Here is a 115,343-nt window from a genome sequence, read left to right as displayed (position 1 = left end):
TTTGTCGTTCTAATTCGTCAATACTTCCATCTCCTCTTACAGGAATGTTCAACATTAGATTCCCGTTCTTGCTTACCACATCAATTAATGTATGAATAACAGTTTTAGCCGTTTTATAACGTTTATCATTATAAACATCTCGATTATAATGCCATTCGCCAATGCAAGTATCCGTTTGCCATGGTAAGGGTTCTATGCTGTTACTTTGTCCTTTTTCAATATCCCAAACCATAGCTTTGCGCTGTTGTTTGTCCAAAATTTTACCCGTTACAACCGTTTGAACTGTTTTATTCTTTTCAAGGCTTTTATTGTATAAATGTGCCGCAATACGTAAACCTGCATCACTGATTGGCCAAAGAGGGAGCGCTGTATCATCAAAATAAACCAAATCAGGATTGTATTTGTCTATTAAATCAATAGTTCTGTCGTGAAATTTTTCACAATAATCAGCTGTTGGTATTGAAGCCCCATCACCCCAGTCCCATTGACTATGTACTGATGAATTGCCTGACTCTTTCTCACTCAGGGGATGATTTTGCGCATACAATTCTTGCGGATCTAAACCTTCCCACCAAGTCCCTGCCCCATCTGCTTTTGTTAAAACACCATCATAAGGAACTCCTGCTAAGGTGCCTTTTTTATCAGCGCCCTTAGAAGTATCAAACCAATTCCAGGCATGGGCGGCGTGAACACTAACGGCAAAAGGAAGTCCTGCTTTGCGGGTTGCTTTTTCCCAACCAGCTATAATATCTTTTTTAGGCCCCATTTTGGTGGAATTCCAATTGGGCTGATATTTACTATTGTAAAGATCTAAATTGTCATGATGATTGGCCATTGCCATAAAATATTTGGCTCCGGAATCTTTGTATAAATTTACCAGTTCGTCGGGATCCCACTTATCAGCTTTCCAAACATTAATTACATCTTTAAAACCAAACTTAGAGGGATGTCCATATTTTTTCAAGTGTATCTTATACTGCCAGGAATCTTCCTGATACATCCCACGAGCATACCAATCTCCAGCTTCTGGTTCGCATTGAGGGCCCCAATGTGCCCACATTCCAAATTTAGCATCACGAAACCAATCTGGAACCTGGTATTTGCTTAAAGAATCCCAAGTAGGCTCAAAAACACCTTTGAAAGCGGGAGCGCTAAGGATATAGGAATGTCCCAATAAAGGAGATAAGTAAAGTCCTGTCAGGGCTGACATCCCTAATTTTAAAGCATCTCTTCTTTTCATAATTTGAATACTAATTTATACATTTCCGATTTTTATCAGTTTATTTAAGTCCCTATTTATATTAAATAGAGCCTCCAAGCTTTTTTATTACAGCTATTTTATATCAGGATTTGATTATAAGTTTTTAATGGTCTATTTTTAATAGCTAAATACAAATGTAAAATATACACATTTTAAATTAATTATTCAAAAACGATCTTTTATTATTCAAAAACGATCTTTTTATCCTAATTTTAAAGTACTATGTCAAAAAGCATTTTTAAATACTCCTTTACCTTATTAAACATTGATTATGTAAAACTTAACAAAAAGTGGAATTTTAATAATGTAATTAGCCCTTACTACCGACTTTACTACATTGATGAAGGAATGGGATCGATCTCTCATAGTTCCGATAAGTTAATTTTAGAACCTGGTTACTTGTATCTTATTCCAAGTTTTACCATTTGCAATTTGAATTGTGAGGACTATTTGAGTCAATATTTCATTCAGTTTTTTGAGGAATCTCCCGATGGAATTTCTTTGTTTAATCACAATAGGAATGTAATGAAATTGCCCGCGACCCAAACTGATATTGTCCTTATCAAACAAATGCTGCGAGAAAATCCCAGAAGAGGAATTAACAGATCTGACAATCCAAAGGTGTATGAAAAAGAAGTTCATTACAAAGAATACCAATCCCTTAACAATCAACTCAAACCGCACCTCATCTTTGAAAATCAAGGGATACTTCTTTTATTGATTTCCAGATTTCTGAATACTGAAAAATTCAATCAAAACACGCCTCAAAACACGCCTTCAAAAATTTTGGATACCATGAGTTATATCCAACTTCATTTAGGTGAGAATTTAACTGTGGTAGATTTAGCCAAAAGAGTAAATCAAAACAAGGATTATTTTTCGAAACAATTTCTGCTTCATAACGGACAGAGGCCTTTAAATTATATTCACGAAAAAAAAATAGAAAGGGCGCAATATCTCATTGCCACAACAAATAAGAGCCTTCTTGAAATAGCCTTAGATACCGGTTTCTCGAACTTACCTCACTTTTCAAAAATATTCAGGCGAATAGTGAGTATTACCCCTGGAAAATACCGCCAAGAGAACAATAAAATTTCCATGTAATCCTATTCGGATTTACAAAACAATTCTTGAACATTTCGAAACCGCTAAAAAAAAGCTGTTTCTTTTTTTAATTCTTTACCGTAAATTGAAAAATTCCCGACTCCAAGCCAAATATTAATTTATCGTCTTTTTGTCCCAAATAAGTCACTCCTTTGGCCTTTTTAATTTTATTGCCTGATTCTGTTACCTTTTCAATGTTTTTTCCTTTTAAAAATAAGGTTGCCGAAGTATTGGCAGGAACTTCAAAGGTATATACTGTTTGATGAGCGTCTGTTTTCCATTCACTATAAATTTTACCATACATCGAATTGTAATATCCTTTTGCATAAGTCATTGCTCCATCAGGATCTGCAACTGGCTGAAGAATAAACTTTTTAAACCCCGGTTCATCTCGTTCAATTCCCAAAGAGTAATTAATCATCCAGGCACCCACGGCTCCAAAAGAATAATGATTGAAGGAATTCATATTATTATTACCGCCAAATCCATTCTCAAGGGTATAAGAGTTAAGTCTCTCCCATATAGTTGTTGCACCATTCTCAACAGAATACAGCCAGGAAGGATAACTCTTTTGTTGTAAAAGGCGATATGCCTGCTGGTCTTTTCCGTATAATGACAAAGCATTACTTATAGAAGCAGTGCCAATAAAACCAGTCATCAATGAATATTCAGGTCGTAAAACCCCAAGATCATCTTCATTTTTTCTTTCCACTGTTGCTACCAGGTTATCCAGAGCCATCTGCTGATACTGTTTTTCAAATACACCAAAAGCCAAAGGAATAGCATAAGAAGCCTGTGAGTCACTGTAGGCTCCTTTTTTCATTTTCTTATTCTCAGGAATTGCCGGCCAGTCACTGTAACTATCAGCTCCGTTATGGATTGTTTTGGCATTCTGTGGATCGATATGAATTTCATTAAACAGTTTTTTATGATTTTGGTATTGAGAACTATAAAAGTTTTCGTCCTCTTTCTCATTAAGTATTTTGGCCACTTTAGACATAATTTCCAAATCATAAATATAATAGGCATCCCAAATGAGACTATAATCCGTTTTACTATTCTCGGGGCTAAGCCAGTCTCCTAGCGGGCCTTCAATTATTGCTCCTGTATTGGGATCTTTTCTGGTACTGAGAAAACTCATGTATTTTTTCATGGCCGGATAATGCTCTGAAAGCATTGCTATATCACCATACTGCTGATAAGATTCCCAAGGGACAGTAATTCCGGCACTTCCCCACAGAATACCTCCAAAGGCACCCACCACAGGAGCTGTGTCGGTAAAACGGCCTTCGTGCTGAAGATCGCGCATGGCAAGCATATGACGTTTAAAAAATGGAGCCGCATTGGTGAGATAGGTTGCCGTACGTGAAAAAACGTTGATATCCCCACTCCATCCCATACGCTCATTCCTGGCTGGTGTATCAGTTGGAATATATAAAAAATTGCCTCTTGTAGACCAGACAATATTTTGCCACAATTTATTTACTGAAGGATTTGAGCTTTGATAATCAGAAGTTATAGTGTCTACCGAGCTAATCACCAAGCCTTTAATTTTATTTAAAGGAACTGCTTTTTTGATTCCTGTTATTTCTAAAAATCGAAATCCGTGAAAAGTAAAACGAGGATCTAGTACATCCTGGTTTCCTTTACAAATATAAATATCACGAACCATAGCAGCGCGCAAATTCTCCAGCATGATCATTCCCTTATTATCCTTATATTGTTTTAGATCCGGATATTTTAGCTCTGCATATCGTACTGATATTGTATCTCCTTGTGAGGTATTTTCAAATTCAATTCTTGGAACCCCTACCATATTTTGTCCCATATCGTAGACAAAAACACCTGGTCTTACTTCTTCTACACTCAGAGGAGTTAAAGACTTTACAACTGATGCGCTAACACCAGGCATACCCATAATTTTCATTTGGCTAAAATCCAGATTATTATCTCCATTCTCATTATAAGTAGTCCCTTTTAATAAAACCGTTTCTGCCTGAGTCCATTTTGAATCATCAAAACCTTTTTTCGACCAGTTCAAAACAGCCGCTTCTTTATTGGCATCATAAACTTCACCCTGAAAAAAACTGCCGTATCTCACCGGGCCGTCATTGTAATATCTCCATTGCTTCGGATCACTTGTAATGACTTGCGTGCTATTGTCTTGATAAGTAATAATTAGTTTCGCCAGTAGCGACTGCCTATCACCAAAATAATTCCAATTCTCGCCCCTATAGGTAATATTACCGCTCCACCAGCCTTCACTTAATACTGCTCCTATTGCATTTACCTCTGAGGTTATTTTATCTGTTACATCGTAAGTTTGATAAAGTTGTGTTTTATTATATTGGGTCAGACCCGGACTGAAATATTCATTGCCCATTTTCTCACCATTAAGGTATAGTTCATAAATGCCGCGAGCCGAAACATATAATCTTGCTTTTTTTACCTTTTTGTCTTTTATTTTAAATTCTGTACGAAGCATTCCGCTGGCATTTTTAGAAGGATCCGCTACTAATAACACATCCCCGCCTAAAGCATTTACAGCATATTTATTATCCTTAACTTTTAACTGTCCATTTTTTGAATCTATAAAACAATGAAATATACCTTTGTAATTCTCAGATAAATTCTCAGCAAAAACACTATTTGAGGGTGATCTAAAATTCATGACCTCTACATTAGAAAAAAAAGCTTTTTGACCTTTCTCTAAAGCAAAACCAATATCTCCTACAACAGGAAAAGCTATATAGTCAGCTCCCCATCCCATCGGGTTTATATTTACTTCCTGCCCCACCTTATGCGCCTGATCGGTACCATCGAGATAAAAATTAAGTACTCCAAATACTGATGTTAAAACAATTTCATGGCTGGCATATTTATTTTTCTCATTAATGATTCCTGATGGCACTTCAATAGAAATTATTGGCTTCCAATTAGAATCTTCTCTGGTATAGCCAATACGATATACATTTAATGTAGCTCCTGAGTTTATTTTTGGATTTACATTTGAAATATCCAGCTCTACTTTGATATAGCTTTGATCCTTTTTATTTGCTATGTTTTGCAAATTGAAATTTTCATACATCAAACGCTTGTCATTGGCTCCAAATACAAAACCAGCCTTAAGAGATTTAGATTTTTGATCCAACTCAACATTGTATTTCAATTTAAAAACTGACAAATATTGAGAGTAGAATACTAAATCATCTGCCGAACCCCCAATCCATTGCGCATCGCGCCAGGCACCGCTTTTTTGATCAGAATCCATTAACCCTGTTTCAAACCAGGATTCATTGCTCAGTACTTTATTATTTTGGTTCCATACCTTTAACTTCCATTTATAACGCGCTGCCGGCTGAAGTTTTTTGCCCTTATAAAAGATACTTAAAGAAGTACTGTTATCTACCTTGCCTGAATCCCAAAAGACAACATCACTTTGGTCACTGACAATAATTTGATAGGCCTTTTGATAAAGGCCCCGAGTGTTTGCACTGCTTTTCATCTCCCAACTGAATGATGGTTTTTCTGAATCGATACCCAGGGGAGTTTGCTGATAATCTGTTTTTAAATTTCCAATACTTACTTGTCCGTAATTTGTAAAGATTCCAAAAAACAGAAAAACCAAAATGAATCTTATTTTGTTGATAGAATTTATTTGCATGTCATTAAAAAAATAAGTGTAGAATATACAAATATAATTTAATCATAAAAAAATCTGCTATTATTTTTCATTAATTCAAACACTCCCAATACCCGCACATTCGCTAGAGTGTCATTACATAAACAATAATACCTGACATTTTGAGTTTTCAATGCTATGATAATTTCATAGCAATAGCATTAAACATTACAACTAATTTTTGGTTATCAAATAGGAATATGAAAAAGTTTGAAATAAAAAAAACACAGCAAGAAAAATGGATCGTTTCACATAATGAAGTTCCAAAATTCACCTGTCTTTTTGAAGATAAAAAGTTTAATTACAGCAGAATAATCAAAGGACTTTCAGATCCAACAGGCGATCCGGCTGAAATTCAGGTATTACAAAAAATGGAAAAATGGCTAAAGCAATACCATAAAGACAAAATAAATGGATAGTAATTGTCATTTTAAATAAGCCGTTTTTTTATTCTAAAGCTGAACAAAAGAGCATTACAATACTTTTTTTTGATTCTTAATATTTAAAGAAAACAGCAAAATTACAGTCTGTTTTTATTGGTCATTTTTGCTTCTTGCTATAAAATTTCCTGTTATAAACTTACTGTATATACTATCTTTCATACTGCGGGACATAGGGAGAACATGTGATCCTACTTCAAGACGGCTACCTTCTACAGCTTGGATATGTTCAACATTTACAATGTAACATCTATGTATCTGAATAAACTTTTCTGACGGAAGACTCTCTGAGATCATTTTAAGTGTGCAGTAAACCATTTCTTTAGAAACAACTGTATGAACCTGTACATAATTCTCCATACTTTCTATAAAAAGAATGTCTTTGAGCATCATTTTTTTTGTTTTCTTATTTACTTTTATAAAAATATAATCAGCCCTATTGTTTTTTTCTTCTTTTTCTATTGCAGCGTGCAGTTTATTGACCGATTTTAGAAAACGCTGATAAGAAACTGGTTTTAGCAGATAATCAAATACATTGAGTTCATATCCTTTTAAGGCATATTGCTCATAAGCAGATACTATAATGATCTTGGGGAGATTTTCCATAGAGGCCAGAAATTCCATTCCTGTAAGTCCCGGCATTTCAACATCCAGAAAGATAACATCAACAGTATCTTTTTTAAGCAGATTATTGAGTTCAATTGCATTTTCACATTCTCCTGTAAGACAAAGAAAATCTGTTTTCTCTATATATCCTTTAATCCCCTTACGTGCTAGGGGTTCGTCATCTGTAATAATACATTTTATCTCCATACTATTTTATTTGTAAAATGAGTGTGACCTCAAAGAAGTCATTCTCTTTTTTTGTCAATAATTGATGCTTTGCCGGATAAAGCAGTTCTAGTCTGCGTTTGAGATTACTAAGTCCTATACCGCTGTCTTTAATCACTGAAGATACTGGCATATCTGAAACTGAATTTTTCAATATAAAGTGAATTTTGTTTTCTACTATTTTCACGACAAGATCTATCTCATATGATCCTGATACGTATTTGAATGCATTTTCCAATAATGGCTGAAATAGCAATGGCTCTATAGGTTGTTGCTGTAAAATAGCATCTATAGTAAGATTTACAGCTAACTTATCTGTTTTTCTCAATTGCTGAAAGGCAATATAGGAACGTAAATACGCTATTTCTTTGTGAAATGGCACTTCCTGGTTGACATCATAAAGCTGATAACGCAAGAGTCCTGATAAATGCTCAATGCTCTTCTTTGCTTCTTCATTCCAGTCATCTACCTGAAAATAAATAGTATTTAGAGCATTAAAAAGAAAATGCGGATGATATTGGGATTTTAGCAAATCAAGTTCTGCTTGTTTTTTTTCTGCTTTTAATTTTTCTAATGCCAGCATTTTTTTTTGTACATTTTTATCTCTTACACGGTTATGTATAAATGTATAAAAAATGAGCAATAACGGTATATAGACCACATTAATGAGCATATAATCGATCCAACCTGCCCCCATAAATAAAAAACCAGCGCTCTGTCCTGTAATGAGTATGAGGTTTAGGGAAATGAGAAGCTGTGCAAGAACCAATATATAGTCCCTTCCCATTTTACTAAATTCTACTGTCCTGCAAAGTTGGCCATGCCATACAACATTGCTTACATAACATAGCAGTATAGAAAGTAGTAAGGCAACCAAATGAAGCTTAATATCCCCTTCCCAAAAAATACCATGGTGTGTAAGATCTGTAATTGCCCTAAGTACATTATACATTAGAATTCCCCAAAGTGCGGGGTAGATCCATTCAATTGTTATTTTTTTATTGCTAATCATTTTCACGGGTTCTAATTTACAAATTGATACGTTTACTTTCTTCTGTATTTTCTGTTTTTCTTATCGCCTTTGAAGGATTCTGTGAATTAAACTTCCACGAAAGTGTTATTCCTGCCATACGGGTGTCACGGCGTTCCTGGTAAGCTCCGGCGATCACACTATTACGTAAAGTAATATTCTGAAGGTTAGTCAAAAAAACATCATTGATGTATAAATACAGGCCTAGCTTGTTTTCAAAAAAACTTTTTCTTGCCCCTACAGATACAGAACCAAGTGAACCAATCCTGGCCTGGCCTTCTGCCATTGTACCACTATAATACCCTGTAGCTTCAAGAGCCCAATCATGTGGCAGAATAAATTGATTATTAATCTGAATTGTTGGCGACAATAGGTTGTTACTGTAGAAACTGCCCGCTTCAAGCCAATAAAACTCCTTATAACTCATAGAGCCATTAAGGTGCAATGTCCACCAGTTTATTGGTTTGATACTATTAAGACTTACTCTAAGACCCAAAGCATAACTGTCTTTAAGATTAAGAGGCATTACAATAGTAGCGTCACTATCTGGCTCAGTGAGATAACTTTTGGTAATAGGATTTTTTCGAATAGTATAAAACATACTAAACATATACTTCGATTTTACAAGCCATGAGGCTTCCAGATTATGAACCAGTTCAGCATTAAGCGAAGTGTTTCCTCTTTCTTGTAAATAACGATCATTCACTTCTGTAAAAGGATTAAGGTCCCTGTAATTAGGACGTACAATGCGCCTGCCATACTGAAGAGAAACCCTATGTCCTTGCTGAAAACTATAACTGGCTGAAAAAGTTGGAAACAGTTGGCCATAAGACCCAATCAGTACAGAATCACGACTTGCTAAAGCGTAACGTGCTTCTGTATCTGTTAATTCTAAACGTATTCCCATTTCAGTAGAAAAATGCGGTGACCATTTTTGGCCTGACTGCAGGTAAACTCCCAATACGTGTTCTTTATAAAGAAAACTGCTGCTCAATTTTTTATCCTCAAGCCAAACGCCAGACTGCAGCGAATTATATAAAGCAATATTATCAATTCTAACAGAAGAAGATTTAATACCAGACTCAAAGGTAAATTTATCAGACATTTTGTAACCAATACTTGACTGAAGGTTAGCAATCTGTATATTTCCGCCCATTTTTCCCTTTAATACATCTTCTGAGGAAGGATGAGGAAACTTATCCATCATACTTTTTTGATCCAGCTTTTCTTTTTGTTCAAAAGCAAGAATATTAAATTCGTTTTCCCATTTTAGCTTTGTGCTGAATTTATAAAAAAGACCTATCCCTGCTCCTGATTTTCTATGATGAGAATAGTGATCATTTTCGGTACGAAGCGAAAAATCTTTCGAAGACGAACCTTGAAAAAATTCAGATAAAGCGGTTTCATTTTTATTTTTTCTAAACCAATTACTATACACATCGGCACTTATACCTAGTTTTTCCGATAATTCGTAATCCAGCCCTGTCTTAAAGTAATGCGAATTAGAACTAAAAGTACGGTCTGCCCGCATGTCAAGTCTCGCATCATCCGAACTCTTTTTTAAATACTCACGAGATGAATTAATCCATATAAAATCTTGCCCGCTGTAAAACGAATAATTGGTATATAATGTGTATTTATCTTTTTGAATCTGAAAAGATAAGTTTTGATTCTCTCTAAAACGTCTTCCGGCTTCTACATTTGATAAAACGTTAAGATGCATTCCTTCTGCTGATTTTCGCTTTCTCTTAATATTTATAAATCCTCCTGTACCTGCTGCATCATACTCAGAAGAAGCATGAGACACCATTTCAATTTTATCAACAGCGCTGCTTGGCATAGAACGAAGCAGGTTCACTAAGTTTTCTCCCGTAAGATGTGTTAACTTACCATCTATCATCACATTTGCGCCAGGCTGTCCGTTTAGTAAAACAGTTCCATCATTCATGATTAATATCCCGGGAATTTTTCCAATCGTATTTAAAACCGATCCATCTGACCCTAGTGATAAAGCAGCAAGATCAACTGTAGTTTTTCCAGGCTCTATTTTAAATGCCGCGCGTTTGGCTGTAACCGAAACTGCCTCCATTTCGATACTTTCCATCTCCATGATAACATCATCCAACTGTACGTTTTCTGAATCAACTCTTATACTAACTTCTTTTTTATGATAACCAACCGATGAAAAAAATATCCGATAGCTGCCTGCAGATATGTTTTTAATTGTATAATTCCCAACCGAATCACTTACAGTACTTGCTACATAAGCTGAATCCTGTTTCAACACTGCAAGGTTCACTCCACTTAAGGATTTAAAACTATCGATTACTTTTCCCGAAATTTTTATTTGAGCCTGCAGCCCTGCCGATAAGATGAATATCAATAGATATAAACCTGCTTTTTTTACCTTCATTTTGTTTGATTATTACATTAATGAAGGCAAAACTATCCGTGTATTAGATAGTAAGAAAACTTTCTTGACCTATGGGCAAAAGTCCTTGACCAATTGTATATCGTTTCAAAATTGCTTCTAAAAAGATCCCATTTTTATACTAATAATGGTCGATTCCTGAACCGGAAATACTATGTAACTTACTTTGGGCAAAACAAAATTGGTATGTACTCGCTGATTTATAATCTTACAAGTATCTTTTTACGATGTTTATTTTTCGCAGGCAAATGCCGGTAATCCAACTGGCTGCTAAAGAAAATAAAAATACTACACAGAATTTCCACAATGCATGTATTTCATATTTCATTAAAAAAAACTGTCCCCACAGCACAAAAAAGTAATGAAGAAGATATATCAGGTAGGCATTTTGGGCTAGTGAATTCCATAATCTGTCACTATGCTTTACAATAGTTTTAAACAAACCGATAAAAGCCATACAAGAGGCCGTACATGTACCAACATATAAGGTATAGTAAATCATCCATGCTACAAATTCAGGCATAAGGCCATTATCTACAAACTGGCCCAAAATGTCGGTCCTGTTATGGTAAGTTACTGCACTATAAAAAACCAAGGATACAATAAGCCAATATTTCCATTGAATAACAAAACGCGAATTGGATGAAAAAATATGATTATCAAAATCGCTGTTACCTACAATAGCACCCAATACGAAATACCCAAAATAGACCAGTAATCTACTCAGTTGAAAATCAAGCGGCCCAAAAGAAACCCATTTTCCTGCTCCAATGCAATACGCTATTGGTACATATAAAATAAAAGTAATACAAAATAAAACCGCAAAAACAGCTACAGGACGATTGGTGAAAAATGAAACTTTATCAGAGCATCTATTGAATTTTTCTTTTATAAAAGGATATATAATTCCCAGAATTAAATTAAAGAAAAACAGTACTCCTATAAACCAAGGCGGACCGGGAGGCCAATTTTCTATGGTAAAAAAGTCTATTACATAATCTGAAATATTGGCACTTTGATGTGCCAGGTAATAAGCTGGGAAATAAGAAAAAAGCATTAAGAGTGTACCTAAAAAAACAAACGGAATAAAGAGCCTTTTAATTCTGTCTAGTACAAAATACATGGCTCCTTTTTTCTCTATACTTTTCACAAGAAAAAGCCCACCGATAAAAAACATGAGAAACATAAAGAAAATATCATTATAATTTTCGAATATATCCATCCCAATCCATCTTTTATGATCTACAATCGGGGCGGTAGAATTAATATAAGCACTACTGTCAAACCATGCAAAAGTGGTATAGGCTAACGAGGTATGATGAGCAACCACCAGTACGGTAATGAATGATTTTAGATAATCCAGCCAGAGTGTTCTGGAATTTTGCCGTTTTAATGTCATAATAGTAAATAAGTAATGTTTCATAATCATAGACGCATATTGTAATTAAAACGTTGCATCCTAACTGAAAAAAAAAAAAAAAAAAAAAATGACTGCTCCAACCTCACCCACTAATCTCTTTACTGATCTCAGGCTGCTAACAAGTCAATTAATTGATTGTTTTACCACTTAAAACTCTAAGAACAAACCAACAATGATGAGTTTTCTACTTTACTACCAGTAAAAAATTGCAAATAATATCTCATTAAAGAATGCATAAAAAAACAGGGAGATCTTTATTCGTTTGAAATTTAAATATTAATTTATACTTTCGTTTTTTATCAATTTGATCTTATCAACACTCAAAAAATATGTGTATTAAATACTCCCGTATTAAAGCTTTTATAAACATACAAAATGACGATTATTGAAACTGAAAGAACATACATAAATCAGATCAAGCAAATTGATTTAGAAGCGCTATACTCCATTTGCGGCAATGCCGAATTAATGAAATATCTAGGTGATGGCAAACCTTTGTCAAAAGAACAAACACAGAAATGGATCGAAGTTTCAATTTTAAATTACAAACTAAAAGGTTTTGGCATGTATGGAGTATTCTCTAAGGATAATGATACACTTATTGGATACTGCGGTTTGATTTTATCGTCAGATATCAATGATTATGAATTAATTTATACTTTGGACAAGCAATACTGGGGAAAAGGTTTAGCAACAGAAATTGCATATGCTGTAGTCAAATATGGTTTTGAAAAATTAAAACTTAAAACGATTTTTGCATCAATAGATCCTGCTAATAAAGTTTCCGAAAAAATACTTTTGAAAATTGGTTTTTTAGAAAAATTCAGAAGAGAAGATCAGTTCGGTCTTGAAACAATATATTTTAATCTTAACCAAATATAAGCCTGCCCTCATTAACTGCTGAAGGTTTAAAGTGTTCTTTAACAGAAACCGTTATTCTCTTTGCAAAACGTACGCCATCTGATAAAACCAACACCCTGAAAAAAAATAATTATTTACTTTTTTTTTCTTTTAAAGTTATTTTACTGCCGGAACTATTATTTGATATTTTCCGCTAAGATGCATTAGACTAAAAAGGTACATCAGCCCATCGTAGTAAGGGTCAAAATAACCATCCTCATAGGGCTCGAGCTTTGCATTCCAGACCGCATGAACAAAATCCAGACTCTCTTTATCGGGATTAACGAGTGATGCTGTAGCTGCTGTTGCTACTAACCCAATTGAATGTCTTAGTTTCTTGACAGGACCAGCCTGAAGAATAAAATCAGGAGTAGAACCATCCAGATTAAATTGATCCTCATAAGTATCTAATCCCTTAGACCTAAGGAAATTTTGAAATCTCTTAGCATACTCTTCTTGCCATTTTTTATCCTTTGCGTACCAGCTATAATCCATTGCAATATTCATAGGAACACGCCAGGAATCGTAACGAAATCCTCCCGGCATCCAGGGTGTTGGATGCGGTTCGCCATTAAACTCAGTATAATCTGAAGTCAGTCCTGTTATGGGATGACAGGCTTTATGCAGAAAATCACGAGAAACATCTGCACATTCTTTATAAAACTTCTCATGTCCATCTTTGGCATACAATGCCCATATTTCATAAAATGCAGCAACATGATACGACGGATCTGTCCAGTGATATCCACCTCCCTCAGGCACAAAAGATATCTGCTTATGTTCGGTATTTATAATATTATGTATATTGGCAGTACCATCTTTTTTCCACATAGCATCTAGTATTCTTCTGGCCTCTTTGTAATAGTTGATTCCGGTATCATTGCCCCACTTATTAGACGCAAAAAGCAGACTGGTTATATAATACAATTCTCCGTCTGAAGCAGAACCGGGAGAATTTTGTTTCTTGGTTTGCGGATTCACGCTCCATGCAAAATACCCTTCTCGTGGTCCGTCTTGATGTTGCATATATTTTACAGACCATCGCCAGAGACGATCAAAAACTTCTTTTTTATCGAGTTGAACCGCGACCATCATTCCATAGGACATTCCTTCGGTGCGGGCATCTTTATTCTTTAGATCAGAAACATATCCTAACGAATCGCCTTCTTCAAAATATACTCGATTGGGTCCTTCAAAAATATCATAATAGGCCTGGGATAACTTTTTGTCTATTTCTATTTGGCTGTAACCCGCAGCTGCAAAAAGATTGCGGTATAAAGGTCTTTTAGATTCTGATTTTTCTACTTTCTTTTTATTTTGACCAATAACCAAAACTGGAATAATCAGCATAAAAAAAATTAGTAAAAGTCGGATTTTAACCAGCGATTCGCTTATGAAATTATTTAGAACCATGTTTAATTTTTTTAATTGGTTTAGTTGAAAGCTTTATTAAATTGTTTTACCTCTTTACAAATGCCTAAACATTGTCTTTGGCATCGTAAATAAGTTATTCAGACAAATTAATTCGAATTTGATCAGGTTTACGGAATGAGTTTATTTGATACAAATATATAAAAAACAACTACTAAACAATCGGTTGTTTTTTATATAATATAAAAATTTATTAAAAAAAATCACAATAAAAAGCATTATACTACTTTTAAAAGCCAAAAAATAAAATTAAAATGAATTAGAAAGATAGACTACAAATTTATCTCTATGGCATAACAGGTAGATTCCGCTTAAAAATAGGTAATCTAAAAAAATGCAATTGGTTGCTATACTATACAAGCTCCAGGTTTAAAAAAGGCGCTACTGAAGAATTATTAAATTATTTGACGAACACTTTACTTTCCAAGTCCTTTAAATCATCAAGGTTTTAATTTCTTCCTAATATATCCACACCGGAAAATAACTCATTTATTTTAAAAATATAACTTGTCATGTATTTCAAAAAACAGTAAACAACTATAAATCAACATACAAATACGAAACATAACGCATGTTTTTAAGTTTTTTTTACGGTAATAAACTAAAATAGCAATTTATATAATAGATTTACTAAGACTAATAATGCTTCAAATGAACTATTAAAGGCTTCAAAAATGATAATGCTTTTTAATGATTTCAAACTATTTTTACTTTTCTGATTTTATCAGTATGAAATACAAAATGTAAGGTTTTGTATTTTTGATAATCAATCAGTTAAATATCTTTAAGGTAATACACAGTAGGTAAAAAAGGAACAAAACAATCAGTATACATTATGAGTAATACATCGCAAAAGCTTTCTGTACTAGAAAAAATAGGCTACGGTTTAGGTGATTTTGCAGCAAATTTGATTTTTCAGACCCTGCTGACTTTTTTGGCTTTCTTTTACACAGATGTATATAAAATTCCTGCCGGAACTGCTAGTATAATTATTTTTGTGGGTGGCTTTATTGGTGCTTTTTTTAATATCATTATGGGAATTATTGCTGATCGTACTGAGTCACGCTGGGGAAAATTCAGGCCCTGGATATTATGGACTGCTTTACCTTTCGGAATTGCTTCTGTTCTCTCTTTTTTAACTCCAGATTTTCAGGCTAGCGGAAAGATCATTTATACCTTTCTGACTTACTTTATTTTGGTCATGATTTACTCCGCAAACAACTTGCCTTATGTGGCCTTAAGTGGCGTATTGACAGGTGATATGAAAGAGCGAAACAGCCTTTCGTCCTATCGTTTTGTAGCCGTTATGATAGCCCAATTTATAATTCAGTCCCTTTTATTGCCAATGGTGCTAATTTTGGGACATGGCAATAAAGCGGATGGTTTTAAAAATACGATGATAGTATTTGCTATTATTGGCGTGATTTGCTTACTCATTACTTTTTTCACCACAAAAGAAAGAATTATACCTGCAAAGAACCAGGAGTCTTCTATCCGGCAGGATTTTATAGATTTATCTAAAAACGGACCATGGCTGGTTATTTTACTGGTAACCATTTTGGTATTTATAACCTTGTCGCTAAAAGGGGGAATGTATGTTTTCTATTTTAAATATTATTTGGATCCTGTTGCTCAAACTGATTTTTTGAATGATATTGGTTTTACTTCCCTGATCAACAGACTCAATAGTTCCTTAACAACAATGGGATTTGTAGATTTTCAGTGGCCAAAAGACGTTCCTACTTCTGCATTTAGCCTCTTTAATGCAGGAGGAATTATTTTCATGATCTTTGGAATTGTGTCCTCAAAATCGCTTGCTGATGCCTTTGGTAAAAGAAACATCTACATCATCTTTATTTTCTTATCTGCCATTAGTTTGCTGGTTTTTAATTTCTACAGCAGAACGGCTATCGCAATTGTTTTTATAACCCAGCTGCTACATGGTTTTATTTACGGAATCACGATTCCTCTTTTGTGGGCCATGATTGCCGATGTAGCTGATTACAGTGAATGGAAAAACAATCGAAGAGCAACTGCCACGGTTTTCTCAGCTATGCTTTTCGGATTAAAAATAGGGATAAGTATTGGCGGAGCGTTAGGCGCTGCTTTTCTATCTAAATATGGTTATGTAGCCGAAGAAGTTAATCAAGTACCAGCAGCAGTAGAAGGAATCAAACTTTCTATAAGTATCTATCCCGGCTTTATATTTATTATAAGTGCAGTTCTTTTATGTTTTTATGTCATAGATAAAAAATTAGAAATTCAGATAGAAAAAGATTTAAATGAAAGAAGGGATAATGAGAAAAAAACAGAGGATTAAATTAGAATAAAATTTAATCTTTCAATTAATTTTTAAATTAAAATACAGCATACAACCAACTCTGTAATCCCTTTCTCTGCCAGTGAAAAAAAAATATACTAATTTTTTTTAAACTCAAAAATCACCAATATTATGTATTCTTTTGAAAAACAAATAATTGGTTTTGGATTTAATATTATATATTTAATTTTAATTTACGAATCATTTTATGTCCCAAACAAAATATTTTAGACTCAGCGTCATCTTATTTTTTATAATAAATAATTTGTTTTCTCAAAATACATTTGAAAACTATCAATTTCGGTTACTGAACAATGAGACTTCAAAGAGTGGTATTTATACCATTACACAAGATCAGTTTGGTATTATGTGGTATGGAACAAATGGTGCGGGTTTATATAAATATGATGGTATAAATTACCAAGCATACGAGCAAAATTCCAAGCTTAGTAATTCTATTAATAGCAACCTGATTTATGCTACTTACGTCGATAAAGACAACCGGTTGTGGGTTGGAACAGATGAAGGATTATGTCTTTACAATCGCAATTTAAATACTTTTGAAAGTATTGATATTCAAAAAAAAATAAAAAAGGAAACTGTTGTTTCTGTCAAAAGTATTATTGAAGACAATAATGGAAATCTTTATTTAGGGACATTTAATAGTGGCTTACTCAAACTCAATATAAAGTCGCGGGAAATCATTAAAATTAAGCCGGATGCTCCCACCACAAATTACCTTATTAACTGTCTGGTAAAAGATAAAAGAGGAATCATTTATTTGGGCACTAACTTTGGTTTAAAAGTAGTTGACCCAATAAAAAATGAGATTAAAAAAGTAACGATTGGCAAAGACAATGCATTGCTCTCAGGAACTATTATCTCTATGTTTTTTGACAGTGGTCAAAACTTATGGATTGGTAACGGATTTAAAGGTCTTCTTAAAGTAGATCTATATTCTAAGACAAAACAGGTTGTTTCTTATCCTATTACAAAAAAAAGAATTATGTCGATCCTGGCAACAGATGCCCAAACGATTCTCTGTGCTACAGAAAATGATGGTTTAATTGTTGTGAACGATCAGGGTGTTGTTCAAAAAAAATATGCAAACAATAAATTCAACATTCGTAGTTTAAGTTCAAATTCTGTCTGGTCATTATTTTTAGATAAAGAAAATAGAATTTGGCTGGGATATTATAACAAGGGTCTGGGAATCTTTGACAAAATAGACAGCAAGGTAAGTATCATAGAAAGTTTGCCAGGAAATCCCCAATCATTACAAAGCAGTTGCGTTACCAGTGTTGCAAAAGATCAGCAAGGCCAGTTATGGATTTCTATGGAAGGCGGTGGTGTCGATATTTACAATCCTAAAGACAAAAGCTTTAAACATATTAACAGATCTAATAGCAGCTTTTATTCTGGGTTAACCAATGATAATATCACCAATGTTTTTATTGATAAAAAGCAGAATATTTGGCTATCGAGCTGGAATGAAGGAGTTTTTGTTTTAAAAAAAGGAAGCAGGAACTTTATTAATTACAGCACAAAAAACACTCCTAATTTAACCTCAGACAATATTATGAGTATTGCTGAAGACTCAAAAGGTGTAATTTGGATAGGAACCTTTTCAAAAGGTCTGCATTACTATACCCCATCAGACGGTCAATTCCACAATTGTAATACTAAAGCCTTCCAAACAAATGGACTAACAAATTTAGACATCAGAAAGGTAATGGTAGATTCCGATGATGCGGTCTGGGTAGGTTCAACAACGGGTTTATATCAGGTTAAAACAAATGATTATATTTCTTTTTCAGTAACATCTTTTCGGGATAAAATGTCTGAAAAGTTCAAAAATCACAAAAGCACACATACCATTAATACTTTATATGAGTCCAAAAACAAAGAAATCTGGATTGGTACTGATGGCGCCGGATTATTCAACTACAATAAAAAAACAGATTCCCTCAAGTGGTATATCAACTTTGAAGGACTTCGTGAAAAATCAATTTCATCGATTGTAGAGTCTAATGATCACGAGATTTGGTTAAGCGGAAAAAAAGGCATCACAAAACTAAATTTAAAAAACAAAACTGCCATAAATTACTCCACCTATGATGGTTTACCGGGAAATGATTTTAATAACAATGCTGTTCTTAAAGATGAAAACGGATTACTCTATTTTGGAAGTTATGAAGGTTTAAACTACCTCAATCCTGCAAATTTAGTTAAAAGTAAAAAACAGCTTCCGATTTACCTCAGTGATCTGAAAATTTTCAATAAATCAGTTGGACCACTTGAAGAGAATTCACCTTTAATAAAAGTAATCTCTGAAACAAAAAAAATAATCCTCAAACATGATCAGTCTGTATTTACAATTGATTTTATTGCCATTAATTATTCTTTTCCGGCCAGAAATGAATTTGCCTATTATCTGGAAGGTTTCGAGGATTCGTGGAATTACGTTGGTAATAAACGCTCGGCAACTTACACAAACTTAACACCGGGCCACTATGTTTTTAAGGTTAAAGCAGCCGAAAAAAACGGAGTGTGGAGCCCACCATTAGAATTAAAAATAGAAGTTTTACCCCCGTGGTGGAAAACATCTTTTGCTTATCTCTTTTATGCCTTATTACTACTAGCTGCAGTTCATTTTGGCAATCAATATTATCAAAATCGTTTCAAACAAAAGCAAATCATACAATTTGAAAAGCAAAAGGCTATTCAAATTGAAAAGTTAAACAATAAAAAATTACAATTTTTCACCAATATCTCACATGAGTTTAGAACTCCGCTAACTTTAATTTTAAATCCATTAGCTGATATCATTAAAAATAATAGCCAGGATGTACCAGACACAGTATTAAATAAACTTCAGACTATTCATAAAAGTTCCGAAAGGCTTTCAAGATTAATCAACGAGTTAATGGATTTTAATCAACTGCAGTTTAATAAAATGACGCTTCAATTACAGCTCATTGATGTAATTGATTTTACAAAAGAAATCGTGAGTTATTTTGATGAAGAAGCAGTAAGTCGTGGAATTAAGCTTGTTTTTGAATCTGATAAAGCAGCATTAAAAGATTGGATAGATCCTAAAATGTTCGAAAAAATCATTTTTAATCTTATTTCTAATGCTTTTAAAGTGACCCCAGATAATGGGGAAATAAAAATCAAAATAGTGGTCAACGACGAATTAAGACATTTTCCGCTGATAAATTCAATTAGTACTAATTCTTACTTTAAGGTTATTGTTGAAGATACCGGAGCGGGATTAGACAAAAAAGACATCAAGCGAATCTTTGACCGTTTCTATCAGGTAAATAATTTAAATAAAGCATATTACGGAAGCACAGGAATAGGCCTGGAAGTTGTTCGTGGATTTGTAGAATTACATAAAGGAATAATAGAAGTAGAAAGCGAACTGGGCGTTGGCACAATTTTTAAACTATTATTTCCTACAGGAAAGGACTTTTTTAATAAAAACGAAATACTACTTGAAGAATTTAAAAAGGACAAAAAAGTAAGTTTTACACCTATTGAGGAAAAAGCACCGGTAACATCACAATATGACCAGGAAAAACAAGATCGGGTTCATACTATTTTGATAGTTGAAGACAATGTCGAATTGCGAAATTATTTAAAAAACGAACTCAGAAAAGAATATAAAGTTATAACGGCAGAAAACGGTCAGATTGGTTTAGAACTTGCCTTGCAAAAACTGCCTGATTTAATATTAACAGATGTAATTATGCCGGTTATGAACGGTTTAGAATTGTGTAAAAATATTAAAGCTGATTTAAAAACAAGCCATATTCCTTTAATGATGCTATCTGCAAAAGCATTAATTAAAGATAAATTAGAAGGGATTGACTCTGGCGCAGATTTGTATTTGAGTAAACCCTTTGATATGGATATTTTAAGATCCAGTTTGGTACAGCTCATTAACAGCAGGCAAATTATGTTTAATAAATTTTATAACGGAATCACTCCAAAAGCAAAAGAAAAAACAACCACTTTAGATAATGAATTCATAAAAAACATCCTGAATTACATTCATGAAAACATTAGCAAACCTGAGCTAAGTGTTGAAGTTTTGGCCTCGAAAGTATTTTTAAGCAGAAGCCAATTGTACCGAAAAATAAAAACACTAACCGGGGTAACCGTAAATGAATTTATACGTAACGTACGTTTAGAAAAAGCAAAAGAATTAATAGAACTCGGCAACGATACCATAACTGAGATTAGTTTTAAGGTGGGTTTTAGTTCTCCATCTTATTTCACAAAATGCTATAAAGAAAAATACGGCTACCTCCCTACTCACAACAACAAACAATAAAATTTTAAAGGAATCAAAGACGGTTTATACCGCTAACTTGTGGACACAAATATTATAAATGAATTTTAAACACAAATTTCACTAATTGAAACTAATTAATTTGATGAAATTCGTGTTTGTTTTGTACTTATGTCCAGACGGCAGGTTTCTACCGCCTTTTTTTTGCTTTATCAATAACTCAATAATCTGCTCTGTTTAAAGAATTTGAGTTTTATAAATTAATGCCGCGTCATTTAATTTAGAAACAATTATTAGTTTGATTTTTTGCACCGGATTAAATTTCATCTCTTAACAAATCATTAAATACATATAAATAGCTGTTATTTTTTAAACATAACAAAAAAATCATATATAAAAAATATTAATATTTTTTTTGACTTTACTGTTTTAAATCAACACAAAAACCAGAAATACGCCAATATTATAAACTTTATGCTACAAAATTTATATTTTTTGCATCATATTTAGTATGTGAATTTTATGTTAACATCATACTTTTGGATCTAACAAAAAACTTTTACTAACCATTAAAACACACTATTAAATATGGAATGAAAACCAAAATTATGCATTTAAAAAGTGCTGTTTTTTTGATTAAAATTTAGACCTCTCTTCTTAGTGGTAAATTCTAAAATTTAAAAATAAAAAATAGCCAATAAGCTTAAATCATGATTGTGATAATAATTAAACTTTACAACCAAACAACTATTTAAACTAATCAAAAAACCAATTAAAATGATGTTAAAATTAAAATTTGCAATAATTGCATTGCTAATAATTAGCAGTCAGAATTTAATGGCACAATCAAAGACGATACAGGGGGTGATTACTGATCCTTCGGGATTTCCTTTACCAGGTGCCAGCGTTAATGTAGAAGGTACAAAAAATAGCGCCTCAACAGATTTTGATGGTAAATACTCTTTAAAAGGAGTTAACCCTACAGATAAAATAACATATTCTTATGTCGGATTGATCTCGCAGACCATAACTCCTGGTAGCAGAACTACAATTGATGTTGTATTGGCACTATCCACCCAAAACTTAAATGAGGTTATTGTAGGTTACGGAACTCAAAAGAGAACAAAAGTAACCGGAGCAATTTCAACAGTGGGCGCAAAAGATATTGCCGCAGTGCCTATTACTAATGCAGAATCAGCCTTACAAGGAAGGGCTGCGGGTGTTACTGTTGTAAATGGCGCACCGGGTTCTAATCCTACAGTTACCATTCGTGGTTTGGCTACCATGGGAAACAGTGCTCCTTTATATGTAATTGATGGTGTTTTGACAGGTAATTTATCCGGATTAAGCCCTAATGATATAGAGTCAATGTCTGTTTTAAAAGATGCTTCGACAACGGCTTTATATGGTTCAAAAGCGTTCAATGGAGTAATTATGGTTACAACTAAAAAAGGAAAAAAGGGCCCTGGCCAACTAAATTTTAGCACTTACATAGGATCTCAGACCATTACCAAAAGATATGATGTCTTAAATACACAGCAATATCTTCAATATGCTAAAGATTTAGGAAGTGATTTAACGGCAAGAGCTGCTGAATTTGGAAATACAAACACCAATTGGCAAGACCAAATTTTTCAAAGTGGTTTGATGCAGGATTACAATTTGAGTTTCTCAAATGGTACAGAGACCTCTACGAGCCGTTATTCAGCCGAATATTTAAAGCAGGAAGGAGCTGTTATCAATACAGGTTTTGAACGCTACTCTTTTAGAGCCAATAATACACAGGATATTGGGAAACTTAAAGTAGGAAGCAATATTGGTGTGTCTTTTAGTACAATCAATCCAGAGCGTAGTTCGGGAGGAAGAACATTATTGGAACACGCTATTAAAATGGCACCTTATTTCCCTATTTACAATGGTGCAAGTTTAGGCGGGTATCAAGGGCCTAGTGCTATTGATGGTAATGATGCAGAGAATCCGGTACGTGTAGCAAATTTAGGATATCAAAAAATTAATAATTTATCCTTAATAGGAAATATCTACGCTGAGTTAGAAATTTACAAAGGGTTAAAATTCAGATCACAAGTTTCCTTAGATTATTATACAAGTAAGGATCATACTTTTGTTCCTAGTTTTCAGGATGGTTCTTATCATAAACAAGCATTTTCTACAACAAATGAAACAAATGGACAAGGTCAGACTATTGTTTTTGATAACAGCTTAACATATAAAACTACAATTGCAGGAAAACATAATCTTGAAGTATTAGGAGTTATTACTAAAATTGATGGAAAATCGCAAACTTTAGCAGCAGGAAGCCGTTACAGTATTTCGGATGAAATTGATCAGTTAAGATATAATGAAGGTAGTTTAGGTTCAGCCAATTATGTAGAAAAAAATATTGGTTATATCGCCCGTATCAATTATGATTATAATGATAAATACATACTTGCCGTTTCAGGACGTAGAGATGCTTCATCTCGTTTTGGAGCCAATAATCGCTGGGGTAACTTCTACTCAGTTGCCTTAGGGTGGAATATTGCTAAAGAAAGTTTTATGGAAAATTCTATTTTCAGCACATTGAAACTTAGAGCCAGTACCGGTACGACAGGAAATGACAGAATAGACAATTATCAGTACGCCGCTACATTACTTACGACTTATAATTATCCAATTAATGGAGGGAATGCACAAGGTGTTTCTATGGGAGTTGCTTCTAATCCTAACTTGAAATGGGAGTCTAAAAAGGACAGAAACATAGGTTTGGATTTTGGTTTGTTTGAAGATAAATTTACCGGATCTTTTGAATATTTTAATAATAAAAGCAGTGATATTCTTTTTGCTGTTCCGTTAGCTGCATCTTTAGGATCTGCCGGTGGAGGAACTCAGATTCAAAATGTTGCCGATGTGAAAGTAAGCGGATTTGAAATATCATTAGGTTATAATGACAGAAAAGGAGATTTTACATGGTCTGCCATAGCTAATTTAGGAACAAGTAAAAACGAAGTAACCGGCTTAGCGCCAGGAGTAACTAGTGTTTTAGGTGGTCCAGCAGCCAGAGCTGGACTTGAAAACTTCTCTAGACTGGAAGTAGGTCAGCCGTTATTCTATTTTTATGGATATCAAACCAATGGAATCTATCAAAATCAGGCAGAAGTAGATGCTGTTTTTGGACCAGGTCAGACTAATATAAAACCAGGTGATATTAGAATTGTAGATCGTGATGGCAATAAAATAATCAACTCAGATGACAAAACAAATATCGGGAATCCATATCCGGATTTTACTTATGGTTTAAACCTTACTGCAGCTTACAAAAATTTCGATTTTAACTGCTTTATATCAGGAGTTCAAGGGAATGATATTTTCAATGCAAATACTTTTGACCTAAAAGGAATGAATCGTTTATTTAATGCAAGTACCGATGTATTAGACAGAGCAATTGTCGTAAATGGCGTTGTCACAAATCCATCTGCTACTTTACCAAGAGCACAAGGTGCAGATATCAACTGGTCTTCTGCAAATCAACGTTATATTGAAGATGGATCCTATACAAGACTAAAAAATATAGCCGTTGGATACACATTTTCTGGCGATGCATTTAAGACTTATTTTTCAAAAATAAGATTCTATGTAAGCGGACAAAACTTAATTACAGTTACAAAATATAGCGGTTTAGACCCTGAGATCGCACGTGCAGACGCCAATGCAAATTCTGCAGGTATTGATTTAGGAAGATATCCACAGCCAAAATCTGTGATTTTTGGACTTGATGTTACATTTTAATATATAAAAGAAAATGAGAAAAATAAAATATATACTTATAGTTATGACAGGAGTTTTAACTATAACTTCATGTGACTCCGGTGAATTAGAATTAACTAATCCCAACACTTTAAGACCAGAAACCTTCTTTATAAATGAATCACAGGTGCAGTCATCTGTAAATGCATCTTATGCAAATCTGCAGACAAGAGGGCTTTATGGCAGAAATTTTTCTTTTGCAATGGATCTTATGGCTCAGGATGCTTTAGGAAACCCGCAGTTAGAAGGAAACAAAAAACCTTTTCAGGATTTTTCTTTTAATGCAGGAAATGATATTATTCAATATTATTGGGAATCCTGTTATAAAGGGATATCCAGAGCTAATTTTGTACTGGATAATGAGGCGAAAATAAATGCTCTTCCAAGTTCGAATTTTTCACAAGAGAAAAAGAACAAATATTTAGGAGAAGCTCATTTTTTAAGAGCCTATTATTATTTTCTGCTCGTGAAACGATTTGGAGATTTACCAATTTACAAAACAGGGACTATTATCGGCAAAGCTAGAAGTCCTAAGGCAGAAGTTTATGCCCTGATAGAAGAAGATCTTGTATTTGCGTCTAAAAATCTTTTACCAAGAGCAACAGAAGTACCAGGAAGAGTTAATAAAGAAGCAGCTTACGCCTATCTGGGAAAAGTATTGTTATACGAAAAAAAATACGATGAAGCGTTGGTTGCATTGAATAATGTTACAGGATTCAGTCTGGAGGATAAAGGCAGTTTTTACAACAACTTTATGGTAGAGACAGAACACGGTAAAGAATCAATTTTCGAGATTGAGTTTGATGAGAAAAATGGAACAGGTGATCAATGGGGGGCTGTTGGTGATAGCGAGGGAACTGGTTTTGAAGAGTCTACACTTAGAGGACAGGAATATGGGAACCTAAGCTGGTACAATGTGTATCCCTCAGACAATTTGTTAGATTCGTATGAGGCAGGAGATTTACGTTTTGGAGATTCTTTTTATGTACCAGGCTCAACCTATTTGAAAGGAACCAAGGTAATGCTGGCAAGTAATTTTACTACCTCTGCAGGTATTAGAAGAGCGGGCTGGAAAAAATATCAAAACTATTACGAAAGAGAGGATGAAGCGACACGCTCAAGTATTAACTTCAAAGTGATGCGCTATTCAGATGTATTGCTTATGAAAGCAGAATGCGAAAACCAAAGAGCAGGAGGTTCTCAAACGGCTGCTATAGCATATATCAAAGAAGTAAGGGACCGCGCAGGTTTAACAACTACTATTGCACCAACAAAAGATGCTGTTTTCACAGCAATTGTTCACGAACGTAAAGTAGAGTTTGCAGGTGAGCAAAGCCGTTTTGATGATATTATAAGATGGGGTATCGCTAGTACAGAATTAGCAGGTACTGGTTTTCAGGCTGGTAAAAGTGAGTTATGGCCAATACCAAACAGGGAAACATCTTCAAATCCAAATATAAAACCAAGCGATAATAATCCTGGTTATTAAGAAATTAAATTTTGGTAGTTTAAGTTAAGTTAGTAATTTTGATCAAACAGCGCATGAGAATGCGCTGTTTTTCATTATATTAAACTTCTGCTAGGCTATATTTAGAACTAATTCAACAGCAGCATTCCTCCATTACAAGGAATTGAAATTTCGATCTCATGGCTGTTTTTAAGCTTCATTGTTTTTACTTTTCCATTTAAATGTTCATCATCAAGGTAACATTTAAATGCTGTGCCAGAAGCAATCATTGGCAGCTTGATTTTTAGTTTTACCGTTTCTTTTTGAGCATTCACTCCAGCTATGTACCACTTTGTTCCTTTTCGGCGGGCAAGTACTACATATTTACCAGGATATCCCTCTAAAAAACGAACTTCATCCCAAGTCGTGGGTACTTCTTTCATAAAATCTATAGCCCAAGCGGGAGCATCAGTTAAATTATTTGGTGCCAATGCAAAATGCTGCACGCCACTTTGAAAAAGTACAGCAGCTGCCAGGGCAAATACGTCAGAAGTTATTCGTTTTGAACCTTTATTGGATACATTTTCACTATTATAAAATTGATTTAAGGCACTTCCTCCAAAGTCCATACTTCCTACTGTATTTCGAATAAAAGGATGTATCGAAGCATTCATAGCTTCGGTATCACAACTTTTTTGTCCAAAATGCAGATTTTCACTTGCCAGAACAGCTTCACTAGAAGCAAAATTTGGATACATACGCTCCCAGCCCCTTGGTAAGGTACAACCATGGAAAATGACCATTATTCCAAAATCATTAGCATCTGTGAGGATCTCTTCGTACAATTTCATGGTGACTTGTTTATCTCCCCCAAAAAAATCTACTTTAATTCCTTTTACACCAATACTTTTCATCCATGCCATTTCCTGACGACGCATTATGACATTGTCCATCATGCCTCGAGGTCCCTGAGGTGCGTCATTCCAATATCCGTTCGAGTTGTACCATAAATACAAACCAACACCTTTTGCTGCTCCATATTGGGCCAGTTCAGCTATTTTATCTTTTCCTATCTGGGTATCCCAAAGTGCATCAATTAAAATGGTCTGATATCCCATCGCCGCACTGAAATCTATATATTGTTTTTGCACCCCAAAAGTGGTATTGTTGTCCATTTTCATAATCCAGCTCCATGAACCTTTAGTATATTGGTATTCTTTAGAGGCTTTATATTTTGGTTGAACCAAATCAAAAGGGATAGTGGTTTCTACAACAGGAGCCAGAGTTTCTCCAACAGTAATGGTACGCCACGGCGTTTCACCAGCTAATGGTATGCCCGGAGCAGTTGTACCGTTTCCGTTGTTTTCTCCTTCCATTGGAAATCCTATCGTGTACAATCCTTTATCACGCCCCATTAACCTGCTGCCACAATAATTGCTGTCTACACCGGTTTCGGATACTAAAACCCATCCTTGATTATTTACTTTAAAAAGACATGGAAAGGTATATCCCTCTCCTATTCCGTTTTTGCCCATGGAATCATCTAGTGTATACGATGTTTCATAACTTGGCGCAGTTCTGGCAAATCCTGTCATGGGTTTACTTTGCGGGCAAAGAAATGTAGTGGTCCCTTCCGGTAAAACAAAACCAGATGCTTCCTGCTGCACCACACAGGAGCGGGCTTCTTTTTGAGGATAAACTTTATATTTAAAAGCTGCATTATTATTACTTACCCTAAAAATTATATCAATAGCCTCTTTCCCTTCTTTGGTAAAAGAAAATACAGCCTCGTTAGCTCTATATTGCACGCTTCTTTGTTTTATATTAGGAAGCTCATATGTTTCTTCAATCTTTTTTTGATCTGCACTGGCCTGCAGAATTAATCCTGTGGTAAAATCCCCAACATTTGTTTTTAAGCCAAGAGGAGAGTTTTTCAGGAATTTTTTTCCATTATATGAAACATTGTAAACCGGCATATTATTTTCGACAGCCAAAACTACTATGAGTTTTCCATCGGGGCTTTTTACCACTGATTGTGCATTTAATTTCAAAAAACTAAAGAGAAATAAACATAGAGCATATTTAAAATTCATAACTAATTATTGGTTATTTGGTTTATTAATTTATTTTTATCTGTAAAAAAGAATTACGTTATAATAATATGGAATTTTCACTTAACAGACTGCGAACTAAATTAGAGAAAAAAGATTCAGTTCTAAAATAAATTCTCAATCAATGCATTTCGATAATTGTGTTGTACAATGAGATTCCAATCTTCTTATTATTTATCTTTTGCCGCGCAATGATTTATTGAACAGTTACTGTAATCATTTTTAAATCTTTAGCATCTGAACTATTTCCATAATACACCTCATACATACCTGATGTTACCTTCATCCCTATAGTATTTGCATCATAAAATTCAAATGAAGAAGCTGGTAAATCTATCGTTATAAGTTGCTTTTCACCTGCTTTTAAATTGATTCTTTTAAATGCTTTGAGTGTTTTCAAAGGGCCATCAGTATCCTTTGCTTTTCTAACGTAAACCTGCACAATCTCTGTTCCGTCACGTTTACTAACGTTTTTTACAGGAAAGCTTAATTGTGTATTTTCATTTGGTTTTATATCCGTTTTACTCAATTTTGCCTCACCAATAGTAAATTTAGAATAGCTTAAGCCAAAACCAAACGCAAACAAAACATCTGTTGTATATCTATAGGTGCGCCCTTTCATTGAATAATTTTCAAAGTCTCCTAATTTATCTGAATTTTTGTAAAAGGAAACAGGTAGTTTTCCGGCAGGATTATAATCTCCAAAAAGAACGTCCGCAACAGCCTGACCTCCGGATTCGCCAGGATACCATGCCTGCAGAATGGCGTCACAGCTTTCCGTTTCAGGTGTCAATGCAATTGCAGAACCTGAGCAGTTTACAAAAATTACTTTTTTTCCTGCCGCTTTAAGTTCTTTTAAAAATTTTCTCTGAACCGCCGGAAGTTCAATATCAGTACGGTCACCGCCTTTAAATCCTGGGGAAGAAACAGGCATTTCTTCTCCTTCAAGCAAGGTAGAAAGCCCGCCTGCAAAAATAACGGTATCGATGCCTTTTAATTTTTGAATTAAAGAACTGAAATCAATGTCATATTCTTTTCCAAAATCAAATTCAAGATTAGCCTGCCAATTGTTTGACTGGGCAAAAAGGATTTCGATTTTATATTTTTTACCCGCTTGAACGACAAATGAAATATTTCCCGGAACAGTACGCCAATTGGTATATTTTGCAATTGATTTTCCATCAACCAGTAACTCAAAAACACCAGTAGCCCCTGTTTTAAAAACAAGCGTATCGTTTGCTTTTGCTGAAAACTCTGTTTCATATTTTGCTGAAAAACCTTCAAGCTTAACCCCTGAAGCAAATTCATGCTGACCGGCAGTAGTCATTTTAATAGGATTTAAAATCTGCTGGGTTATTACACTGTTGCCTTCCCTATTTGGATTATTCCAATAGGTTGCTTTCATTCCTTTTTTTCCTTCAAATGAAATTTGGTCAAAATAACTTTGATTTACTTTATCCTCGACTAAGTCGCATGCTTTATCGTAAAAGATTTTATTTTCCGGAATTTTTGACTCTATTCCATCTTTAATGGTGATTGTTTTAACGGGTGTTCCATTATAATTCCCCCACAACATGGGTTCATTATCAGCATTTGGACCTAATACTGCTATTTTATTTATTAATTTATTTAAAGGAAGAATATTGTTTTTGTTTTGTAAAAGCGTCATTGACTTTTGAGCCATTTCAAGTGCTAAGAGCTGATGCTCTTTGCTATTAAGAACCGATGCGGGAATTTGAGCCCACGGCACTATGGCATCATCATCCATTTCACCCAAATCAAAACGACCAACTAATACGCGAAGTAGACTCTTATCAATATCGGCTTCTTTTATGAGATCTTTAGCAACAGCTGCCGGCAGTTCTTTAAAGGGATATTTCTCCCAGACACATTCGACATCTGTTCCTGCAAGGACAGCTTTTGATGCAGCATGTACCGCATCTGATGAAACTTTGTGAGTCGTATAAAAATCAGTTACAGCGCCGCAATCTGAAACGACCAGGTATTTAAATCCCCACTCATCTCTTAAAATACGCTGCAATAATCTGGTGTTGCTGCAGCATGGTTCGTCGTCCAGGCGTTGATACGCGCACATCACCTGACGCACATCTGCATCCTGCACAAGTGCTTTAAATGCCGGCAGGTAAGTTTCGTACAATTCACGAGGATCTACATTATTCAAATTCAATTCGTGCCTGCTCCATTCTGGTCCTGAGTGAACAGCAAAATGTTTTGCGCAAGCTAAAAGTTTACGGTACTTGGCATCTGCCGAGCCCTGTAGCCCTTTGACAACTGAAATTCCCATCCGGGAAGTAAGATAAGGGTCTTCTCCGTAGGTTTCCTGTCCACGGCCCCAACGGGGATCCCTAAAAATATTGACATTAGGAGTCCAAACCGAAAGGCTTAAAAAACGTTTGTTTTCATTACCGTTTTTAATCCATTGATTATATTTTGCCCGAGCTTCATCTGATACGGCATCAAAAACACGATACAGTAACTGATCATCAAACGAAGCTGCCATACCTATGGGCTCTGGAAAAACAGTAACATTGTCATTATTGGCATAACCATGCAGCGCTTCACTCCACCAGTTAAATTTTTTAATTCCAAGTCTGGGGATCGCATCACTTTGATCACACATTAAGACTGCTTTTTCTTCAAGAGTTAATCGTGAAATTAAATCTTTTGCTCGCTCTGCTGAACTAAGCGAGGGATTCTTATAAGGATATTGCTGCGCGTTTACACTAAAAAAAGATAGTAAACTTATAATAAACAAATAACTAATTTTCATGATTATTCTATTTGAGTTAATATATTAATGCGTATTTTACTTTGGTTAAATCGTAAAGGAATTAATTCAAGTTGCTAGTTAAGAAAGTCTAGTCCCTACAGGACAAAAATTGACCTGAATATTGATTTCTACCAATATGTAATCTCTCCGAGATATTTTTTGTTACTCCGTTAGGAGTTAAATATTGGTAGAAGAATAATGAAATCTACCTCAAAAAATATCCCATAGGGACTAAACTTTTTTAGAGCCAACTTATTTACTGAATTGTTAATCTGGCAACTTGAACTAATTATTTTTTGAAATTTGATTTTCAATATGGAAATAATCGAAATCTACATAACCGCCAATATTTGTAGTTGCATAGTTGAACAACCCAAATCGATATCCCATAAAATGAGGAATTGTATAAGGAAGTTTTATTGCGTTTCCAATGCTGATCCATTTTTCACCATCTAGACTGTAAAAAAATCTTCCGGTATCTGCTTTATCTTTAAAATCACATGCTGCTTTGAAATAGATTTTATCCTGAACTAAAGAAATGCTTTCAACTTCACGCGGATTGCCTTTAACGGCATCAAGTATGACTATTTTTTTTGTACCATTTTCAACCTTTACCGCTATAAATCCATATTCTTTTTGCAATAACGAAAGTCCTGCAAAGTCGCCTTCTTTCATTTTAGATACCTCCACTAAGGTAGATGCGGAACATTCAGATCCAAAAGCTCTTTGTGTAAGGGTATTTTTAGCCTGCACAAAACTGCTGTCTTTCCGGCCTGTTTTCAATCTTAAATATCCTTTTCTTTCCCTAACAGACCACAGGGAGTTATCAGGATTGTGGTTCCATTGCCAGACCAAAGGCAAATCAGGATCATTTTTTTTTCTTGTAAAATCATCTGAGTTTACAATTCCCGGAATTAAACCTTTGCTTTGTGGTAAATCCAGATATTCTGGTACTTTATTATTTTTACCTAAAATGGGCCAGCCCTCCTTCCATTCCACAGGAACCAGATAAGGAATACGGCCTACACCTCCGGAATCTTTAAACAAATACGAAAACCATTTTCCGTCTGGTGTATCAATAAGCCCGCCTTGTGCAACTCCTAAATCCTGCAGACCTACTTTTCCTTCCCAAGGTCCTAAAATACTATCTGCCCTATGTATAATTACCGTTCGCATTGCGTCTTTTGGCCAGACGATATTAAAAAGATAATATTTCCCTTTGATTTTAAAAAGCTGTGAACCTTCAGATTGCAGCATAATATTGTTTCCTGCTGGCGCACTGGCATTTTCAATCAATACCTTTTTTGTTTCTTCTTTTACAGCGGATAAATCTGATTGTAATTCGACGATCTGCAATTTTCCCGCTCCCCAAACCATATACACTTTTCCGTTATCATCAAAAAAAATAGAATGATCGTGATAAGAAGTATTTAAAACGGTTCTTTTCCAAGGTCCTTTTTCTACATCTTTCGTAGAAAAAATATAGGTTTTACCAGTTGTTCCAGAGAAAGTGCTCACGTAATAGGTACCATTATGATAATTCAGACTACTCGCCCAGGAACCTCTTCCGTAATCGTTTTTTTCATTATCCAGATTTAGTTTATCATTATCATCTTCTAATGTTTGATAGGCATAATTAACGATTTTCCAATTCACTAAATCGTTAGATTTCATAATAGGAACGCCCGGATTCATGTGCATGGTTGTGCTGCTCATGTAATAAATATCGTTTACACGAATGATAGACATATCAGGAACATCAGCAAAAATAACTGGATTTTTCGCCTTGTTTTGTGCATAGTTACACAAAGTAAAAAGCGAAAAAAGACTAAAAACAACACTTCTAATTTTCATTTTATTTGGTATCATTTTTTAATCTTTTAAAATCCTGAATTGATGAAATTTTGGACTATTGCTTCCGTCATTAGATTTTATGGTAATGTTTACCTCTTCGATCTTTTCGACATTTAATCGGATGGTTTTATTTGCTGACGAAATAATGGGTACCGGTTTTTCGTTGATGAGAATCGTGATTTTATCCGTTTTAAAATCGGCTGTGCAAATGATATCCAAATATTTTCCAGCCTTGTTTTTATTCAATAACTGATAAGAAATATACGATTTGGTACTTCTCCAGGCTTTTGTCTCGTCGTAGCCAGAATCACTTTTTTCACCTTTATAACGATGATCTACTTCTGACTGCTGTTCGCCGCAATTAATTTTATCGATGGTTTTAGCTTCCAAAGCCAATGCCTCAATTTCCTGCTGTTTCAACAAAGCATGTTTTTCCTGATATTGCTCTTTGGTATAATTTTGAAAATACATTTGATAACGCGCGTCATGAATTTCAAAAAACGGCTGTAATTCTAACGAATCTAAACGGAAGTGCAAGTTTCCTAAATCCTTCAGTTTTGCGATATAAGCTGCTTTATCGCCTATGATTTCATAGGCTTGATCCAACGCATAATATTTACCGGATGCAACATGCCCCATTCGGCTGTCATTGGCAAATAATCCGTCTAAATCTTTGTTTGATGTTTTGGCAGCCAATACAATAGGTCCGTTTACAAAAGCGCTCCAATTGGAACGGTCGGGTAAATTCTCTAAATGTGTCGAAGTTTTGAAGCTAACGCAAATCTGATCTTCGGATTTCCATTTTCTGTTAAGGGTTACATAACTAGAGGGTTTTGCTTCTATTTTCTGAATTTTTCCATTAATTGAAATTTCAAAATTTTCAGCCCATTCCGGACAACGGATATTGATAGAAAATATTTTACTTTTCTTTAGTTTCAAAACAAAATTGGTGCTATTTTGGTATGGAAATTTAGTGCTTTGTTCGATGTAAATATCCTTTTCTTTCCAAGCTAAAACAGACGAAATAAAGAGATTTACAAAAACATCATTATCAGAATGGCTGTAAATTAATTCTCCATATTTAGAATGATTCTCGAGCCCTGAACCAACACAACACCACATACTGGTTTCCGGCTGCGAATACACGCGATAATGATTGGGTCTGATGGGCGTAAAATAAACAAAACCACCTTTTTCAGGATGCTGGCTCGAAAGAATATGATTGTAAAGTGTGCGTTCGTAAAAATCAAGATAACTTACATTGTTTTGGTCTAAAAATAAAGCTTTGCTTAAGCGCTCCATATTATAGGAATTACACGTTTCCGGCCCCTGATTTGATTTTAGCATGCCGCTAAAATCTTCGGTTGGATTAAAATGTTCCGCAAAACTATTTCCACCAAAAGCTACGCTGCGTTTTTGGGTAACATTTTCCCAAAAGAACTGCGCAGCATCTGTCCATTCTTTATTGCCGGAAAGTTTACCGATTTTCTCAAAACCAATCACTTTTGGTATTTGCGTATTGGCATGCAATCCTGTTAACTTATCTTCTTTTTTCTCGAGCGGATTTAAGATTGCTAAGTGGGAAACTTTCTTGGCCGTTTCCAGATATTTTTTGTCTTTGGTAATACTATACAAATCGGCAAAAGATTCGTTTATGCCACCATGTTCTGTCTTCAATATATTTTGAATCTGTTCCTCAGAAAGTGGACGAATTAATTCGATAAACCAGTCTCCCAGTTTTATTACAACCTCTTTTGCTATTTCATTTCCTGTATAATGATACGTATCGATTAAACCGGCAAAAAGTTTATGAATATTGTACAGCGGCACCCAGGTATTGTTTAATCCGAAATTACTTCCGTCGATATCTCCATTATGAATGCGGTCCCAAAAAACTTTTCCCTGCGGAATTCCGCCCACATAACCATTGCCGTTTTTTTGCTGACATTTCTCCAGTTCTGAGATCATATAGTCCAGCCGATTTTTAAGCTCCATATTTCCTGTAGAAGCATACATCATTGCCAATGCCGAAAGATAATGTCCGGCAATGTGGCCATCAAGTCCTATACTTTCCCAATTTCCGTAACGCTCTGCTTTTACGGGTATTCCGGATGCAATAAGATACGGCGCTAAAAGTCGGTCTGGATTGAGTGCTAAAATATATTTCAGATCGACATCCTGAGCATTTTTAAATGGCCCGTCTTTTAATCTTATTTCGCTTAAATCAAATGAATGCATTTGAGCTATAGCAGAAGATCCAATCAATAATCCCAGCAGACAATATGAAATTTTATATTTCAATAAAAGATTTCTCATAATATTTTTTTGTAATTAAAAGTCTTTTTTTTTTTATTAAAAAGACTTTTGCGAGTGTTTCATCAACCTGAAATTTTATCTTTTTATAAATTTTCTGCTTATTTTAGATGTACCATTGATTCCGTTAATAAAATAAACTCCGCCAGGCAGTGATTCTATTCTTATTTTGGTATTGCCATTTTTCAAAGTCCCCGAATTCATTAAAATGCCTTGAGCATTAAAAATTTTATAATCAAAATCAGAAGACATCTTATCGACAAAAATTTCCTCCAATGCAGGATTTGGATATAATTTGAAACCAACCTGATCCTCTAATGCATTTTCAACTGTGCTTAATGTGGTAAACTCCAAGGGAAGCATAGCGGCATTATATCCGCTTTTTTCACTTAAGTAAAAATGAAATGATGCAACTAGCGGTTCACTTCCCATTGTTACAGGATAAAATCCTGCCGTATTATTTACTGTCTTCAATATGTAACTTCCTGCAGGCGCCTTAACACCAATGTAAACCGGATTCATTTGATTAACAGTTAAGTCTTTTGGTGTTGAAACATTTCCGGTTCCACTAAAAATAAATGTACCTGAGCCACTCAATAAAACAGGTGTATTTGCCGGAATTGTACCCTGAATTCTATCGCAGGTGATTTTGGCAGATGAAGGCTGCATCGTATAGGCTATTACACCCTGCGGTATACTGGCTTCAAATGGAAGAACTAAAACATCAAAACCTGTAATAGTTTTGGTAAAAGATGCAGATATAGCTGAAAAAACAAAAGGAACATTAAAATCACCTCCCTGATCGATAAGATTTAGATTGTTACACGTTGTTCCTGATATTACATTATCGGCAGTGTTATTGGCAGTGACATAAAAAATACTATTTTTATTTGCCGATTTGACATGCCAATCCTGAGAGGAACTCATACCAGTGGTGTTTCTAAAATCTAATGATACATAGTTGGTGCTTTGCAATGCATCCATCAGAAGGCTGTCATCATCTGAATATATTCCTGCAAATTCGGCCGCTTTTTCATCAGCAATATTAAAATATACATCACCCAAATTTAAAGTAAGTACTGAACTGTAATTAGAATTTCGCAAGCCAATAATTCCCTTACATCCATCTGGGAGAACGGATTTAGAAATATCAAATGTCAAATCAAATTCAACCCCTGTTGGAAAATTAAATTTTCCATAATTTTTAGACTTTACTTCTCCATTGTCATTGATATAATACAGTGTTGTATTGTCAGTATTGGCTTGATTTGCAGTAGTAAAACTTTTAACATGCAGTATAAATTTATTGTAACGGTTGTCTAATTTCAAATATCCGTTAGAATCATTCATATTTGTACTTATCAGGGGGCTTGCGTTTGAAAACGTTACTGTTTTGCCACTAATCTGGTATGTTGTTCCAAATGTTGGACTTGTAACTGGTTGATTTTCAATTATACCGTAATGAACTTCTTTACTGCTCATTTGTGAAGGTACTCTATCCTTACTCTTTTCAAATGTCAATGTAATAAAACTCGAAGCTTCAATATTTATTACCGGACGAAATGTTTCAGTGAAACTTATGCTTGTATTCTGCATATCGATGCTCTGACTGGTAATTGTTTTAGTGCCTTTTACAGAATAAAATGGCAAATCTACAGTAAGATTATAGGTGTTTTGTGATGGATTAATTATGGTAAGAACAATTTTATCACCGGCCTCATTTATGTACGAAGACCCTTTGAGTTGTGCAGTAGCATCGCTCCATGTTGATTCTACACGAGTTGTCCCTGTAGTGAATTTGGCATATTGAGAAAGAATATAGCCCCTTTTGGTGATTTCTCCAGCCAATGTGCCGTTTGTTCCATCACCCATTAGTCCATAATATCGTTTAGCTGAATAGTGAATCCAGGCATTGACATTTCCCAGCAAGGCATCATTCACACTATTTGCGAAACTAAAAGCATCAATTCCCCAACTAAAATCACGAACCGTACCTGCAGAATTCCAGTTAATGAGATATTCTGTCATCCATATCTCTTTGTTGTAATTCTGAAATTGTTTGTATTTAGACTGAATGCCACCGTATTGATGAACTCCGTAGACTTCAAAGTTTAGCATGGTATCAGCATTCAAAAAAGCATTTGAAAAAGCATCTGAATAACCAACACTCTCTGGCGCAATAACTTTACAATTAATTAGATGACCGTAATTTTTAACAAAAGCAGCTATCTGTACAGGTGTCCATATACAGCCTTGATAGGTAGCCATTTCATCAGGCTCATTTTGAATTGAAATATAATCGAGTTCTACTCCATTATCACGAAGATAGGTTACATAACGATTGAGATACAAAGCATAATCCTCATAATGCTCCTCTTTCAGGTAGCCAATTTGCTGCACTCCATTTGCATCTGTATAAACTGCAACTTCGCTATTGTTTGTTTTCCATTCTGCAGGCATTGTCCATGGACTGGCAAAAATCTTTAATCCTAAATCATTTTTGGCTAATTTTGCAGTCGCAAGGGTTGAGGGCCAGTTATTCTCAGACGGAATATAAAGCCGCATAATGTTATAACCCGCTTCACTGTTTGTACCCCACATTTTTTTGATTTCATCTGTAGACATGTAATTATAACCAAATTGCGGACTGCATACAAACCCTCCAAAACCAGTAATTTTTTGATATGTTTTGTTTTTATCAATTTGTACTTTTGCATTTTGAGCACTTATCTTGACAGATGATGTAAATAAAACCGTAAACAATATTAAACTTAATTGGTATAATTTCCTCATATCCTTTATAGTATTAGTTAATAATAGTAATCGATTAAAAAATTAGAATTTATCGTGGTAAATAATTTCACTTTCCGGAGCTCCTAAATATGTTGTTTTTAATCCTCCTGTATCTATTAGAATTTTCTCCAGTACAATTCCGGGATCCAAAACCCTAAAACGCATTGTGTGTTTTCCTGCTTTCGAAATAGTATGCTTAGTCGACGAATGTATTAAATGCTCAGCCTGCCATTTTCCTAATTCTCCACGGTATTTTCCATTAAAATTTACAAGCTGCGGTTTTCCTCCATCAAATGAAATTTCATAACGGAGGCCTTTATTACTATTAAAATTAAGAGTTGGAGCCAGAAGCAATTCTACATTAAATTCACCTGTTGAGACAAAATCAATTTCGTACTCCACAAAAATATTCTCGTTTTGAGCAGGATACTTATTTTGTGGAAATGTTGTAATCCCACTTTTTGTTTTTCCAAAATCAGGAATCACTTCCCAATGGATTTTCTCGGAGTTATTTACTTTAGAAAAATCTTCGGCCTCAATAGAAACATAACCCTCTTTCTCTGCAAATACTTTTCTTTTAACCTGATCTTTTTCAGAAACATAACTAATTTCCGGTAAAATGTTTTTTGGAGTATCATGCCAAGCCTTATATCCAATTCGCATCTGATCCATAATATGGGTCCATTTTCCTCCGGAAATTTCATTGTTGTATTTGTTTTGAAGAATAGAATCCCTTTCAAAATAAACTTTTACTTTATCTGCATACGCGTTTGCCATACTATTTTTCTCTGCAGCGAGTTTTTTATTTTTGGCCTGTGCATAGTACATTTCATAAAGGTTGCTGCAAGCATCTATTGGGTATAAAACCAATTGAAAATAGGCATCTCTATATTCAGTTGGAATATCGTTATAAATTCGATACGCATCGAGTGCCAGATTTTCATAGTCATTTACCACCGTTTCAAATTCGTTATAATTCTCCAGACTGTAGGTTGTGCTGTCCAGCATTTCGGGCGTTACTCTTCGGTTGAATTTTGGATACGTGTTTAATAATCTTGCAATCTCTTTGGCGTGTTTTGTTCCGAATTGGTCAGCTGCCCATTTCTGGGTAAACTCAAAAAGATTTTGAGAATTGAATTTCTTAGGATTCCATGCCATATCTAAAAAGAAACTGATAGGAAATTCCATTGGTTTGAGATCCCCTACATTTACAATCCAGATTTTATCAACCCCGTGCGAATAAGTGAGATTCATCTGCTCCCAAACTCTCTGTATTGGACTTATGTTAATCCATTTTGAGTTTCTGGGACCTCCAACATAATCAAAATGATAATACATGCCGTAACCGCCTTTATGAAGCGGCTTGGTGAGATCAGGTAGTTTGCGTACATTTCCCCAGTTGTCATCACAAAACAGCAGCGTAACATCATCAGGAACACGCATTCCCTGATCATAATAATCCTGCACCTCTTTATACAAAGCCCAGACCTGCGGGGTTTTTTCAGGCTTTTTTTGGGTTACCTCAGCAATAATTTTGCGTTGTTCTTTTACGATATTCTCCAGCAAAGCAATGTTGGTTCCTTCGCTCATGGCTTCGTCGCCGTCTCCGCGCATTCCTACGGTTACGAGCTTTTCCCAGCTCTTACTGCGAACAATACCGCTTTTCCAGAATTGATCTAAAACTTCTTTATTTTTGGTGTAATCCCATATATTGGGAAGGTTATTTTTTTTAATGTAACGATGCCAGTCTGTCTGTGCCAGAGCCATCGGTTCGTGGTGCGATGTTCCCATGACAATTCCCATTTCGTTGGCAAGAGGTCCGCTGGCAGGATCATCATCATAAAAAGCACTCCCCCACATTGCAGGCCAGATATAATTGGCTTTTAGACGAAGCAGTAATTCAAAAACTTTTTCGTAAAACTTGCTGTTAAATCCGCCAAATGTAGCTTTCGACCAGCCGCTTAATGCAGGGGCTTCATCATTTAGAAAAATACCTCTGTATTTCACAGCAGGTTCGCCATCGGTGTAATTTCCTTTTACAAAATAAAGATTCTCTTTTTTCTTTACAGGTACATCAGCCCAGTAATACCAAGGTGAAACGCCAATTTGCCTGGATAATTCGTAAATGCCGTAAATTGTTCCGCGCTTGTCACTTCCGGCAATCACGATAGCTTCGTCTACTCCGGTAAATGGATTTTTAATGTTTGCAATGCTAAATTTTTCATTTTTGCCTTTGAGCTCTTTTGCGTCGATTTTTTTTGCTTTAACTAAATCATCAATAGCCGAATTGGTTCCAATTGTTCCAATAATAATTAGTGGCGATGATGAGTTTGGTTTCTGATTTAAGATTACTGGTTTTTCTCCCGTAACTTTTTCAAAATCAACTTGTAAATTAGTGATTGCACGCAAAATACCGGCATCAGTTCCATTACTGACAAGAAAGGATAAGGGTGAAGATTTCTCTTTTAGTATAACAACATTGTCTGCTTTTTGAGATGTAATAAACGACTGCGCTTTTAAAAAAGTACAACTAAAAACGATAAGAAATGTGAGGCTATATCTTGAAAATGTATTCATGAACTTTATTATTATGGAATTCAATTACTATTTTAAAATCTTTATTGCTGCTGAAATAATAATGGCGCAAACATAAATAAATCGTGTCTCCACACTGGCCAGGCATGTCCGCCAGGATATTCGCTGTATTTATATTTGATTCCGAGCTGGTCGAACTTTTTTATCATTATTTTGCAATTTTCATAAGCAATATCTTCTTTGCCACCCATAGAAATCCAAAATTCTTTGATGTTGGCATTAATCATCCCTACATTATTTTTCATAAACTCATATTGCGGTTCTGATAAAGTCGTATTATTGGCCCACCAACCTGAACTAAATACGCCTATATAAGAAAACAGATCAGAATTTTTAACGCCCGCATAAAGCGTTTGCAAACCTCCCATTGATAATCCTGCCAAAGCTCTGTTTTTAGCATCTTTCTCAACTTTAAAATTGCTTTCTACAAAAGGTATTGCTCCGGTTTTTAATTCATTTTCAAAAGCTTTTAATGCATTTTCATTGAAACCTGCAACTCCCCCTGTATTTCCCATATTGCCGTCGAGCATTACAATGATCATTGGTTTTGCTTTATTTTCGGCTATTAAATTATCTAGTATTAAATTTGCTTTTCCCTGACTTGCCCAGCCTGTCTGGTCTTCACCTCCGCCGTGCAAAAGATATAAAACCGGATATTTTTCTGTAGCATTTTGGTAACCCGGCGGTGTATAAACATACATTTCGCGCCATGAATTACTTGCTTTTGAAAAGTATTTTTTGATTCTGATATCGCCGTGCGGAATATCTTTTAAAGCATAAAAATCACCTTCCTTATTTGGGATTTCAATACCGCTTGCCATGCGCCCCATCCCATAAAATGTCTGACTTGACGGATCTGCAACCGCAACGCCATCAATAAGCAGGGAATAATAATTAAATCCTTTGTTGATTACCTCTGTAGTTACTGTCCAATATCCATCTGAATCTCTGGTCATATCATATTTTTTGCCCAAATCGATTTGTACTTTTGACGCTTGGGGAGCATTGACTTTGAAAAGCACCTTGTTATCGGGTAATATTTGAGGATATTTTGCAGTACGAATATTGGTTTGCGCCGGATTGCCCAAAATGGTGTAAGCTGCAAAACTCGATTGATCGACAGGCTTAAATAAAAATTGCGAAAACATATACAAACCGTTTTTCCATACTTTAAAATCATGTACTCCGGGCTCGATATAATAGATGTGCGGCACATCGTTTTTGTATAAATAATCGTGTGTTCGCTTACTGTTTTCGATAAGCCAGTCGTTATCTCCACAGGAAATCCAAAGCAGTTTTAATTTCTGTTTTGCTATTTCCGGATCAGGAAGCAATTCTTCTGGCATTTTAGTATTGGGAGCTGCCGAGAATGCACCCACCCAGGCAAACTTATCTAAATTCCCTAACCCGAAATTTAAAGATTGTCCTCCCCCCATCGACAATCCTGCAATGGCGCGGTGTTCTCTGTCTTTCAGGACGGGGTATTTTTTTTCGATAAACGGAATCAGGTCGTTTAATAAATCTTTTTCGAAAGTAGCAAAAGCCTGTACTTTATCGGGCGCCATTATGTTGCCAGTCGCGCTATCCTCTTTCATTGCCCTTCCGTTTGGCATGACTACAATCATGGGTTCAATTTTTCCTTCTGCGTAAAGATTATCCAATATAATTTGCGGATTTGCTCCGTTTAGCCATTCTTTTTCATCGCCTCCTATCCCGTGCAAAAGATATAATACAGGATATTTTTTCTTTTTATTGAATCCCGGAGGCGTATAAATTGTGGCTTTTCTTGCAACACCAACTGTTTTGGATTCATAACTGATAGTTTCAATTTTTCCTGCCGGAATATTGGTATTGAACTGATCAAAACCAAGTGGCGCCTGTACTATGAAAGGTGATTTTCCCTCAAAGAATTTATATCCTAATAACCAAAGCATTTTATCGGCATAACGTCGTCCTAATTCTCTGTAACCTGCTGCATTAAAATGTAAAAAATCAGCCTCTGCTGTACATCCTTTTGATGAAATGATATACGAATTGGGAATCGTTTTTGGCAATGTCGCAATAATTTTATTCATGCTGCCACATTTACCGTTCTGGTCTTCATTTACGGTTTCGCCTGAAAGCAACGGCACTTTTTTCGGATCCAGATTCAGGTCTTTTATCAAATTATCGTAGACGATTTTTACCTTTTTTGGCCAAAGTGTATCGCCGGTATTCGATTCGCCCTGATGCAGTAAAATACCTTTAATGACTCCTTTTTTCTGTGCTATTTTTGCCAATTCAACCAATCTTGCATACGGATTCCCATCATATTCTTGTAGTATGCCTTTCATCCAGTCTGGTGCTGTTGCTACATATTCTGCTGTTTTATCTTTGTCAAAAAGTTCAATTTTACAGCCTCCAACCGCTACATTAATAACGCCTACTTTTATATTTTTTGGGAGATTGGCCAGTAGATTTCGTCCAAAATAATCCACTGGTGTTAGTCCGGTACTGCAACGGCACAATGGCGGTATGGCCGTATACCAATTTCCTTTTTCGCGTTTTAGTTCAGGACAATCCACTGCCTGTAAAACCTGAAACCTAGCATCGACACCCAATTTATCCTGCGGTTCTATTTTGGCATACCCTTCCATATTTGACTGACCAAAACTCAGATAAACATGAAAATTAGGATCTTGAGAATACCCTTTTTGTGCTATTGAAAAAAGAATCGTAAATGCGAAAAACCTAAGTATTGATTTCATTTTTTAGCTGTATTTTATTGTCAAAAAATCATTTTAATCGAATTCTAAAGATGCAAACTGTTATTTAAATAAATTGAGTTCTACTGTTTCTCCCATTTTAGCATAACCTGCTTCATTTGGATGCAAAAAATCACCGTCGTGAAGGTTCGATAAAATCGTTTTTGAACCTTCTTCTGCAACCATTGCTTTATCAAAATCAATTACGGCATCAAAAGCTTTACTAGTTCTGATCCATGCGTTTACAATATCTCTTGCTTCTTGTTTGTGAGGAGCATCATAAAATGATTTGGCAAAGGGCAAAATGGTACAGCCGTAGACTTTAATTCCTTTTGCATGTGCTTTGTTGATCATGACTTTATAAGCTTCAATAAGTTCCTGCGCTTTTATTGGTGCATCTTCGGGATTTTTAATTCCTCCAATATCGTTAATGCCTTCCAGAATGACAAGCCATTTTGTGCCTTTTTGTGAGAGTACATCTCTGTCAAAACGATCCAGGGCTGTTGGCCCTAATCCGCCTTTAACAACACAATTCCCTCCAATTCCTAAATTCAAAACGCCAATTTTTTCTGTTTTTTTATTAGCAGATAATCGTGCAGATAAAATATCTGTCCAGCGATTTTGTTTATTGGTTCCTGATCCGCGTCCGTCTGTAATGGAATTTCCCAAACAAACGATATTCGCAGCATATTTATCCGCCACAACATCCAATCCCATAATCGAATACCAATGATCTGTTTTTACAGCACCATCAAAAGCTGCGTTTTGAATTTGATCTCCCTCAAGAATATAAGAAGTGGTTCGTGAACCGGGGTGTCCTGATGTTTTTTGCGAAGTATTTCCGTAATGAATCGTAATGGCCAAAAGCTGTCCGGGCTGTAATTCAAAATCAAAAGCATCAGAAAACACTTCCTGCTCAGGATTTATTATTATACCCGAATTTCCATTAAAACGAAGTTCTTTTTGAGTTTTGGGATCAATCATTGGCGCATTGACAACATTGGCCACGCTAACCGATTTTAAAACCGTTGGCTGATCGCTGAATATATTAGAAAAACGCAGTCTCATACGTTTTCCTCCAATAGAAACCCTAAAAACTTGTCGAAGCGTATTTTCTGAAAGCCCCGGAGCGGGTGGCATATTGTTGGATTCAACCAGCATTTGCGCGCAAGCCCAGGTTCCTACCCAATTCTCAGTTTTTGATTTGCCTTGAGCCATTACAGATGAATGATTGGACTGACAAACCAAAAAGAAGAGTTGTAAAAACAGTAACCATTTAAAATGTTCCTTTTTCATATTTTGTTTTTTATTGCGGTTGAGCATCATTTGCAGCCGTGGCATATAATCCTACCAATGCTCCTGTAAATCCTCCTGCCAAATTCGTTGAAAGAATATCTCCCGAAACGCTTTCCCCTAATTTTTTAAAATCAGTACCACTTAAGGCATAACTAAATTCGTAATTATCTCCCGTTGCTTTTACCTGTAATCGAATATTTTTTTTGATTTCTATTTTAGCACTTGCAATTATTTTAGATTGTCCTTTTTCTGTTCTTTCTAATAAAATATAAGTATCTTTTCCTTTTTTGGTGATGCCAAAAACATAATTAAAACCCTCGTTTTGCAGACATGTAATTCCTGCCAGATCTTTTTCAGATGCTGGTTTGTACTCTATTGTCGTGGCAAACGAGAAGGTGTTGTGCATTTGTCTGTAAAAAAGTGTCGAAGTAGGTTTCAGTTCTTTTATATTTACCTTGAAAGGATTGATTTGAAGTCCTTTTTTGGTTATCGAAATAAAATTTTCACGCGGACCTCTGAGTCCGATCCATCTGTAATCTAATTTTTTAGAAGTAAAATTTTCGGTAAATGTAAAATTTCCGTTAGGGAAAAATCCATCTTTACCGGTTTTGTTTTCAGTAACGCCTTTTGGTATTTTTATTTTTGGTTCTAAAGGCACTAATCCGTTTTCAAATACCGGAAAAACACCCGACCAGTCTACCGGAAGCATAAAAGTTTCGCGTCCTGTATTTACTCTGTCTTTCTCATTCGGGCGAATGCCTAAAAATACACCGTAATATTTATTATCTGGTCCAAGAACTAAATCGGCATGTCCGGCCCAATCTACTTTATCTTTTCTGTCCTGAGGAAAATATCTTTGTGTAAGAATCGGGTTGTTTGATGCCGGTTTAAAAGGTCCTTTTGGGCTTTCACTAATAAAAATAACTTCACTGTGATTTCCGCCTGTACCGCCTTCAGCGCACATTAAATAATAATGACCGTCTTTTTTATACAAATGAGGCGCCTCAATCCAGATTGGTTTTTTCGAAAGATCTACTCCGCCATCTACAATAATTTTATCTGTTCCCGGAATAACCTGATCTTTTTCCAGATCGTATTCCCAAACTTTAATAACACGATGTCCCTGATACAGTTCTTTTCCTTTATTTGGAGCGTCATTATGAACGATGTAACCTTTACCGTTATCATCAAAAAATATAGACGGATCGATTCCGTCAAAACCTAATTTTATTGGGCTTCCCCAGCCTTTCATCGGGTCTTTCGTTTTTACTATTATATTGCCCAGACCTCCTGAAAATGCTGTTACAATCATATAGAACGTATCATTATGCGGATTATAAGTAATGCCAGGAGCGTATACACCCTGGCTGATACCCGTGTCATGCGGATTGAATTCGGAGACTTTATTTAATACCCCTCCAAGGTCAGTCCAATTCACTAAATCTTTAGAATGGAAAATGGGCACGCCCGGAAACATTGCAAATGAGGAACAGACCATATAATAATCATCTCCCTTTCTGGTTATAGCGGGATCCGGATAACATCCTTGCAGAATTGGCGAATAAAATTCATCTGATTTTAATGGATTCTTTTTATAAATATCATCGTCTCCCTGATAAATAACATTAGAAAAAATAGCTGGCTTTTTACTTTGTTTTTTTACAAGAGTGTCATTTGCACCTATTATTTTAAAAGAGAAAAGAAACAATAATGGTAATAAGAAAAATATTTTTTGCGGCTTCATTTGTAATTGTTCATTAATTATTAAAAGCTCTTAAATAACTAAAAAGCACATTTAAGAGACCTGAAAATTGTCACTGAATTCATAATTTAAAAGCCGAGGGAATTATCCCCCGGCTTCAAACTAAAGCAAATTTACAAACCAACTTATAAGCTATTCTGTAAAATTAACACCTATAACTACGGTAAAATTTGCTTCTTTTACCAAGATATTAATATCCTGGATTTTGATAAGCAGCCTTCTCTGCTGCTGACATTTCCATACCATCTATCTGACCCTGAGGTATTGGACGCAAATAATGATGCGGTTCTATAGTTCTGGTAACGACCTCTGGTGTATGCTGTCCGTAATTTGATCCGCCAATTGTATATTTTCCAGCGATTTCATTCCATTTTTGAGTTCTTACCAAATCGTACCAGCGATATCCTTCTCCGTAATATTCACGCGAACGTTCTGCCAGAATATAATTAATGTCAATAATGGCAGGAGTTGCACTTGTTAGTAAAACGCTATTGTCTGCTGTTTTTGCTACTTTACCATTATTATCCCAACGCCATTTTCCTGCTCTTGCTCTAATAACATTTATAAGATCTCTTGCTGATATAGCACCGGTCGCTCCTTTTACTGCAGCTTCTGCCGCAACAAAATAAAGTTCTGAAAATTTAGCCACTGGATAAGGTCTTGTACTTCCTGCATTTGGCTGTCCTAATCCTCCGGCATTATCAGTACGATATGGTCCTAATTTCCATAAACCCGGATATACTATTCTGTTTATTCCCAATGGAGAAATTACATAATCAGATCTGCCTGGTAAAACTCCGGCACCCACACCATTATCGCCTGCTCCGGTAGGATATGCAATGGGCGTAGCCGGTTCATCATTAAGAAAAGTTACAATCGCATCGCCTGGTTTTACCGGTAATCCGTTGGCATTATATAATGTTGCCACATCAGTTAACCCAGTTCCTAGTAAATTCCAGTTTCCACGGTAAACCGCTGCAAATGTTCCGTCATATCTTGAATCGTTTGTTTTATCTGCAAAAGTTTTGGTAAAGACTTCAATAGGCGGCACCATTCTCACCCACGGACGTCCTAAAAATTGGTCTGCTGCTCTCTGTACGGTCGAAACCGCTGCTCCTGAAGCATTTTTACTTCTTATAGATGTATAATTAAAAGTTCCCATCCAACCTGCAAAATTATCAGGCGAACCACCACTTCCGTAAGTAAGGCTTGCACCGTTATAATATTCGCTTGCCTCTGTATGGTCTGCATAAAGCATTAATTCTTTATTACGATCATTAGATCCTAAATTTACATCATAATAATAAGGCAATAATGCATAAGATCCCGGATTATTAATTCCTTCTAAAGCTACGTTATAGGCTTGTTGAAAATACCATTGTGCATTGTGTCCGTCAGGATCTGTTCTTGGCGTATCAGGATAGGTAGGAATATTGTTTGGATTTTCTAACCACCAGGCATAAGTCAAATAAGCTTTTGATAACATTAAACGAGCCAAAGTTTTGGTTGCCGTACCTGTTAATCTTGGCGCATCAGGAAGTTCGTTTACTGCTGCTACTAAATCCGGAAAAATAGCTTTGGTATATACCTCTGTTACGGTATTTCGTTTTGAAGATCTGGACGGTTTACTATTAAATTTAAGTTCGCCAGCGCCTAAATCTAAAGGAACACCTCCAAAATTCTGTACCAGTAAAAAATAATCAAAAGCCCTGAAAAATTTAGATTCGGCAATTAGACTATTTGCGATACCTACTGCAGCCGCATTTTCGATAATTCCGCTGGCGGTATTGATATCGTTATAGGAATTATTCCATACCACATCGGCTCTGCTTGAGGTGGCATTTATAATTCCAACTCCTGATAAATCATGATCTTTGAAATTTCCGTCGGCTTGCTGACCATATGTATTTTCATCTGTACCAGTCTGAACAGAATTGTAATAATACGCCTGTCCGTATATCCAGCGTAAATGTGCATAATGCGAGGTTAATCCTTGTAAAACTCCCTGTTCTGTTTTAAAATAACCAGGCTCATAAAAATCATGTGGTTTTTCTTCTAAAATATCAGAGCAGCCCGCAAAGGAGAACAAAGCTACTGATCCTATAATTAAATTTTTAAAAATATGTCGTTTCATGGTTCTTCTTGATTAAAATGTTAAATTAAGTCCGAATAAAAAGTTTCTGGTAGAAGGAGTATTGGTTCCAATAACCAAAAACCTGCGTTGGTATGAATTTACTGCCTGATTTTCATCTCCAAAAGAATTTGTTTCAGGATCCATTCCAGACTTTCTGTTATAAGGAGAAAAAAGTACAAAAGGATTTTGAGCCGTAAAATAAAGTCTTAGTTTTTCGATACCTAAATTTCTCATAAATTCCTGATCTAAAGTATATCCAAGTGTTAAGGCTCTGATTTTTACGTAAGAGGCATCAAAATAACCCATTGTTGACATGTATTTTGGGTTGTCACCACTTCTAATTCCTCTTGGATTTGGGAATTCAGCATCTCTGTTTTCCGGTGTCCAGTAATCTACATCCACATTACTTCTTCTTCCATTTAAAAGGTTTAAGTAACTATTACCGCCATAAAGTGTACTGATTAATACACCGCCGCTTTTGAATGCTCCAACAGCAGAAAAATCAAAACCTTTATACGTTAAATTGGTATTGAAACCTCCCTGAAAATCCGGGTCTGTTTCGATTATTTGCCTGTCACTTGCGTTAATGGCGCGTGTTGGTGTACCATCAGGATTAAAATCTCCTGTATATTTAACTTTGATAGATCCTACTACGGTTCCTTGTTGGTTGATACCCGTTGGTCCTGGTTCTAATGTAGACATGTACGGATCGCCTTCCTGCCAGATACCTACTTTTTGGTAATCATAAATAGAATTGATATTATAACCTACAAACCATGAATTTGACTCGTCTCTTTGTGCTCCCGAAGCAAGTTTTACTAACTTGTTTTGATTGGCATATAAATTAAACCCAACGCTCCAGCTCAACCCTTTTGGATTATCAAGGATAACTCCGTTTAAAGCTATTTCATAACCTTTGTTTTCAGTTTCACCAACATTGCCTACATAACTGCTAACTCCTGCTGTTGCCGGAAGATTTACTCTTTGCAGCAAATCTTTTGTATTGGTTTTATAATATTCGATTGTTCCTGACAAGCGATTGTTCAGAAATGCAAAATCCAATCCGTAATTCCATGTGGTTGAATATTCCCATCCTAAATCCGGATTAGGCAATGTTGTAACATATACTCCTGTTGAATTTGTTGTTCCAAAATTATAAGGTCTTGTACTTAAAGCTCCCAAAGTTTGGTAGGGATCTACAGCCTGATTGGATGTTTCTCCGTATCCTGCGCGTAATTTCACTAAATTAACCCATGAAACTTTTTTCATAAAAGATTCATTTGAAAGTGTCCATCCTGCAGAAACAGCGGGATATGTTACCCATTTATTTCCTTTGGCTAATCTTGATGAACCATCTGAACGTATTGTTCCTGAAATAAAATATTTATTATCGTATGAATACATCGCTCTGGCCATATAAGAACTTAATCCCCATTGCGTGTAATCCTGATTGGCAGGGTTTATTACTGCTTCTTCTTCACTCTGTCCTAAGTTGTAAAACTGAAATGCATCTGATGTGATTCCGTTTCTTGACACTTGAGAAGTATTTCCTGTAAACTGCTCATTTGAATATAATCCAACAAAATTTACAGTATGTTTTTCGGCAAAAGTTTTATCGTATGTGATCAAATTTTCGATAAGCCATTGTGTCGATAATGTATTGCTGATCGATGCATTAGAAATAGTAGTAGGATTCACATCAAATACTCCTTGTCCTTCATAATAACCACTATTAGACAAACGTAAATTTAAACCGGTATTCATACGATATTTCAAACCTTCGACTCCCGGTATTTTCACCTCGGCAAAAATATTATTATAAGAACTAAAAGCTCTGGTTTGGTTTACATACGATTCTCCTAAATTATTAATGGATTCTCTGGTGTACACCCAGTTTTCATCTGCTCCCATTCTAACGGTTCTTTTTAGGGATCCATCAGGATTGTAAGGATTAGCTAAGGGAGAAGTACCTAAAACTGTTCCTGTACCTATGTTATCTCCGTTGGTAACAGCATAGTTACTATTGGTATTAAATCCCATACGAAAAGCTCCACCTAACTGCTGATCTAAACCTGCTCTAATACTGTAACGCTCGTATTTCTGGCCAGGCAAAACAGATTCTTCTTTATAATACCCCAAACCTGCATTATAGGCTCCTCGCTCCGTACCTCCGGAAACACTTAGGTCATGACTCACCATTTCACCAGCGCCGTAAAGCGACTTCTGCCAGTCTGTATTGGTATCTCTAGATTCATCAATACCATCTGTATACAAAGTAGAATAATCGCGAAGTGCTGCAAATTTGGCACCATCCATCATATCGTATTTACCAAAAACCTGCTTGATACCACTGAATCCGTTATAAGTAAATGTCGCTTTTTGATTTTTACGTCCTTTATTACTTGTAATTAATATTACTCCGTTTGCACCACGCGAACCATAAATTGCTGTTGCCGATGCATCTTTTAAAACGTCTACAGATTTAATATCTACAGGATTTATATCTCCGATAGAACCAGCAAACGGAACTCCGTCTAAAACGATTAATGGGTCATTACTTCCGGTTAAAGATCTGGTACCGCGTATACGAATTTGCATGGCAGCTCCCGGTTTTGTCGAAGTCTGCGTTAGATCTACACCCGCAAGTCTTCCTTGCAGTGCCTGAGTTACGTTGGCAGCCGGTACTTCATTCAATTCGCTTCCTCCAATAGATGCTACAGATCCTGTTACGGCTTCTTTTCTTTGCGTTCCGTATCCAATAACTACTACTTCTTTTAGAATACCCGCATCTTCTTCTAGTTTTACACTCACCTGAGTTTGTCCGTTTAAGGCTATTTCTTTGTTTTTTAAACCTATAAAACTGAAAACAAGAATACCATTAGAAGGCGCATCGATAGAATAAGTACCGTCAAAACCTGTACTTACGCCAGTTTTTGTTCCTTTCAAATTTACATTAGCACCAGGAATTGGACCATTGGCATCTGATACGGTTCCGGTAACTTTTGTCTGTGCACCAGAATGGAGCGACAGCGCAAACATTAAGATCAAAAAATAAAAGCATTTTTGATGCTTCAATTTACTTGTAACAAAAAAGTTAGTCATAAAAATTGATGTTAGATAGTTAAAATTAAATTTTGGTTGAGTTAATAAGTGTATTAGTAACAAATATAAAAAAAACAATTAATACACAATCGGTTGTTTATAATTTTATTTACGAATTACCAAAAAAAAGCCACACTAAAAAACATTCTGTTCAATTTTAATATTAAAAAAATAAATTATCAATATATAAATGATTTTTTTTGAACTAAAATTTAAAAAGTTAACGACGTTATTGGTCATTTATTAAAAAAATCATAAAAGAATACAAAGCTTATTAATTTTAGAATAAATACTATTATTGAAATATAAATACTGTTAAAAAAGCTAAAAATACAACTGGTTGCTTAAGTAATTACATAACAAATATGCGAGTTTCTAAAAAAGAAATCGAAAATTAAACAAAAGAAGCAATCGGTTGTTCCTAGAATACCAAAAACCTCCTTTCAAAATGATATTGAAAGGAGGTTTTTAGCTATTATAATTTATAGTATTTCTCTCTAAAAAACTATAGAATACTCATTACTAAAAGTTTATAGTTTCATCTTTTTAGCGTCTTCGATAAATTGATTCAAACCAATATCTGTCAAAGGATGTTTCAACAATCCTTTAATTGCAGAAAGTGGTCCTGTCATTACATCCGATCCTATTTTTGCACAGTTTACAATATGCATTGTATGCCTGATCGAGGCTGAGAGTATTTGTGTTTGATAATTGTAGTTATCGTAAATCTCTCTGATTTCGGCAATTAAATGCATTCCGTCAGTAGAGATATCGTCCAGCCTTCCTAAAAAAGGTGATACATAAGTCGCTCCGGCTTTTGCAGCCAGCAAAGCTTGCCCTGCCGAAAACACCAAGGTAACATTGGTTTTGATGCCTTTGGAAGAGAAATATTTACAGGCTTTTACACCATCGGCAATCATTGGCAATTTGACCACGATCTGCCGATGCAAAGCAGCAAGTTCCTCACCTTCCCTGATCATTGCTTCAAAATCTGTCGAAATTACTTCTGCCGAAACATCACCATCGACAATAGAACAAATGTCTAAGTAATGTTTTAAAATATTGTCTTTTCCGGTAATGCCTTCTTTAGCCATTAAGGACGGATTTGTCGTAACGCCATCCAGAACACCTAACGCTTGTGCTTCTTTAATATCTTCTAAATTAGCGGTATCAATAAAAAATTTCATAGTTTGTAGTTAAATTTGGTTTAATAGTAAAATGTAGTGAGTAAAAATGTGTATCTCGATTTTATTCTTCAAAAAACATTAATAAAAATAACCTAATCCTTATTTTATTAAATGACTTTGTTTTAAATTTCTGAATTAAAAAATAGCAACTAACCCTAATCTATTCCAGAATTCATATCTTTAAAATTCAATCATAATCTTAATACACATTCTCATAGTTTTGATCTGAAAGAAAAAATAATATCTTGTCTGAAAAGCAACAAAGAGATTAACTTTCTACAGCTATCACATAAAGATACTGTTTTCTTGCTGATCATTTTTCCTCACTAATGTTATTAAGAAGAACCAACAGCTTTAAAAAAACTGTTAGCTCTTTCTTTTTTTTAAATATATTGATTGATAATATTTTCAAACAATTCTTGTTTTCCACTTTGAAGATTTAATTCTCCATTTTCATTTGCGATCGCGTACAAATCTTTCAGGTTTAATTTTCCATCAGCGAAATCTTTTCCTTTTCCTGAATCAAATGAGCTGTATCTTTCTTTTCTCAGTTTTTCGTATGGAGAAGAAGTGATAATTTTGTCAGCTGTCAATAAAGCTCTTGCAAAAGTATCAGCACCACCAATATGAGCAAGGAAAACATCTTCCAAATCTGTTGAATTTCTTCTGATTTTAGCATCAAAATTTACCCCACCACCTTGTAATCCGCCAGCTTTTAAGAATACCAGCATTGCTTCTGTAGTTTCCTGAATGTTGTTTGGGAACTGGTCTGTATCCCAGCCATTTTGGTAATCACCTCTGTTAGCATCGATACTTCCTAACATTCCAGCTTTTGCAGCTACTTCTAGCTCATGCTGAAATGTGTGTTGTGCCAATGTTGCATGGTTTACTTCGATATTGATTTTGAAATCTTTATCTAAACCATACTCTTTTAAGAATCCAATAGCAGTTGCCGAGTCAAAATCATATTGATGTTTCGATGGTTCCATTGGTTTAGGCTCGATAAAGAAAGTTCCTTTAAAACCTTGTGATCTTGCATAATCTCTTGACATTGTCAGGAATTGCGCCATGTGATCCAGTTCTCTTCCCATATCGGTATTCAATAAAGACATATAACCTTCACGTCCGCCCCAGAAAACATAGTTTTCACCCTCTAAAGCAATCGTTGCATCCAAAGCCAGTTTTACCTGACCTCCGGCTCTTGCTACCACGTTAAAATCCGGGTTTGTTGCCGCGCCGTTCATAAATCTTGGATTCGAAAAACAGTTTGAAGTTCCCCAAAGCAATTTAATTCCAGATTCTGCTTTTTTCTGTTTAAGATATTCTGTAATTGTTGCCAAACGTCTTTCAGATTCGGCAAATGTTGGCCCCTCAGCAACTAAATCATAATCGTGAAAACAGAAATAATCAAAGCCCATTTTGCTGATGAATTCAAACGCAGCATCGGCTTTATCTTTCGCTGCCTGAATAGGGTCTGATGACTGATCCCATGCAAAATTTTGTGTTCCCGGTCCAAAAGGATCACTTCCTTGTCCGCAGAAGGTATGCCAGTATGCAATGGCAAATCTAAAATGTTCGCGCATTGTTTTTCCCGCTACAAGCTGATCCGGATTGTAGTATTTAAATGCTAATGGATTATCTGAATCTTTTCCTTCAAATTTAATTTGACCAATACCTTTGTAGTATTCTTTATTGCCTAAAACTATCATTTTTTTTATTTTTTATGTGTTAATATAAATTCTAATTCTTGTTTCCATTTTTGATAAGCCTTCTTGTAGGGTTCCGCATTTTTTAATGGCAAAAAGGTCATAACGTGATCGTTGGTTGTAATGCTTGAACCAAATTTATTGTAATCACCATCTTTTAAACCTACCGCTCTTGCTGCTCCTACGGCTCCTGTTGTATTATAAATTTCGATCTCGTGTCCAATTAACGTTGCGACGGTATTGGAAAAAATCTCTGAACGAAATAAATTATCATTTCCGGCCCTAATCACATTTATTGTCGCGTTATCTTCTTTTAGACATTCCATCCCGTACACAAAGGAAAAAGCAATTCCCTCTAAGGCAGCTCTGAATAAATGTGCATTATTGTGAATATTCAAATTCAGGTTCAAAAAGTGTGTTCCGATGTTTTTGTTGTTGAACATACGCTCGACACCATTCCCAAAGGGCATCACTACTACTCCTTCTGAACCAACATCAATTTTAGATGCTTTTCGGTTCATCGATTCATAGGTTTCATCGCCCATATTGTTTCGCAGCCAGCGGTACTGAATTCCGGCTCCATTGATGTTTAATAATTTACCAATTCTTGGCGTTTCTAATTCGTAATTTACGTGCACAAAATTGTTGACTCTTGTACTTTTTCCAGAATTCATTTCGCCAACCGCATAAAAAACTCCTGATGTGCCGCCAGTTGCAGCCACTTCGCCCGGATTTAATACATTTAGTGACAAGGCATTATTGGGCTGATCTCCCGCTCTGTACACCACCGGGATACCTATAGGAAGTCCTGATTCTTTCGCGCCTTTTTCGTTTAAAACGCCCTGATTGGTAAAATTCTCTACAATATCCGGCGTTAAGGACTGATCGATTCCGTAATAATCCAACAACCAATTGGCTACTTTGTTTTCTTTATAATCCCAGAGCATTCCTTCAGACAAACCGTTTTTTGTAGTTCTAATCTCTCCGGTCAATTTATAAGCGATATAATCTCCCGGTAGCATGTATTTGTAAACCTGATTGTAAATTTCGGGTTCATTTTCCTTGACCCACTTTAGTTTGGAGGCGGTAAAATTTCCCGGAGAATTCAGCAAATGTTCCATACATTTTTCTTGTCCGATCTCCGAGAAAGCAGTATTGCCAATTTCAACCGCACGACTGTCACACCATATGATAGCATTACGCAGTGGATTGCATTGTTTATCTACAATAACCAATCCGTGCATTTGATAAGAAATACCAATTCCCTGAATTTTAGACGCTTCTATATTGGCTTCCCGAATCGCTCTTTTGGTTGCCACACATATGTGTTGCCACCAGATTTCAGGATCCTGTTCTGCCCAATGGGGATGCAATGCCACAATTTCCATTTCGTTTTGCGGTTCGTGCAAAACGATTATTTTTTTTCCTGTTTCGGCTTCTGTCAAGGCAACCTTGACTGAAGAACTTCCGATATCATATCCTATATAATACATAATTTATAATGATTCTCTAAAAATTAAACTTGTTGGCACATAATACTGAACCACCTGATCGTTTGTGATAAATCCTGCCGCTTTTGTTCCTAATTCCTTGAAATCAGTCGAAACAACTGAGATCCCCTTGTATATAAATTTCTTCATAGGCGTTTCGTTGTAAGACAAAAAACCAACATCTGCTCCGGGTTCTAGATCTTTCTCTTTGCATTGTTCTAAAAAGTGCCCTAAAATGCGATCACTCACACTGATATAAGCAATTCCTTTTTCGATGCTGAACTTTTTTGCATCTGTAATAACCTTGTATTCAAAATTAAAATCGGCACAAAACTTCTTAAAAAACTCCAATGTCTCTTTTGGGTGATTGGTATAATCCGGATAAATAAACTGTATGTTTTTATACTTTTTAAACAAATCAACGGCCTGTTCCAACGCCTTATAAAATGCTTTGCCAAAATCCTGAAAAACATAATTATTTTTCTTTTTTGTATGAATGTTCCAATCGATCAGCAACAACTTTTCATTGGCAATCACATCCAAGGTTGTCGAGACCTCTTTATGGTCAAAATTCATCACCACATATTTATAATACTTTCCAACGCTATTATTGATAATGGTTTTAAAAACATCAATATTATAATGATGAAACTGCACATCTGAAATCACATTATCTCCCAAATTGTTTACAAACGAATGGTACAAAACCTCTTTATATGCCTTAAAAGTATCCAGTACCAAAAGTACTTTTCTGGTTTCCCCCAAGACATAATAGCCTTTATTGGGTACAGAATCAATGCTGTTTTGCTCTTTTAAAATAGAATACGCCTTAAAGACCGTATCTCTGGACAACTGATTTGTTTTGCAAATACTATTCACTGAGGGAAGCAAATCTCCCTTTTGCAAAATATTCTCTGCTATCGCATTATTGATTCCGTTGACCATTTGCTGGTATTTTGGAATATCACTTTCGTGATTTATTGTAAAGACAAATTTTTCTATACTTTCGTTTATCATACTGTTCTGTTCTGGTATGCTAATATAGGCAAATGTGTTCACAAGAAAACTATTATTTTTTATATTTATTAAACAATTATAAAAACATTCCCACATTAATTTTACCCATCAAAAGACTTGGTAATAATAAATTTAAAAATTAAAATTAAGTTCTCTTTGCGATAGCATTTCCTGCTGTTTTAAATTGATTCTGTAAAGTTTAGCAGCCCTGTGCGAAACAGCCTCTTCTTTTTCATTTGAATCGTGCACTAAATCCATTTGCAATATCTTTCTTCGAAAATTAGATTTATTGATCTCGATTCCGAGGATTTCTTCATAAAGGTGAATGACTTGTAATAAAGTAAATTTCTCAGGCAACAAATTAAATCCAATGGCACTTTTGCAAATATTCTTTCGCAATTCTTTCAGACTATAATCCAGAATTGCTTTATGCTTATCGTTTAAACCTTTAATTTCGTTAATACCAATCCATACCACATTTGGATTGAAAATATCATTTTCTATATCCTCGATATCTTTTTTTACCATCGCATAATACCCTATCGAAATATCTTCCTGAGAGGATGATGGAGATGGACAGCCAAAAGCTTTCAATTGTTCCAGAAAAGAATTATCAACGCCAATGTATTTTTTTAAAATATTCTGAGCAGTACCTGATATTGTTTCCCCTTCTTTTATGTAATCATTAGCGAGTTCAAATTTTAAATTTCCCTGATTGTCCTTGTGTTTGACCAATAAAACTTTCAGACTTTCACCTTCAAAATTAAAGATCACACAATCAATTTCTATTCTCTTTGAATGATATTGACTGGTAGCATTTTTTCCTTTCTCATCTCCCCTTTCCATAGAAAATAAAATTTTAGCGCATTACTATTATTTTCACCATAAACCGAAATCTTAATCCACCATTCTCCTTATGCCATAAGGATCTATAGTTACAATTGTACCATCTTCGAGATAATCAATTTTGGTCATTTTCATACTTCTTAAATGCGTTACTCCTTTTGACAAACTCGAATCGTGGTAAAATAAATACCAATCGTTATCGACTTTACAAATAGAATGATGTGAAGTCCAGCCTATAACAGGATTCAAAATTCTTCCCTGATACGTAAAAGGCCCATACGGATTATCTCCTATGGCATAACAGATAAAATGAGTATCTCCGGTAGAATACGAAAAATAATATTTGTTATTGTATTTGTGTACCCACGAAGCTTCGAAAAAACGACGATTATTGTCATTGGCCGCTAAAACCTCTCCGTTTTTATCTACTATTTTGATTTCTTTGGGCTCTTCTGCAAATTCCAACATATCATCTCTTAAAAGGGCTACAATAGGGCCTAAAGCGGCTTCGTTGCCCGTTGGCTCTTCATGATCAGGATCGTATTTATTATTTCTGTATTTTTGAAGCTGTCCGCCCCAAATTCCGCCAAAATAAATATAATGTTTACCATCTTCGTCCTCAAAAACGGCCGGATCAATACTATAACTTGCTTTAATAGCATCAGGTTCTGGCAAAAAAGGTCCAACTGGAGAATCGCTTACAGCTACGCCAATCTGGAAAATTCCGTTAGCACGTTTAGCCGGGAAATACAAATAATATTTTCCGTTTTTACAGGCTGCATCAGGCGCCCACATTTGCTTTTCTGCCCATGCAACCTCACTTACGTGCAATGCAACACCATTATCTACCACTTCTGATTGAATGTTTTCCATTGAAAAAACATGATAATCTTCCATACCAAAATGATCTCCATTATCATTGAATGGGATTCCGGCATCAACATCATGGGAAGGATAAATATAAATCTTACCGTTGAATACATGCGCTGATGGATCAGCCGTGTAGATGTGCGAAACTAAAGGTTTCGAAATGGCTAATTTATTAATTTGTTCAAAATTAATTTCTTCAATACTATCTTCAGGCATAGTCGTTTTTATGTTTATTTTAAATAATTAAGCTCTTCTTTGTTTTAGGTCAGTTTCTATCTGTGTTTCCATTTTCTTATTGATTTTATAAAAAAACAACAAGGCAACTCCAACCAAAAATGGAATAGCAGGAAAAATACTCACCAATAATTTTATTCCGTTTATAGCCGTATCTGTTTGCGATGCGGAGTTTGGCACATAATGAAAATATCCTAAAAATAAAGTCGTTAAGGCTCCCCCTATGCTCAAACCCGCTTTTAAACCCACCATCATGGCCGAAAATATAATAGCCGTTGCACGACGATTGTTGAGCCATTCTGAGTAATCAGCAACATCTGCGATCATTGCCCAAAGAATTGGAATTGTAATCCCGTAAAAAAATCCGTGCAGGATTTGGGAGAAAAACATCAAACTGATAGATTGTGGCGGAAAGAAATAAAATGCAAGGACAAATAGGGTCGAAATAAATAAAAACAATCTGAATACATTTCGCTTTCCGTATTTATCCGCAAGATTTTTAGACAATGTAATGCCGACAATCATAAAGATAATACCACCAGCATTAAACAATCCAAATCCCGCCGACACAGGATCGTTTCCAAAATAATTTAATCCCAGATTGGACAACACCTCTAAAATGGGCTGAATAAAAAGGGCCAACTGTTCTTTATTGACATAGTTTTCAAAATAGTACACATATGAACCTCCTTTCATTGCCAGGGTTATAAAAACCAAGGTCGTAAGTGCTAGCATGATCAGCCAGGGCGTATTTTTCTTTAAATCGTTTAAATCTTCTTTAATACTTGATTTTTGTTCCGGCTTTGGAATAATACGCTCCTTAGTTGTTAAAAATGTGATCAACAACATGATCGTACCTATTATAGCCAGTACTGTCATCACTTTTTCGATACCCACAGCTTTATCTCCGTTTCCGGCACTTTTAATAATACCAAGCATGAAAACCTGAACAAAAAACTGTGCAAACATAACTGCCACAAAACGATACGAGGACATACTATTTCTCTCACGCATATCACCTGTTATTACTCCGCTTAAAGCAGAATAAGGTAAATTGTTACCTGCATAAAAAAGCAGTAACAAAGTGTAGGTTACTATGGCATATATTACTTTTCCGTGATAAGAAAAATCAGGAGTTGTAAAAGCCAATAGCGCAATAAAACCCAGAGGGATTGCAGTAATTAAAATCCAGGGTCTGAACTTGCCCCATTTTGTACTGGTTCTGTCTGCCAAAACACCAATGATAGGATTAAAAATAAAGGCTGCAATTAAACCCACCACCAGCATTATTATTGAAGAATCTCTTGGCGATAATCCGTAGATATCCGTATAGAAATAAGCCAAATAGGTCATCAGGGTCTGGAAAACTAAATTTGCTGCCAGGTCGCCTAAACTGTATCCTATTTTTTCCTTTATAGATAATTTTTGAGAAATGTAATTCATTATTGGTTTGTGGTTATTTTGGTTAATTCAAAAATCAAAAACAGCTTTTGATTTTATAATAATAAGAATTTATTTTATCATTTTTCTGGTTCGTTTTATTTGAATCTAATATTTAAAAACAAGTTATTTTATTTCAAACAATCGGTTGTGTAAAATTAGATAAAAAAACATATTATGCAAATTTAATATGTTTAATTATTACAATAATATCAAAAACAACCGATTGTAAAATAATTCATAAAAAACAAGTCTTTTTGACCTCTAAAATTATTTTTTTGTTTCTTTTAATTCCAGAACACTATTGTACGCTTTTTTAGGTTGCAGCTTTGTATCGAACAATAATGGATAATTTGTACGTCCTTTTATAGGCCAGTCATTCAACCAAGACTGTCCGTCATGAACTCCCCAAAATGTCACACGGCTGATTTTATCTTTATGCTTTAAGAATATCTTGAAGATTGAAGCATAACGATCTGCAAGTTTTACCTGAATAGAATCTGGAAGTTTTTCCGGATAAGGATTCATTTTTGCACTTCCTTCAAAATTCTGATTGACATCTGCTCCTTTTAAATCCCACGGATTGGGAAGCACTGTAATATCAAGTTCAGTAATCGCTACTTTAATACCAAGGGCAGAATAGGCCAGAATACTTTTTTCGATTTCATCTAAAGAAGGACTCGCCAGCCTCCAATGTCCCTGAATACCAACGCCGTCAATTTTTCCACCCGCTGCTTTTATTTTTTTTATCAACTTAATTGCTCCCTCTCTTTTGGCCGGTTCTTCTATATTATAATCATTATAATATAAATCTACTTTGGGATCGGCAGCAGCAGCTAGTTTAAAAGCATCAACAAGATATCTCTCTCCAAGTGTACTCAAAAAAACAGACTTTCTCAAAGTACCATCTTCGTTTAAAGCTTCGTTGACAACATCCCATGAATTGATTCTTCCTTTATATTTAGAAACAATTGTTGTAATATGATCTTTCATGAAAGCTTTCATCTCTGTGCTGTCTTTAATTTTTTCCATCCAGGGAGCCAACTGACTATGCCAGATCAGAGTGTGACCGTGAATAAACATTTTGTTTTTTTCACCATAGGCCACAAATTTATCTGTTAAGGCGAAGTCGTATTTATTGGGAAAAGGATGTACAAACATCGACTTCATACTATTTTCTGCTGTTATAGCATTAAACTCTTTTTTGACCAATGAATCTACTTTGACATCTTTTTCCTCAATTTGATCGGCACTTAAAGCTGTCCCGATATAAAAATCATCTTTATAGCTGTCTTTCAAAGAGATTGTTTTTACTTCTTGTTTTTTCGCATTACAACTGCTTAATATCACAAGAGATACCAGTAGTAAATAATAATTAGTAAATTTCATTTTTATGGTTTTAGGTTAATAGTTCAATTTTATTTTTTTTATTCGGCTGGCAAATGGGTTAATTTATAAGCAATTCCCATTTCTAAACCTCTTAACTCAGCAAGACCTTTTAATCTTCCCGACAGAGAATATCCCGGATAAGTTTCTTTTGTTTGATCAACCGAATGCAGGAAACCATGATCCGGACGCATAGGCAAACTCACTTTTGTCTTGTTCATTAACAAAAGAAGTTTCTCTACAATGACTTCCATTTTAGTATCACCTTTTAAATGCTCTGATTCTCTAAAAATGGTTTCGCTCTCGCGCAAGGTATTTCTAAGATGTAAAAAGTGAATGCGATCTCCATAATCGTCTATAATTTTCTCGAGATTATTCTCAGGATTCGCTCCTAAAGAACCGGAACAATAACACAAGCCATTTAAATTGAATGGAATTGCTTCAAAAATTGCTTTAAGGTCATCCTCTGTAGAAACTATTCTGGGTAAACCTAACACCGAAAATGGCGGATCATCGGGATGAATGGCTAATTTGGCACCATATTCTGAAGCAGTCGGAGCTATTTCTGATAAAAAGTGAATGAGGTTTTCTCTTAGTTTATTATTATCAATATCAGCATAATGATCCAGCAATGAAAGGATTTGCTCTGCTGTAAAATTGATTTTACTTCCCGGCAATCCCAGCAATACATTCTTAAAAAGTAAGGCCTTCTCAGCTTCTGAAAGCTGATCACCAAATTTCAGTGCATTTTCTTTCTCCCTCTCAGTGTAGTTGCTTTGGGCATTTGGTCTTTTTAAAAGAAAAACATCAAAATAAGTAAAAGCATCCTGATTGTATAACAAGGCTTTGCTTCCATCTTCATTGATAAAATTATGATCTGTGCGAACCCAGTCTAAAATAGGCATGAAATTATAGGTGATGATTTTAATACCGCAATCCGAGAGGTTTTTGATACTCGTTTTATAATTTTCAATAAACTGAACGTAATTTCCACTTGCTCTTTTTATTTCTTCATGAACCGGCAAACTCTCCACCACCGTCCATTCTAAACCTGCATCTCTAATTATCTGCTGTCTTTCCTGAATGTCACCTACCTCCCAAACCTCTCCAGCCGGAATTTGGTGCAAAGCAGTTACGATTGCAGTTGCTCCTGCTTGTTTAATATCAATCAGACTTACATTGTCGCTGGGTCCAAACCAACGCATCGTTTGTTGCATTTTGATCATAATAATTGTAATTTAAAATCCAATACTATTGCCCCCATCAACAGGCAAAACAGTTCCTGTTGTAAATTTAGATTCACTTGATGCAAAGTAAAAAACCGCATCAGCAATATCAGATGGTTCGCCTAAAATCCCCATTGGCGTTCTGCCCAATACTTTATTTTTTCGCTCAGGATCACTGTCTAAAGCTTTTGCTGACATTTTTGTTTTTATAAAACCCGGAGCCACACAATTTACACGAATTCCAAACGGAGCCAATTCTACCGCCATTGCTCTTGTCATAGACTCAATTGCACCTTTGCTGGCTGAATACGCAATTACTTTTGGAATTCCGTATTGTGAAGCCATTGAACTTATATTTATGATATTTCCCCCTTGGTTTTCTTTCATGTTTCTCACCACAGCTTTACTCACTGCAAAAACACTCAAAAGATTGGTATGGATTATCGATAGAAAATCTTCATCCGTTACATCCAGAAATTCTTTTTTCAGATTGATTCCGGCATTATTTACCAAAATATCAATCGTATTGTTTTTAGTTATGTTGTCAATCATTGCCGGAATTCCGGCGATATCATTTAAATCGTATAAAACCGCAATAGCATTCTCGCCAATTTCCGCGCAAGCCGCTTGTGTCTTTTCTTTTGATCTTCCAATGATATAGGTTTTGATTCCATTATCACATAATTTCTTTGCAGTTGCAAAACCTAAACCTGAATTTCCTCCCGTTACAATGGCTGTTTTTGTACTCATTTTATTTTATTATTATATAATTAATTTCCCGGTGCAAACGGAAATTTTAATGATTTGAAATATTCTAATGTATGTGTTGATTTCTCTACTCCTGCCGGTAATTCCTGACCCGAATATTGCTGAAAATAAAGCAAACACGCATCACGCCACCATTTTGCTTCCTTATACTGAATCTCCAGTAACATTTGCACTTCCTTAAAACGTTCGCTGTCGACATATTTTTCGGTTTTATTCCAGATATTTTGCATTTCCTGGACCTGATTTACACCTTGCTGATATTTTAAAGCCAGACCATTCCAAAGTGTTTGACCATTTTTCAGTTTATAATCCCACGATACATGATGAAACCATAATAAATCTACTTCAGGACAAGTCTGGAGATTATCAAAAATCTTTTCCTGTTCCGGTGCATATTGAGCCGTGGCATTAGTCCCTGTTTTTGATCGGTCGAAACCTATTCCGTTTTTATCTGCTTTATGATAATAAGTCGGATTCCATTCCGGTCTGGATAAATTAGAAACCCAGGGTCCCGGACCATAATGATGCCTGGTATCCATAATATGATGCAAACCAAGTGGTGTCATATAATTTACAACCGCTTCTCTTGATGTGATCATCATTTCTTTAATTGGTTTGATGAAATTTTCATTGTTCGAAAAAGTACCTCTCAGCCATTCATCAGCAATTATTTCTGAATCTAGATAGGGATCCCAGGCCAATCTCCCAAAGCCGTACCAGTTTGCCTGCGCAAAAGGATGACCCGTCCAGTTTAAATCGTTTCCTATATTTGAAACTCCTGCAATTCCAGTGAGCTTTTGTGGGCTCAAAGAACCATCAATCACTTTGGCAACCGTCGCCCCTTTACCCTTTTGGTAGGTATCTGATGCTAAAACTTCCTGAAATAATTTTGGCAGGTAAACCAGATGTGTACTAAAACCCAAATATTCCTGAGTAATCTGAAATTCCATCATCAAAGGCGTTTTGGGCATGGCGCCAAACAAAGGATGAAAAGGTTCTCTGGGCTGAAAATCTATCGCCCCATTTTTTACCTGAACAATTACATTGTTTTTAAATTTCCCGTCATAGGGCTGAAATTCAGCGTAAGCCTGTTTTGCCCGATCATTGGCATCGTGTTCAGAATATACAAATGCTCTCCACATAATTACGCCGCCAAAAGGCGCTACAGCATCGGCCAGCATATTGGCACCGTCAACATGATCTCTTGCGTAATTTTGAGGTCCGGGTTGTCCCTCAGAATTTGCTTTTACCAAAAATCCTCCAAAATCCGGAATTCTTTTATAGATCTCTTTTGCTTTATCTTTCCACCAATTTGCCACTGCAGCATCTTTTGGATCTGCTGTTTTTAAACCTCCAATTTCAATTGGCGCCGAAAAACGGGCTGTTAAATAGACTTTGATTCCATAAGGACGAAACACATTGGCCAAGGCTTCCACTTTTTCTAAATATTCTGGAGTCAGGATCAAAGCATTCGCATTTACATTGGTCAAAACTGTTCCGTTAATTCCTATTGAAGCATTTGCTCTGGCATAATCAATATAACGCTGATCGATAAAATCAGGCAGTTTTTGCCAATTCCATAAAGAGAAACCAGCATAACCGCGCTCGACAGTTCGATCTAAATTATCCCAATGATTTAATACCCTGAGGTTTATTTTGGGAGAATCAACAATATTTAAATTTTTGATTGATCTCTGAGTTTGCATTAATCTTAAAAAACTATAGACACCATATAAAACCCCAACATCATTTTTTCCGGTAATGACAATTTGTTTTTTATTTTTTATTGAAATAGATTTAATAATAAAACCTTCGTTGTTTATGTTCTGGAAATCTGATTCAAGTACTTTTTGCAAGTCTAAATTTAAAGCAGTTTGAGAACCTACAATTAAATTATTCTCTCCTTTGATTACTGACCCAATTTCAGGTTTATTGCCCAACATATTCGATATTCCCGTTTCTAATTCGGCTAAGGAAATTCTAGCCGTTTGAGAACCTCCCAAAGAAACAATACCCTGAAGATTGTTTTTGTATTCTGAAGCCATTACAGCATTTTGTATCTTATCGTATTGAAGCCATAATTTATAATCCTTTTGTGCTGACGCGCTCCAGGTAACTATAATAAATAATGCTAATAATCTAAAAAAAGTCTTTTTTATACAGCTCATTTAATTTTATCTTTTTTTGTCTTTAATTTTAAACATAAATTACTTATTGCCATTTAAAACAAACCTATCAGCAGAAAAAATGCTAAAAAAATATGTTATTAAAAATATTACAAATATCGCAATCGGTTGTGCTAAAATACAAAAAATAAGCAATAAAAAAATAAAAAAGTGTTTTACTTCCTGCTTGGGTCTATTTAATCAGCTTTAAATATTTAGATCATTAGACTATTTTATATAAAAAAAACCTGCTAACATAAAATTATATTAACAGGTCTTATTTAAATTTAAAAATATTGCTTAAATCTTCCTTGAGGACTCACGAATTAGTACCTGCGTATTCAAAAAAGTAATTTCTTTTGCATCCTCTTCTTTAGCCGATTTTAGATTTTTAATAATTAACTCGGCAGCAGCTTTCCCCATTTTCTCGGCAGGATGGGTTATGGTCGAAATGTTAGGTTCAATTATTTCTGAGATTGGATCGTTATTAAATCCTATAACTGCAAACTCTTCAGGTACTTTAATACCTCTTTTTTTTGCAGTCTGAACAGCACTTACCGCCAGGATATCTCCAGGAGCAAATAGGCCGTCCGGCGCTTCTTTGAGATCAAATAAATAATTACAGGCCTTTACACCTTCTTCATAAGTCATTTGTTTTAGACTTATGATTAAGTTCTCATCAACAGGCAAATCATGCTCTAGCAAAGCATCAATATAACCTCTTTTCCTTTCATTATAAAGAGTACCAAATTCTGACCCGGCAGTTAAGTGGGCTATCCTCTTGCATCCTTGTTCTATTAAATGTTTAGTCGCCTTGTAACCCGCCAGGTGATTATTAATTACAACTCTAAAAGTGTCATAATCTCTGGGAACCCTGTCAACAAATACAAGGGGAATATTATTATTTGAAAACTGCTTGAAATGAGAAGTATCTTTTGTCTCCATTGCCAGAGAGCAAATAACCCCGCTTACGCGGTTACTATATAATGATTTAGCCAAATCTACTTCTACCTCATAAGAGTCATGCGACTGCATAATAATCACTGAATATTCTGATTTACGGGCCGCAATCTCAATACCACTGATTAGAGAGGATAAAAAAGGCTGGGTAACTGTTGGAATTAAAATACCGATAGTTCTAGACTTATTACCACGCAAACCAGCCGCTAAAGTATTAGGAACAAACCCCATTTCCCTGGCAGTCTGCTTTACTTTTTTTATTGTCTTATCACTTAGACTATGGTGATCTTTTAAAGCTCTTGAAATTGTTGATGTAGCAAGATTCAATTTCTTGGCAATATCATAAATCGTTACATGCTTGTGCTCTTCCATAAATTAAAATACTATAAGGAGTAAATGTAATTATTTTAGCGACACAATAGAAGATTCTTTAAAAATTAAGCCTGTTGAATCACTTACAATAAAATCTTTTGATGCACGAGATCTTCTTTAATTATTTTTGAAACTTTATTTTTTACTTTCAAAAAAATAGTATTTCTTTACACAATCGGTTGTTTTTAAATTATAGAAAAAAATCAAATTCAGCACTTTAATAATCAATAAAAGACAAAGCTAATGGGACCAAAAAAATTTACTTACATAATCGCCCTGATCATAACTTCTTATTGTTATGGACAAGAAAAAACAGAAAAATTTTCATTTCAGAATCCTGAATTAACTTTTGAAGAACGGGTAAATGATCTTGTAAAACATTTGACACTAGAGGAAAAGGTATCCCAGATGCTGAATTCTTCTCCTGCAATTTCAAGACTGGGAATACCGGCTTATGACTGGTGGAATGAAACATTACATGGTGTAGCACGAACTCCTTTTAAAACCACGGTTTATCCTCAGGCAATTGCGATGGCTGCAACATTCGATAAAAATTCTCTTTATAAAATGGCTGATTATTCAGCCCTGGAGGGAAGAGCAATCTACAACAAGGCCGTTAAGCTAAATCGAACCAACGAGCGCTACCTTGGATTAACCTACTGGACACCCAACATTAATATTTTTCGTGACCCACGCTGGGGACGCGGACAGGAAACCTACGGTGAGGATCCTTATTTGACAAGTGTTTTAGGTGATTCATTTGTTAAGGGGCTTCAGGGAGATGATCCTAAATACTTAAAAGCTGCCGCTTGTGCAAAACACTATGCCGTACATAGCGGACCTGAATCTTTGCGCCACACTTTTGATATTGATGTGACTCCTTATGAACTCTGGGATACCTATCTTCCTGCCTTTAAAAAATTAGTAACCGATTCTAAAGTAGCTGGGGTTATGTGTGCTTATAATGCTTTTAGAACGCAGCCTTGTTGTGCCAGTGACATCCTTATGACAGATATTCTTCGTAACCAATGGAAGTTTGAGGGCTATGTAACCTCAGACTGCTGGGCAATTGACGACTTTTTTAAGAATCATAAAACGCATCCCGATGCAGAATCAGCTTCAGCAGATGCTGTTTTTCATGGTACCGATATTGACTGCGGCACAGATGCTTATAAAGCGCTGGTGCAGGCTGTAAAAAAGGGAAAAATCAGCGAGAACCAAATTGATATTTCTGTAAAACGTCTTTTTATGATACGTTTCAGACTTGGAATGTTTGATCCTGCTTCAATGGTAAAATATGCCCAAACTCCTGATTCTGTTCTCGAAAGCAAAGAGCATAGCAATCATGCCTTAAAAATGGCCAGTCAATCAATGGTTTTACTTAAAAATGAAAAAAATACACTGCCACTGAGTAAAAATTTAAAAAAGATTGTGGTTTTGGGCCCTAATGCAGATAATTCAATTTCTATTTTAGGAAACTACAACGGAACTCCAAGTAAATTGACAACTGTTTTGCAAGGGATTAAAGAAAAGCTGGGTAAAAATACAGAAGTGGTTTATGAAAAAGCGGTTAATTTTACTAATGACACTTTATTAGTATACAAGGATCTTAAAAATCAATATTCATACGAAGGCAAGCAGGGTTTTAAAGCACAATATTATGACAATGTGGATTTGTCTGGAAAGCCAGCCGCAGTGAGAACAGAATCAGAAATTAATAACTTATGGCAGGAAGGTGAAACTGTTGTTAATAATATTAAAGCAAACCATTTTTCTGCCCGTTATACCACTGATTTTAAGGCTAACGAGGATGGCTCTGTTACTTTTGAACTCAATGCTGATGACGGGTATCGCTTTTTAATTGATGGAAAAGAAGTAATAAACGCATGGGATAAAAACAGATGGGGAGAAAAAACATTTAAATTAATGACCAAAAGGGATGTAGTTTATCATTTAGTTTTAGAATACTGGCAGGGAGAAGGAAAAGCAAACGTAGCGTTAAATACCGGAAATTTTGAAAAAACTGATTTTACAAAATTGGCAGATCGAAATAAAGATGCAGACGCCTTTATTTACGTTGGGGGAATATCTCCGCAGCTTGAAGGAGAAGAAATGCCTGTTAACTTTCCCGGATTCTCAGGAGGCGACCGCACCTCTATCCTGCTCCCGGAAGTACAAACCCGATTGATGCAAGGGCTAAAAACCTCCGGAAAACCAGTTGTTTTTGTTATGATGACCGGAAGCACAATTGCTATTCCGTGGGAAGCAGAAAATATTCCTGCAATCCTTAACGCATGGTATGGAGGTCAGGCAGCAGGAACTGCGGTAGCCAATATTCTTTTTGGAGATTATAATCCCGCGGGAAGATTGCCTGTAACATTTTACAAAAGCGATTCAGACCTATCGGCTTTTGTTGATTACAGCATGGATAATAAAACGTATCGTTATTTCAAAGGAAGTCCTCTTTACGGCTTCGGATATGGTTTGAGCTATACTTCTTTTAAATACGATCAATTGAATATTTCTTCAAAAATAAAAAACAATGAAAGCCTTTCAGTCTCTGTAAGAATTACCAATACTGGCAAAAGTGAAGGCGAAGAAGTTGCCCAATTGTATCTATTAAATCAGAATTCAGCTGTAAAGACATCAATTAAAACTTTAAAAGGATTTGAAAGGTTTAATTTAAAATCAGGCGAAAGTAAAACAATCACCTTTAATCTTTCTCCTGAAGATCTGTCTTATGTTACATCCGAAGGAAACTTAAAACAATACGAAGGAAAAATTAAGCTTGCAATTGGAGGGTCACAGCCAGATGAAAAAAATGAAATAAAAAGTAATATCGTTTCTAAAACAATTCTGATAGAGAAATGATAATGCTAACCTGAATTAAAAACACAAAGTAAATGAGTAAATGAGTAAATTACTAAAAATAAAACAGGGATAAATCTTTTTCAAATAAAATCAGAAAAATTATGAGCATCATTAACAACTACGACAATTTCTTTCTGCCTGTCGAGAATCTTGACATGGCCAAAGAGTTCTATAAAAACAAGCTTGGGCTTGGAATAAAGTTTGACTTTGCAGATAAAGGTATGACTGCTTTTAAAGTTGGCAGTAATGAACCTGCAATTATTGTGAGCACCATTGAAAATGCAAAACCTGCAATTTGGTTCACAGTCGATAATGTTCAGGAAGCTTACCAAGACCTAAAACAAAAAGGAGTTATTTTTTTAAGTGAACCCTTCGAGATTATGACGGGCCTTTGTGTTGAGTTCACAGACCCGTTTGGAAATAAATTGGGATTGACAGACTATTGTAAAATGCCAAAGTTGAATATTCAACCTTAATTTCCAATAAAAGGTAACACAAAATATTAGGACAAACATTTAAATATTGAACAATGAAAAAGATAAGTTTCATGTTATTTATTGGATTAATTCCTGTGATTGTCTTTAGCCAAAAAATTACAAAAGTGTGGGAGTCAGATTCCCTGTTTCTCAAACCAGAGTCGGCACTTTATGATCCTTCGAGGAAAATTATTTATATCTCAAATATAAACGGTGAATACCTGGCCAAAGATGGAAATGGATTTATTTCAAAAATTAAAACAAATGGAGAAATAGAGCTATTGAAATGGGTTGATGGATTGGATAATCCACAAGGTATGGGGTTATATAAAAACAAATTATATGTTGCAGACATCAACAGAGTGGTTCAGATCAATACCAGCACTGCTAAAATAGAAAAAATATATAAAGTTGATTCTGCTAATTTTTTTAATGATATAACATCCGATACCAACGGAGATATTTACATTTCTGATTGTTTTGATAATAAGATTTACAAAATATCAAATGGAAAAATAAAAGTATGGCTGGAATCTGATTTTCTCTCTAAGCCAAACGGGTTATTGTGTACAAAAGATGATGTCTTAGTGCTCAATATGAAAAATCAAACTGCTTTTGCTATAAACAAACTCACTAAAAAATCTCGTGAATTTTTTAATGGTATTGATAATTTAGATGGTATTGTTAGTGATGGTGCAAACGGATATATCGTTTCCGGGGCTTGGCAAGGGCAGCTGTTTCATATCGATTGGCAAGGAAATAAAAAACTCATTATTGATTTAGGTAAAGAACAAATCATTACTGCCGACATTGAGTATATTGTAAACGAAAATTTATTGATAGTTCCAACTTTAAATAAAACAGTAATTGGATATAAACTCATGAAATTTAGCATCGAAAAAAACAAATGAAATTATTACATTGCAAAAAAAAAAATAACATGTTAAAAGAAATTGAAAATTTAATTCCACATAGAAATCCTTTTTTATTTGTCGATAAAATAACATCATTTTCAACTGAAACAATTATTGGTATTAAGACATTTGATCAAAGAGATGTTTGGCTAAAAGGAAGTGTTCCTAAATCAGATTATATTCCTGGAACAATTTTGATAGAATCAATGGCTCAATGTGGAGGTGCAGGAGTTAAACTTTTAGGAATAACAGATGGAATTTTTGGTCTTGTTAGTATTGAAAATGCTGAATTTTTTGCAACTGCAAAGTTTACCGATAATATTAAATTTGTAATACAAAATATTCGTCTAAGCGAAAAAATAATTAAGCAGTCCGGAATTGCTTACGTAGGAGATAAAGAGATCATTAAGGCAACCTGGATGTGTGTTAAATTACAATAGTAAAATTCGTGACAACGTAATTATTACATATATGCGAAGCAATCTAAATTACAGCAAATAAGCTCAATGCTGTAAACTTAAAGGCTACCCAAACTCTCCCTGTTCAATAAGATTTTCAATACAATACTCAGCGATAGCAGTAATAGTCATAAAAGGGTTAACACCAATGGTACCCGGAATTAATGATCCGTCAATTACATAAAGATTGTCGTGCTCTTTAAGCTTACCATACAAATTGGTAGATTCACCTAATACACAACCTCCCAGAGGGTGATAGCAAATATTGGCTCCAAAACCATTTTTAAACAGCAAGTGGCTTCTTGTACCGCCATTGGCACGGTTCATTTTACGCACAAAATAGTTTGCATTCGCTTTCATCTTTAATGTGTGGCTTTCATTCCAGTCCAGTGCAAGGCGGTTTTGTGCTTTATCATAGCTTACCGATCCCTTTTTATCCACCCTATTGATAAGTAGATATAATGCAGTTGCTACATCTACCCCCATTGGTAAAGGCGCAATTTCTGTAAAAAATGAATGTTCACTATCATCCCAATTATCTACCCCACCCACAGGAATGGTTGATTGCAGCGCTCCCGTTCCTCCCGATAGAGGCCTGACCCAGTTTCTGCCTGTCATAATATTACCATTGTTTCCCCAATTTTTCCCTACCGTGCAATCAAGAGCAAAATTATTTGCAGCCTGTGAGCTCAGCAGCAATTTTAAGGTTCCCATAGTACCGGCACCTAGCAATAACTTCTGGCAGCTAAAAATTTTATTGGCAAGAGTTTTTCCCGAGGTATCAATTTGTCTTACATCCAGGCTGTAGCTTTTGTCTTCATTCCTTGTTATTGTATCAACACAATGAAGGTCGAGAATTTCGAGGTTGCCTGTAGCCAATGCTTTTTGAAGATAGGTTTTATCAAGGCTGTTTTTACCATGATTGTTACCGTAAATTACTTCGGTATTTAAGGCAGATCGCGGTACTTCATTTTTATATTCCCTTTCCATGTATTTAAAGTCATATACATTGGGTACACGCACGGTCTTAAAACCGGCTTTATGCGCTTCAGTTTCTCCAACACGGGTAAATTTATAGTAAGGACAATCTTTTATAAATTGCTCATCAATAACATTTACTTTTAACTCTTTGCTGATCAGGGGGAAATAAAAGCTGTAAAATTTTTCGGCATCAAGGTGCGGAAAAACTTCTTTAAAATAATTCTCTTTAGGAATCACTGCCATTCCGCCATTTACTATCGAACCGCCTCCAACACCTCTGCCAACCCAAACATCTATATGTTTAAAATTCAACTTGTCTAAAGCTCCGGTAAAAGGTTTTAATGGAAAAATATTCATAAACGGAGCAATAGTTCTTTTTTTCAGCCAGGCGGCACTTCGAGCTGGTTTTAATAAACCCGAGTATGGAATCCCTGATTCTTTCCAATTGATCCCCATTTCCAGAATTAATACTTTTTTCCCAGCCTCACAAAGGCGTAAGGCCGCAACAGCAGCTCCATATCCCGAACCAATTATGATAACAGGTCTGTTGCTTTCTATCTGCTTTTTGAGCGGTTGCGCTCCCGGATATAAAAATTTCGATTTTGAAAAATATGATCTACCCCAAGTTAATAGACCAACAAGGGTCTTTTTGGTTCTATACATGAGTTTGTTTGCTTAAATAGTATTAGAAAAATTTAATTGAGATGCCTTTACCGAATTACCGTAGATATTGACAGACCTAAAACATCTGACAATGGTCAGGAATTTATTTGGAAACTCGTATCCATCGTTCTGTTCTGCCAATAATTGAGATGCCAATGTAACCTCGCAGGTCAAGTTTGTTTGCATCTTTGATTTTGATGGTGCAGCTATACGTTTTATCTTGCTCCGGATCATGCGCTTCTCCCTGGTACTCTATAGCGCCTTCCTTCTTAAGCCCTGTCAGGATTAGTTCACCATGAAATTTTTTTGCTTTCTCGCTCTGGTCTTTTGTCCATATTAATTTTCCGTAATACAATTGATCTTTTGCCTTGTAAATCTGGATTTTGCTAATACCATCCTTGGTAAGCCAAATACCTGTAAGATCTTGCGAATGGGCATAAAAACTACCTGCTATAACCAATACGGCGGTAAAGCAGAATCTAATAAATAATCTCTTTTTTGTTTTCATAATAAAATAGCTAAAAGGTTAAAGTTGAATTTGTAACCATTGTTAGGAAACAGCAAACTCAAATCAGGCTTTATTAAAAAATAGAAACCAAATAATTTAAGTTTCTAATTTTTTAAATAGTAAAATTTGAACAGTTTGCTTAGAAATATACAATGCGTTACTTTTGTTACAGGTTGCAAATTCAGAGCCAGAATCAAAAATTAAATTTTCAATTTTCCCCGGATTGCCCGTTAATAGGCAAACTGACCGCAAATTGTTCGATAAGTATAACATTCAAAAAAAAACTATCTATGAAAGCAGCTAATGACAGGCGCGTACGCTATACCAAAATGGTTTTGCGTGAATCAATCTTGGACTTGCTTAAAAACAAATCGCTCAATCAAATTTCAATAACCGAATTGTGCAAGGCTGCGGACGTTAACAGAAATACTTTCTATAAGCATTATAATACGCCGTATGAAATAATACGGGAAATCGAGGATGAAATCTTTAATGCCTTGATGGATTCTACTAAAGATATTGACAATGTAGAGGGTATTATTCTGGCTTCCTGCAGGACTCTGGAACGCGATAAAAAAATGAGTGTAATTATTTTTTCTGAAACTGATTCCAGCAGTCTGCTTTCAAAAGTGTTGTCATCCTTTAGAAACACTGACACAACTTTACAGAACAATAGCGATGCAACTATGCAGCACTATTTACTTAACAAAGTATATTTATTTGCAGAACAAGGCACCATCGCACTAATGAAAGATTGGGTTCTTGGCGGCTTTAAAGAATCTGCCGAATCCATTGCGGAAATTATTTCTTATTTAATCCAGAACATTAATGGATCTATAGATAATTTTAAAAGTAAAGGTCTTTAAAATCACAATCTTTACCCAATTTTCATATTAATGATTCTCAGAAGGTTATCTTTAATAAAATAAAAAAATTATGTCAGATAAAAACAAGAAGTCGTTTGGAGTTTGGATGGATTCACACAACGCAACAATCGTAGGAAAAGAAAGTGTTGATAATGGAGATTTTATCGTACTGGGACATGTAAAAAATGCAGGAGCGGATAATAATTCAAATGAAAAAAATTCAAATAATCAGGAAATTAGCTTAACGCAAAAATTTTTCAAGGAGATTGCAAGCAAAATGCCTAACATTGATCAAATTCATATTACAGGAACGGGACAAAGTCAAGAACAATTTATTAATTTTTTGGCTGAATCTCCACAGTATAAAAATGCAGTATCAAGCGAAAGCACCTCTATTAAAATGAGTGATGAAAATCTAACTGCATACATTACAGAATATTTCAACTAGATCTTTTCATATCTAAATTCAAAACATAAAGCCTTAGGTATATAATTACCTAAGGCTTTATGTTTATATCTAAATTGCCTGAAAAAATTTATCGTCAAGGCAAAATAGTATTAAATAATACTTTTGTGATTTTCACATTTACCCTAACCTTAGTCTAAATTTCAAGGAGCTTTCTTATTGCGTTTTTATTCTATTTTATGAAGCTACTCATAGTGATACTTTATAAAAAATAGTTCGGGATATTACTTCCCACTAAAAAGTCCTAATGAAAATTATGACTTTTTTTTATGGATAAATTTTAGATTTTAAATTCCAGATTCAAAAAACATACAGAGCTATTCAATACAAGAGATTTCTTCTTTTCTGTTTTACTCACTTTTCAATTCAGGTATCAAACATTACTTAAATCCTGACATAAAACACCTCAACATAATGGCAAAAATGGGCAAATACATCATTTGTATTATATAATGCTTCAAATATAGTAGTCTAACTATTTCAGTAAAACTAAATTTACAATCTTAAAATTTTACTGATTATACATTATTAGATATAAAAAATTATAATATCAAAAATAAGTCGCAAAAAAAAGATAATATCTCTCTACATGTTTCAAAAACCTCTATTATAAAACCTAAAACCACATGATGAAAAAACAAATTAAAAAATATGCCTTTTTAATGCTAGTTGTTCTGGCAAACGGATATGCTCAAACAAAAAAACATATGGATGCTAAAAAACCCATTGAAGACCGAATTTCGCTTTTGATGAAAGAAATGACATTAGAAGAAAAGGTAGGACAAATGAATCAATACAATGGTTTTTGGGATGTGACCGGACCGGCTCCAAAAGGCGGAAGCGCTGAATTAAAATACGAACATTTACGAAAAGGCCTTGTTGGATCAATGCTTACTGTTCGAGGTGTTAAAGAAGTTCGCGCCGTGCAGAAAATTGCGGTTGAAGAAACCCGTTTGGGAATTCCGCTAATTATAGGTTTTGATGTAATTCATGGATATAAAACGTTAAGCCCAATTCCGCTAGCAGAAGCGGCAAGCTGGGATTTGGAAGCCATTAAAAAATCGGCGGCAATTGCGGCAGATGAAGCTTCGGCCTCTGGTATTAACTGGACTTTTGCACCTAATGTCGATATTACAAATGATGCACGATGGGGACGCGTGATGGAAGGTGCTGGTGAAGATCCTTATTTAGGAAGTAAAATAGGTTACGCAAGAATAAAGGGGTTTCAGGGAGAAACTATGGCAGATTTGGCTAAGGTAAATACAATTGCCGCTTGCGCCAAGCACTTTGCAGCATACGGTTTTGTCGAAGCAGGATTAGAATATAATATGGTAGACATCAGTAATTCTAAATTATACAACTCGGTTTTGCCGCCTTTTGAAGCGACTATTCAGGCGGGAGTTCGTACGTTTATGAATTCATTTAATACATTAAACGGAGTTCCTGCAACTGGAAACATTTTCCTGCAAAGAGATATCCTAAAAGGAAAATGGAAGTTTGATGGTTTTGTGATTTCGGATTACGCTTCGATTCGCGAAATGATTGCACACGGATATGCAAAAGACGAAGCCGATGCAACTGCAAAAGCAGTCATTGCAGGTTCTGATATGGATATGGAATCGTATTTGTATGTCGCAAAATTAGTTGGTTTAGTAAAAGAAGGAAAGGTAAAAGAGGCTTTGGTTGATGATGCTGTTCGCAGAATTCTACGTGTGAAATTTGAACTGGGTTTGTTTGACGATCCATACAGATATTGCGACGAAAAACGTGAAAAAGAAGTTGTGGGAAGTAAAGCCAATAATGACGGCGTTCTGGATATGGCTAAAAAGTCGATTGTATTATTGAAGAACGATAAGAATTTGCTTCCGTTAAAGAAATCCGGGCAAAAAATTGCTTTGATTGGCGCTTTGGCAAACGATAAAAACAGTCCGCTTGGAAGCTGGAGAATTGCTGCCGATGATAATACTGCGGTTTCTGTTTTAGAGGGAATGCAGCAATACAAGGACAATGAATTGACTTTTGAAAAAGGGGCAGATTTGCTTTCGCAGAAAGCTACTTTCCTGACAGAAACAGTTTTCAATACAACAGACAAGAGTGGTTTTGAGGCTGCTAAAAAAGCCGCAAAAAATGCCGATGTTGTCGTGATGGTTTTAGGTGAATACGGTTTTCAAAGCGGAGAAGCCAGAAGCAGAACTGACTTGAATTTACCAGGATTACAACAAGAATTATTAGAAGAAATTTACAAGGTGAATCCAAATATTGTTTTGGTTTTAAATAATGGTCGTCCGTTGAGTATTCCGTGGGCTGCAGAAAATATCCCAACAATTGTAGAAGCCTGGCAATTAGGAACTCAAACCGGAAATGCCGTGGCTCAGGTTTTATACGGCGATTACAACCCAAGTGGAAAATTGCCAATATCTTTCCCTAGAAACGTCGGGCAAGTGCCTATTTATTACAACAAATACAGCACGGGAAGACCAATTGATAGTGATAAAAATGTATTTTGGTCGCATTATATGGATGTGGAAAAAACACCCCAGTTTCCGTTTGGTTTTGGATTGAGTTATACGAAGTTTGATTATAAAAACCTTAAAATCAACAAAACGACTTTTGCAAAAGGAGAAAAAATCCAAGTAAGCGTTGATGTTACCAACTCTGGAAACTATGATGGTAAAGAGGTCGCTCAGTTGTATATAAACGACCCTGTTGCCAGTATTGTAAGACCCGTAAAAGAATTAAAAGGTTTTGAACTTGTTGAATTAAAAAAGGGAGAAACTAAAACCATTCAATTTACATTGACAGAAAAGGAAATTGGTTTTTATGACAATGAAGGCAAATTTTTAACAGAACCTGGCTTGTTCAATATAATGGTTGGATGGAATTCAAATGAAGGTCTTACCAGTAAATTTGAATTAAAATAAAGTCTTTTAAAAAAAAATTAAACACATAATAGAACCGGATAGTATAGTTTTTTTTAAAAACAACTTTACAGCCTGAGTATGATTATCCCCAAAAGGGCAATAATCTTACTCAGGTTTTTTGGCAATAGGAAATATTTAGATAAAAAAAATTAAGTCTCTAATTTACTTTTATTTATATTGCTTTATATATTATGCGAATCCAGAGTTGAAAGTCTACAATTTGTGCCATTAGGCACTCAATATTGGTAGAAAAAATAAATCGCAATAAATTTAGCGTGCCTTAGGTACGCAATAGTTATCATTTTGTTGCGTACCTAAAGGCACGCCAGTATATTTCGAATCTATAATGATTACCAATATTGGTGCCTACGGGCACATTTCAACTCTTAATTAGCTTATAAAAAAGAATCAATTGCGCATTTTATTTTCAATCAGAGTTGATAAATAATAACATCAAAATGTAAATGAAAAATATTAAATATATTCTTGTATGCTTTTTTACAGGTTTAAATTGCCTGTTTGCTCAGGATAAATTTGACAATTACCAATTTAGAAGCATACAGGAAACTACTTCAAAAAGAGCCATTTCTTCAATTATTCAGGATAAAAATGGATTTATTTGGATAGGTACAAACGGCACAGGTTTGTATCGATATGATGGAGTAAATTATTTTGGATATGAATACAATAAAAAGCCCGGCTCACTAAACAGTAACTTTATTTATGCAACCTTTATTGATTCTGATAATAACTTATGGGTGGGTACCGATGACGGTTTATGTTTGTACAACAGGGATTTAGATAATTTTACTAAAATCAATATTGAAGATGTAATTAGAAAAGGTTATGACGAGCCTATTACTGTAAAGACAATTATAGAGGATAATAATGGTAATTTAATTCTGGGGACTTATGGTTTTGGATTATTCAAACTCAATAAAAAAACCTTAAAAACTACTCTGATTCCCTCAAAGGTGTTGGACAAATTTAATTTTCTAATAAAATCTTCGGTAAAAAATAAACGGGGTATTATTTATCTGGGAACGAGTTATGGACTTTTAGAACTTGATTTAAACGGAAAACTCAAGCAGGTTTATAAAGACAAATTTAAAAGAGAACCCTTATTAGATGATATCGAAAATCTTGTTATAGATAAATACGGATATATATGGCTGGGAACCACTGAAAGCGGTCTGATAAAAATTAAACCAGAAACAGATAATTATCAATTTGAAAATTATGCTATTACCAAAAACAAAATCTTATCAATTCTAGAAAGCAGTCACGACTATATCATTTGCGGTACCGAAAATGACGGATTATTGGTCGTAAATTATAAAGGGCAAGTACTCCAAAAATATTTGCATAGTAAGTATAATGACTTTAGTTTAAAATCTAATTCGGTTTGGTCTTTATACGAGGATAAAGAAAAGCGACTTTGGTTGGGCTATTTTAATAAAGGACTTGGGGTATTTGACAAACCCAATAACAAATTCAATTCTCTTGAATCGCAAGTAAACAACGATAATTCACTTCAAACCAGTTATGTCACTTCGATTATAAAAGATAAAAAAGGAAATCTGTTAATCAGTAATGAAGGCGGAGGTCTCGATATTTATAATCTTAACAACAAAAGCTACATTCATGTCAACAAAAACAATCAAAGCTACTATTCCGGTTTGGATGCTGTTGATATTCAGTCCATATTTATAGACAGTAAACAAAATATCTGGATAGGAAGCTGGGATCGCGGTATCTACTTTTTGAAAAATGGCACTACCCGATTCATAAACTACAATACAGCAAATACTTCGGGATTAAAATCGAATCGTGTTTTTAGTTTTTCAGAAGATTCAAAAGGCCGAATCTGGATTGGAACTTTTATAAAAGGATTGCATTATTATGATAATAAGAACAATACATTTATTCATTGTGAATCAAAATCATTTACAGAAAACGCTTTAGACAACGCTTTTATTCGTAAAGTTTTTGTAGACTCTGATAATGTTTTGTGGGTAGGAACAATTTTAGGCTTGTATCAGGTAAGTTTAAAAAACGATTCTGATTTTAAAGTGACCAATATGCGTGATGCCATGTTCAAAGACAAAACGAAGTACAACAGCATTCAGACTATTTTATCGATTTATGAGTCTAACGATAAAACGATATGGATAGGAACAGATGGCGAAGGATTGTTCAATTATAATAAAAAAGACAAGACATTTTCGAACTATAATAACTTTGCGGGTTTTAAAGAAAAATCTGTTCGCGCTATAATTTCTGACAACAACGGATCTTTATGGATAAGCGGTGGTTCAGGTTTAACAAAACTTGATTTCAAAAATAAAAAAAGTACCAATTTTACTAAAGATGATGGTCTTGTTGATAACGATTTTAATAATAATGCGGTTTTTAAAGATGGAAATGGAGAGTTGTATTTTGGCAGTTATGAAGGAGTAAATTATTTTAATCCTAACGAGATCAAAAAAACAGAAAAAGCGCCAAAATTGTATTTCAGCGATTTCAAATTGTTCAATAAATCTGTAAAACCAAATGAAGATTCCTCGCCCTTAAGCAAAGTAATTTCCCAAACTAAAGAAATTATTCTCAACTACACACAATCGGTTTTTACGATTGAATATGTGGGAATTAATTATAATTATTCTAAAAAAAACCAATATGCCTATTATTTACAAGGCTTTGAAAAAGAGTGGAATTATGTGAGTAATAACAGAACGGCAACTTATACCAATCTGGCGCCGGGCGATTATGTTTTTAAAGTAAAATCGGCAAATGCAGATGGTTCCTGGAGCAATACTCCATTAGAATTAAAAATAAAAATCCTTCCTCCGTGGTGGAAAACCTTTTGGGCTTATTTATTATACACTTCTATTTTAGTTTTCCTGATGATATACCTGAATAAAATTTATCAAAATCGTTTTAAAGCCAAACAAGCAATAATTTTAGAAAAAGAAAAAAACATTCAGTCAGAGAAATTAAACAATAAGAAATTACAATTCTTTACTAATATTTCGCATGAATTCAGAACGCCATTAACACTCATTATTAATCCGCTGGAAGATATTTTAAAAAGTAAAAATGTATCTCCGGAAATACGTAATAAATTAAAAATCGTACACAAAAGTTCCGACAGGCTTTCCAGACTAATCAACGAGCTTATGGATTTTAATAAATTAGAGTTTAATAAAATTTTCCTTCAGGCCAAAAAAATAGAAGTCGTAGCTTTTACGCAAGGAATCATCGGTTATTTTGATGAAGAAGCTGCTGCGCGAAATATCACCATTAATTTTGAATCTGAATTTGAAGAGCTTGAAGACTGGCTAGATCCTAAAATGCTGGAAAAAATACTGTTTAATATTATTTCAAATGCATTTAAATTTACTCCGGATAACGGTGCTATTACCGTTTCTATTAATAAATCAGATGCCGATAATGCGCTGCTAATTAAGGGCATTGAAGTTCCTTCTTTTTCGATAACCATTACAGATACGGGTTCAGGAATTCGCAAAAAAGACCTCAACCGAATCTTTGACCGATTCTATCAGGTCAATAATGTAAATAAAGATTACTACGGCAGCACCGGAATTGGTCTGGAGGTCGTAAAAGAATTTATCGAACTACATAAAGGTAAAATTGATGTTGAAAGTGAAGTTGGACAAGGCACAAAATTTACGGTAACTTTTCCTTTGGGTAAATCTTTTTATAAGAAAAATGAAGTAGTCGACGAGGTTTTTAAAATAGAAAAAAATAAAAATAAATTTCTGTCTCAATCCGCTAATGATCCATCTGAGGATGATGAGTTTACCAATGAAAACATCGAAGATAATGTTTTCGAAACTGCAAAACCATATACTGTTTTAATTGTGGAAGATAATCCTGAATTAAGAAATTATCTCAAAAATGAACTAAACAAATTATACAAGGTTATTGTGGCCGAAAATGGTCAGAAAGGCTATGAAATTGCGGTTGAGAAATTGCCGGATTTAATTATTACAGATGTTATTATGCCGGTTATGGATGGGCTGCAATTGTGTAAAAACATAAAAGGCGATTTAAAAACGAGTCATATTCCTTTGTTAATGCTCTCGGCAAAAGCAATGGTAAAAGACCGACTGGAAGGAATTGATTCCGGCGCTGATATGTATTTGAGTAAACCATTTGAGTTAGACATTTTAAAATCAAGTCTGGCACAGCTTATTACAAGCAGACAAATCATGTTCAAGAAATTCTACAGCGGAATCACCAAAGACGGTAAAGAAAAAACAACTTCGCTGGATAATGAATTCATTCAAAAAATCCTGCATTTTATTAATGAAAACATCAGCGAACCTGAATTGACTGTCGAACTTTTATCTTCTAAAATCTATTTGAGCAGAAGTCAGTTGTATCGAAAAATAAAAACTTTAACAGGAGTTTCGGTCAATGAGTTTATTAGAAATGTACGATTAGAAAAAGCCAAACAACTAATCGAGAAAGGAAATAGTAATATTAATGAAATTAGCTATAAAGTAGGTTTTACTTCTCCCTCCTATTTTGCAAAATGTTATAAAATCAAATACGGACATTTGCCTACACAGGAAAAAAGACCAAAAGAATAAAGTAATTGTTCCAATATAATAATGCCATTAAAAAGAGCTTCGATTGTATAGTCGGGCTCTTTTTTTGTCAGGCAATTTTCTCAAAAAAGAATGGATTTAAAACCAAATAAAAATCCATATATCAAAAAAATTATCTCTTTTTTTAAACAAACAATATTTTTTAGCTAAAAATTTTAGCAATATCTCAGTAGCTATTTTTATGGTTTTAGGCTCTTTTCGAGCCGTAATAGGGTGTCTGATGTTTTTTTTGCATCATCTGTTGCACAATATGCTTCATCTATTCTACAATAGCACACCTCTAGATTCTACTTTCGTTAAGAAATATTTAAGAAAAAGTTCCGCCGTCATTTTTCTAAATGATGCCCTTGCAAAAGACCTTTCCATTAAATGTTTTCTAACTAATTATTTAACTTAAACTCTAAACCAAATTTTATGCAGAAAAGAATGTTAAAAAAACTATTGTGTTTAATAGTATGCATGTGGGGAAATTTTTTCTTTGCTCAAACTATTAAAGGTAAAGTAACATCAGGCGGAACCAGCCTACCGGGTGTTAGTATAATAGTACAAGGAACAAAAAACGCAACAGTTACCGATTTTGACGGTAGTTTTGTTTTAAATAATGTAGAACCAAAAGCGCTGTTGCTTTTTAGTTATGTAGGATATAAAAATTTATCATTGCCGGCAGATACTAAATCTGTGATGCAGGTGGTTATGGTAAACGATCTCGAGAAATTAAATGAAGTTGTGGTTATTGGATACGGAACTTCAAAAAGAAAAGATATCAATGGTGCCGTTTCCTCTATTAAGGCTTCTGAGATTCAGGACAAACCCTTTACTTCTATCGATCAGGCACTTGTAGGTAAAGCTGCGGGTGTAAATGTTACTCAAAATTCAGGAACTCCCGGAGGAGGAATTTCTGTTCAAATTCGAGGAATTACTTCTATTAATGGTAATGAACCATTATATGTTATTGACGGAACACCAGTTTTTGCAGATAAAAACAACGAGACATTTTCGTTCAGCGCATTGGGCGGAGGAAACGGACAAACTAAAAACTCCGCTTTATCGGGTATCAACATTTCGGATATCGAAACTATTGATATCTTAAAAGATGCATCGGCAACAGCCATATATGGTGCGAATGGTGCAAACGGTGTTGTTTTGATTACCACTAAAAAAGGAAAAAAAGGAAAATCAAAATTTACTTATGAAACCTATTTGGCTACTCAGCAAATAACTAATACTGTTGATGTTTTAAACTTACCTGAATATGCTAAATATCAGGCGAAAATTTTCAAACTAAATGGTGAACCTGTTCCTTTTCAATATCAAAAACCGGATTTATTAGGCAAGGGAACAAACTGGCAGGATGAACTTTTTAGAACCGCTACATTGTACAACCATCAATTGTCGTTCTCTGGCGAAAAAGACGGAACACGTTACTATACCTCATTGAATTATTTTGATCAGGAAGGAATTGTTTCCAACTCCAATTTCAACAGATTATCAATGCGATTAAATGTAGATTCTAATGTTAAATCATGGCTAAAAATTGGTAACAACCTATCTGTAAGTAAATCATCTCAGCAAGTAGTGAGAAACGACGACAGAGGTGGTTTAGTAATGAATGCTTTAAGACAATCTCCTGAATTACCAGTTAGAACTCCCGATGGTTCTTATGCAGGACCAACAAGCGGTTTGGGATCTTCTGCAAATGAAGCTACAAATCCAATTGCTTTGGCTGAATACAATAATTCCACTACAGAAAGATTTAAAATTAATGGTAATTTATTTGCTGATTTTACGATCATCAAAGGATTGGTTTTCAGATCTGAATTAGGATACGATCTGAATTTTGCAAAAAGCAGCACTTTTGTACCTAAATACACCTTAGGAAACGTATCTGAACTTTTAAACAAGTCATTCAAACAACAAGATCAAAGTTATTATTGGAACATTAAAAACTATCTGACGTATAATAAAACGATAAACGAGAAACACAACTTTACTTTTTTATTAGGTCAGGAAGCGCAGGAAAGCCGATATGAATACCTAAGCGGTTACAGAACGGGTGAGTTTTTGAGTAAAGATTTCACGAACTTAAATATTGGTGATATTGATACTGCCCTTAACGGAAATGGTTCTGGCAGATGGTCTATGGCATCTTATATAACAAGATTAAATTATAGTTTTTCTGATCGATATTCTTTCTCAGCTTCTTTAAGAGCAGATGCTTCATCCAACTTTGGACCCAATAATAAATGGGGTTATTTTCCATCATTTTCAGGAGGCTGGACCGTTAGTAATGAAAGATTCTTTGAGCCTTTAACAAAGAACATAAATTATCTGAAATTTAGAGCCGGTTACGGTCTTGTAGGAAATCAAAATATTCCGGCAAACAGATATCAAACTATTCTGTCGTTGCTTTCATCTCCTTTTGGAGGCGTATCTCCAACTATAGATAACTTAGGAAATCCGGATATAAAATGGGAATCACTAAAATCTTTCAATGCTGGTTTTGAAATAGCTATGGTGAATAACAGAGTAAAATTAGATTTCGATTATTATATCAAAAATTCATCTGATTTCCTTACCAAACAAATCAATGATGAATCGAATCAAAGTGCACTTAATTATTACCTCAATACAGGTGAAATTGTCACAAAAGGAATCGAACTTACCTTAAATACAAGAAATATCGTAACGGAAAATTTCACCTGGGATAGTACCATTATTTTTTCAAAATATAATAATGAACTTACCAGATTTCAAGGCGAAGGAAAATCTTTACTGGGAAAAGTTCAATTTGATTTATACAACGTTACCAGAACAACCGAAGGACAACCGGTTGGACAATTTTATGGATATGTGACTGACGGATTATTTAAAAATGCAGCTGAATTAGCAACAGGACCTATTCAGGAAACAGGAACAGGAATTGGAGATATTCGTTTTAAAGATCTTAACGGCGATGGCAAAATTGATGCTAAAGATCAGACTGCCATAGGAGATGCAATTCCTGATTTTACGTATGCCTTTACAAATAACTTCAAATACAAAAACCTTACTTTATCTGTAGTCTTAACAGGAAGTCAGGGCAACCAGATTTACAATTTTACACGTCATTATACTGATGGTATTTATCCTGGATTTGGAGACCGATTTGGAAATGTTAGTACCGAAGTATCAAATGCTTTTGAAGCCGGAGTAAACGAAAATACAACTGTACCAAGAATTACCCTTAATGACCCAAATGGTAACGGAAGAATCTCCAATAGATTTGTTGAAGATGGTTCTTATTTAAGAATTCAGAATGTTTCTTTAAGCTATGATTTACCAAACAAAATATTCGAAAATTCTTTTATATCTAAAGTAAGATTGTATGTGAATGTTCAGAACCTGTACACTTTTACAAAATATTCAGGTTTCGATCCTGCGCTGGGAAATTTAGACCAAAACATAACCTTAAGCGGTATTGATTTAGGACGTTATCCTGTGCCAAGAACCACTTCTTTGGGATTGAATCTGGAATTCTAAAATTGATAATAAAACACATTTGACTTAATCGTTAACATAAAAAAATAGTTATGAAAAAACTTTTTAAACTTTTTATGATGGGAATGCTCATACCATTGCTGTCTTTATTTTCCTGTTCAGATGATTTTTTGGATGCGCCATCTGAGAATCAATTAACACCAGCTGATTTACCTGAAGGAGTCACGGCTTTTGACGGAATCGCTGAGAGTTTGTATTTTAAACCCTGGTTTACCTTTAATGATAAATTCCTTATTGCAGTTGGGGATATGTACGCGGGCAACGCCTTTACATTTGATGGTGCTTATTCACAATTTAAAGATGCTCAGGTAACCTCGCAAAACCCGATCCTTACAGAAGGATATGTTTCGTTGTTTTCGGTTATCGATCAGTCGAATAATTTAATGAGTTTAGTCGAAGACAGAAAAAGTGAATTGCCTGAAGCATCGTATAAAAATGCTATTGCAATATCACGATTTATGAGAGCCAATGCTTATTTCTATCTGGTAAGAACTTTTGGTGCTGTTCCTATAATTAGCAAAGCAGGTTCTGCCCCACAGCCAAAAAGAAATCTTATTGCAGATGTTTATAAATTCATCAAACAAGATTTAGAATATGCTGTCGAAAATTTACCTGAAAGATCCGTAAAAAAAGGATATGTTACCAAATTCACTGCCATGGGTATTCTTGCAAAAGTGCATTTGACTTTGAATGAATATGCAGAATGTGCCGCTTTAACCCAGAAAATTATTGGAAACCAATATGTTTTAATTCAGGATTACGGAAACTTATTTAGCAGTCCGGAGAATAATAATAGTAACGAGAGCATGTTTGCCCTGCAATGGAAAGCTATTGCTACTGAATGGGGAACGCAAAATACCAATCAGGCGTATATAGTTCCCGGAGGCACAGGAATTACTGGCGGTGGTGACGGATGGGGAGTTTACCTTCCTTCTATCTCATTGCAAGGTAGCTTTGAGCCAAATGATACCAGAAAAAAGAGTACTATTATGACAGATGGCGACTATTATCCTGAATTATTAAAAAGTCAGGGGGGGTTTCTTTATAAAAAAATATACTCTTCGACAGCAGCTAATTTCAGAAAATACATTGTAGGTTCTGCAGCAGAAAGAAATGATGTGTTTTTTATGAGAACGTCACAAAATACGATTATACTGCGATATTCTGATGTTTTACTAATGAATTCTGAGGCTATTTTGGCCGGAGCACCCTCTACAACTTCTGCAGCTGCTTTAAGTACTTTTAATGAAGTAAGATCAAGGGCCGGATTACCTCCAAAAATGATCCTTACAAGAAATGATTTATTTAATGAAAGAAGAGTGGAGTTTGCTCTTGAAGGACAATATTTCTTCGATTTAAAACGTCGTGGCCTTGCCCAGGCAACAGCAGTTATTTCGCAGCAGCAAGTTGGTTTTTATTCAGATGATGACAGAACCGAATTGGTTTCTATAAAAATAACTCCGGGAAGTAATTATTTCGAACTGCCATTACCGCAGTCTGCTATTGATACTAATCCATCATTATTAGAGCCTCCGGTTCCTTTTAACTTTAATTAACTTATACTATGATCAATAAAATAAAATATAGAGTTCTAATTCTTTTCGCACTAGCTTCTTTTACAGCTTGCCAAAATGATGATGCAGTGACTTCAAATGTAGATGCAATGGTTGCAGAACCAGGAGATTTACTCAATCAGGCCTTTCCATCAAACAAAGTCAGAGTCGAAGGTCAGGGTTTAGAGGGATTAAAAAAGATTACACTGGATAATAAAATTAATATCAGTTTCAATGCAAACTACAATTCAGATAAATCATTTATTTTCACTATTCCTTTTGATGATAAACTAGGCAGCAGATTTGGTGTACAGCCCATTACATTTGAAACAGCAACTGGTTCAGTAACTAAAAACATTGAGATTTTACAGCCCGTTCCTACCCTTACAAAAACAGATCCTGCTGTAGCAACTCCGGGATTTCCGCTGGAAATTCAAGGAACGTGGTTTTATAATATTTCATCGGTAACCTTGGCAGGAAAAAAAGTGAGTTATACTCTAAAATCATCTTCTGCAATTATTATTGGTGTGCCTGCAGATGCAGTTTTTGGTTCAGAGTTTGTACTTACTACACCGGGAGGTATTGCAAAAAAAGTAATACAGCTTCTACCTCCTGTTACTCCGGAAGTTATTGTTATTGTGTCTGATTTTGATGGAAATGGTACAAGAACCAATTGGGATGCTTATGGAGATAAAGATAGTTTTAACGCAAATACTGCAGATGGCCCAACAGGTAATTATGCAACACTTGTCTGGGCTGGTTCAACAGCCAATGGCTATAACGGAAGTAGTGCAGGCGGTGGAGCTAATTTCCTAAGCGCCTCGAATAATGATGCAACAAAAACATTTATAGATATTGACGTAAGTGCCAATGTTGTAGGCGCTCAATTTGCCATTCAATTAAATACGATTGATAATAAAAACTATGGCTATAATTTTAAAATAACCGATATTAACTGGACTACCAAGACCATAAAATTGGCTGATTTTAAAGATAATTATGGATTTGGAGATCCTGCCACTACGTTGGACGCTTCTAAAGTTAATGAAATCAAAGTAGGAATAGTTCAATCAGATACACCCAATCCAAGTGTAATAAAATACGATAACATTAAGGTTCGTTACAAATAATTAATGATTGCATTTTAAGCTCTCAGCAAAAAAGAGGTTGTAATCAAAAAAACAGCCTCTTTATAAAACAGAAAATATAAAACAAGAATATTCACCTTAACAATAAGGATATTCTAAAATAAAAAAACAGTATGAAAATTAAATTTTTACTAGTGCTGGCCAGCTTTTTCTTTTTTCTAAATGCCTGCTCTAAAGACGACAACCAAGCTGTTGCTGGTTTAGAAACGCCAGTTGCAAACGCACCAAAAGAGGTAAACGATCATGGTTTTAAAGCCAAATGGAATTATGTTTCAAATTCTAAAAGCTATCTTTTGGATGTTTCGACAAACGAAAATTTTACCACTTTTGTTCCCAATTATAATGCAAAACCTGTTACAGATCTAAACGAAGTTGTAGTGGGCTTAACAGGTGGGACTCAGTATTATTACAGGGTTAGAGCCAAAACAGAAACTGAAATTTCAGGATATTCGAATGTTATCAGCGTTGTAACTACAGGATCTAGCAACATTCCTGAAGATCCTACATTTTTAAAAGTAAAAGCAAACAAACTCGCTAATCCGTTTTTTATAGGTATGGCGATAAAAGCCTCGCAATTAACCAACGGAAGTCCTTATGATGTTATTTTGAAAAATGAATTCAGCAGTATTTCTGCCGAATATGAGATGAAAATGGACCAGATTTCCACAGCAAGCGGTGTTTACAACTGGACTGTAGCCGATAAAATTGTGGCTTACGGAAATACAAATAATATCAATGTTCACGGTCATGCTTTGGTATGGCATAATTCAGTACCAACGTGGCTAAAGAATTATTCCGGAACTGACGCCGAATTTGCAGCAGAGGTTAAAAAATACATTACAGATGTTGTGACTCATTATGCAGGAAAGGTAAAATCCTGGGATGTTGTTAATGAAGCCGTAGATGACAACGGCGGTGCCATGAGAAATACTATTTTTCTTCAGCGAATGGGAGCCAATTATGTAAAAGATTGTTTTCAGTGGGCTAAAAATGCAGCTATTGCAGCAGGGGATACCAAATTATTGTTGTTTTATAATGATTATGCAACCTCAACTAATATTCCAAAACAAGACAAAGTTTTTAGTATTGTCGATGATTTAAAAGCAAATAATCTTATTGATGGTGTTGGTTTTCAAATGCATAACACCTATTTAAGCCCAACAAAAGCACAAATAGAAACCGATCTTAACAGAGCTGTAGCAAAAGGGCTGAAAATTCATGTTTCGGAACTAGACATACAGGTAAATCAGTCGAATGACATTACGGCTTTTACCAACGAAAGAAGACTGGCTCAAAAAGAAAAATACAAAGAGATCGTAAAAATCTACAATGGGCTTCCTGCAGCAAGCAAATATGCCTTAACGGTTTGGGGAATGAAAGATAATGAATCCTGGATTCCGTTTAGTACAGAACTTAACCACCCGGGAGATGACTGGCCTTTATTGTACGACTCCAATTTTGCCATTAAAAGTTCGCATACAGGATTTCTGGAAGGTTTAGATTAAATTTTTTAAAACTATACTACTTTACTTCAACTATTGATAAACCAAAAAAATAAATTATGAAAAAATTAAATTTATTAGCGTTAACAGTGACATGTGTATTAGGTTTAGGATTTGCTTCCTGCGCAGATGATGTAACCCCGGCAGCCAAAGACCAATCTGCAAATGCGAGTACAAAAACCAGTACAAGCAAAGTAGCCAGTGCGCCATGGGTCAAACAATTTGAAGATACATTTGATGTAGGTTCAAGTTTATCGCAATGGACAAAAGAACAGCGAGCAGACTATAATTCGTGGTATTGTGACTATGCCAGCTCAGTGCCAACTACGCAATGGAGAGATGGAAAACAATGTTTGGAAATCAAGACTACGAAATTGAGCACGTACAAATATCAATCCGGATTCATTTCTTCTCATTATCAATATAAACCTGAAAATAATACAGAGTATATGCTTTCTGCCAATATTAAACTAGTAGCGATGGATGGCGGAAATTACAAGTCTTTCACACAAACTTACGGTGCCTGGCCTGCCTTCTGGTCCGTGCAGCAAAATGCCTGGCCAACCAAAGGAGAAATTGACATCATGGAAGGTTATTCTTTTGCGCCTAATTCAAGTCGCTTTGCTTCAAATCTTTTTTATGGAACTTCTAGCGGAACAAACCAACTAGGGAATTCTGCCGAGAGAAACTATCCAGGTAATTTTGATATAAACGCAAATGGCGGATGGCATTTATATGAATCCTTCTGGAAAATGAAAGACAATGTCGTAACAGTAACTATAAAAGTTGATAATGTAACCATTTCAACATATACCAATAGTAGTGCAGGAAATCTTAACTTAAATAATTTCGGGCCGCATTCGATTATATTTAATCTAAATGTGGGATCAAAAGACTCCAATTTTATTGATCCTAATAAAATCAATTTGTTTTCCACTGTAATGATGTGGGTAGATGATGTAACAGTTTACAAAAGACCAATCTAATTTATACTATAAAGGTCCTAATGAAAATTAGGGCTTTTTTTATGGATCAATTTTAATAGTGAAAATTCTAAATTCAAAAAATGCTTCAGCTGAATTTGTATTACATTATTAATACAATGTACAGTATAAAAAAATCGGAACACGATTACTGCTGTTCCGATTGAATTCACTCATTTTTTTTGACACTTCTTAAAAAACTTCAAGCAGTGCTTATTGAGATTTCTATGCTATAGTATATTTTTTTTCTGTTACAGTATTGGTCGTTTCACTTGTTACACTATCTACAAATCTCCATTCAGCTTCAGAACCAGATGATGTAAATTTAAGATATGTATATCCTCGTTTATACAAATTTGCATATTCTAAATCATCTATGAGTACTGTAAATGCCTGTGCTAATTCTACAGCTTTTGCAGGGTCTGAGGTAATTCCCAGATAAGCTTCCAATCCTGGTGATGAAACAGAACTGCATGCTATTTCAGTTCCTATAAAATTCCCCTGCATATCGGTGAGTTTACCCATCCATGCATTATGAGTATCTCCGGCTAAAACCACAACATTCTTCCCGGAAAGCATCGCATACAATTGTTCTCTTTCTGCAAAATAACCATCCCAGGCATCCAGATTATAGGGCAGGGTTGTCGTAATTCTCGCAATTTCCTGAGCGGTTAAAGAAGGGTCATTTTGTTTGTGTCTCATTTTAATAACAACAAGTGCAGAGATTGCACTAATAAGCGCCTGCATGGTCGCCGGCTGTGCACTTCCAAAATGATCCACTTCTGCTAGAACCTGGTTCAAAAGCAGCAACAACTCTGCAGGAATCAGCATTTTTGTCATCAGGATCTGCTGGCCCAATACTTTCCATTTAGCGGTATCTGCACTGATTTGTGATCCCAGCCATGTCATTTGCTCGTTTCCAATTAATTTTCTGCTGGTGCTTAACAAATCTGTTCTAAATTTTGTCTGGTCAAAATTACCACTATTATCAATATAATCAGCATAACTCATCTGCTTATCTCTGGCTATAACTCTGGTATCCATCATATAGAGCGAAAGAATAGTACCAAAATTAAAGCTTCTGTAAATTCTAAGATCTTTTCCTGTTTTAAGCGGAATGTATTCGCTGTAGGCCTGGAAAGCTGCCATTTTTCTCATCTGAAAATCCCCTTCGGCAGGCTGATGGTTTTCGGCACCCGATTTATAGGTATCGTTAGCAAACTCATGGTCATCCCAAACACATATAAAAGGTTTTTTCTGATGAAGAAGCTGAAGATGTTTATCTCCTCTATATTGTCTGTAACGCTCTCTGTAATCGCTAAGGCTTGTAATTTCCCTGGCGGGTTTATGTTCTCTGCCAAGTGGGTTGGTAAAAGGATTTGTTCCGTACTGTCCCGGTGCATATTCGTAAATATAATCTCCAAGATGAACCACTACATCAACATCTGAAGAAGCAATTGCTCCATATACATTGAAAAGTCCAGCCGGAAAATTAGAACAGGAAACAACAGCCATTTTTACATCATTTACACTATCTGTTTTAGACGGCAGCGTGCGTGTTTCTCCGGTAACACTTACTTGTTTAGTTTTGGCATTATAAAATCTGTAATAATACTTTGTATTGGAAGGGATATTCTGAAGATCCACCGCTATTGTAAAATCATTCGCAGAAGATGCTCCGGCCTGCCCTTTTCGTATTACTTCAGAAAATGCGGCATCCTTACTTAGCTCCCAGGTAATTTCAGCATCTGAACCTGCTGAATATCTTGTCCAGATAATCACTCCTTTTTCAGTAGGGTCAAAACTGGCTACACCTGTTTCAAACCCTTCGTTTTTCATTCCATCTGGCGCACCACTGTTATCCGTTTTATCATCGTCACTACAGCTTTCGATAAGTGGAGCGATAAAAATTCCTCCAGCGGCCAATAAAGAATTTCTAAGAAACCTTCTTCTGCTTAAATCATTGTTATTTTCCATAAAAAAATTTTTACATCAAAAAAACAATGTAATATTAAAACAGAGGTTATGGCATTTTTAAAATTACCTTACATTAATATTAACAATCCATTTACTATAATAAGTTATTGATCTTTACTTAAAACAATATCGAAAAGCCTTTAGCATATTTTGTAAATAAATCGATTGCAATCAGGATGATCATAAGTAAAATAAAAACTAATATATAGGTAATTATTTGTGCCTTTTTATTGAATTCAAAAGTGGCAGGATTGATAAAATAATCAGCATACACAGCCTGAGAAATTTTTATATGAGGACAAAATAAAGTTACGCCCTGCAGAAAATGGCCAATTAGATGATATTTGTTTTTTGGGATATAAGTCAGTCCATTCTCTGCTTTAGAAAAATAAATGGGAATTTGTTTACCTTGCTTAAAACCGAAAATATATCCCGGAGAATATTTTGTTCCGATTTTTCTATCGATATCACTTACATAAGCTTCTGTGCTGCTTTCGAGCTGCTTGTATAAAAGACTGTAAACAATGCCATCGTACTGATGATGATGCATACCGTACTGATCTATAGAAATATGGATGATTTTTTTAAGTTTTTGACGCTTGTAATCCTTGTAAAGAGCCCAAAAAACCCAAAGAAGTATGGGAAAATATATTAGGTTGAAAATCATCTCGCCAGTAGATATGGGACTATTATGCTCCAGCTGAATACTCAACGGAAGTGCTATTAATAAACAAAGCATTGCAAGAAACAAAAGTCCGAACATTATGTAGACAAAAATAGTAGCAGTTAAATTACGTTCTGAAATTATTTTAGGAAAATTTTCTTTGTTATAAATCATCAACTAGTTATTGTTATAAAACATCATTAAAATTAAAATCAGGCATCCCTGCTGCAGATAAAAACATAAAACTTTTTTAAGTAAGTTAACCTTGAATTTCTCTGTTAACATAATTCTTTTTTTGACTTCAGGTGTTTATTCTAAACATTTCCGAAATCAAAAATCAAAAAGCTTAATCCTAATGCTGCTGCGTTACCTTACAAATCTACTAAATTTGAAACTTGATAAATCGAATTATTTTATCAAAGTAATAATTAACTTTTTATTGCATTATTGCCTTTTTCGATTTATCTGAGTTAAGAAGAAATCTAAGCAAATCAGGTTAAAATGGTCTTTTTTTGCTAATTTTATGCCTTATTACATATCCTTCCTTATTTATTATATCTCTATTTTTGATTCCTTATAAACGCCATAAAAAAATGATTAAAAAGATTTTAAAAATTACGACAATTTTTATTGTGTCCCTACTTGCAATTTTGTTGATAACCCTAACGGTTGTTCCGTATGTTTTTAAAGATCAAATAACAGATAAAATAGAAAGTATTGCAAACGAAAATCTCGATGCAAAAATATCTTTTGATGAAATTGGACTTTCTGTTTTTAAACACTTTCCTGCCTTAATTGTTTATGCTAAAAATGTTAGTATCGATAACAAAAAAGTTCAGTTTACATCATCAAATGTAGTAAAGGCAAAAACAGCAGCAGTTGGAGTTAATTTTTATAGTTTACTAAAAGGCAAAATTGTTTTGGATGCTATTTATTTAGACGCTGCAAATTTAAATTTTGAAATAGATTCAAGCGGAAATGCGAATTTTAATATTATAAAACAGTCCGAAACTTCAAAAGACACTACTACCACCGAATTTAAAATAAAACGTATTATCGTTAATAAAACAAACATATCCTATAATGATAAAAGTACTCCTCTGGATTTTAAAATTACAGACCTTAATTATAAAGGAGAAGGAGATTTAAGCGCTGATATTTTTGATCTTAACTCTCATATCAAAATAAAATCGTTCGATTTTAGTGCAGATGGCGTTCATTACGTACATAATAAACCTATAAATGCCGAAATCATTACTCATGTGGATGCTAAAGAACTTAAATTTAAGTTTGAGCGCAATAACATTCGCATCAAAAACTTTCCTTTCTCTTTTAATGGCTATTTTGCTTTCATTAAAGGAGGGTATGATTTTGATTTACACATGCAATCCAAAAACTCTACATTAGAAGAAATGTTATCTATAGTTCCTCCTTCTTATGAAAAGTGGAAAGAACAAATGGCTATTACCGGGAATATCAATTTTAAAATTATAGCCCGCGGCAAGTATATGCAAAACCAATCGCAAAAACCAAGTGTTTCTGCAGATTTACAAATTAGTAACGGTACGATCGCTTATAAAAAAATTAAAAATCCTGTAAAAGAGATTAATATCAATGCCAGAGCTTTGGTTAAAGATTTAGATATTAATAAATTAAAATTTGATATAGAAAACCTATCGTTTAATCTGGATGAAAAAAAAACGGTCGTTAATTTTCATTCAGAAGGCTTTAAAAAATTAAAAATTAAAACCGCCATTTCATCCCATTTAGATTTAGCAAAATTTAAAGAAACATTAAACCTAAACCAACTTGATATTCGTGGAGACATTGCTATCGATCTAAAAGCCGACGGTACATTTTTGCGTGATTTGGGTTTTAGTCCCCGTTTGAATAAAATAGATACTATTATTAAAAGCATTCCTAAGTTTCAGTTAAATGCAAGTTTAAAAAATGGCTACCTAAAGGATCTAAAGAGAAAAGATGCTATAAAAAATATTAATCTCAATTTAAGCTTAACGGCCAAAGACAGCATTTTACGTAACGTTACAGGTACAGTAACCAATTTAAATATTGAAGCTCTGGATAATTTTATTCGCGGAAATTTTGCGCTTCATAAATTATATCCCTTTACAGTAGATACGGAATTAGAATCTAAAATTAATCTGGCCCAGGTACATAAATTTTACCCTTTAGACAGCCTGGAAGTTAATGGAGATTTAAATTTAAAAGTCAGTATGCACGGAGTTTTAAACCGTAAAGAAAAAAAATATCCATCCTCTAAAACCATTGTAGTTATTAAAAATGGCTATTTAAAATCACTTAAATTCCCCAATATCCCAATACAAAATATCAACCTGAACGCAACTGTTACAAGCGAAAAAGGTACAGGACAGGATTTGAATGTAAAATTACAACCTGTCGAATTTGTTCTGGCAGGATCTCCTTTTAAAATAGAAGGAGAAGTTACTAACCTTTACGATTTAGTTTATAATATCAAAACCCAGGGAACTTTGGATATTGGTAAATTAACTCAAATATTCCCGATCAAAGATGTCAATGTCTCAGGGATTATTCAGACCAATCTTATCGCTAAAGGTTCTAAAAAAGATTTAGATGCCAAAAATTATGACAACATAAAAAATGGTGGAAAGCTCGAAGCTAAAAACATTATAATCAAGAGTGCTTTATTCCCGGAAACGTTTCAAATTTCTAAGGGTACATTTAAGTTTTTTAAGGATAAAATGCGTTTTGAGGATTTTAATGCCACATACGGCAAATCTGATGTTGTATTAAATGGCTATATCCATAATTTTTTACGATATATGTTTAATCGTAAATACCTGCGTGACACTAATGAAAAGCTTAAAGCCGAGATTGAACTTTCCAGCAATCACATTAATGCAAACGAGTTTTTTGATATGATTGCCAAATATACTGACAGTAAAGCTGAAGCAGAAATGGCACAAAAAACAGATTCTACGGCAATAAAGGCTATCACCGAAAATGTTACAACTAAAAATAAAAATTACGTAATTAGAATTCCTAAAACGGCAGATTTAAAAATTACGGCAAAAGTGAATCACCTTCAATTCGACACTTATAAAATCAATGATTTTGCAGGAATCCTAGATATTAACGACCGTAAAGTTCAGGTAACTCAGGCCACTTTTGAGATGGCTGGTACCAAAATAGCGATGACAGGAGACTATAAAGCCCAACATCGATTATTGGCTAAATACAATGCTAATTTTAAAGCCAGTAATTTTGATATTCAACGCGCCTATGCAGAGATTCCTATTTTTGCAGAATTGGTGAGCATGGCCAAAGATGCCTACGGTTTAGTATCTCTTGATTATCAGCTTGCGGGAAGTATTGATCAAAATATGGATATTGATTTTAAATCTATAGACGGAGAAGGAACTCTGACTCTGGAAGATATTAAATTTAAAAACTTTAAACTTTTAAATCATGTAGCCAAAAAAGCCGATGCTGCTGATCTGGAAAAAGCTTCATTTAATAAAATTGCCATTCACTCTACCATTAAAAATAACGTAATGACGATAACGCCTACAACCATGAAAATGGCCACTTTTAGAGGTAAGCTTGAAGGTCAGGTTACTATGGATGGTAAATTAAATATTGGTTTTCGATTAGGTCTTCCACCAATGGGACTTATCAATGTTCCTATGAAAATTACAGGTACAGCAGATGATTTTAAAATTACTACCGGAAAATTTAAAGAAGACACTACTTTTTCAGAAGAGAGTGAACTAAATAACTTGCAAGCGCCAGAGCCTAGAAGATCTAGACAAAAAGACACCTTAAACCTACCACCTGCAAATTCAAAAATTTTAGATACGATAAAATAAACTCAGTAGTAAATTCTGAATAGTATAAATTGAAAAAATAAAAAGAGGATATATTCTAAAAATGCATTTAGAACTTTATCAGAAAAAACTATTTTTCGAAAAAAAAATCATTCTGATGCCAAAAAGCCCCTTTAATCAAAAAGGGGGCTTTTTATTTGTATTTATTTCCAGCAAATTAACGCCAGCCCAACTCTGGGGCAATATACTTTAGAATAGACGAAAGTATATGTACATTGTAGTCAACGCCCAAAGTGTTGGGTATCGTCAGTAACAAAGTATCCGCTTCCTGAATAGCTTCGTCCTGAGCCAGTTCTGCGATGAGTTTTTCCGGCTCAGCTGCATAACTTTTTCCAAATATTGCGCGTTTATCGGCTTCAATATTTCCAAAACTATCTGCGCCTCTGCCCTGATTTCCAAAATAGTATTTGTCCTGATCGTTGACCAGCGCAAAAATCGAACGGCTTACTGAAACTCTTGGTTCATGCTGATGTCCTGCTTTTTTCCAGGCTTCCTTATACAACCTTATCTGTTCTGCCTGTTGTATATGAAAAGGTTTCCCATTCTCGTCATACTTCAAAGTAGAACTTTGCAGGTGCATACCGTTTTCGGCCGCCCAAACAGCCGTAGCATTAGATGCTGCACCCCACCAGATTCGCTCCCGCAATCCATCTGAATGTGGCTCAAGGCGCAATAATCCCGGTGGATTTGGGAACATTGGGTAAGGATTTGGTTCAGCAAATCCGACTCCACTAAGCTTATCCAAAAATTCCAAAGCTTTTTTACGTCCCATATCAGCATCTGTTTCACCAGCCAGAGGTTCATAACCAAAAGCACGCCAGCCGTCAATGACTTGTTCGGGAGATCCCCTACTGATACCTAATTGTAAACGTCCCCCTGAAATTAAGTCTGCTGCACCAGCATCTTCCACCATATACAAAGGGTTCTCGTATCGCATATCAATCACCCCTGTCCCAATCTCTATTTTACTTGTTTTAGCACCAATTGCCGAAAGTAAAGGGAAAGGCGATGCTAGTTGTTGTGCAAAATGATGCACTCGAAAATAAGCACCATCTATACCTATTTCCTCTGCCGCAACGGCCAAATCAATAGATTGAAGAAGTGTATCACCTGCAGTACGAGCTTGATATGAAGGATGATTGGTCCAATGTCCAAACGATAAAAATCCTATTTTTTTCATAGATCGCATTGTTATTATTCATAATCTCAAATATACGCATCATTATTGACCGAGTCTGCAAGCTTTGCATAGAAAGTATTTGTATTGATATAATATGAATTAAATGTTTTACAGCAACCATTTTTTCTTGTTACAAAAATTGAGTGGCAGATCTATGATATTACACTTTTGATAATTTTGGTTTTACTTTTTTTACTGTGTTATTTTTCAACTAATGTCATTTTTTTAAGACAAAAACACATCTAACTTCAGAAAAAAGATTTTATTATACCCAAAAACGTATTTTATTACTCCTCCCGAAAACCATTATTATTCAATTTTGCACGGTAAATCACAAATCGATTTTTACCACTGTCGCTTGTGATTTTTTCAAACTAACTAATTAATTAACCAACTACCAATCAAAAATGACAAATTTTATTAGGATTAAAAAAAGTCCTAATTGCGTATCTGGATTTAATTTGAAAAAGAAAATGATGCTGTTTTGCGTCTTGCTTTCTTTATCTCAAGTTGATGGATACGCCGTTAGTTCTAAGCGTACAACAAAATCTCAAAATGTACAACAGCAAAAAAACATTAAAGGACAGATCAATGATGAAAACGGTATGCCGTTGCCGGGAGTAACCGTATTAGAAAAAGGAAGTAAAAATGCTACTTTAACCGATTTTGACGGGAAATTTACTTTAAAAGTAGATAACGAGAATGCAGTATTAGTAGTGTCCTTTTTAGGTTATGCAAATACAGAAGTGGCTCTAAAAGGACAAACTTCACTTACTATAAAAATGCAAAAGGCAACCACTTCGTTAGACGAGGTAGTCGTAGTAGGTTATGGTAAAATGAAGAAAAAGGATTTAACGGGAGCTATCGTTCAGGTAACTCCTGATAAGCTGGCTAACCAAAATCCACAAACCGTTCAGGATATATTAAGAGGAACCCCGGGTGTAAGGGTAGGTTATGATCCTTCTGCAAAAGGAGGAGGAAATATACAAGTTCGTGGGCAGAGTTCTGTTTACACTGCAGGTTCTCATAACTCTCCGCTTATTATTTTAGACGGAATGCAGTTTTATGGTGAACTTTCAGAAATCAATCCTGATGATATTGCCCAGCTTGATATTTTAAAAGATGCATCGGCAGCATCTGTATATGGATCGAGAGCAGCAGCAGGAGTTATTCTTATTTCAACCAAAAAAGGTAAAACCGGTAAGCCTATGGTTAGTTTTACTACCAATACAACCATTAGCAATAAGAGTGCTTATCGCGGTGTGTATTCTCCGGAAGGGTACTTAAAGTATCGTGAAGATTGGGAAACTGCTCAAACTTATGGTGCCAATACCACAACCGGGCAATACGAAGCGTGGATATCAGGCGCAGTTGCTGCTGGTAAGCCGGGGTATTTTTCAAGTCCTAATGATTTAGCCAAATGGGGTATTACTGAAGCCCAATGGTTAGCTTACCAACCAAATGCGCAGACAACAGGAAAAAGTTCCAAAGAAGTATGGGGGGCACGTTTGGGACTGAATTTTGATCCTTCACTAATGGCAAATTTTCTGGCAGATAAAACACACGATTGGAGCAATAGTTCTTTTAGAACAGGGATTAATCATGATAATAATTTGAGTATTTCCGGAGCAAGCGAGAGAGTCAATTATTATATGTCTTTTGGTTATTTAACTTCAGAAGGAGCCATTGTAGGAAACGATTATAAGTCAGCTCGTTCTAATATGAAAGTGGACGCTAAAGTTACAGACTGGCTTGATCTTGGAATAAACGTTAATTTTCAGGATCGATCAGATGGAGATATTACTCCCTCTTTAGGTACAAACGCCGGGGATAATAATATGATGAGAACCAGCCCATTTGGAACCTTTAGAGATGCAAATGGCAATTATGAGAGACAGCCCATGGGGAAAAATGTTTCCGGGCAGAATTATAACTATTACTACGAACGCCAGTTTATTGAGAAGGAAACAGGATATACAACATTGAATACCATTTTCAATGCAAAGGTAAGTTTGCCTTTAGGGATCACTTATTCATTTAACATTGCTCCTCGTTATCAATTTTATCACGATCGTTATTTCAGGTCAACACAAAACCCAAACTGGCCTGCAGCTACCACCGGGGCAAATAGAAATAATGCTACAAGATTTGATTACAACCTGAATAATACATTAACCTGGGATTATACAATTGCTCAAAAACATCACATCGTAGCCACTTTTGTTCAGGAAGCTGAAGAGCGCCGTTATTGGTCAGACGGAATGGATGCCAATAATATTCAGCCATCAGATGCTTTAGGATTTCATCTTGTGAATACTGCAACAATGGCAAATAGCGCAATTAGATCAAACGACACGCATGAAACGGCAGATGGATTGATGGCAAGACTTTTCTATTCGTATGATAATCGTTATATGCTTACAGCGACTGTCCGCCGAGATGGATATTCTGCATTTGGAGCTTCAAATCCTTACGCCGTTTTCCCTTCTTTTGGAGTAGCATGGACCTTTAAAAATGAAAACTGGTTTAATTGGGATGCGATGAGCACAGGTAAATTGCGTTTGTCCTGGGGTCGAAATGGAAACAGGTCACTTGCGGATCCTTACGTTTCTTTTGCAAACCTTGTAAATACAGGGACAATGGGGTATTTAGACCCTTCGGGAAAAGCGCTTGAAATCAAGTATTTAGCACTTGATCGTATGGCAAATCCAAGTCTGGAATGGGAAAAAACAACATCAACAAATATTGGTCTTGACTTAGGCTTCTTACAGGATCGTGTAACGGCTACTTTAGACTTCTACAAATCATCTACTCATGATATGATTATGAGTCAATCCCTGCCTGGTTTTACTGGATTTTCATCCATTGCAACCAATCTTGGAGAGGTTCAAAATCAAGGTTTTGAATTAAGTATTAGCACTCTTAATATGAAAAAACCAAACTTTGAATGGCGTACTACATTTGGAATATCTTATAACGAAAATAAAATTGTCTCATTATACGGTAACATGGTAGATATTAAGGATGACAATGGAAATGTTATTGGGAAAAAAGAGGGTAACGATTCAGCTAACGGATGGTTTATAGGCAGACCCATTTCTCAAATCTGGGATTATCGCGTGACTGGTATCTGGCAAAAAGACGAATGGAAAGAAGCCCAAAAATACGGGCAGCGTCCTGGAGATCCAAAAGTAGCAAATAGCTATACTACAGACGATGTAGATGCAGTAGGACCTGATGGTGTTCCTTATAAAAAAGCGGTTTATAATGAAAAAGACAAGCAGTTTTTAGGAAACTCAAATTCTCCTGTACAGTGGTCGTTGCGCAATGATTTTAAGATTTATAAAAATTGGGATTTGGCAATCAGTATGTATTCCAATGTGGGAGGTAAATCACTTAATTCAAATTATATGAATACTTTCAACGATGCCAGTTTATATAAATTCAACTTCAATCCATACGTAAATCCGTATTGGACACTAGACAACCCAACTAATGATTGGGCACGTCTTGATGCTAAAGGACCTGCCGGAACTCCTGTTGCACCAGGGAAATTGTATGATCGCAGTTTTATTCGTCTGGACAATATTTCACTTGCCTATACACTTCCAAGAGATCTTTTAGACCGCGTACATATTAAAAGTATCAAAATTTATGCTTCAGTTCAAAACGTTGCAACATGGTCTGCCTCTAAAGAATGGAAATATTTTGGAGATCCGGAAACAGGAGGATTGGCTACACGACAGTTTAATTTAGGCTTTAATTTCCAACTTTAATAATAATTCAACAATGAAAAGATATATAAAAAATAAAATAACAAGACTGGTACCTTTGATTGTGCTGGCTGCCTTGTCTGCCTCTTGTTCAAAAGATTTTCTTGAAGCAGATCCGCTTTCGTTTTACGAACCTGAAAATACATTTAATACCGAAGCCGGCTTGCAGGCCACTTTAGCACTTTGTGATAAACAACTGCGTAATAATTATATTCACTATGGTTATTCTGGTGTAAGTGTGCCTATTGCTTCAGAATATCTTTTCTCTGATATGGCTCATTACGGAAAAACGGATACAGGTAGTAATATTGCTGATTACGCCAATACTATAGTTCCTACCGGAGATTTTCGAAGAGACCCAGGCGGAGAAGCACTTTATCTTGGATTTCTCTGGACAGAAGCCTATACGGGTATTAAAAATGCGAATACCGTACTAACCTTTATTGGTAATGTGACCACTTTATCCGAAGAAGTTAAAAATAAATATATCGGGCAGGCTTATTTTCACAGAGCCTACCGTTATCTTAATCTGGTGTATCAATTTGGAGACATTCCATTGATTACCAAAATCTTGTCGGTTCCTAAACAGAGTTATTACTCTACTAAAAAGGAAGCCATCATTGAAATGATTACAGCGGATATGGAGAAAGCTGTACAATTTGTACCGGAACAATCAAAAATAGGATATGTAGGTATGGTGAGCAAAGGTGCATGCCGTCAGTTATTAATAAAGTGCTATTTAGCCTCCGGAAGATTTGCTGATGCAGAAGCACAAGCCAATATTTTGATTAATCAATCAGGTTATTCTTTGGTACAAAATACTTTAGGGATTTTTGATCCGGGAGGAAACCCTACTGCATGGCCTATTACCAGAAATGTGATCTGGGATTTGCACAGACCTGAGAACAAGGTAATTTCTGCTAATACTGAAGCGATATTGGTTGCCCCAAATGGAGGAGCACAATCATTTTTAGCATTTTCTTCGATGAGAATTTTTGGACCTAACTGGAATGATGCTAATTTAATTACTCCTGATGGTAAAACAGCAGCACCGCGTTTTCCATTGACTGATAAAACAAATTACAATGCAAAATATGATTATCAAAGAGCAATAGGGCGTGGTATTGGTGTTATCAGTGGTTCTTATTATTCACAGCATCCTATGTGGGTTGTAAATCATATTGAAGATAAACAGGATCTTAGACATAACAGCACGGTTGGAAACTGGGTGAATATGGAAGATCTTAAATATGCTCCCGGGGCCGGCGGTAGTGCTACATGGGCTGGACAAAATTTTAGAATGAGGGATGCTTCCGGAAAACTCTTAGCACAAGATTCTATTCGTGATTGGTATGATTTCCCACATTATAAAATCTTTATGCATGATGTTGTAGCCGAAGCAAATCCGGCAGCCAATGATTTTCAGGGAGCTACTGCAGGAGCTAGTGCACATTTATACATCTATCGTTTAGCCGAAACCTACCTATTACGTGCAGAAGCGCGTTTTTATCAAGGTAATACCTCTGGAGCAGCTCAGGATGTAAATGTCGTAAGAGCAAGAGCAAAAGCTTCGCAAATGTATACTACAGTAACCATTGGTGACATTTGTGCAGAAAGAGGAAGAGAACTTTATCTCGAAGAATGGAGAAATGTAGAGCTAAAACGTATTTCACACTGTCTGGCTCTTAGCGGAAAGCCAGATGAATGGGGCCAAACTTATAGTAAAGATAATTGGGATAAACAATCCGGAACAGATGCAGTGGGAGGAAGTTATTGGTACCAACGTATTGTACATTATACTCTTTATAACAAATATCCAGCTGGTATTTCTATTAAGCCAGGTGTAAAGTTTTATTCTATGGACAAACGTAATAATTATTGGCCAATTCCGTTTAGACTTGCTATAGAGCCTAATATTAAAGGACAGTTAAGTCAGAACTACGGTTATGATGGCTACAATGCAGGTGTTAAAGTCTGGGATAAATGGCAGGATGCAATTGAAGACGAAAGTAAAATTTAAAATTTATCTGCTCTTTTAAATTCAAGTAAAAAAAAAGAGAATATAAAACTCCATAACAAAAGAAGATGATATCTAAAATCCATTAACCTGGATAATGTAAACATTTCTTCTTTAGTTATGGAGTTTTTTTGATTTGCAATATTATTTCAGAATATAAGATATTTTCTAATATAAATAATTTGGGCGTTTCCCGCCGCGGCGAACCGTCCTGTCTGCTAAATCTTTTGCGAGAGAGGTTTTAGTTTGGTTTCGCCAGAAGTGTAATGTGTCGCAAAAGGATACCGCTCCCATGTCTAAAGCAGTTCACGGGTATCTAGAAATTCTATCTTTAAAAGAAATTTGAATTCCGAAATAACTGATCTAAAACAAGAATGTTCCGTGTTTATTTTTCAAAATAAAGATACTGAGTACTACTGCTAACATTGCGCAGTCGTACCTGCGAACTATTAAATTCAAAGAGTTTCCAGTTACTATTCAATTTACCAAGTCCCGCTGAACTAAAATTTATTTTCAATTCCCTAACACCATACTGTAGCGTACTTTCCCATTGACCGGTTTCCGAAACCCCTCCTTTGGTAGCCACTACAGATTGGTCACCTTTAAAAACAAAAGAATAACCGCTATAGAGCGAAGTTTTTTCTGAATCGGCAAAATAATAGGGAATATCCCATGAACCATTGGTCAGCGTAGCAATAAAATCAATTGTCGACATGTTGTTTTCCGGGCAGTAATCAATCGCATATTTAATAGCATCTTCGAACTCCAGATTATTGGTGATTGATTTTGTCTGATTATTGTAATCGGTTATGGAAATTGGATATTGCAAGGCAATATAAGAACTGGCATTCAGGTTTTTTACAAAATTGAAAAAAGCCTGATCATTTGCAATTGATACCGAAGCAGCAATCTGATTGGCGCTGTTATAAGTATTAATCGTGATAGGATAATGGATATTTAGTCCATTGATTTTAGATAACAAATCCGGGTAAGAATTCCAGTAATCAATTAATTCCTTAAAATCAGCTTGGTTAGGAATCACTTTCTGGATGTAGTTGTAATACACCATAGTGACCGGAAAATTTATATTGACAATATCATCATCATACCCGTTGGCGTTGATATTGTCTATTACTTTTTGATAATCGGCTTTGGTAGTAAGGGAAATTTGTGCATTATTGACCGTAACGGTATAAGGGAGTTTTATAGTACAGTAACTTGAGCCGTCTATTACATTATCCTGCACAGTCGGAACCATGGCAACCCTTTGCAAATAAGTAGTAAGCGGCGAACTATTAGTAATGGTTCCGTCTATATGACTGTCCTGATCTTCTGTTTCGCTTTGACAAGACAGCAAGCACAGGAAAACGGCTAATACTAAATATTTTTTGAAAGGGAACATATTTATATTTTTACAAAGGTAATAAAATTTCAAGAATTGCTTTTTAATAAATTCGACATCAAAGCATTCTGTTGCTTCTTCTGTACTAAATTATCAAAAGGTAATCGCATTTGTACTTCTATAAAACAATCAGCTTTGCTTTTACCCTACTTAAATTAAAAACAAATACTTTTGCAACGTAAAACCGAAAATCTAAATGCCAGACAAAGCCCCATCAAATACTTGCGACGAAATCGTCTTTTCGTCTTTCTTTAAAAGCCACGTAAAAGCGCTTCGGAATTTTCTTTTTTACAAATTTGGCAATATCGATCAGGCAGAAGATCTAGCACAGGAAGCATTTGTCAAACTTTGGCAAAACTGCGCTTCGGTACCATTAGAAAAAGCAAAATCCTATATTTATACGATTGCAAATAATAGCAGTCTTAACGAAATTGCACATCAGAAAGTCGTTTTAAAATACGAAAAAAACTTTACCGGTTTAGATAAAACCAATGAAAATCCTGAATATCTTCTGGAGGAAAAACAATTTCAGGTCAAACTTTTAAAAGCCATTGAAAACCTGAACGAAAAACAACGCACAGCTTTTTTAATGCATCGCATTGACGCAAAGAAATACAGCGAAATTGCCCTGGAGCTAAATATTAGCGTCAAGGCAGTAGAAAAACGCATTCATTTGGCTTTGTTAAGCTTGCGTAAAGAAATTGATATATAAAAAAAGTAGGGTAAAATTAGTTCTAATTGTTTTAATGATATAATAGCAGTACAATGAAAAAAAATCGCTTATTGGCAAAATGGCTCAACAATGATTTATCTCCGGATGAATTAGCTGAATTTCAAGCAAGTCCCGATTTTGAAAAATACCAAAAGATAAAAATGTATACAGACCATCTTGAGGTAGGTGATCTGGATGAAAATGCGATGTTGTCGAACATTTTAAGCCAGAAAAAACAAACTCCAAAAGTAGTTCCATTGTATAAAAAATGGGCATTTCGCGCAGCCGCTATCTTTGTTTTGTCCCTTGGGATTACCTTTGCGCTGAAATATTTGGTTCCTCAAACACAAAAAGCAGATTTTGGAGAAAGAACCACTTTTTCGTTGCCTGATAATTCTCAGGTGGTACTAAATTCCGGCTCAGAGATACAGTATAAAAAATGGAACTGGGACAACAAGAGACATCTTGAATTACAAGGAGAAGCGTATTTCAGGGTAGCCAAAGGCCGACGTTTTGAGGTGCAGACCCATCTTGGCAAGGTAACGGTTTTAGGAACCCAGTTTAACGTAAAAGCACGAAAAAACAGGTTTGATGTAGTGTGTTATGAAGGTCGTGTAAAAGTAAATTATGCCAACACACAAATTCTTTTAACTCACGGACAAAGCGTTAGTTTTCAAAACGGAAAACAAGTCAAAAGAAGTGTTGTATCTCTGCAGCCAGAATGGATGGAGAATCAAATCTGTTTTTATAAAGAAAATATCAAAAGCCTCTTAGACGAAGTCGAGAGACAATACAACATTAAAATCGAATTAAATACCAAAGATACAACCGCTTTATTTACAGGAAAATTACCTGCTAAAGACCTGGCTGTAGCCTTGCAGATTATTAGTACAACCTATCATTTAGAGGCTAGAAAAACCTCCAACAATACCATAATTTTTGACGAAAAATAAATGTTATTCCCCAAACAATTTCATTTTTTGTTTATTGCCTTTTTCCTTGTCCTGAATCTTTTTGCCCAGGACAAAGGAAAAGTCATGCCTTTTAAAAAAATCATCATTGCTATTGAAAAACAGCATCAGGTTAGTTTTAATTATACCGGAGATCTTATTGAAGGACTGCAAATATATCCGCCAAAAAAATCACTTTCCCTGGACCAGAAACTGCAATACTTGTCCCAAAAAACCCATTTGTCTTTTGAGAATATTGGCAACCAATTCATTAATATTTATAAAAAAGAACATCAATCCAGTATAATTTGCGGATACGTTTTTTCATCCACAGACCGTAAACCCCTTGAAAACGCTAATATTAGCTTAAGTAAAGTCCAGTTTAGCACAGATTCCAACGGTTATTTCGAGTTTGAACAAAAGGGCACTACTGCTTTTCTAATTAGTCATGTAGGATTTACAACCCGAAAAATAGTAGCGAATAATTCAGATGGTGATAATTGTCTGCAAATTCTATTAGAACCTGAAATTACAGCTCTTGAAGAAATTAAGGCCAATGCTGTCCTGGCTTCGGGAATTTCAAAAAATACTGATGGTTCTTTTGAAATAAAACCAAAAAAATTTGGTATCCTTCCCGGACTTATCGAGCCAGATGCTTTACAAACCATGCAACAAATTCCTGGTGTAAACAGTCTTGACGAAAGTGTTGCCAGCATTAATGTACGTGGTGGAACGCACGACCAGAATTTGTTTTTATGGAATGGAATACGAATGTTTCAAACCGGGCATTTTTTTGGTCTGATATCGGTTTTCAATCCCAATCTGGCGCATACCATTTCGATCTATAAAAACGGAAGCTCTGCTTTTTACGGAGAAAGTGTGTCTAGTGTAGTGGCCATTTCCTCTACTCCTGAAACACCAGAAAAAAATTCCTTTAGTGCAGGAATCAATATGATCAATGCTGATCTTTATGCAAAGTATAACCTTTCGAAAAAAAGCTATATCGAAATTTCGGCCCGAAAATCAATTACTGATTATATAGAAACCCCAACTTACAGAGAATATTTTGATAAAGTATTTCAAAACACAACAATTACTGATTTTTCACAAAACCAAAATATCGATTATAAAAGTGATAAAAAATTTGGTTTCTATGACGCTACCCTGAAATATGCTCAAAAAATTGGAAATAAAGACCAGTTAATACTGGATTTAATTACCATTAAAGACAATCTCGAAGTTTTTCAGAGTGCCACAGTATACAATATGAACAAATCAGAAAACAATGTTTTACTTCAACAGAATTATGGCGGAAATCTATCGTGGAAAAGAAACTGGAACAACTTTAATACCACTAAAATTAATATATACAACTCTTCGTATGAACTTTTGGGCAACCAAAAAACGACCAATGCAAATCAAATCGTAATTCAGGAAAACACGGTCACCAATAATGGAATTAATATAGAGAACAACCATACCATTAACTCGAAATTTAGTTTCAACGATGGGTATCAATACAATGAAATAGGCATTACCAATCTGGAGCGGGTTACTAATCCTGATTTCTATCGCAGGGTAAAAGACGTTCTGAGAACCCACGCCTTAATTTTGGAAGGAAAATACAATGACACGCTTTCCAGAATCTATATCAAGGCCGGAATGCGCGTAAATTATACCGAAAAATTTAAAAAATACAATCTTGAACCCCGGCTTCAAGCAAGCTATGGGATTAGTAAAAGTATGAATTTAGAGCTTCTGGGCGAGCTAAAGAGCCAAAACTCCCAGCAGATCATAGATTTGCAGAAAGATTATTTCGGTATTGAAAAAAGGCGCTGGATTGTCTCCAATAACACCTCCATTCCTATTCTGAAAAGCAGACAGCTCTCCCTAAACCTATTCTATAAACAGCAAGACTGGCTTTTGGGAATGGAAAATTTTTATAAAAAAGTAAGCGGAATCACCACTTCCAGCCAGGGATTCCAAAACCAATTAGAATTTGTAAAGACAACTGGAGATTATGAAATTATAGGAACCGAGCTACTGATCCAAAAAAGAATGAATCACTTTCTCACCTGGCTAAGTTATACATACAACAATAATAATTACCATTTTACCAATTATGAATTTCATAGTTTCCCCAACAACTTCGAGTTAACTCATACAATATCATGGGCAGCAATTTATGAGAAAAACAATTTCAAGATTGCCCTGGGAACCAAATGGTCTTCCGGCAGACCAAAAACCTCTCCGGACTTTTCACAAATTGATCTTTCAGATCCTGTATTGGTGTATAATAAACCAAACAATACCAATCTGCATATTTTCTCACAGGTTAATATTTCCTCTACTTATAAATGGGAAACAGCGAATGGAATTCAGTACAAATTAGGTATTTCCATTTTAAATATCCTAAACAGGAAAAATGAAATCAGCGAATATTACAGAATAAGTTCTCTAACCACTTCTATTGAAGAAGTAGAAACATTCGCTCTGCAAAGAACTCCAAATGTGAGCTTTAGAGTTTCGTTATAGCACATTTTACAGAGTCTGCAAGAAAATCATATCCCTGTTTTTTTCTTTTTTTTGAAAAAATATCAATTCTTTGGTAGGGTAATTTAAATCATGCCTGTTTTACTCTTGAACCTTATCAAAAAGTAAAACAATGAAATCAAAACAAATTAAATTCGCTTTAGTTGCTCTTATAGCAACAACATTTTTCGTAAGCTGCAGCAGTGACAACGATAACGGCACTCCTCCTACTGTTGAAGTAAAAAAAGAAATTAGTCTTTCTACAAGTGCGACTTTGGGAGCTTATCTTTCTGATAAAGACGGAAGATCTTTATATTTTTTCGCAACAGATGCTAATGGACAAGCCTCTTGCACAGGAGGATGTGAAGCGGTATGGCCTGCTTTTAACGTAGATAATTTAACAGCTGATAAATTAGGCGCAGGTCTAACATTATCAGACTTTGGAACCATAACCACTGCATCTGGTAAAAAGCAGCTAACCTATAAAGGATGGCCGCTATATTATTACGCACCGAGTGTAAACGGAGCCAATACATTAGAAAGCGCAGGTAAAACCACCGGAGACGGAGTTGGCGGTGTTTGGTTTATAGCCAAACCGGATTATTCTATCATGATTGTCAGAAGCCAGCTTAAAGGCCATGATCAGAAAAACTACAAATCAGACTATACTGAAGGAGATGGCTTAACAACTTACTTTACAGATGCCAAAGGGATCACGCTGTATACTTTTAAGAATGACAATTTCAAAAAGAACAATTTTACAAAAGCAGATTTTTCTAACAATGCAGTCTGGCCAATTTATGAGACAGACAAAATGGTGGTTCCTTCTATTCTCGACAAATCTAAATTTTCTGTTATTACCGTTTTTGGTAAATCACAACTGACTTACAACGGCTGGCCATTGTATTATTTTGGACAAGATGCCAACGTAAGAGGCGCTAACAAAGGTATTAGTTTTCCTAGTCCTGGAATTTGGCCCGTACCGGTAAAAGATTTGGCTCTTGCAATCTAAAAACAATAAACTCCAGTAAAATTTCTATAGCATCCTCTCTATTTCAACTAGTCTAATCTTCATTAGGCTAGTTTGAAATAAAAGAGAATTCCTCTGCCAGAAAAATTAATGTAAAAGATGAAAAGAAAAAAAATCGCATTTGTAATTGTGGGTTTATTAATCCTGGCCTCTGCAGGTATTTATTTTTATTACGGATTCCTTTTTAAGGAAGCACGCAATATAGAATCAGAAATGCCGGATTTCAATATAACAGCCACAAAATTACTTGAAGAGTATAACTCCAATCCAAAAAAAGCAGATGCCTTGTATCTCAATAAAACAATTGAAATCACTGGTACGGTAACCAAAGAAACTGATTCTGTAATGACACTTGAAAATACTGTTTTTTGCCTGTTTACACAAAAAATAAAAGAGAAACATCTCCATAAAAAAGTAATACTAAAGGGTAAATGTATTGGTTATGATGAACTATTCCAGGAAGTTAAATTAGACCAGTGTACCATAAACAAATCAAATAATTAATCCTATTATGAAGAAATTTTTAATCCCAATCTGCCTCTTTCTGGCTACTGTGGCATACTCGCAGGATGATCTGCTTAAGGATCTTGATTCTACCCAGGTAGAAGAAAGTTACTCAACAGCAACTTTTAAAGCTTTACAGCTCGTAACATTACAGACCACAAAAATGGCTGCCAAAAAAGAATTCTATTTTGTAGTCTCGCATCGTTTTGGATCTGTTAAAGACGGTTTTGACAGTTTTTTTGGCCTTGATAACGCCACTACAAAACTCGGTGGTATTTATGGGGTTACAGATTGGTTATCGGTGAGTCTTTCCAGACACACCCTAAACAAAATGTATGAAACCGGACTGAAATACCGAATGATGAGACAAAATTCGAATTTCCCGGTAGACATTGTAGGATACAGCGTTGCCGATATCAATACCTTTCTGGAAAAAGACCAATATCCGGGCTTAGAATTCAAACACCGTATGACATACGTGCAGCAGCTTTTAATCTCCAGAAAAGTTAATGAAAAACTCTCTTTAGAATTAGTACCGTCATTCGTGCATAAAAACCTGTACAATCCTGCTATAGAAAGAGATAATCAGTTTTCTTTTGGCGGTGGGGGACGCTACAAAATAACGAAAAGGTTATCTGTTAATTTAGAGTATATGCACAACTTTGATAAGCCCGAATTTTACAAAAATCCATTATCAGTAGGTCTCGATGTAGAAACCGGCGGACACGTTTTTCAACTCATATTTACCAATTCACAATCCATGAGTGAGAGCGGATATCTTACTAATGCCTCAGGCGATTGGGGAAAGGGAGATTTCTTTTTTGGATTTAACCTATACAGAGTATTTTAATAACTACAAACAAAATAAACTATGAAAAAGACAATAATATTTGCAATTTTACTTGCTGCATTAACGAGTTGCAGTGATTCTGACACCTATCAGGATATCGAAACACCTCCAGAGACGGTAACACCAAACCCTGACCCAGCAGCCGCATTCAGTTATAATAAAAATGCAAAAGCGATTATTGATGCCAATTGCATTGGCTGCCACCAAAGCGGAAGATCTGCAGGTTTTAGACCTCTTACTACATATGCCGAAGTTAAAGCAGCAGTTGAAAGCGCCGGTTTATTAAATAGAATTCAATTACAAACCGGACAACAGGGGATCATGCCTCAGGCTGGAAGAATGTCTCAGGCAAATATCGATATCATTCTAAAATGGAATACTGACGGATTAAAAGAAAATTAATGATCATGAAAAAAAAATTTACTAACTTCCTGCTGTTAGTGCTGCTTATCGCCGTAAATACAGATGGATTTGCTCAAAAGTTAATCACAAAAACAGGAAGCATCAAATTCCAGGCGTCAACGCCTTCCAATGAAGAAGTCGCTGCAGAAAATAAAAGTGTATCTGCCGTTTTGGAGCAATCTACAGGAGATTTTGCTGCTTTGGTCCTTATAAAAGGTTTCCGCTTCAAAGTCGCTTTAATGGAGGAACATTTCAACGAAAATTATATGGAGTCAGAAAAGTTCTCAAAAGCCACCTTAAAAGGTAAAATAGAAAATTTCAATATTGCAGAAGTTACTAGTACAGCCAAAAATTTTACTTTAAAGGGAGATCTTACCATTCACGGAAAAACAAAACCAGTAACTATAATCATAAAGGTTTCAAAAGCTGCAAGCGGAGTTAATGCCATTGGTTCATTTGAAGTAAAGCCGGAAGATTTTGAGATAGAAATACCAAACCTGGTGAGAAAAAAAATTGCAGATAAAATAAAGATTACTTACAATTTTCTATTGGTTAAGTAATCACTTTTTGATAAACTAAATATTTAGATAATAGAAACCATCCATTACTGCTATCTAAACAAATCTCTTTTTGATCTTGAAGATCACTAAACATGACTAATGTTGTGAGGTCAGTTTCTTAATAGCTGACCTCTTTTTTTTTAACCTTAACTAAAATATAAAATGATTTGCAAAAATTATATTGTTACTGGTGAAGATGTAAATGATAGTATGGTGATGGAAAGTAGCGCATACATTTCATACACAATTCGCCTATTATATCATTTTTTGTTTAATAACGGGTTCTCGAGAGAAAAACTCAATACTTTACATTTGGGCTTACACGAAGGCAATCATGAACTTGTGAGTCATAAAAATTTAATGTTTACTGAACATTTTTTTGTTGAAATGAAACATTGCTATATAAAGGACAAGATCAGTATTAAAAGCTGCTTTTTTAATTCAAAAAACGAATGCTGTGCAGAAGTTACCAAAGAAGTAGAATGGTTTGATGTTATTCGCAAAGAAGTTATCGCAGCACCTAAACAAATTCAACAGCATTTTAATCTCACTAGCAAATCTTATTTACTAAAAAATAGTTTAACTAGTAAATAAACGCCATTATTAAAACTTAATAATAACGTTTTATCCTGTAAAGTCTTTCTCGGAAAGAACTATTAGCTAAAGATTAATATTTTGTACGTTTCCTTCCCGGCCACGCTGTCTCCTAGATCTTTTACAAGAGAGGTTTTGACTTGGCCTCGGAAACAGGATTTTCAAAAGAAAGGAGGTGACCTCCGATAGCTATCGTGTATCCCACATAAATGCAGTATTTTTAAAACAAAAAACCCCGTTTCGTTAGAAACAGGGTTTTAAAAAG

At 35.1% G+C, this 115,343-nt stretch carries 68 protein-coding genes (1 of these 68 running past the window's edge); 32 read left to right on the top strand and 36 right to left on the bottom strand.

Going from position 1 to position 115,343, the window contains the following annotated elements; all coding sequences use genetic code 11:
• Positions 1 to 1,240: the 5' portion of an alpha-L-fucosidase gene (locus IRZ78_RS22690; RefSeq protein ID WP_194619232.1), read on the bottom strand. Its footprint begins 407 nt before the window's first position; the window shows 1,240 of its 1,647 coding nt (coding positions 1-1,240); it begins with the start codon at positions 1,238 to 1,240; its stop codon lies beyond the left edge, outside the window.
• A gap of 243 nt (positions 1,241 to 1,483) precedes the next feature.
• On the opposite strand from IRZ78_RS22690, the gene IRZ78_RS22685 reads away from it, so the two are divergent.
• Positions 1,484 to 2,365, top strand: coding sequence for an AraC family transcriptional regulator (locus IRZ78_RS22685; protein WP_194619230.1), 882 nt, complete (start codon positions 1,484 to 1,486; stop codon positions 2,363 to 2,365).
• A gap of 67 nt (positions 2,366 to 2,432) precedes the next feature.
• Here the strand turns inward: IRZ78_RS22685 and IRZ78_RS22680 are convergent, their stop codons facing one another.
• The gene (locus IRZ78_RS22680) at positions 2,433 to 6,029 is read right to left on the bottom strand and encodes an alpha-L-rhamnosidase (RefSeq protein ID WP_194619228.1); all 3,597 of its coding nucleotides are present in this window, start codon (positions 6,027 to 6,029) and stop codon (positions 2,433 to 2,435) included.
• A gap of 218 nt (positions 6,030 to 6,247) precedes the next feature.
• On the opposite strand from IRZ78_RS22680, the gene IRZ78_RS22675 reads away from it, so the two are divergent.
• On the top strand, positions 6,248 to 6,466 hold the full coding sequence (locus tag IRZ78_RS22675) for a hypothetical protein (protein WP_194619218.1): 219 nt from the start codon (positions 6,248 to 6,250) through the stop codon (positions 6,464 to 6,466).
• 114 nt (positions 6,467 to 6,580) lie between these two features.
• Here IRZ78_RS22675 and IRZ78_RS22670 read toward each other — a convergent pair whose 3' ends face one another.
• The 4 genes from IRZ78_RS22670 to IRZ78_RS22655 form a co-directional block, all read right to left on the bottom strand.
• Positions 6,581 to 7,300, bottom strand: a complete 720-nt coding sequence (locus IRZ78_RS22670) for a response regulator (RefSeq protein WP_194619216.1) — start codon at positions 7,298 to 7,300, stop codon at positions 6,581 to 6,583.
• A gap of 1 nt (position 7,301) precedes the next feature.
• Complete coding sequence (locus tag IRZ78_RS22665; protein WP_194619214.1) at positions 7,302 to 8,330, bottom strand: histidine kinase; 1,029 nt, start codon at positions 8,328 to 8,330, stop codon at positions 7,302 to 7,304.
• Positions 8,331 to 8,346: 16 nt separating this feature from the next.
• On the bottom strand, positions 8,347 to 10,761 hold the full coding sequence (locus tag IRZ78_RS22660; protein WP_194619212.1) for an outer membrane beta-barrel family protein: 2,415 nt from the start codon (positions 10,759 to 10,761) through the stop codon (positions 8,347 to 8,349).
• A 226-nt stretch (positions 10,762 to 10,987) separates the two neighbouring features.
• Positions 10,988 to 12,178 (bottom strand): acyltransferase, encoded by a 1,191-nt coding sequence (locus tag IRZ78_RS22655; RefSeq protein ID WP_194619210.1) that lies wholly within the window; start codon positions 12,176 to 12,178, stop codon positions 10,988 to 10,990.
• A gap of 396 nt (positions 12,179 to 12,574) precedes the next feature.
• Between IRZ78_RS22655 and IRZ78_RS22650 the strand changes: the two genes are divergently transcribed.
• On the top strand, positions 12,575 to 13,081 hold the full coding sequence (locus IRZ78_RS22650) for a GNAT family N-acetyltransferase (RefSeq protein ID WP_194619208.1): 507 nt from the start codon (positions 12,575 to 12,577) through the stop codon (positions 13,079 to 13,081).
• Positions 13,082 to 13,216: 135 nt separating this feature from the next.
• Here IRZ78_RS22650 and IRZ78_RS22645 read toward each other — a convergent pair whose 3' ends face one another.
• A complete protein-coding gene (locus IRZ78_RS22645; protein ID WP_194619206.1) occupies positions 13,217 to 14,449 on the bottom strand; it encodes a glycosyl hydrolase family 8 in 1,233 nt (410 codons plus the stop codon).
• A gap of 916 nt (positions 14,450 to 15,365) precedes the next feature.
• Here IRZ78_RS22645 and IRZ78_RS22640 point away from each other — a divergent pair.
• From IRZ78_RS22640 to IRZ78_RS22625, 4 genes are all read left to right on the top strand, one after another.
• Entirely contained in the window at positions 15,366 to 16,850 is a 1,485-nt protein-coding gene (locus IRZ78_RS22640) for an MFS transporter (RefSeq protein ID WP_194619204.1), read from the top strand.
• A gap of 265 nt (positions 16,851 to 17,115) precedes the next feature.
• Positions 17,116 to 21,189: a hybrid sensor histidine kinase/response regulator transcription factor gene (locus IRZ78_RS22635; RefSeq protein WP_228520576.1), complete on the top strand. Its 4,074-nt coding sequence runs from the start codon at positions 17,116 to 17,118 to the stop codon at positions 21,187 to 21,189.
• A gap of 735 nt (positions 21,190 to 21,924) precedes the next feature.
• Positions 21,925 to 24,933, top strand: a complete 3,009-nt coding sequence (locus tag IRZ78_RS22630; RefSeq protein WP_194619198.1) for a TonB-dependent receptor — start codon at positions 21,925 to 21,927, stop codon at positions 24,931 to 24,933.
• A 13-nt stretch (positions 24,934 to 24,946) separates the two neighbouring features.
• Positions 24,947 to 26,440, top strand: coding sequence for a RagB/SusD family nutrient uptake outer membrane protein (locus tag IRZ78_RS22625; protein ID WP_194619196.1), 1,494 nt, complete (start codon positions 24,947 to 24,949; stop codon positions 26,438 to 26,440).
• A 107-nt stretch (positions 26,441 to 26,547) separates the two neighbouring features.
• Here the strand turns inward: IRZ78_RS22625 and IRZ78_RS22620 are convergent, their stop codons facing one another.
• The 23 genes from IRZ78_RS22620 to IRZ78_RS22510 all read right to left on the bottom strand — a co-directional run bounded on the left by IRZ78_RS22620 (position 26,548) and on the right by IRZ78_RS22510 (position 67,560).
• A complete protein-coding gene (locus IRZ78_RS22620; RefSeq protein ID WP_347349843.1) occupies positions 26,548 to 28,428 on the bottom strand; it encodes a glycoside hydrolase family 97 catalytic domain-containing protein in 1,881 nt (626 codons plus the stop codon).
• A 277-nt stretch (positions 28,429 to 28,705) separates the two neighbouring features.
• Positions 28,706 to 31,300, bottom strand: coding sequence for a xylan 1,4-beta-xylosidase (gene xyl3A / locus IRZ78_RS22615; RefSeq protein ID WP_194619192.1), 2,595 nt, complete (start codon positions 31,298 to 31,300; stop codon positions 28,706 to 28,708).
• A gap of 285 nt (positions 31,301 to 31,585) precedes the next feature.
• Positions 31,586 to 33,169, bottom strand: a complete 1,584-nt coding sequence (locus tag IRZ78_RS22610; RefSeq protein ID WP_228520574.1) for a glycoside hydrolase 43 family protein — start codon at positions 33,167 to 33,169, stop codon at positions 31,586 to 31,588.
• A 3-nt stretch (positions 33,170 to 33,172) separates the two neighbouring features.
• Positions 33,173 to 35,470 carry a glycoside hydrolase family 127 protein gene (locus IRZ78_RS22605; RefSeq protein WP_194619190.1) on the bottom strand — a complete coding sequence of 766 codons (2,298 nt, stop codon included), beginning with the start codon at positions 35,468 to 35,470 and terminating at the stop codon, positions 33,173 to 33,175.
• A 75-nt stretch (positions 35,471 to 35,545) separates the two neighbouring features.
• Positions 35,546 to 38,260 carry a T9SS type A sorting domain-containing protein gene (locus tag IRZ78_RS22600; RefSeq protein ID WP_194619189.1) on the bottom strand — a complete coding sequence of 905 codons (2,715 nt, stop codon included), beginning with the start codon at positions 38,258 to 38,260 and terminating at the stop codon, positions 35,546 to 35,548.
• Between the two features lie 42 nt (positions 38,261 to 38,302).
• Positions 38,303 to 40,837, bottom strand: coding sequence for a glycosyl hydrolase 115 family protein (locus IRZ78_RS22595; RefSeq protein WP_194619179.1), 2,535 nt, complete (start codon positions 40,835 to 40,837; stop codon positions 38,303 to 38,305).
• Positions 40,838 to 40,878: 41 nt separating this feature from the next.
• Complete coding sequence (locus IRZ78_RS22590; RefSeq protein ID WP_194619177.1) at positions 40,879 to 43,602, bottom strand: alpha/beta hydrolase-fold protein; 2,724 nt, start codon at positions 43,600 to 43,602, stop codon at positions 40,879 to 40,881.
• Between the two features lie 60 nt (positions 43,603 to 43,662).
• The gene (locus tag IRZ78_RS22585; RefSeq protein ID WP_194619175.1) at positions 43,663 to 44,895 is read right to left on the bottom strand and encodes an SGNH/GDSL hydrolase family protein; all 1,233 of its coding nucleotides are present in this window, start codon (positions 44,893 to 44,895) and stop codon (positions 43,663 to 43,665) included.
• Between the two features lie 10 nt (positions 44,896 to 44,905).
• Positions 44,906 to 46,639, bottom strand: a complete 1,734-nt coding sequence (locus IRZ78_RS22580; RefSeq protein ID WP_194619173.1) for a glycoside hydrolase family 43 protein — start codon at positions 46,637 to 46,639, stop codon at positions 44,906 to 44,908.
• 208 nt (positions 46,640 to 46,847) lie between these two features.
• Positions 46,848 to 48,791: a RagB/SusD family nutrient uptake outer membrane protein gene (locus IRZ78_RS22575; RefSeq protein WP_194619171.1), complete on the bottom strand. Its 1,944-nt coding sequence runs from the start codon at positions 48,789 to 48,791 to the stop codon at positions 46,848 to 46,850.
• A 12-nt stretch (positions 48,792 to 48,803) separates the two neighbouring features.
• A complete protein-coding gene (locus IRZ78_RS22570) occupies positions 48,804 to 51,893 on the bottom strand; it encodes a TonB-dependent receptor (RefSeq protein WP_194619169.1) in 3,090 nt (1,029 codons plus the stop codon).
• 530 nt (positions 51,894 to 52,423) lie between these two features.
• A complete protein-coding gene (gene fsa / locus IRZ78_RS22565; RefSeq protein WP_194619167.1) occupies positions 52,424 to 53,080 on the bottom strand; it encodes a fructose-6-phosphate aldolase in 657 nt (218 codons plus the stop codon).
• A 383-nt stretch (positions 53,081 to 53,463) separates the two neighbouring features.
• Entirely contained in the window at positions 53,464 to 54,789 is a 1,326-nt protein-coding gene (gene xylA / locus IRZ78_RS22560) for a xylose isomerase (RefSeq protein ID WP_194619165.1), read from the bottom strand.
• A gap of 5 nt (positions 54,790 to 54,794) precedes the next feature.
• Complete coding sequence (locus tag IRZ78_RS22555) at positions 54,795 to 56,279, bottom strand: FGGY family carbohydrate kinase (RefSeq protein ID WP_194619163.1); 1,485 nt, start codon at positions 56,277 to 56,279, stop codon at positions 54,795 to 54,797.
• Between the two features lie 3 nt (positions 56,280 to 56,282).
• On the bottom strand, positions 56,283 to 57,293 hold the full coding sequence (locus IRZ78_RS22550; protein WP_194619161.1) for a GntR family transcriptional regulator: 1,011 nt from the start codon (positions 57,291 to 57,293) through the stop codon (positions 56,283 to 56,285).
• 132 nt (positions 57,294 to 57,425) lie between these two features.
• The gene (locus IRZ78_RS22545) at positions 57,426 to 58,139 is read right to left on the bottom strand and encodes an NUDIX domain-containing protein (RefSeq protein ID WP_194619159.1); all 714 of its coding nucleotides are present in this window, start codon (positions 58,137 to 58,139) and stop codon (positions 57,426 to 57,428) included.
• A 51-nt stretch (positions 58,140 to 58,190) separates the two neighbouring features.
• The gene (locus IRZ78_RS22540) at positions 58,191 to 59,225 is read right to left on the bottom strand and encodes a glycoside hydrolase family 43 protein (RefSeq protein WP_194619157.1); all 1,035 of its coding nucleotides are present in this window, start codon (positions 59,223 to 59,225) and stop codon (positions 58,191 to 58,193) included.
• Between the two features lie 27 nt (positions 59,226 to 59,252).
• On the bottom strand, positions 59,253 to 60,686 hold the full coding sequence (locus IRZ78_RS22535) for an MFS transporter (RefSeq protein ID WP_194619155.1): 1,434 nt from the start codon (positions 60,684 to 60,686) through the stop codon (positions 59,253 to 59,255).
• 267 nt (positions 60,687 to 60,953) lie between these two features.
• A complete protein-coding gene (locus IRZ78_RS22530) occupies positions 60,954 to 62,072 on the bottom strand; it encodes an endo-1,4-beta-xylanase (RefSeq protein ID WP_194619153.1) in 1,119 nt (372 codons plus the stop codon).
• A gap of 38 nt (positions 62,073 to 62,110) precedes the next feature.
• A complete protein-coding gene (gene uxuA, locus IRZ78_RS22525) occupies positions 62,111 to 63,286 on the bottom strand; it encodes a mannonate dehydratase (protein WP_228520577.1) in 1,176 nt (391 codons plus the stop codon).
• Between the two features lie 21 nt (positions 63,287 to 63,307).
• Entirely contained in the window at positions 63,308 to 64,045 is a 738-nt protein-coding gene (locus IRZ78_RS22520) for an SDR family oxidoreductase (protein ID WP_194619148.1), read from the bottom strand.
• Positions 64,046 to 64,065: 20 nt separating this feature from the next.
• Positions 64,066 to 66,231 carry an alpha-glucuronidase family glycosyl hydrolase gene (locus IRZ78_RS22515; RefSeq protein WP_194619146.1) on the bottom strand — a complete coding sequence of 722 codons (2,166 nt, stop codon included), beginning with the start codon at positions 66,229 to 66,231 and terminating at the stop codon, positions 64,066 to 64,068.
• 297 nt (positions 66,232 to 66,528) lie between these two features.
• The gene (locus IRZ78_RS22510; protein ID WP_194619144.1) at positions 66,529 to 67,560 is read right to left on the bottom strand and encodes a LacI family DNA-binding transcriptional regulator; all 1,032 of its coding nucleotides are present in this window, start codon (positions 67,558 to 67,560) and stop codon (positions 66,529 to 66,531) included.
• Positions 67,561 to 67,803: 243 nt separating this feature from the next.
• On the opposite strand from IRZ78_RS22510, the gene IRZ78_RS22505 reads away from it, so the two are divergent.
• The 4 genes from IRZ78_RS22505 to IRZ78_RS22490 all read left to right on the top strand — a co-directional run bounded on the left by IRZ78_RS22505 (position 67,804) and on the right by IRZ78_RS22490 (position 72,261).
• The gene (locus tag IRZ78_RS22505) at positions 67,804 to 70,431 is read left to right on the top strand and encodes a glycoside hydrolase family 3 C-terminal domain-containing protein (protein ID WP_194619142.1); all 2,628 of its coding nucleotides are present in this window, start codon (positions 67,804 to 67,806) and stop codon (positions 70,429 to 70,431) included.
• 101 nt (positions 70,432 to 70,532) lie between these two features.
• Positions 70,533 to 70,907: a VOC family protein gene (locus tag IRZ78_RS22500; RefSeq protein WP_228520571.1), complete on the top strand. Its 375-nt coding sequence runs from the start codon at positions 70,533 to 70,535 to the stop codon at positions 70,905 to 70,907.
• 53 nt (positions 70,908 to 70,960) lie between these two features.
• On the top strand, positions 70,961 to 71,818 hold the full coding sequence (locus IRZ78_RS22495; protein WP_194619140.1) for an ATP-binding protein: 858 nt from the start codon (positions 70,961 to 70,963) through the stop codon (positions 71,816 to 71,818).
• A 29-nt stretch (positions 71,819 to 71,847) separates the two neighbouring features.
• Entirely contained in the window at positions 71,848 to 72,261 is a 414-nt protein-coding gene (locus IRZ78_RS22490) for a beta-hydroxyacyl-ACP dehydratase (RefSeq protein WP_194619137.1), read from the top strand.
• An 84-nt stretch (positions 72,262 to 72,345) separates the two neighbouring features.
• Here IRZ78_RS22490 and IRZ78_RS22485 read toward each other — a convergent pair whose 3' ends face one another.
• Together IRZ78_RS22485 and IRZ78_RS22480 are read right to left on the bottom strand one after the other, a co-directional pair.
• Complete coding sequence (locus IRZ78_RS22485; protein WP_194619135.1) at positions 72,346 to 73,923, bottom strand: GMC oxidoreductase; 1,578 nt, start codon at positions 73,921 to 73,923, stop codon at positions 72,346 to 72,348.
• Between the two features lie 103 nt (positions 73,924 to 74,026).
• Positions 74,027 to 74,431 carry a DUF2147 domain-containing protein gene (locus IRZ78_RS22480; RefSeq protein ID WP_194619133.1) on the bottom strand — a complete coding sequence of 135 codons (405 nt, stop codon included), beginning with the start codon at positions 74,429 to 74,431 and terminating at the stop codon, positions 74,027 to 74,029.
• 290 nt (positions 74,432 to 74,721) lie between these two features.
• Between IRZ78_RS22480 and IRZ78_RS22475 the strand changes: the two genes are divergently transcribed.
• The 9 genes from IRZ78_RS22475 to IRZ78_RS22435 all read left to right on the top strand — a co-directional run bounded on the left by IRZ78_RS22475 (position 74,722) and on the right by IRZ78_RS22435 (position 92,047).
• Positions 74,722 to 75,297, top strand: a complete 576-nt coding sequence (locus IRZ78_RS22475) for a TetR/AcrR family transcriptional regulator (protein WP_194619131.1) — start codon at positions 74,722 to 74,724, stop codon at positions 75,295 to 75,297.
• 70 nt (positions 75,298 to 75,367) lie between these two features.
• Positions 75,368 to 75,745, top strand: a complete 378-nt coding sequence (locus IRZ78_RS22470; protein ID WP_194619128.1) for a hypothetical protein — start codon at positions 75,368 to 75,370, stop codon at positions 75,743 to 75,745.
• Between the two features lie 647 nt (positions 75,746 to 76,392).
• Positions 76,393 to 78,684 carry a beta-glucosidase BglX gene (gene bglX, locus IRZ78_RS22465; RefSeq protein WP_194619234.1) on the top strand — a complete coding sequence of 764 codons (2,292 nt, stop codon included), beginning with the start codon at positions 76,393 to 76,395 and terminating at the stop codon, positions 78,682 to 78,684.
• 464 nt (positions 78,685 to 79,148) lie between these two features.
• A complete protein-coding gene (locus IRZ78_RS22460) occupies positions 79,149 to 83,303 on the top strand; it encodes a two-component regulator propeller domain-containing protein (RefSeq protein WP_194619126.1) in 4,155 nt (1,384 codons plus the stop codon).
• A 432-nt stretch (positions 83,304 to 83,735) separates the two neighbouring features.
• Positions 83,736 to 86,840, top strand: coding sequence for a TonB-dependent receptor (locus IRZ78_RS22455; protein ID WP_194619123.1), 3,105 nt, complete (start codon positions 83,736 to 83,738; stop codon positions 86,838 to 86,840).
• Between the two features lie 50 nt (positions 86,841 to 86,890).
• Positions 86,891 to 88,414: a RagB/SusD family nutrient uptake outer membrane protein gene (locus tag IRZ78_RS22450; protein WP_194619121.1), complete on the top strand. Its 1,524-nt coding sequence runs from the start codon at positions 86,891 to 86,893 to the stop codon at positions 88,412 to 88,414.
• 8 nt (positions 88,415 to 88,422) lie between these two features.
• The gene (locus tag IRZ78_RS22445) at positions 88,423 to 89,541 is read left to right on the top strand and encodes a hypothetical protein (protein WP_194619119.1); all 1,119 of its coding nucleotides are present in this window, start codon (positions 88,423 to 88,425) and stop codon (positions 89,539 to 89,541) included.
• A 131-nt stretch (positions 89,542 to 89,672) separates the two neighbouring features.
• Complete coding sequence (locus tag IRZ78_RS22440; RefSeq protein ID WP_194619117.1) at positions 89,673 to 91,064, top strand: endo-1,4-beta-xylanase; 1,392 nt, start codon at positions 89,673 to 89,675, stop codon at positions 91,062 to 91,064.
• A 56-nt stretch (positions 91,065 to 91,120) separates the two neighbouring features.
• A complete protein-coding gene (locus IRZ78_RS22435) occupies positions 91,121 to 92,047 on the top strand; it encodes a glycoside hydrolase (protein WP_194619115.1) in 927 nt (308 codons plus the stop codon).
• Positions 92,048 to 92,269: 222 nt separating this feature from the next.
• Here the strand turns inward: IRZ78_RS22435 and IRZ78_RS22430 are convergent, their stop codons facing one another.
• The gene (locus IRZ78_RS22430; protein WP_194619113.1) at positions 92,270 to 94,021 is read right to left on the bottom strand and encodes an alkaline phosphatase D family protein; all 1,752 of its coding nucleotides are present in this window, start codon (positions 94,019 to 94,021) and stop codon (positions 92,270 to 92,272) included.
• Positions 94,022 to 94,139: 118 nt separating this feature from the next.
• Entirely contained in the window at positions 94,140 to 94,859 is a 720-nt protein-coding gene (locus IRZ78_RS22425) for a hypothetical protein (protein WP_194619111.1), read from the bottom strand.
• A gap of 419 nt (positions 94,860 to 95,278) precedes the next feature.
• Here IRZ78_RS22425 and IRZ78_RS22420 point away from each other — a divergent pair, with 419 nt between their 5' ends.
• Entirely contained in the window at positions 95,279 to 98,554 is a 3,276-nt protein-coding gene (locus IRZ78_RS22420) for an AsmA family protein (RefSeq protein ID WP_194619108.1), read from the top strand.
• A gap of 175 nt (positions 98,555 to 98,729) precedes the next feature.
• Here the strand turns inward: IRZ78_RS22420 and IRZ78_RS22415 are convergent, their stop codons facing one another.
• The gene (locus IRZ78_RS22415; RefSeq protein WP_194619106.1) at positions 98,730 to 99,752 is read right to left on the bottom strand and encodes an LLM class flavin-dependent oxidoreductase; all 1,023 of its coding nucleotides are present in this window, start codon (positions 99,750 to 99,752) and stop codon (positions 98,730 to 98,732) included.
• Positions 99,753 to 100,159: 407 nt separating this feature from the next.
• Between IRZ78_RS22415 and IRZ78_RS22410 the strand changes: the two genes are divergently transcribed.
• Both IRZ78_RS22410 and IRZ78_RS22405 read left to right on the top strand, forming a co-directional pair.
• Complete coding sequence (locus tag IRZ78_RS22410; RefSeq protein ID WP_194619104.1) at positions 100,160 to 103,528, top strand: SusC/RagA family TonB-linked outer membrane protein; 3,369 nt, start codon at positions 100,160 to 100,162, stop codon at positions 103,526 to 103,528.
• A 13-nt stretch (positions 103,529 to 103,541) separates the two neighbouring features.
• A complete protein-coding gene (locus IRZ78_RS22405; RefSeq protein WP_194619096.1) occupies positions 103,542 to 105,545 on the top strand; it encodes a RagB/SusD family nutrient uptake outer membrane protein in 2,004 nt (667 codons plus the stop codon).
• 382 nt (positions 105,546 to 105,927) lie between these two features.
• Here the strand turns inward: IRZ78_RS22405 and IRZ78_RS22400 are convergent, their stop codons facing one another.
• Positions 105,928 to 106,944: a hypothetical protein gene (locus tag IRZ78_RS22400; RefSeq protein WP_194619086.1), complete on the bottom strand. Its 1,017-nt coding sequence runs from the start codon at positions 106,942 to 106,944 to the stop codon at positions 105,928 to 105,930.
• A gap of 196 nt (positions 106,945 to 107,140) precedes the next feature.
• Between IRZ78_RS22400 and IRZ78_RS22395 the strand changes: the two genes are divergently transcribed.
• From IRZ78_RS22395 to IRZ78_RS22355, 9 genes are all read left to right on the top strand, one after another.
• A complete protein-coding gene (locus tag IRZ78_RS22395; RefSeq protein WP_194619084.1) occupies positions 107,141 to 107,656 on the top strand; it encodes a sigma-70 family RNA polymerase sigma factor in 516 nt (171 codons plus the stop codon).
• 53 nt (positions 107,657 to 107,709) lie between these two features.
• Complete coding sequence (locus IRZ78_RS22390) at positions 107,710 to 108,609, top strand: FecR domain-containing protein (protein WP_194619082.1); 900 nt, start codon at positions 107,710 to 107,712, stop codon at positions 108,607 to 108,609.
• Positions 108,610 to 111,141, top strand: coding sequence for a TonB-dependent receptor (locus tag IRZ78_RS22385; RefSeq protein WP_194619080.1), 2,532 nt, complete (start codon positions 108,610 to 108,612; stop codon positions 111,139 to 111,141).
• Between the two features lie 130 nt (positions 111,142 to 111,271).
• Positions 111,272 to 112,150, top strand: coding sequence for a hypothetical protein (locus IRZ78_RS22380; protein ID WP_194619078.1), 879 nt, complete (start codon positions 111,272 to 111,274; stop codon positions 112,148 to 112,150).
• A gap of 117 nt (positions 112,151 to 112,267) precedes the next feature.
• Positions 112,268 to 112,672 (top strand): hypothetical protein, encoded by a 405-nt coding sequence (locus IRZ78_RS22375; RefSeq protein ID WP_194619076.1) that lies wholly within the window; start codon positions 112,268 to 112,270, stop codon positions 112,670 to 112,672.
• Between the two features lie 7 nt (positions 112,673 to 112,679).
• Positions 112,680 to 113,522, top strand: coding sequence for a DUF5777 family beta-barrel protein (locus tag IRZ78_RS22370; RefSeq protein WP_194619074.1), 843 nt, complete (start codon positions 112,680 to 112,682; stop codon positions 113,520 to 113,522).
• A gap of 21 nt (positions 113,523 to 113,543) precedes the next feature.
• Positions 113,544 to 113,924 (top strand): lipoprotein, encoded by a 381-nt coding sequence (locus IRZ78_RS22365; protein ID WP_194619072.1) that lies wholly within the window; start codon positions 113,544 to 113,546, stop codon positions 113,922 to 113,924.
• Between the two features lie 5 nt (positions 113,925 to 113,929).
• Positions 113,930 to 114,484, top strand: a complete 555-nt coding sequence (locus tag IRZ78_RS22360; RefSeq protein ID WP_194619063.1) for a YceI family protein — start codon at positions 113,930 to 113,932, stop codon at positions 114,482 to 114,484.
• A 162-nt stretch (positions 114,485 to 114,646) separates the two neighbouring features.
• Positions 114,647 to 115,078 (top strand): hypothetical protein, encoded by a 432-nt coding sequence (locus IRZ78_RS22355; RefSeq protein ID WP_194619062.1) that lies wholly within the window; start codon positions 114,647 to 114,649, stop codon positions 115,076 to 115,078.
• The last annotated feature ends 265 nt before the right edge of the window (positions 115,079 to 115,343 follow it).

This window comes from Flavobacterium sp. CSZ, assembly GCF_015350725.1.
In the GTDB taxonomy this organism is placed as follows: Bacteria; Bacteroidota; Bacteroidia; order Flavobacteriales; family Flavobacteriaceae; genus Flavobacterium.
Note: the sequence above shows the minus strand (reverse complement) of the source record. Positions and strands in the feature narration are given on the sequence as shown.

Excerpts from the sequence above, each read along its gene's own strand:
- IRZ78_RS22680 (WP_194619228.1), bottom strand. The coding sequence starts at position 6,029 with ATGCAAATAAATTCTATCAACAAAATAAGATTCATTTTGGTTTTTCTG.
- IRZ78_RS22440 (WP_194619117.1), top strand. The coding sequence starts at position 89,673 with ATGAAAATTAAATTTTTACTAGTGCTGGCCAGCTTTTTCTTTTTTCTA.
- IRZ78_RS22500 (WP_228520571.1), top strand. The coding sequence starts at position 70,533 with ATGAGCATCATTAACAACTACGACAATTTCTTTCTGCCTGTCGAGAAT.
- IRZ78_RS22595 (WP_194619179.1), bottom strand. The coding sequence starts at position 40,837 with ATGAATACATTTTCAAGATATAGCCTCACATTTCTTATCGTTTTTAGT.
- IRZ78_RS22370 (WP_194619074.1), top strand. The coding sequence starts at position 112,680 with ATGAAGAAATTTTTAATCCCAATCTGCCTCTTTCTGGCTACTGTGGCA.
- IRZ78_RS22660 (WP_194619212.1), bottom strand. The coding sequence starts at position 10,761 with ATGAAGGTAAAAAAAGCAGGTTTATATCTATTGATATTCATCTTATCG.
- xylA (WP_194619165.1), bottom strand. The coding sequence starts at position 54,789 with ATGATAGTTTTAGGCAATAAAGAATACTACAAAGGTATTGGTCAAATT.
- IRZ78_RS22540 (WP_194619157.1), bottom strand. The coding sequence starts at position 59,225 with ATGCCTGAAGATAGTATTGAAGAAATTAATTTTGAACAAATTAATAAA.
- IRZ78_RS22675 (WP_194619218.1), top strand. The coding sequence starts at position 6,248 with ATGAAAAAGTTTGAAATAAAAAAAACACAGCAAGAAAAATGGATCGTT.
- IRZ78_RS22685 (WP_194619230.1), top strand. The coding sequence starts at position 1,484 with ATGTCAAAAAGCATTTTTAAATACTCCTTTACCTTATTAAACATTGAT.
- fsa (WP_194619167.1), bottom strand. The coding sequence starts at position 53,080 with ATGAAATTTTTTATTGATACCGCTAATTTAGAAGATATTAAAGAAGCA.
- IRZ78_RS22655 (WP_194619210.1), bottom strand. The coding sequence starts at position 12,178 with ATGACATTAAAACGGCAAAATTCCAGAACACTCTGGCTGGATTATCTA.
- IRZ78_RS22445 (WP_194619119.1), top strand. The coding sequence starts at position 88,423 with ATGATCAATAAAATAAAATATAGAGTTCTAATTCTTTTCGCACTAGCT.
- IRZ78_RS22430 (WP_194619113.1), bottom strand. The coding sequence starts at position 94,021 with ATGGAAAATAACAATGATTTAAGCAGAAGAAGGTTTCTTAGAAATTCT.
- IRZ78_RS22570 (WP_194619169.1), bottom strand. The coding sequence starts at position 51,893 with ATGACTAACTTTTTTGTTACAAGTAAATTGAAGCATCAAAAATGCTTT.
- IRZ78_RS22640 (WP_194619204.1), top strand. The coding sequence starts at position 15,366 with ATGAGTAATACATCGCAAAAGCTTTCTGTACTAGAAAAAATAGGCTAC.
- IRZ78_RS22435 (WP_194619115.1), top strand. The coding sequence starts at position 91,121 with ATGAAAAAATTAAATTTATTAGCGTTAACAGTGACATGTGTATTAGGT.
- IRZ78_RS22390 (WP_194619082.1), top strand. The coding sequence starts at position 107,710 with ATGAAAAAAAATCGCTTATTGGCAAAATGGCTCAACAATGATTTATCT.
- IRZ78_RS22360 (WP_194619063.1), top strand. The coding sequence starts at position 113,930 with ATGAAAAAAAAATTTACTAACTTCCTGCTGTTAGTGCTGCTTATCGCC.
- IRZ78_RS22625 (WP_194619196.1), top strand. The coding sequence starts at position 24,947 with ATGAGAAAAATAAAATATATACTTATAGTTATGACAGGAGTTTTAACT.
- IRZ78_RS22545 (WP_194619159.1), bottom strand. The coding sequence starts at position 58,139 with ATGGAAAGGGGAGATGAGAAAGGAAAAAATGCTACCAGTCAATATCAT.
- IRZ78_RS22605 (WP_194619190.1), bottom strand. The coding sequence starts at position 35,470 with ATGAGAAATCTTTTATTGAAATATAAAATTTCATATTGTCTGCTGGGA.
- IRZ78_RS22395 (WP_194619084.1), top strand. The coding sequence starts at position 107,141 with ATGCCAGACAAAGCCCCATCAAATACTTGCGACGAAATCGTCTTTTCG.
- IRZ78_RS22475 (WP_194619131.1), top strand. The coding sequence starts at position 74,722 with ATGAAAGCAGCTAATGACAGGCGCGTACGCTATACCAAAATGGTTTTG.
- IRZ78_RS22405 (WP_194619096.1), top strand. The coding sequence starts at position 103,542 with ATGAAAAGATATATAAAAAATAAAATAACAAGACTGGTACCTTTGATT.
- IRZ78_RS22450 (WP_194619121.1), top strand. The coding sequence starts at position 86,891 with ATGAAAAAACTTTTTAAACTTTTTATGATGGGAATGCTCATACCATTG.
- IRZ78_RS22485 (WP_194619135.1), bottom strand. The coding sequence starts at position 73,923 with ATGTATAGAACCAAAAAGACCCTTGTTGGTCTATTAACTTGGGGTAGA.
- IRZ78_RS22515 (WP_194619146.1), bottom strand. The coding sequence starts at position 66,231 with ATGAGCTGTATAAAAAAGACTTTTTTTAGATTATTAGCATTATTTATT.
- IRZ78_RS22550 (WP_194619161.1), bottom strand. The coding sequence starts at position 57,293 with ATGATAAACGAAAGTATAGAAAAATTTGTCTTTACAATAAATCACGAA.
- IRZ78_RS22665 (WP_194619214.1), bottom strand. The coding sequence starts at position 8,330 with ATGATTAGCAATAAAAAAATAACAATTGAATGGATCTACCCCGCACTT.
- IRZ78_RS22400 (WP_194619086.1), bottom strand. The coding sequence starts at position 106,944 with ATGTTCCCTTTCAAAAAATATTTAGTATTAGCCGTTTTCCTGTGCTTG.
- IRZ78_RS22455 (WP_194619123.1), top strand. The coding sequence starts at position 83,736 with ATGCAGAAAAGAATGTTAAAAAAACTATTGTGTTTAATAGTATGCATG.
- IRZ78_RS22505 (WP_194619142.1), top strand. The coding sequence starts at position 67,804 with ATGGGACCAAAAAAATTTACTTACATAATCGCCCTGATCATAACTTCT.
- IRZ78_RS22495 (WP_194619140.1), top strand. The coding sequence starts at position 70,961 with ATGAAAAAGATAAGTTTCATGTTATTTATTGGATTAATTCCTGTGATT.
- bglX (WP_194619234.1), top strand. The coding sequence starts at position 76,393 with ATGAAAAAACAAATTAAAAAATATGCCTTTTTAATGCTAGTTGTTCTG.
- IRZ78_RS22380 (WP_194619078.1), top strand. The coding sequence starts at position 111,272 with ATGAAATCAAAACAAATTAAATTCGCTTTAGTTGCTCTTATAGCAACA.
- IRZ78_RS22670 (WP_194619216.1), bottom strand. The coding sequence starts at position 7,300 with ATGGAGATAAAATGTATTATTACAGATGACGAACCCCTAGCACGTAAG.
- IRZ78_RS22650 (WP_194619208.1), top strand. The coding sequence starts at position 12,575 with ATGACGATTATTGAAACTGAAAGAACATACATAAATCAGATCAAGCAA.
- IRZ78_RS22355 (WP_194619062.1), top strand. The coding sequence starts at position 114,647 with ATGATTTGCAAAAATTATATTGTTACTGGTGAAGATGTAAATGATAGT.
- IRZ78_RS22420 (WP_194619108.1), top strand. The coding sequence starts at position 95,279 with ATGATTAAAAAGATTTTAAAAATTACGACAATTTTTATTGTGTCCCTA.
- IRZ78_RS22600 (WP_194619189.1), bottom strand. The coding sequence starts at position 38,260 with ATGAGGAAATTATACCAATTAAGTTTAATATTGTTTACGGTTTTATTT.
- IRZ78_RS22375 (WP_194619076.1), top strand. The coding sequence starts at position 112,268 with ATGAAAAGAAAAAAAATCGCATTTGTAATTGTGGGTTTATTAATCCTG.
- IRZ78_RS22645 (WP_194619206.1), bottom strand. The coding sequence starts at position 14,449 with ATGCTGATTATTCCAGTTTTGGTTATTGGTCAAAATAAAAAGAAAGTA.
- IRZ78_RS22630 (WP_194619198.1), top strand. The coding sequence starts at position 21,925 with ATGATGTTAAAATTAAAATTTGCAATAATTGCATTGCTAATAATTAGC.
- IRZ78_RS22610 (WP_228520574.1), bottom strand. The coding sequence starts at position 33,169 with ATGATACCAAATAAAATGAAAATTAGAAGTGTTGTTTTTAGTCTTTTT.
- IRZ78_RS22580 (WP_194619173.1), bottom strand. The coding sequence starts at position 46,639 with ATGAAGCCGCAAAAAATATTTTTCTTATTACCATTATTGTTTCTTTTC.
- IRZ78_RS22480 (WP_194619133.1), bottom strand. The coding sequence starts at position 74,431 with ATGAAAACAAAAAAGAGATTATTTATTAGATTCTGCTTTACCGCCGTA.
- IRZ78_RS22365 (WP_194619072.1), top strand. The coding sequence starts at position 113,544 with ATGAAAAAGACAATAATATTTGCAATTTTACTTGCTGCATTAACGAGT.
- IRZ78_RS22535 (WP_194619155.1), bottom strand. The coding sequence starts at position 60,686 with ATGAATTACATTTCTCAAAAATTATCTATAAAGGAAAAAATAGGATAC.
- IRZ78_RS22425 (WP_194619111.1), bottom strand. The coding sequence starts at position 94,859 with ATGATTTATAACAAAGAAAATTTTCCTAAAATAATTTCAGAACGTAAT.
- IRZ78_RS22575 (WP_194619171.1), bottom strand. The coding sequence starts at position 48,791 with ATGAAACGACATATTTTTAAAAATTTAATTATAGGATCAGTAGCTTTG.
- IRZ78_RS22555 (WP_194619163.1), bottom strand. The coding sequence starts at position 56,279 with ATGTATTATATAGGATATGATATCGGAAGTTCTTCAGTCAAGGTTGCC.
- IRZ78_RS22530 (WP_194619153.1), bottom strand. The coding sequence starts at position 62,072 with ATGAAATTTACTAATTATTATTTACTACTGGTATCTCTTGTGATATTA.
- IRZ78_RS22585 (WP_194619175.1), bottom strand. The coding sequence starts at position 44,895 with ATGAAAAAGGAACATTTTAAATGGTTACTGTTTTTACAACTCTTCTTT.
- IRZ78_RS22415 (WP_194619106.1), bottom strand. The coding sequence starts at position 99,752 with ATGAAAAAAATAGGATTTTTATCGTTTGGACATTGGACCAATCATCCT.
- IRZ78_RS22520 (WP_194619148.1), bottom strand. The coding sequence starts at position 64,045 with ATGAGTACAAAAACAGCCATTGTAACGGGAGGAAATTCAGGTTTAGGT.
- xyl3A (WP_194619192.1), bottom strand. The coding sequence starts at position 31,300 with ATGAAAATTAGTTATTTGTTTATTATAAGTTTACTATCTTTTTTTAGT.
- IRZ78_RS22460 (WP_194619126.1), top strand. The coding sequence starts at position 79,149 with ATGAAAAATATTAAATATATTCTTGTATGCTTTTTTACAGGTTTAAAT.
- IRZ78_RS22470 (WP_194619128.1), top strand. The coding sequence starts at position 75,368 with ATGTCAGATAAAAACAAGAAGTCGTTTGGAGTTTGGATGGATTCACAC.
- IRZ78_RS22385 (WP_194619080.1), top strand. The coding sequence starts at position 108,610 with ATGTTATTCCCCAAACAATTTCATTTTTTGTTTATTGCCTTTTTCCTT.
- uxuA (WP_228520577.1), bottom strand. The coding sequence starts at position 63,286 with ATGCAACAAACGATGCGTTGGTTTGGACCCAGCGACAATGTAAGTCTG.
- IRZ78_RS22510 (WP_194619144.1), bottom strand. The coding sequence starts at position 67,560 with ATGGAAGAGCACAAGCATGTAACGATTTATGATATTGCCAAGAAATTG.
- IRZ78_RS22490 (WP_194619137.1), top strand. The coding sequence starts at position 71,848 with ATGTTAAAAGAAATTGAAAATTTAATTCCACATAGAAATCCTTTTTTA.
- IRZ78_RS22410 (WP_194619104.1), top strand. The coding sequence starts at position 100,160 with ATGACAAATTTTATTAGGATTAAAAAAAGTCCTAATTGCGTATCTGGA.
- IRZ78_RS22590 (WP_194619177.1), bottom strand. The coding sequence starts at position 43,602 with ATGAAATCAATACTTAGGTTTTTCGCATTTACGATTCTTTTTTCAATA.